The organism is Phycisphaerae bacterium (assembly GCA_018003015.1).
GTDB lineage: Bacteria > Planctomycetota > Phycisphaerae > UBA1845 > PWPN01 > JAGNEZ01.
Window position 1 is genome coordinate 1 of record JAGNEZ010000020.1, and the last position, 95,051, is coordinate 95,051.

At 64.1% G+C, this 95,051-nt stretch carries 64 protein-coding genes and 1 tRNA gene; 36 read left to right on the top strand and 29 right to left on the bottom strand.

Annotated features, from left to right (window positions below; genetic code table 11):
- The coding region (locus KA354_10900) for a hypothetical protein (protein MBP7935144.1) at nt 1-355 on the bottom strand (355 nt) is incomplete at its 3' end.
- Nucleotides 356-504: 149 nt separating this feature from the next.
- Here KA354_10900 and KA354_10905 point away from each other — a divergent pair.
- Genes KA354_10905 through KA354_10920 form a run of 4 tightly spaced genes read left to right on the top strand, consistent with a single transcriptional unit; the run spans nt 505 to nt 4,056 of the window.
- Nucleotides 505-1,698: a Gfo/Idh/MocA family oxidoreductase gene (locus tag KA354_10905; protein ID MBP7935145.1), complete on the top strand. Its 1,194-nt coding sequence runs from the start codon at nt 505-507 to the stop codon at nt 1,696-1,698.
- Nucleotides 1,695-2,204, top strand: coding sequence for an N-acetyltransferase (locus KA354_10910; protein MBP7935146.1), 510 nt, complete (start codon nt 1,695-1,697; stop codon nt 2,202-2,204). The genes KA354_10905 and KA354_10910 overlap by 4 nt, the downstream gene beginning before the upstream one ends.
- Entirely contained in the window at nt 2,201-2,926 is a 726-nt protein-coding gene (locus KA354_10915; protein ID MBP7935147.1) for a glycosyltransferase, read from the top strand. The genes KA354_10910 and KA354_10915 overlap by 4 nt, the downstream gene beginning before the upstream one ends.
- The gene (locus tag KA354_10920) at nt 2,923-4,056 is read left to right on the top strand and encodes a DegT/DnrJ/EryC1/StrS family aminotransferase (GenBank protein ID MBP7935148.1); all 1,134 of its coding nucleotides are present in this window, start codon (nt 2,923-2,925) and stop codon (nt 4,054-4,056) included. The genes KA354_10915 and KA354_10920 overlap by 4 nt, the downstream gene beginning before the upstream one ends.
- Nucleotides 4,057-4,113: 57 nt before the next feature.
- On the opposite strand, the gene KA354_10925 is transcribed toward KA354_10920, so the two are convergent.
- The gene (locus tag KA354_10925; protein ID MBP7935149.1) at nt 4,114-5,997 is read right to left on the bottom strand and encodes a glycoside hydrolase family 32 protein; all 1,884 of its coding nucleotides are present in this window, start codon (nt 5,995-5,997) and stop codon (nt 4,114-4,116) included.
- 361 nt (nt 5,998-6,358) lie between these two features.
- Here KA354_10925 and KA354_10930 point away from each other — a divergent pair, with 361 nt between their 5' ends.
- Both KA354_10930 and dgoD read left to right on the top strand, forming a co-directional pair.
- Complete coding sequence (locus KA354_10930) at nt 6,359-7,711, top strand: MFS transporter (protein MBP7935150.1); 1,353 nt, start codon at nt 6,359-6,361, stop codon at nt 7,709-7,711.
- Nucleotides 7,708-8,886 carry a galactonate dehydratase gene (dgoD, locus tag KA354_10935; GenBank protein ID MBP7935151.1) on the top strand — a complete coding sequence of 393 codons (1,179 nt, stop codon included), beginning with the start codon at nt 7,708-7,710 and terminating at the stop codon, nt 8,884-8,886. Before KA354_10930 ends, dgoD begins: the two co-directional genes overlap by 4 nt.
- 50 nt (nt 8,887-8,936) lie before the next feature.
- Here the strand turns inward: dgoD and KA354_10940 are convergent, their stop codons facing one another.
- From KA354_10940 to KA354_10955, 4 genes are all read right to left on the bottom strand, one after another.
- Entirely contained in the window at nt 8,937-9,944 is a 1,008-nt protein-coding gene (locus KA354_10940) for a ThuA domain-containing protein (GenBank protein ID MBP7935152.1), read from the bottom strand.
- A gap of 394 nt (nt 9,945-10,338) precedes the next feature.
- Entirely contained in the window at nt 10,339-10,674 is a 336-nt protein-coding gene (locus KA354_10945) for a rubredoxin (protein MBP7935153.1), read from the bottom strand.
- A gap of 257 nt (nt 10,675-10,931) precedes the next feature.
- Entirely contained in the window at nt 10,932-12,710 is a 1,779-nt protein-coding gene (locus tag KA354_10950; protein MBP7935154.1) for a DUF4838 domain-containing protein, read from the bottom strand.
- Between the two features lie 228 nt (nt 12,711-12,938).
- Nucleotides 12,939-14,351 carry a DUF362 domain-containing protein gene (locus KA354_10955; protein ID MBP7935155.1) on the bottom strand — a complete coding sequence of 471 codons (1,413 nt, stop codon included), beginning with the start codon at nt 14,349-14,351 and terminating at the stop codon, nt 12,939-12,941.
- Nucleotides 14,352-14,981: 630 nt separating this feature from the next.
- Here KA354_10955 and KA354_10960 point away from each other — a divergent pair.
- The 5 genes from KA354_10960 to KA354_10980 all read left to right on the top strand — a co-directional run bounded on the left by KA354_10960 (nt 14,982) and on the right by KA354_10980 (nt 22,621).
- Nucleotides 14,982-16,493, top strand: a complete 1,512-nt coding sequence (locus KA354_10960) for a DUF2961 domain-containing protein (GenBank protein ID MBP7935156.1) — start codon at nt 14,982-14,984, stop codon at nt 16,491-16,493.
- Nucleotides 16,494-16,821: 328 nt separating this feature from the next.
- A complete protein-coding gene (locus KA354_10965) occupies nt 16,822-18,621 on the top strand; it encodes an alpha-L-fucosidase (GenBank protein MBP7935157.1) in 1,800 nt (599 codons plus the stop codon).
- A 536-nt stretch (nt 18,622-19,157) separates the two neighbouring features.
- A tRNA-Cys gene (locus KA354_10970) sits at nt 19,158-19,231 on the top strand.
- Nucleotides 19,232-19,467: 236 nt separating this feature from the next.
- Nucleotides 19,468-21,000, top strand: coding sequence for a sugar isomerase (locus KA354_10975; protein ID MBP7935158.1), 1,533 nt, complete (start codon nt 19,468-19,470; stop codon nt 20,998-21,000).
- Between the two features lie 217 nt (nt 21,001-21,217).
- Nucleotides 21,218-22,621, top strand: a complete 1,404-nt coding sequence (locus KA354_10980) for an aspartate aminotransferase family protein (protein ID MBP7935159.1) — start codon at nt 21,218-21,220, stop codon at nt 22,619-22,621.
- Between the two features lie 280 nt (nt 22,622-22,901).
- Here the strand turns inward: KA354_10980 and KA354_10985 are convergent, their stop codons facing one another.
- Entirely contained in the window at nt 22,902-23,600 is a 699-nt protein-coding gene (locus tag KA354_10985) for a cytidylate kinase-like family protein (GenBank protein MBP7935160.1), read from the bottom strand.
- Nucleotides 23,601-23,964: 364 nt separating this feature from the next.
- The gene (locus tag KA354_10990) at nt 23,965-26,058 is read right to left on the bottom strand and encodes a hypothetical protein (protein ID MBP7935161.1); all 2,094 of its coding nucleotides are present in this window, start codon (nt 26,056-26,058) and stop codon (nt 23,965-23,967) included.
- A 948-nt stretch (nt 26,059-27,006) separates the two neighbouring features.
- Between KA354_10990 and KA354_10995 the strand changes: the two genes are divergently transcribed.
- A complete protein-coding gene (locus KA354_10995; GenBank protein ID MBP7935162.1) occupies nt 27,007-28,656 on the top strand; it encodes a M2 family metallopeptidase in 1,650 nt (549 codons plus the stop codon).
- A 2-nt stretch (nt 28,657-28,658) separates the two neighbouring features.
- On the opposite strand, the gene KA354_11000 is transcribed toward KA354_10995, so the two are convergent.
- The 3 genes from KA354_11000 to KA354_11010 form a co-directional block, all read right to left on the bottom strand.
- Nucleotides 28,659-30,644 carry a DUF2961 domain-containing protein gene (locus KA354_11000; protein ID MBP7935163.1) on the bottom strand — a complete coding sequence of 662 codons (1,986 nt, stop codon included), beginning with the start codon at nt 30,642-30,644 and terminating at the stop codon, nt 28,659-28,661.
- Between the two features lie 188 nt (nt 30,645-30,832).
- Nucleotides 30,833-31,366, bottom strand: a complete 534-nt coding sequence (locus KA354_11005) for a GNAT family N-acetyltransferase (GenBank protein ID MBP7935164.1) — start codon at nt 31,364-31,366, stop codon at nt 30,833-30,835.
- Nucleotides 31,367-31,401: 35 nt separating this feature from the next.
- Entirely contained in the window at nt 31,402-33,750 is a 2,349-nt protein-coding gene (locus tag KA354_11010) for a S9 family peptidase (GenBank protein ID MBP7935165.1), read from the bottom strand.
- A gap of 661 nt (nt 33,751-34,411) precedes the next feature.
- Between KA354_11010 and KA354_11015 the strand changes: the two genes are divergently transcribed.
- The 3 genes from KA354_11015 (at nt 34,412) to KA354_11025 (ending at nt 40,973) form a co-directional block, all read left to right on the top strand.
- Complete coding sequence (locus tag KA354_11015; protein ID MBP7935166.1) at nt 34,412-37,630, top strand: hypothetical protein; 3,219 nt, start codon at nt 34,412-34,414, stop codon at nt 37,628-37,630.
- Between the two features lie 99 nt (nt 37,631-37,729).
- Entirely contained in the window at nt 37,730-39,265 is a 1,536-nt protein-coding gene (locus tag KA354_11020) for a hypothetical protein (protein ID MBP7935167.1), read from the top strand.
- Nucleotides 39,266-39,506: 241 nt separating this feature from the next.
- Nucleotides 39,507-40,973: a hypothetical protein gene (locus tag KA354_11025; protein MBP7935168.1), complete on the top strand. Its 1,467-nt coding sequence runs from the start codon at nt 39,507-39,509 to the stop codon at nt 40,971-40,973.
- A 120-nt stretch (nt 40,974-41,093) separates the two neighbouring features.
- Here the strand turns inward: KA354_11025 and KA354_11030 are convergent, their stop codons facing one another.
- The 4 genes from KA354_11030 to KA354_11045 all read right to left on the bottom strand — a co-directional run bounded on the left by KA354_11030 (nt 41,094) and on the right by KA354_11045 (nt 46,349).
- Nucleotides 41,094-42,083 carry a hypothetical protein gene (locus KA354_11030; protein MBP7935169.1) on the bottom strand — a complete coding sequence of 330 codons (990 nt, stop codon included), beginning with the start codon at nt 42,081-42,083 and terminating at the stop codon, nt 41,094-41,096.
- Between the two features lie 125 nt (nt 42,084-42,208).
- On the bottom strand, nt 42,209-43,810 hold the full coding sequence (locus tag KA354_11035) for a phosphoglycerate dehydrogenase (GenBank protein ID MBP7935170.1): 1,602 nt from the start codon (nt 43,808-43,810) through the stop codon (nt 42,209-42,211).
- 430 nt (nt 43,811-44,240) lie between these two features.
- Nucleotides 44,241-45,644 carry an SGNH/GDSL hydrolase family protein gene (locus tag KA354_11040; GenBank protein MBP7935171.1) on the bottom strand — a complete coding sequence of 468 codons (1,404 nt, stop codon included), beginning with the start codon at nt 45,642-45,644 and terminating at the stop codon, nt 44,241-44,243.
- 75 nt (nt 45,645-45,719) lie between these two features.
- Nucleotides 45,720-46,349 carry a DUF47 domain-containing protein gene (locus KA354_11045; GenBank protein MBP7935172.1) on the bottom strand — a complete coding sequence of 210 codons (630 nt, stop codon included), beginning with the start codon at nt 46,347-46,349 and terminating at the stop codon, nt 45,720-45,722.
- 418 nt (nt 46,350-46,767) lie between these two features.
- Here KA354_11045 and KA354_11050 point away from each other — a divergent pair, with 418 nt between their 5' ends.
- The 9 genes from KA354_11050 to lpxA all read left to right on the top strand — a co-directional run bounded on the left by KA354_11050 (nt 46,768) and on the right by lpxA (nt 56,372).
- Nucleotides 46,768-48,093: a KamA family radical SAM protein gene (locus tag KA354_11050; protein ID MBP7935173.1), complete on the top strand. Its 1,326-nt coding sequence runs from the start codon at nt 46,768-46,770 to the stop codon at nt 48,091-48,093.
- A gap of 205 nt (nt 48,094-48,298) precedes the next feature.
- Nucleotides 48,299-49,294 carry a D-alanine--D-alanine ligase gene (locus tag KA354_11055; protein MBP7935174.1) on the top strand — a complete coding sequence of 332 codons (996 nt, stop codon included), beginning with the start codon at nt 48,299-48,301 and terminating at the stop codon, nt 49,292-49,294.
- Nucleotides 49,282-50,271 carry a D-alanine--D-alanine ligase gene (locus KA354_11060; GenBank protein MBP7935175.1) on the top strand — a complete coding sequence of 330 codons (990 nt, stop codon included), beginning with the start codon at nt 49,282-49,284 and terminating at the stop codon, nt 50,269-50,271. Before KA354_11055 ends, KA354_11060 begins: the two co-directional genes overlap by 13 nt.
- Before the next feature lie 2 nt (nt 50,272-50,273).
- Nucleotides 50,274-50,759 (top strand): GNAT family N-acetyltransferase, encoded by a 486-nt coding sequence (locus tag KA354_11065; protein MBP7935176.1) that lies wholly within the window; start codon nt 50,274-50,276, stop codon nt 50,757-50,759.
- A 226-nt stretch (nt 50,760-50,985) separates the two neighbouring features.
- Nucleotides 50,986-51,999, top strand: a complete 1,014-nt coding sequence (locus KA354_11070; protein ID MBP7935177.1) for an NAD-dependent epimerase/dehydratase family protein — start codon at nt 50,986-50,988, stop codon at nt 51,997-51,999.
- Between the two features lie 472 nt (nt 52,000-52,471).
- Nucleotides 52,472-53,107 carry an OmpH family outer membrane protein gene (locus tag KA354_11075; protein ID MBP7935178.1) on the top strand — a complete coding sequence of 212 codons (636 nt, stop codon included), beginning with the start codon at nt 52,472-52,474 and terminating at the stop codon, nt 53,105-53,107.
- Between the two features lie 50 nt (nt 53,108-53,157).
- The gene (lpxD, locus tag KA354_11080; protein ID MBP7935179.1) at nt 53,158-54,210 is read left to right on the top strand and encodes a UDP-3-O-(3-hydroxymyristoyl)glucosamine N-acyltransferase; all 1,053 of its coding nucleotides are present in this window, start codon (nt 53,158-53,160) and stop codon (nt 54,208-54,210) included.
- Nucleotides 54,176-55,492, top strand: a complete 1,317-nt coding sequence (gene lpxC, locus KA354_11085) for a UDP-3-O-[3-hydroxymyristoyl] N-acetylglucosamine deacetylase (GenBank protein MBP7935180.1) — start codon at nt 54,176-54,178, stop codon at nt 55,490-55,492. Before lpxD ends, lpxC begins: the two co-directional genes overlap by 35 nt.
- Nucleotides 55,493-55,505: 13 nt before the next feature.
- A complete protein-coding gene (lpxA, locus tag KA354_11090) occupies nt 55,506-56,372 on the top strand; it encodes an acyl-ACP--UDP-N-acetylglucosamine O-acyltransferase (protein MBP7935181.1) in 867 nt (288 codons plus the stop codon).
- A gap of 333 nt (nt 56,373-56,705) precedes the next feature.
- Here the strand turns inward: lpxA and KA354_11095 are convergent, their stop codons facing one another.
- The 4 genes from KA354_11095 to KA354_11110 form a co-directional block, all read right to left on the bottom strand.
- Nucleotides 56,706-57,872, bottom strand: coding sequence for a hypothetical protein (locus KA354_11095; GenBank protein ID MBP7935182.1), 1,167 nt, complete (start codon nt 57,870-57,872; stop codon nt 56,706-56,708).
- 28 nt (nt 57,873-57,900) lie between these two features.
- Nucleotides 57,901-58,692 carry a CPBP family intramembrane metalloprotease gene (locus KA354_11100; protein MBP7935183.1) on the bottom strand — a complete coding sequence of 264 codons (792 nt, stop codon included), beginning with the start codon at nt 58,690-58,692 and terminating at the stop codon, nt 57,901-57,903.
- Nucleotides 58,693-58,809: 117 nt separating this feature from the next.
- On the bottom strand, nt 58,810-59,823 hold the full coding sequence (locus tag KA354_11105) for a squalene/phytoene synthase family protein (protein MBP7935184.1): 1,014 nt from the start codon (nt 59,821-59,823) through the stop codon (nt 58,810-58,812).
- Nucleotides 59,824-59,826: 3 nt separating this feature from the next.
- A complete protein-coding gene (locus KA354_11110; protein MBP7935185.1) occupies nt 59,827-61,134 on the bottom strand; it encodes a Gfo/Idh/MocA family oxidoreductase in 1,308 nt (435 codons plus the stop codon).
- Nucleotides 61,135-61,395: 261 nt separating this feature from the next.
- Here KA354_11110 and KA354_11115 point away from each other — a divergent pair, with 261 nt between their 5' ends.
- From KA354_11115 to KA354_11135, 5 genes are all read left to right on the top strand, one after another.
- Entirely contained in the window at nt 61,396-61,947 is a 552-nt protein-coding gene (locus KA354_11115) for a sigma-70 family RNA polymerase sigma factor (GenBank protein MBP7935186.1), read from the top strand.
- A complete protein-coding gene (locus KA354_11120) occupies nt 61,944-62,333 on the top strand; it encodes a hypothetical protein (protein MBP7935187.1) in 390 nt (129 codons plus the stop codon). Before KA354_11115 ends, KA354_11120 begins: the two co-directional genes overlap by 4 nt.
- Before the next feature lie 369 nt (nt 62,334-62,702).
- A complete protein-coding gene (locus KA354_11125; protein ID MBP7935188.1) occupies nt 62,703-64,097 on the top strand; it encodes a hypothetical protein in 1,395 nt (464 codons plus the stop codon).
- A gap of 190 nt (nt 64,098-64,287) precedes the next feature.
- Nucleotides 64,288-64,599, top strand: a complete 312-nt coding sequence (locus tag KA354_11130) for an MTH1187 family thiamine-binding protein (protein ID MBP7935189.1) — start codon at nt 64,288-64,290, stop codon at nt 64,597-64,599.
- A gap of 4 nt (nt 64,600-64,603) precedes the next feature.
- The gene (locus tag KA354_11135; protein MBP7935190.1) at nt 64,604-65,593 is read left to right on the top strand and encodes an ABC transporter substrate-binding protein; all 990 of its coding nucleotides are present in this window, start codon (nt 64,604-64,606) and stop codon (nt 65,591-65,593) included.
- A 220-nt stretch (nt 65,594-65,813) separates the two neighbouring features.
- Here the strand turns inward: KA354_11135 and KA354_11140 are convergent, their stop codons facing one another.
- The 3 genes from KA354_11140 to KA354_11150 form a co-directional block, all read right to left on the bottom strand.
- Nucleotides 65,814-66,554 (bottom strand): hypothetical protein, encoded by a 741-nt coding sequence (locus tag KA354_11140; GenBank protein MBP7935191.1) that lies wholly within the window; start codon nt 66,552-66,554, stop codon nt 65,814-65,816.
- Between the two features lie 242 nt (nt 66,555-66,796).
- Complete coding sequence (locus KA354_11145; GenBank protein MBP7935192.1) at nt 66,797-68,641, bottom strand: response regulator; 1,845 nt, start codon at nt 68,639-68,641, stop codon at nt 66,797-66,799.
- Between the two features lie 31 nt (nt 68,642-68,672).
- Nucleotides 68,673-70,547 carry a HAMP domain-containing protein gene (locus KA354_11150; GenBank protein MBP7935193.1) on the bottom strand — a complete coding sequence of 625 codons (1,875 nt, stop codon included), beginning with the start codon at nt 70,545-70,547 and terminating at the stop codon, nt 68,673-68,675.
- Nucleotides 70,548-71,567: 1,020 nt separating this feature from the next.
- Here KA354_11150 and KA354_11155 point away from each other — a divergent pair.
- The 3 genes from KA354_11155 to KA354_11165 all read left to right on the top strand — a co-directional run bounded on the left by KA354_11155 (nt 71,568) and on the right by KA354_11165 (nt 83,831).
- A complete protein-coding gene (locus KA354_11155) occupies nt 71,568-72,557 on the top strand; it encodes a prepilin-type N-terminal cleavage/methylation domain-containing protein (GenBank protein MBP7935194.1) in 990 nt (329 codons plus the stop codon).
- Between the two features lie 124 nt (nt 72,558-72,681).
- A complete protein-coding gene (locus KA354_11160) occupies nt 72,682-75,909 on the top strand; it encodes a hypothetical protein (protein ID MBP7935195.1) in 3,228 nt (1,075 codons plus the stop codon).
- A 245-nt stretch (nt 75,910-76,154) separates the two neighbouring features.
- Entirely contained in the window at nt 76,155-83,831 is a 7,677-nt protein-coding gene (locus KA354_11165) for a S8 family serine peptidase (protein ID MBP7935196.1), read from the top strand.
- A 99-nt stretch (nt 83,832-83,930) separates the two neighbouring features.
- Here the strand turns inward: KA354_11165 and KA354_11170 are convergent, their stop codons facing one another.
- Nucleotides 83,931-85,433, bottom strand: coding sequence for a sigma 54-interacting transcriptional regulator (locus KA354_11170; GenBank protein MBP7935197.1), 1,503 nt, complete (start codon nt 85,431-85,433; stop codon nt 83,931-83,933).
- Nucleotides 85,434-85,664: 231 nt separating this feature from the next.
- Between KA354_11170 and KA354_11175 the strand changes: the two genes are divergently transcribed.
- Both KA354_11175 and KA354_11180 read left to right on the top strand, forming a co-directional pair.
- Nucleotides 85,665-86,267, top strand: coding sequence for a sigma-70 family RNA polymerase sigma factor (locus KA354_11175; protein MBP7935198.1), 603 nt, complete (start codon nt 85,665-85,667; stop codon nt 86,265-86,267).
- A complete protein-coding gene (locus KA354_11180) occupies nt 86,267-87,301 on the top strand; it encodes a hypothetical protein (GenBank protein MBP7935199.1) in 1,035 nt (344 codons plus the stop codon). Before KA354_11175 ends, KA354_11180 begins: the two co-directional genes overlap by 1 nt.
- A gap of 54 nt (nt 87,302-87,355) precedes the next feature.
- On the opposite strand, the gene KA354_11185 is transcribed toward KA354_11180, so the two are convergent.
- On the bottom strand, nt 87,356-88,255 hold the full coding sequence (locus KA354_11185; protein ID MBP7935200.1) for an AraC family transcriptional regulator: 900 nt from the start codon (nt 88,253-88,255) through the stop codon (nt 87,356-87,358).
- Between the two features lie 155 nt (nt 88,256-88,410).
- Between KA354_11185 and KA354_11190 the strand changes: the two genes are divergently transcribed.
- Both KA354_11190 and KA354_11195 read left to right on the top strand, forming a co-directional pair.
- Nucleotides 88,411-90,159 (top strand): cytochrome c biogenesis protein ResB, encoded by a 1,749-nt coding sequence (locus tag KA354_11190; protein MBP7935201.1) that lies wholly within the window; start codon nt 88,411-88,413, stop codon nt 90,157-90,159.
- A 6-nt stretch (nt 90,160-90,165) separates the two neighbouring features.
- The gene (locus tag KA354_11195; GenBank protein MBP7935202.1) at nt 90,166-91,197 is read left to right on the top strand and encodes a DUF72 domain-containing protein; all 1,032 of its coding nucleotides are present in this window, start codon (nt 90,166-90,168) and stop codon (nt 91,195-91,197) included.
- A 43-nt stretch (nt 91,198-91,240) separates the two neighbouring features.
- Here KA354_11195 and KA354_11200 read toward each other — a convergent pair whose 3' ends face one another.
- The 5 genes from KA354_11200 to KA354_11220 all read right to left on the bottom strand — a co-directional run bounded on the left by KA354_11200 (nt 91,241) and on the right by KA354_11220 (nt 94,942).
- Nucleotides 91,241-91,777, bottom strand: a complete 537-nt coding sequence (locus KA354_11200; protein MBP7935203.1) for a hypothetical protein — start codon at nt 91,775-91,777, stop codon at nt 91,241-91,243.
- The gene (locus KA354_11205) at nt 91,774-92,376 is read right to left on the bottom strand and encodes a sigma-70 family RNA polymerase sigma factor (protein MBP7935204.1); all 603 of its coding nucleotides are present in this window, start codon (nt 92,374-92,376) and stop codon (nt 91,774-91,776) included. The genes KA354_11200 and KA354_11205 overlap by 4 nt, the downstream gene beginning before the upstream one ends.
- 15 nt (nt 92,377-92,391) lie before the next feature.
- Complete coding sequence (locus KA354_11210; protein ID MBP7935205.1) at nt 92,392-93,375, bottom strand: hypothetical protein; 984 nt, start codon at nt 93,373-93,375, stop codon at nt 92,392-92,394.
- A 670-nt stretch (nt 93,376-94,045) separates the two neighbouring features.
- Nucleotides 94,046-94,795 (bottom strand): amidohydrolase, encoded by a 750-nt coding sequence (locus KA354_11215; GenBank protein ID MBP7935206.1) that lies wholly within the window; start codon nt 94,793-94,795, stop codon nt 94,046-94,048.
- Nucleotides 94,796-94,798: 3 nt separating this feature from the next.
- Nucleotides 94,799-94,942, bottom strand: a complete 144-nt coding sequence (locus KA354_11220; GenBank protein MBP7935207.1) for a hypothetical protein — start codon at nt 94,940-94,942, stop codon at nt 94,799-94,801.
- Nucleotides 94,943-95,051: the final 109 nt, after the last annotated feature.

Genomic DNA, 95,051 nt, shown 5'->3' on the forward strand with positions numbered 1-95,051 from the left:
CCCCAAGCCAGATCAGCAGGGCAAAAGTCACCAGTTGCCAGCAGGCATCCAGAACCCGTAGCGACCACGGAGCGGTTCCAAACAGGACCGTGGCCAGATAGTGCGGCACGTAGCTGCCCATGCCGTTGTACGCCCAGTAGAGAGCATGGGCCTTGTCGCCGGCCATGACTCGTTCGGTCGCGTACTGGTAGTAGGCCTGGTCGAAGCCCGGCGGATCGAACAGGTTGCGACTGAGCGAGATGACCAGAACCGCCGCAAACAGCATCGCGGCCAGCAGGGTACCCGGCGCAGGCCCCAAGCGGCCCGCAGGCTGGGCATCGCTGCCCGTCAACAGGGTGGGGCTGATGGTCGCCATACGGCATTCATCGACCGATAACCCAGTCCAATCCAGCTCAGTCCGGGAATACCGCTTCCCCCTCCGGTTTGCCCGCCCGATATCTCAAGTCGAGAGCCCGATAAGACGACAGATCCCATGAGAAACGACGGTCTATTCAGGTACTGCCCATGAAGCTCTCCGACAAGACATCGAAATCGGGATCAGGGATCACACGCAAAGCACCGCGCGAACTGGGCATCGCGGCCCTGAATCGTGTTCACAAGCCCTCTCGACTGAAGGGCTTGGACGCCAAGATCGCCTCCACGCCAGGGCGGAAACCGGCTGACCGGGCGGCAATCGCCACTCCGGCCACACCCCGCGTGGCGGTCATCGGACTGGGCTACTGGGGCCCCAATCTTGTTCGCAACTTCTATTCCGTACTAGGCGAGAATCTCCGGGCCTGCTGCGACCGGCAGAGCCAGCGCGGACGGTTCATCCTTCAGAACTACCCCGGCATTCGCTTTACCGACGACATCGAGGTCATTCTGGGCGATCCGGATATCGATGCCCTGGCCATCGCCACACCCGTGGATACCCACTATCCGCTGGCCAAGGCGGCGCTCACCGCGGGCAAATCGGTACTGGTGGAGAAGCCGATGTGCTCGACCGTGGAGCAGGCCGAGGAACTGGTCGACCTGGCCGATCGAAACGGCAAGGTCCTGATGGTCGATCACACCTTCGTGTACAACCCCGCAGTCCGCAAGATGAAAGAGGTCGTGGACAGCGGCCAGCTCGGCGAGCTGCTCTTCGTAGACAGCATTCGCATCAACCTGGGCATCTTCCAGCATGACGTGAATGTCGTCTGGGACCTGGCTCCGCACGACCTGTCCATCGTTCAGTACCTGGTGGGCCGGCCGCCCAGGAGCCTCTCGGCTTTCGGGGCCGCCCACGCCGGGAACGGCATCGAGAGCATCGCGTACATCAACCTGGACTTCGGTGACGGGCTGATCGCCAATTTCCACGTCAACTGGCTCTCGCCGGTCAAGATCCGGCACACCGTGGTCGGCGGCCGGAAACGCAGCCTGATCTACAACGACCTCGATCCCATCGAGAAGGTCAAGATCTATGACAGCGGCATCACCGTCCGGCATGACGACCTCGAGGGGCGGCGACGCCAGCTCATCGAGTACCGGACCGGCGACATCTGGGCTCCGCATATCGCCCAGCAGGAACCGCTGCGAACTATGGTCACGCACTTCATCGACTGTCTGAGGGAGCACAAGCGGCCCGTGACCGACGGCCGGGCCGGGCTCGAGATCGTCCGCATTCTCGATGCCGCCCAACGGAGCATCAAAGCCCAGGGGGGCCGGATCACGCTATGAGCTTCAAGGCCGATTTCGCTCGTATCGCCCCGGACGTGCGCCTTGGCGAGAACGTCACCATCCACGCGTTTGTGAACCTCTACGGCTGCTCGATCGGGGACGACACGCGGATCGGGACCTTCGTGGAGATCCAGAAGAACGCCTCGGTGGGCCGGCGATGCAAGATCTCGAGTCATAGCTTCATCTGCGAGGGAGTTGCCATCGAGGATGACTGCTTCGTCGGGCACGGGGTGATGTTCATCAACGACAAGTATCCCCGGGCAACGGCTGCCGATGGCCGTCCGCAGGGCGAGCAGGACTGGCAGGTGGTTTCCACCCGGATCAGACATGGGGCGTCGATCGGTTCCGGAGCCGTCATTCTGTGCGGCATCACCATCGGTGAGCGAGCGATGATCGGAGCGGGCGCGGTGGTCACCCGGGACGTGCCGGCCGGCGCGGTGGTCGCCGGCGTTCCGGCCCGCGTGCGAGCGGGAGCCACGGTCTGCGCAGGAGTCTGCCGGGAATGAACATCTCCGTCGTCTATCCAGCCTTCAACGAGGCCGGCAATATCGAGCGGACCATCGCCCGTTCGCTCGATGCTCTCGGCGGCAAGTTCGATCAGTTCGAGCTCATCATCGTCGACGACGGCAGCACCGACGCGACCGGGGCCCTGGCCGAGGAACTCGCCAGGCGGCACCCCGAAATCGTCGTTCTCCATAACGAACACAACCAGGGTCTTGCTCCCACGCTGCTCCGCGGCCTGCGCTGGGCCCGCTTCGAACTGGTCACCTACAACGGCATGGACTATCCGTTTGACCTGGAAGACCTGCCGAAGATGGCCGCACTGCTCGACCACGCTGACATCGTGGTCGCCAGCCGAATGCAGCACGCGGGCTACACCTGTTACCGCACGATCGTCTCGTACACGAACCGGGCCATGCTGAGATGGCTGTTCAACCTTCCATTGCGGGACTTCAACTTCGTCCAGCTCTTCAGGAAGGAAGTGCTGGACGCGGTCGAGGTCCATTCACGAAGCGCCGGCTTCGTCGCCCCGGAGATCATCCTGCGGGCGCACAGCCAGGGCTTCCGCATTGTCTCGGTCGACATCCCGTACTACCCCCGGCTGGCGGGTGAGGCGAGTTGTGGCAAGCCGAGCGTTGTACTCGGTTCGCTCTGGGAACTGCTGAGCTTCTACTGGAATCGTCGCAAGTGCGCCCCGCCGACCGGCGTGGCTGGAGGCCCGTCATGAACACCGCCGCCCCATCAACGTTGACCGTCCCGTTCGTCGACCTGAAGGCCCAGTTTGCCCTGATCGGCGACGAAGTCCTGGACGCGATCGGTGAAGTCTGCCGCGACGCGAAGTTCTGCCTTGGACCTGCGGTCGAGGAGTTCGAGAAGGGCTTCGCCGAGTTCTGCGAGACGCGGTATTGCGTGGCGGTCAACAGCGGAACCAGCGCCCTTCACCTGGCCCTGCGCTGCCTGGACATCGGGCCGGGCGACGAGGTCATCACCGTGCCGGCCACGTTCGTGGCCACCACCTGGGCGATCAGCTACGTCAGGGCGACGCCGGTGTTCGTGGACATTGATCCCGCCGCACGGACCATGGACCCGGCCCTGCTCGAAGCCGCGATCACCCCGAAGACCAAGGCGATCATGCCCGTTCACCTTTACGGCCAGCCCGCGGACATGGGTCCGATCCTCAAGATCGCCGCAGCTCACGGCTTGCCGGTGGTCGAGGATGCCGCCCAGGCCCACGGCGCCACTTACAGGAAGGACCGTGTCGGCGGCATCGGGCGTATCGGCTGCTTCAGCTTCTATCCCGGCAAGAACCTCGGGGCCTACGGCGAGGGCGGAGCCCTGGTCACCAACGACGAGAACATCGCCAAGCGGGCCCGGGCCCTTCGCGACCACGGCCAGCGGCAGCGATACGTCCACGAGGAAATCGGGTACAACTACCGCATGGAGGGCATCCAGGGGGCGGTCCTGTCCATCAAACTCGACTTCATCGACGAGTGGAACGCTGCCCGGCGCCAACATGCCGCGGACTACATCGATCGACTGACCGATCTGCCCGGACTGACCCTGCCGAAGATGTACAAGGACCGCAAGAGCGTCTTTCACCTGTTCGTCGTGGAGTTGAACAACCGCGATGGGGTCGCCAGGAAGCTCAACGAGGCCGGCGTCCAGACCGGGCTGCACTATCCTGTGCCCGTGCATCTCCAGCCCGCGTACCGGGATCTCGGGCTCACCGACGGGGCGTTTCCGAACAGCGAGCGGCTGGCTAAGCGATGCCTGAGCCTGCCCATATTCCCGGAGCTGACCAGCGCGCAGATCGATCACGTCTGCGAGCAACTGGCAGCGAACTTGTTCAAGTCTTAAAGGCCGACAGGTCCAGAGACCGCCGGTGCCTTGTCACTCCGCCGCCCGCTGCGGCCATCACCGGGCGGGCCAGGTCGAACGGAGTTCGTACACCTCCATGGACACCACTCGACCGGCCGATCCGACCGCGAACGTCTCGAGTTGCCTCTTGTCCGGAGCAGGCAGGAAGCAGGAGGTCAGCGACACGCGGCCGTCGTTGCCGAACACCTCGATCGTGGTCCGGTCCACGAGAATCTGCAGCCGAACACGAGCCTCATGCAAATCCAGCGGGGCGTCGGCTCCCAGGCACGAGATCCTGCGGTCCTTGACCGCGTAGGTGATCGCCTCGCCGCGCACGCGGAAGCCGACTTCCCGGGCTTCGCCCGGCTCGATCTCGGCTCGGATATCGAACAGGTCGCCGCTGAGGCCAGCCAGGAGGTTGTCGCCCGGGGTCAGCGGTTTGTCGACCCACCTGTGCTCCCTGGTCCGGATCCTCTCGATCTCCGTGACGGGCCGGCGAGTCATCCGAATGCCTTCCGGGAAGGTGCGGAGCTGCAGCTCGCAGGGGATGCTCATCTGCTGATTGAAGGGCATGTTGGGATAGCGGCCGCCGCTCATCCAGGCGATCTGGATGCGCCGCCCGTCGGTGGGCGGAATGTCGCTGTAGGTCTGGACCGCGTAGTAGTTCTTCCCGTAGTCTACGCGGAGTGGCGTGCCCTCAAAGATGAACCGGTTGCCGTCGAACGAGCCGACCAGGTAGCGGCCGTTGGCGGCCGTCCAGACCCACTTGGTCCGGTCCTTCCTTCCGTCCACGGGCATCTCGAAGAAGTCCGGGCACTCGCCGCAGTCGGGAGCATCGATATCGTGCAGGTGCGTCCAGTTCTTGAGGTTCGGCGAGGAGAAGAACGCGAAGGTGTTCCCATCCTTGTACAGAGCCATAATCCACCTGCGGGTCGGGGCATGCCAGACCACCTTGGGGTCGCGATTCTCCTTGACGAGGTGCTTGAGCACAGGGTTCTGGGCGTACTTGATCCAGGTTCGCCCGAGGTCATTGCTGTAGGCGATGCACTGGGTGAACGGCTGGTCCTTGGATTCGGGGGAGGTTCCTCCGGCCGCGGTGTAGATCGCGACCAGGGTCTTTTCGTCGCCCTTCTGAAAGCCGGCGGTGTTGTCCCAATCCACGACGGCCGATCCGGAGAAGATGGTGCCCAGCCTGTCGGGCTCGATGGCGTTGGGCAGTTGCTGCCAGGACAGCAGGTTGGGGCTGACCGCGTGGCCCCAGGTCATGTTGCCCCAGTTGACGCCTGTCGGGTTGTGCTGGAAGAACAGGTGGTACTCACCCCGGTAGAAGACCAGGCCATTGGGGTCGTTCAGCCAGTTGGCCTTGGCGCTGAAGTGGAACTGCGGGCGGTAGGTTTCATCGTAGACCTTCTCGGGCAGGACGATGGCAGCCTTCCTGGTCTCGCTCTGGGTGATCTGGTCGATGTTGATGTGCCCCCAGCCGCCGGTATGCCGATCGACGATCTCGATCCGGGCCTTCCGGTCCATCAAGGGAGTCACGTCCCAGGCTATCGGCTGCAACCGTTCGCTGTCGAAGCCTGTGGCCGTGCGGGCGACTCGGCCGTCGACCAGGAGATTGATGCAGGTTTCGCCCGGGTGGCAGCCTCCGCCGATGAGGAAGGTGAGGTAGGGGCGTTTGATGCGGAATTCCGGCGAAGTCAGGGTGCCCTGGGACTTATCGCCGCCCGCGTAGCTGTTGGCCAAGCCTCGGCCTGCGAAGCCGGCGACCTCCATCTGATTGGGGAGTGTGCCGTGAGCCGGGCGGGTGCCGAAGGCGGTGCCGGTTGTCTGCCATGGGGCGTAGTCATCGCCCTCGAAGTCGGCGATCACGAGGTCGGTCTGGGCGCAGGCGGGGAAGACCGCCAGCATGACGATGGTCGAGGCGAGAAAAGCGGTTCTCATGTGCTTGGCTCTCGTGGCTGAGTACCTATGTCCCTTGGGAGTGTGGGACAGGCTTCCAGCCGGTCATTTGACCGGCAAGGTGCCGGTCCCACACCTGACGGGACGAGCTCCAAGGTTCCTGGTCTCATACACCCATGGGTAGACCTGTTTCGTGCTCAACAAGGCAATCCCGGGACAGTCCTTCGGGCATTCTACCGGCACTCAGTTCGGATAGCACCGAGACGGCCTTGGGATTCCAGGGTGGCACGGGCGTCTCTGCTGTCCGGGTCGCCGAGTGGCGAGGCGGGGGCGTCTCGATTCCCGCCTCCGGTACGGTTACACTGGGCCGTCGTTCTGAAGTTACCTGGCGATGGAGCCGCGCATGGGGCAGGACGTCATTGGCGAGCAGGATGTTCCGACGCTTGGCTACGCCTCGGGTCGGCCGTCTCGTGTCCGGTATTGGGTGGTCGTCTTCGCTGTTGCCCTGGCCTTCGTCACCTACATTGACCGGGTCTGCATTTCGCAGGCGGCTCCGTCGATCCGGGCGGACCTGGGTTTGAGCGAGGTCCAGATGGGCCTGGCGTTCGCGGCCTTTTACTGGGCGTATGCGCTGTTCGAGGTGCCTGCAGGCTGGATGGGTGACCGGTGGGGGGCCCGGCGGGTGCTGATGCGCATCGTGATCTGGTGGTCGTTCTTCACCGCCGCCACGGGGTGGGTGTGGAATCTCGGGTCGCTGGTGGTGACCCGGGCCTTGTTCGGCGCGGGCGAGGCGGGGTGCTTTCCCAACATCACCAAGACCTTCACTGCCTGGCTGCCGGCCGGTGAGCGCGTTCGGGCCCAGGGCATCATGTGGCTGGGGGCCCGGTGGGGCGGAGCCTTCACCCCGCTGCTGGTAGTGCTCGTTCTGCAGTGGATGCACTGGCGTCTCGCTTTCGTCGTGTTCGGAGCGATGGGCATCGTGTGGGCGGTTCTCTTCTATGTCTGGTATCGTGACGACCCGCGGGAGAATCCTCGAGTCAACGCGGCCGAGTTGGCGGTCATTCCGCCGGCCTCTGAGGCGATGCTCGGGCACGAGCCGGTTCCCTGGAAGGCCCTGGTCACCTCCAAGACGGTCTGGTTGCTCTGGGCCCAGTACGTCTGCCTGAACTACGGTTGGACGTTCTACATCACCTGGCTGCCGACGTACCTTCAGGAGGCTCGCCAGGTCACGTTGCACAAGGGTGCTCTCCTGGCCGGCATTCCGCTGTTCTTCGGTGGTCTGGGGTCGCTGTTCTGCGGCTACTTCGCCACGTACCTGGAGCGGCGTACGGGTGACGTCGTCCGGACGCGGCGCCGGCTGGCGTGCACCGGCTTCCTCGGAGCGGCCTGCTGTCTGGCGCTGTCCGTGCATATCAAGGACCCGCTGCTGGCGATGATCGTCGTGGGGCTGGCGAGCTTTGCGAACGATCTGGCCATGCCGCCGAGTTGGGGGGCGTGCATGGACGTCGGCGGCAAGATCTGCGGAACGCTCTCGGGCAGCATGAACATGATGGGCAATCTCGGCAACAGTCTGGCGCCGATCATCACCGGCCTGCTGCTGGTCTGGACGGACCACAACTGGACGGTCATCTTCTACGTTTCCGCGGCGGCGTACTCTCTTGGAACCTTCTGCTGGCTTTCGCTCGATTCGGTCACGCCGCTGATGAAACCGAGGCGAGGGTTCGAGGTCCTTCCTGTGACGGATGAACGCAAATGAAGATCACGAAGATCGAGACCGTGGTGTGCAATGCGAGGATGCGGAACTGGGTTTTTGTCAAGGTCCTGACCGATCAGCCGGGGCTGTGGGGCTGGGGCGAGGCGACGCTGGAGTGGCACACCCGGGCGATCGTCGGGGCGGTGGCGGACATCGAGCCGCTGCTCGTGGGCGAGGATCCGACGCGTGTTGAGCACCTCTGGCAGATGATGTATCGCCAGCACTTCTGGCACGGCAACGGCATCATCCGGGCGACGGCTATCAGCGGCATTGATCTGGCCTTGTGGGACATCGTGGGCAAGGTTCACGGTGTACCCTGTCACAAGCTCTGGGGCGGTCCGGTCCGCGATCACGTGCGGATGTATTGTCACCTGGGTGGCGGGCGGATGGAGGACTTCTACGAGACCGATCCGGCGGACGCCAAGCGGTTTGCCGAGCTCGCGGTGAAGGCGGTGGAGTCGGGTTTCACCGCGTTCAAGTCGATGGCCGTGCCCTGGACGATGGCGATTGAAGGGCTTCCGCCGGTGCGTTATGCGGAGGCTTGTGTGCGGGCGATGCGTGAGGCGGTGGGCGACTCGATTGACATCATGGTGGACTGCCACGCCCGGCCGTCGCCGCGGATGGGCATTCTGTTCGCCAAGGCCCTGGAGCCGTTTGGGCTGTACTGGTTCGAGGAGCCGTGTTGGCCGGAGACGATTGACGACCTTGCTCTGGTGCAGCGTTCGGTGGTGACGCCGATCGCGACGGGCGAGCGGCTGATCAGCCAGCACGCGTTTCGTGAGCTGCTGGAGAAGCGGGCGTGCAGTGTCATTCAGCCGGACATTACGCATTGCGGCGGGCTGAGCGAGGCTCGACGGATTGCGGCCATGGCCGAGGCGTATCGCGTGGCCATGGCTCCGCACAATCCGCAGGGTCCGGTCAGCACGGCCGCATCGCTGGAGTTTGGGCTGGCCACGCCCAGCTACCTGATCTGTGAAGCCGTGCACCAGGACGTGCCCTGGCGTGCGGACATTGTCAAGGAGGGATTCACCGTCGAGTCCAAAGGTCGGATTGTCCGCCCGGGGGTGCGACCCGGGCTTGGGATCGAGATCGACGAGGGCGAGGTGAAGAAGCACCCCTTCCAGCAGGAGTTGCCCCAGCGGGTGTTCTACGCGGACGGGAGTGTGGGGGACTGGTAGCGGCCCCCGCCGCGGGTTGGGTGGTGGTTGGCCGGGGACTTGGGGGCGCCTCAGGGGGTGAGCTCCGCCTCGTCCATCCTGTGGTCGGACGGCTTGACGCCCTTCTTGTGGCCGCGGAAGCCGAAGGCCGTCGGCTTGAATTGGCCCACGAGATCGACCCGCACCTTGGGTGGGATCTTCGCCTCGATGCCCAGGCACCAGTAGGCTGCGTTGACCAGTAACCGCCGCATTCCCTCGCTTTCCAGGTCGGTTGCGGCGCCCATGGTGGTTGTGAAGACGCGGCCGGTCCGGTCTTTCTCGCCTCGGTGGGTCTTGATCCAGGCGACCGGCATCATGGGCTCGTTTGGTGTGCCCGGCACCGGCTTGTCGGTTGCTTTCATGGCTTCCAGGACCTGGCCCAGGATCAGGACTTTGCTGTCGTCTGGCAGGGGCGAGCGCACGGTGTAGACATCGGTGGGGCCCCAGATATCCGTGCAATCGCGCACGATGGGATGGTCTTTCATGTCTTTGGCTATGACCCCGCGGGTGCTTTGCTTGCCGTGCTGGCCGTGATGGCTGACCCAGGTTTCGCCGAGTACCCGGCGGCCGAATCCGTCGATCCAGCCTTTCTCCTTGCTGTCATAGCTGTACCGGGCATAGGTTTTGCCCTTGGGGATGTTGAAGGCGTGGGTGGCGGTCCGCATTCCGATGATCGGGTTTCCTGATGCCACGTAGGCATCGACGTGCTTCATCTGCTGGTCGGGCAGGTCGCGAAAGCGTGTGGCGATGATCATCAGGTCGGCGGTTTCGAGGGCCTGGAGTCCGGGGATGTTGTCGCGGATTTCGGGGTTGATCTCGCCGGTCTTGGGATCGACGGCGAAGAGCACGGTGCACTTGAATCCGTGGTGTTTGGCGAGGATCTTGGCGAGCTGTGGCAGGGCCTCTTCCGAGCGGTACTCCTCGTCGCCGGAGATGAGCACGATGTGTTTGTCTTTGCCCGGTCCCTCGCCGCCCTTGTAGGTCACCCACTGTTCGGCGGCGCAGAGCACGTTGGGGACGAAGGTCAGCATGATGGGCATGACTCTCCAGATCAGGGTATGAGCGACATTCAAGGTCTTGACGGATCGCATTCTCGAATCTCCCTGGCCATGGTGGCCGCATTCACGGAATCTGAAAGCAGGACCGGAACGAGGTTGTTGTGTTCAGCTCTGACGTCATCCCGCGGTGAGCCGTGTCGCGGGCGGCATGCGGCCGGACCCGCACAGGTCGGGATGAGGCGGGCGTCGGGCTGTTGCTCATCTGACAACCTGTGGTGCAGGCCCCTCGCATCGGCCGCGCTTGATCCGCACGGGGATCGCCGACCTGAATCAGCGCGGCGGCGACCGGCCGGGGCACGGTCGAGCGCCGGATACACCGGACGTGGAGGTGGCTCTCGCGGTGTTCGGCATCGCGGCTGCCCCCGCGGCGGTCGGGTCAGCCCCACTTGCCCTTGCTCATGTGTCCCGCGAGCTCGGTCATGGAGAGCTTCATCATCTGGTAGCTGGCGAGGAGTGTCTTGTTGAACACGTCCACGCAGCCGGGGTCGAGGGCATCCTGGATACCTTCTTTGCAGACCCCTTCGATCTGGCGGGCGAGGTCGATGACCCGGGCGTGAAGCATGTTCGTCCGCCTGGATCGTTCCACGAGATTCGCGGCCGCCTCATCCAGCAGCGTGAACTTCTCGGGTGGGGCCCCGCACTTGGGGCACTTGGCCGGTGGGGTGTCCCCGTCATGGATATAACCACACGCGCATTTCCATTTCTTCTTCATGATTGCCTTTCCTGTCTACGCGAATGCGTTGGAACACGTCTCAACGCGATCACAGGCGTTTCGGATCCGCGAGCCCGACTCCGCCATCAAGCCGGGCCTGACGATTGCATGATGCGGTCTCAGGCCTCGTTGCCGCCTTCATGGCAGCCCGGGCCTTGCCGTCGTTCAGTCCCCTGGCGAGCGGGAAACGGGAGCGCAGCGGGTGATCGATCGTTCCTGCTCGTCTCCCATTCCGCTCTCTTTCGCACGGTTCCTTCTCACGGCGTCTTCTTCCCGTACATCTTGTCGTACTGGGCGAGCATATTCGCGCTGGGGCCGCCTTCGCTCCAGAAGGTAATCCGGTTGGCTTCGAGTGCCTTCTTGAACCTCTGCAGGAGCGCCGGGGCGTCCGCGGGGCGCAGTCCGTACTTGTCAGGGAAGCTGAGCTGCATGTGCCACAGCGGAACCAGCAGCTTCTCCAGGCGGTTGCGCACGGCCACGTCTTCGGTTCGGCCATAGGCTGCGTTGAGGATAGCCAGTCCTTTCGCGACGAATTCGGGCGGGGTGATCTCCTGGGGATGCCAGCCGTTCATCGGGATGTGCACCTTGATCTCTTTGCCGAACGCATCCATCAGGGCCAGGAACGCCATCACCTCGTCGGACACGGGTCCGTAGTAGCCCGCGCAGAACTCCGAACGGATCTTCATGGGGTCCTGGTTCGGATCCCAGAGCAGCTGGGCGGTGAGGTACTGGCGGAAGTTGGACAGCTCGGACCCTGATCCCTGGAGGTTGCCCTGCAGCATCACGCCGTTCACTCCGTGGGCCGCGTAGTATCGGATATCGTCCACCAGACCGTTCAGGTTCGGGTTGGGTGCCAGGTAGTCCCAGAAGTTCACCCCGTAATGCCACACCCAGATGCTCTTGGCGATCTTTCGCCAGTCGTCGATGGCCGCTCGATACGGCTTGCTCAGCTCCTCGTCGCCGATACCGTGGAAATAACAGGCGTGGTGGCAGAGGCGGATGATGACGTTATCGCGCGGCCTGGTGACCTTGGGTGCGGCGATGGAGTACTGATAGGCAAGGGTCTCGACGTACTTGTCCGGGTACTTGGCCTTGACTGCATCGGCCACGGCGTTGACCAGCCGCAGGATCGTCCCATGCTGAGCGTCCTCTTCCTTGACCACGGCCATGCAGGTCTCACACTCGCAGCATCCCCACCTACCCGGCCAGGCGTCGTTCTGGGAGATATCGACGGCGGTGAGGTTCGGCGTCTGTTCGATCCACTTGAGGGCCTGGGTTTTGGCGAGTTCGATCACGTTCGGGTTGGTGAAGCACAGCTGTCCGCTGATCGCCTCGCAGATTCGTTTGCCGCCGACCAGGCTGTAGTATTCGGGGTGTGTTGCGAAGTACACGTTTCCCGGGGCAATAGCCGCCGCCGTATGGACAAACGGCCAGATGAGCACGCCGGTGAACCGTCCCTGGGTGTCGGGAACGGGCTGGCCGAGGCATTGCCAGATGTTGGCCCCGTTGAGCTTCAATCGAGCCGCGAACTGCCAGTCGGACACGTCGTGATAGAGGTCGTCGCGATAAACGAAGGGGGGTGCGTATCGGTAGTCGATGTCGGGCAGGGTGAGCTTCGGTTGTTTGGGGGTGATGGTGCAATCGGGGGCCAGGAACCGGCACCCGCAGAATCGCTCCAGGAACACGTAGGCTGCGTACACTTGGCCGCGGTTGTCCTTGCCCAGCAGGACGAAGTCCTTGTCCGAGGACTTGACGACCACGCCGTCGGTTCCCAGCTTGTCCGCCTGTTCCAGGAGGGTCTTGTCGAGTCGTTTGCACTTTCCGACGTAGAATGCGGGTCCGGCTGCGGCTTCACCTTCGGCCACCCGCGGGAGCTTGACGTCTGCGATCTGGGTGAGGTAGGTCTGAAGCTCCGAAGCCGCGTAGGTTTCGGCGGGTGAGGCGTTGTCCGGGGTGACGATCCGATACGCTGACGCCCCGTTTTCCACAACCACGATATCCGCTGCCGTCGTGGGTGCCGGCACCGTCGATGCCATCGCCGCACTCAGCCCAACCGTCCAGACCATGAAGGAGCGACAGGCGCGGGTTCTTTGTCCGTCCGGGTATATCGATCGCCTGGCGGGTGAGAGGGGAGTCACAGCGAGTCCGAACGTCCCATGGTCGAAGTTGTCCATCGTTCGAAGGTCTCCCATTCGAGTCTTATCTCAGTCGACGCAGATGCTTGGCCAAGCGGTGTCATGGCGGATCCCTGTCTCGAATCCGCATCAGGCCCGCGTGCTTGCCGCTCCTTCCGGACAGACGGCCAGCAGTTCGATTCCCTTGCTGGTCCCCAGGTTGCCGGAGTACTTCTTCTCTTGGGCGTTGTTCCAATGCTCGTGGACGCCGAGGCTGGCCAGCCTCTGGACCGGCGCAGGGTGGTGGGGGTCATAGAAGGTCCGGGAGGGTGGATTTTCCGCCAGGGCCGCCTCGTGCAGATAGTCGTCCGTTCCGTGCCGCCGGGGGTAGTCGGTCCATTCCGTCCAGAGGAAATCGAAGCCCACGGAGTCGACTGCCACCGGATCCTGCGAGGCCAGGAGGCTGGCCGTCCAGCCGCCGTTGAAGGGCTGCGATTTCCATCGCCGGGGTGCCGGGTCGATGGGGTGCTTACCGGAGTAGAGGCCGTCGATCAGGTGGAGCACGGTCTTGCCGCCCAGGTGGGTGTGGCCCATGAGGTCGACCTGTTCCCGGTAGATGCTGGTCGACTCCGAGAACGAACCCCGGTGCAAGTCGTAGTAGCCCGATTGGACCGGCCAGCGTACCAGTGAGCCGAAGTGGTTTTTCCCACAGAGGGTGACGCCGGTGCGGGTGTGGGCCTTGAGGCTGGCGAGGTTGATGATGTACTCCGCCTCGGCGAAGCACACGGGCAGGAAGTCCGGGGCCTGGTTCTCTGGTCGGCAGCTCCAGTGGATGGGTATGGAGGATGGCTGGGCCTGGGTGCGTCCGAATTTGCCCGCGTAGTCCACGAAGGGCACGTTCGGGAATGCCGCGTGCAGGATGTTGTAGTATTCGTGGACGATGTACGCGAGTGTGTCGCAGATGGTGATGTCGGCTTCCCTGACGCCCACGGTGGCGGTCAGTTGCCGCAGCAGGGCGATGATCATCTGGGGCGACGTGTTCATGTAGTCGGGTCGCTGGATAAAGGTGTAGGTTTCGGGGTCCACCGCTCCCTCGCGGAAGATCATCCCGACCCAGTTGGGCTTGATGACGACTTTTTCGCCGGCCTTGTAGCCCCGGTCGCCTCGGCCTCGCCTCGCATTGAGATGCCGGAGAAGCCGAGTCCAAGCCCGAGCCGCCGAGGTCTCGCTGCACAGCTCCCCGACCGCCCGCTCCACCATCCGGTCCACCCGCTCCTGGTCGGTGCAGGGAGACTCATACCAATGTCCATTTCCCGGACCCCTCCAATTAGCAGCCAGGGGGTCATGGACCCACACCACTCTTCCGGGATGAACACCCTGGGCTTCGCCGATCGGCTTGAGCCGCTCGGGCTCGTGGATCTGGGCGGCTGCTGTCCGGGACCGGCTCAGCCCGATGGCCGCCCCGATCCCCATCGCCTGCTTGAGGAGTTCCCGTCGATTGGCCCGTGGTCTGGCGCAGGTGCGGCCGGTGCGTTTCGGTAGCGGGTCCGTGGGCGAGTGCATCAGCGAGGCTCCTTTGCAGGCCGCAGGCCGCCAAGCGAGTCACCCTGAGGAGACGGACGGACCGGCCGCGGAATCGTTGTGTCCGATCCGACCGGGAGAAGATCTCCGGGCGGATCCCTGTTTCAGGCCATGGGCGAGAGTATCCTCCGGGACTGGGGCGAACGCAAGCGTGCGTGGTGCTGGTTTAAGGCAAGCCTGTGGGCTGGCCACCGGCGGCCCAGTACAGTTCGCGGAGGACCAATCGCTGGCCGGAGGGGTTCGCCGAAATGGTGAGCGCCAAACGAACCCAATTGTAGCGGTCAGCGATCGCTTCCGGCTGTTTACCTGGCCGGGGGCGGCCGTTTTCTCCGCCTCGGTCTCATCCGGCTGACGGCGGAATCCGCTATGCAATAACACGCCCGGTGACCCGGTGGGAAGTCGGCAACCGAAACGGGGAGAGTCGGCGAGGAGCGAGATCAGGCGAGACGCGCAGGGAACGGGTTGTTGTTCGGGCGGGCGGAGCGGTCGTGGGATGCCCTGCGGGCGGGTCCTCTCTCGTGTTCCTGGATGGGGGGCGCTTGAACGCGGGTTGATCTTGGCTTAGCCTGCCCGCGGTGTCAGATTTGTTCCAGGAACACACGGAGAAGGGCCATGAGAAGAAGATCATTACCTGCCGGTTCGTTAGTGATTCTATTCACCTTGATTCTGCCGGCGGCGGTGTTGGCCGGCGACCTGGACAACCTGTTCAATGTTCGCAGCGCCCGGACGAAACGGGTGTCGAGTGCGAACCCGGAATGGAGGAACACCAACCGGGACAATCGCCAGTTGCCGGCCGGGGAGACGCTCACCTTGGCCGAGCTTCAGGGTCCGGGTGTCGTTCGGCACATCTGGTTTACGATCGCGGCGCCTGCCGGATGGGGGCGTTGGCTGACGTTGCGGATGTACTGGGACGGTCAGGAGGAGCCGGCGGTGGAGACTCCCATCGGTGACTTCTTTGCCGTGGGGCACGGAGCGTTGACGGTGGTGGACTCGTTGCCCGTGGCGGTCTCGTCGGAAGGGCGGGCGTTGAACTGCTACTGGCCGATGCCGTTCACCAAGAGCGCGAAGCTCACGCTGACCAACGACTCGAAGGAGGCCGCCCGGGCGATCTACTACTACGTTGACTATGAGGAGGTTGATGAGCTGCCTTCGACCACGGCTTTTTTTCACGCCCAGTATCGGCAGGAGTATCCCGCGAAGATGGGTGAGGACTACCTGATTCTCGACGCTGAGGGTCGGGGGCATTACGTTGGCACGGTGTTGTCCGTCGCCCTGCGGACGCGAGGCTGGTTCGGCGAGGGTGACGACCGGTTCTACATTGACGGTGCGACCGAACCGCAGCTTCGGGGCACGGGAACGGAGGACTACTTCTGCGATGCGTGGGGGTTCCGGGTGCTCAACCGGCCGTTTTACGGCATCACCCTCAACGGCTCCGACCAGGGGCGTGATTTCGGCGACCTCATCACCGCGTATCGTTGGCACGTCAACGACCCTGTCCATTTCGCCCGATCGCTGAAGGTCACGATCGAGGACAAGGGCAATGTGTTCGACGCGAGCGGCCGCCAGGTTTCCGGCTTCATGGAGCGGTCCGACCTGATGAGTTCGGTGGCCTTCTGGTATCAGACCGGCAAGGCCAAGCGGTTCGCGACGCTGCCGCCCGCGGAGGAGCGTCGCATCCCGACGGAGGTGATCCAGTTCGAGGCGATGGTGAAGGATGCGAAGGCGGAGCCGTTGTCAACGCCAGTTGAAGCGCAGCGTGGGAGATTCAATGGCGGCGCGCAGCTTTGGGTGAAGTTTGCCGACCAGCCGGGTGAGGTCACTATCCCGTTCAAGCTGGAGAAGGCTCTGGTGGGCATGGCGACGCTGCGACTGACCACGGCCCGCGATTATGGCACATTCGAGGTACTGCTAGACGGCAAGACGTTGTCGGGCAGGAAGGCTCTGGACTTGTATGCGCCGGCGGTCACGTCTTCGGTGTTCAGCATGGGTTACGTCGACCTGGTGGCGGGCGATCACGAGCTCAAGTTCAAATGCGTCGGGAAGGACGACAAGTCGACGGGCTATTATCTTGGCGTGGACGCGCTGGAAGTCGCCCGGATCACGAAGTACGTGCTGGTGAAGTAGGGGCGGCTTTGGTGATCTGCTGCCAGGAGTCGAGGATCGGCCCTTCGTCGCGGACGGGCCCGGTCGGGTCGAGGCCTTCAACTTGCGGCGACGGTTTGCCGCGAGTCATCGGTCGTCGGAAGAACGCTCTGAGTGTTTCGGGCACGGAGGGACAAGTCCGAGAGCGGTTTGGCGTCAGGGGGGGTGCAGTACAATGGCCGAGCTGGGCCCGGCAACGTAACCGGGCAAGGCTGCCTGGAAGATCCCGTTTCAAAGCGTCGATCAAGTGGGCCACCGTGGGCTTGCGCTTCAGTACGTCATCGGGCTCACCGACCTGCGAGGAGGCAGAATGAGACTGACCCGAGTTTCTGTCGTGGTTTTTGGCCTGGCTTTGGTTTTTGGGATCCCTGTGCATCAGGGAAGCTCGCTGTTGGCCGAAACATCTGCTGAACGCGACCAGCGCATGGCGTGGTGGCGTAAGGCGCGGTTTGGCATGTTCATTCACTGGGGACTATATGCGATTCCAGCGGGCGAGTGGAAAGGAGAACGCCTTGACAATCCGGCTCACTGTACAACGTGGACCCGGCATTTCCTCAGCATCCCGACTGCCGATTGGGATCCCCTGATCCATGAGTACGAGCCGGTTTGGTACAATCCGCGTGACTGGGCCAGGTTGGCCAAGGCCGCGGGTATGCAGTACGCCGTCCTGACGACCAAGCATCACGAGGGTTTCTGTCTGTTCGACAGCAAGCTCACGGATTTCACTGCGATGCACGCTCCCGCCCGTCGCGACTTGGTGAAGGAATGGCTGGAGGCCTTTCGTGCCGAGGGGATTCGGGTAGGCTTCTACTACTCGTTGATCGATTGGCATCATCCCGACTATCCTGTGGTCGGCGATCGCCTGCACCCCGAGCGCAAACGACCGGAAACGCTCGCCGAGAAGCGCGACCTGAACAAATATCTCGATTATTTGCACGGGCAGGTCCGCGAGCTGATGACCCGCTACGGCAAGATCGACGTGCTGTGGTTCGATTTCAGTTACGACAAGCTCACCGGAGAGGCGTGGCGGGGAACGGAACTGTTGACCATGGTTCGATCGCTGCAGCCGGGGATCATTGTCAATGATCGTGTAGGTCTGGGGGGTGATTTCTCAACGCCCGAGCAGCGCATTCCGCCCAATGGAATTCCCGGCAAAGACTGGGAAACGTGCATGACGATGAATGGCAGTTGGGGTTACAAGCGCCATGACCACGCATGGAAGTCGACGGAAGCGCTGATCCGCAACCTGATCGATATTGCCAGCAAGGGAGGGAATTACCTGCTGAACGTCGGTCCCACGGCGGAAGGCGTGATTCCCGAAGCGAGTGTGAATCGCCTGACGCACATCGGGCGTTGGATGCGGATAAACGGCGAGAGCATTTACGGCACGTCGGCCAGCCCTTTTTCAAGGCAATTGCCCTGGGGGCGCTGCACGCGGAAGCTGTTGGACGATGGCACGACGCGGCTCTATCTGCAGGTCTTCGATTGGCCCAAGGACGGGCGTCTTGCCGTGCCGGGCCTGGCGAGTCAAGCATCTCAGGCGTACCTGCTTGTCGATTCGCGCCGTGCACCGTTGCCTTGCAGAAGTCACGCGGAGGTATTGACGATTCAGGTACCGGCGGCTGCGCCGGATTCCCTCGCTTCGGTGATTGCGCTCGACATCGAGGGCGACCTGAAGATCGTCCAACCTCGCTTGCGGGCTGACGCCGACGGAGTGTTTCACCTCCATGGGCGTGATGCGGAATTGCATGGTACCTCGATCCGTTATGATGGTCAGGAAGGCCGTGAAAGCGTGGGCTATTGGACTGACGCCAAGGATTGGATCAGCTGGCCGATTCAGGTGGAGAAGGGGGGCACGTTTCGCGTGGAAGTGGTTTACGGTTGCGCGAAAGGCGAGGGGGGCGAATATGTGGTTGAAGTGAATGGACAACGATTGGCGGCCAGAGCCCGTGAAACCGGGGGCTGGTTCGAGCGCGTCACTGATCTGATCGGCACGGTGGATCTGCAGACGACCGGAGCGAGAAGCCTCTCGATTCGTCTCACATCGAAGCCCGGCTTGGCCGTCATGGACCTGCAAGCAGTCATCCTCCGACCGATGGCGCATCCGTAGCGCGGCAAGCCGAACGCATGCCGTTTTGGCCTGTGCTCGCGGCCGGCCCGGTCTGGTCTTTTTCAATGGGCTTGACGATTGGCTGCTGAGGCTACGGGACCTTGACTGCATTCCATGGCGACGGATGGTGGATCCGTCCCCATGGAGGAGGACGACGGGTGCATTGGCCATCAGGCTTGACGACCCTTTGACCGCGCTTGGGCTTTGTTCGGCGGGTCCTCCGGCGAGGCGTGGTGGGGTGGCGATCCGCCTCCAGCAAGGAGCTCGTCAGCGAGGAACGGCTTGACTGTCCCATCCTGGTTCAATATCCTTGGTGACCTGTTGGCGGAAGGTGTACGGCGAGGAGCAAGTGAGGTTGGCAGTGGGCTCAGGAATGGAAGCAGGCCCGCGTGGCCGGCAAGGGCGCTGTGAAGGGGACGGCGGCGGGGCGTGATGTAAGGCTCTGTCATATCGGATGTAACGTGAGAGCTGCATCGACCAGGTACAACGCGGTTTCAGCGGGGCGATCGATCACAAGTCCCTGTAGACACAAGCTTGGCGGCGTACCCAAGTGGACCAAGGGGACGGATTGCAAATCCGTTATTCATGGGTTCGAATCCCATCGCCGCCTGTGGATAAGTAGTTGATGAATAATAAGTTATAAGCAGATCGACATCCTTTTCGTAGTTCCGCAATCGAGATGAAGGGTCCAGATCAAGGGTCCAAGGGCCGACCCTATCGGCGCGACTGCATGCCGGATGCGGGGCGATTTGCCTGGCCCCGGGTTTTCCTTCGCTGGCAAGTCTCGGAAGCTGCGAACGATGCCTGGCCTTGTGGATCAGACATACCCGTTATGGGGAGTGACACATGGCGGCGAATGATGGACAGGAGATGACCGGGATCACGCGGCGAGGGTTCTTCGGCGCGGTGGGTGGGACGATGGTTGCAGGCGGTGCGGTACTGACAGATGCCGGGTGCGCGGAGGCCGCCTCAGTCTCCCGGGCGTTGAGGTCCACTCTTGTTCCCGGCCGGGCGCTCCGGGTGAAGCCTGCGCTGGCGTATGCCATCCCCCAGCGGCACGAGAAGACGAGTTGGCGGTCGTACGGTGGTCTCAAAACACGCGAAGACGTGGACCAGGAGGCTCGTCGGATCGAGCAGGAGCTGAAAGGACTGGCGGCACAGGCCGAGTTTTCCGTCGAGGTGCTTCCTCTCACGCTGGTTGGAGATGCGGGTCAGGCCGCTGCGGTGGCCAAGACCGAATGCGACACCATCCTGGTCTTCGGCTCGGGTGGCGACCAAGGTTGGCTGGAGACCATGGCGGCCTCGGGCAAGCCAAACCTGCTGTTCGTGCGGCACCGGTCCGGGCCGGTCTACCTGTGGTACGAGATTGCCCACTGGCGACTGCTGCGCAAGAGTGAGGATGCGTTCAGAGAGCCGAATCTCGATGTCGATGATGTTGTGGTCGACGACTACGGTGAGCTCTTGTGGAGGCTTCGGGCGCTGTATGGTCTGAAGAATGCCCGCGGGACGGTGTCGGTTGCCTTGGGCGGTTTGCAGGCCTACAGCAAGCCGGGGCAGGAGTGCGGGCCGGCGCACGTCAAGGTGGTCTGGGGCTACGACGTGAAGGAGGTGGCGGTCGAGCAGATCGAGGGCCGACTCAGGCAGGCCCGCGCCGACGTGGCGGTCATGGGTGAAGTCGAGCGGCAGGCGGACGATCTGCTGACCCAGCCGAACGTGAGGCTTGGTACCGAGAGACGGTTTGTGGTCAACTCGTTCCTCGCGCTGCGGGTGTTCAAGGAAATCATGAAGGAGGCAGGGGCGACCAATCTGGGCGTGGCCAACTGCATGGGGCCGCTGATCGGTCTGCTGGACACGCCGCCGTGCCTTGTGCTCAGTCTGCTCAATGACGAAGGCTGGACTGCGTTTTGCCACGCCGACTACACCCACACGCCGCCGGGCGTGCTGCTGCGGTGGATCTCGGGCAAGCCGTCGTTGGTCAGCAACTCGCATTTCCCGCACGACGGCATCATGACGCTGGCCCACTGCGCCGCCCCGCGGCGAATGAACGGGCAGGACTGTGAGCCGACGCGGATCCTCACGCATTTCGAGTCGGATTATGGCGCGGCCACGAAGGTGGAATATGCGAAGGGTCAAGTGACCACCAACATCATCCCGAACCTGCACTGCACGAAGTGGTATGGCTTCCGGGGGCGCATCCTGGACTCGCCGGCCTATGACATGTGTCGGTCACAGATGGACGTGCGGATCGACGGCGACTGGCGACGGCTGCTGCGCACCATGGAAGGCTTCCACACCATCACTTGTTACGGCGATTACCTCCGTGAGGTGGGGTACGCGATCAAGAAGCTGCAGATTGAATGGGACAATGTCAGCGCCTGAAGTACGTCTCCATACGATGAAAAAAGTCCGAAAAAGCGATAGGGGCATCGGAGGGGGAAGCTGTACAATGGCGAAACATGGCCCGACGGCGTGGCCGGGCAAGGTCAAATGGGAAATCGGCTGAAGCCACCTGCCGGCCGCTCGCCCGCATGGAGCCTGCCGCGCCGGACGGTACGAGCCGTCTTCGGCTGCTTTGCAGTATCAGAGGTTCTTTCCGATGACTCCCGATGAGTTCCGAAAACGGGGACGCCAGGTCGTGGACTGGGTCGCCGACTACATGGAGAACGTCGAGCGGTACCCGGTCCTGTCGCAGGTCAGCCCCGGCGAGATCCGTGCCCAGTTGCCTCCGTCGCCGCCCGCCACGGGCGAGCCGTTCGAGCACATCCTGCGCGATATCGACCGGATCATCATGCCGGGCATCACCCATTGGCAGTCGCCTAATTTCTTCGCCTATTTTCCATGCAACAATTCGGGGCCGTCCATCCTGGGCGAGCTGCTCTCCGCCGGCCTGGGCGTGCAGGGCATGCTCTGGGCGACCAGCCCCGCGTGCACCGAGCTCGAAACCCACGTGATGGACTGGCTGGTCGACATGCTCGGCCTGCCCGCTCACTTCAAGTCGAGTTCGACCGGTGGGGGTGTGATTCAGGACACCGCCTCGTCGGCGACGCTGTGCGCCATCCTGGCCGCCCGCGAGCGGGCCACTGGGGGACGAAGCAACCTGACCGGTACCGACCCGCGTCTTGTCGCGTACGCCTCCACCCAGGCGCATTCCTCCATCGAGAAGGGCGTCCGTATCGCCGGCATGGGGGTGAACAATCTCCGCCTGATCGATGTGGATGAGCGTTATGCCATGCGCGTCGGTCTCCTGGCCCAGGCCATCGCCGCCGATCGCGCCGCGGGACGCGTCCCCTGCTTCGCCTGCGCTACGGTCGGCACGACCTCGTCGACGGCCATCGACCCGCTGCCCCAGATCGGCAAGCTCTGCCGGGAACAGAACATCTGGCTGCACGTCGATGCGGCCATGGCCGGCGCGGCGGCCCTGTGTCCGGAGTTCCGTTCGCTTCAGGAGGGGCTCGATCTGGCCGACAGCTACGGCTTCAATCCGCACAAGTGGATGTTCACGAACTTCGACTGCGATTGCTTCTTCGTCGCCGACCGGGCAGGGCTCATCCGTACGCTGAGCATCCTGCCCGAGTACCTGCGCAACAAGGCGACCGAGTCGGGCGCGGTCATCGACTACCGCGACTGGCACATCCCGCTCGGTCGGCGCTTCCGCGCGCTGAAGCTGTGGTTCGTGATCCGTTCATTCGGCGTCGAAGGGCTCCGCGAGCGTGTCCGCAAACACATCGTTCTCGCCCGCGAGTTCACCGAGTGGGTGAAGGCCGACCCGCACTTCGAGGTGGCCGCGCCGGTGACCATCAACCTGGTCTGCTTCCGCCACCGTGGCGGCGATGACGTCAACGAGCGCATCCTCGACCGCCTGAACTCCTCCGGGAAGCTCTACCTGACCCACACGAAGCTTGGCGGGAAGTTGACCCTGCGGATGTCCATCGCCCAGACCAACGTCGAACGTCGCCATGTCGAGCAGGCCTGGCGGCTCATTCAATCCGCCGCAAGCTGAGACCAGCCCGCGCGTCACCGAGGGATTCTCTTCACATGCTCCGCGCGCAAACGTGGGGTGCCGTCTACAAGCCCCGCGTGCAAGCAAGCGGTTCTTCCTTTAGCATGTCGGCGGGATTACCGGGAAGAGGAACTCCGCGGGCGGCGTTTCGCCGACCCAGAGAGTTTATGATGTGGAACCCTTACGGGCCGCCGGGGCCGATGGTGTAGTCGGATTGGGCCATCGCTCAAGCCGCAGCCGTCTTGAAGGACGCATTGTTCTGACGGCAACGGCGGCCGGACTACCGCATCTTCAGCGCGGCTTCGATCAGGTCCACCACTTGCTCGAAGTTGAAGTTGCTGACGTTGATGAGCAGTTCAAAACGGGTGGAGTCATCGGGGTCAACCCGGAAGTGTTCCTGGACGAAGCGACGGCGTTCCTGCTCGATGCGATCGATCTCGACGGCGGCTTGTCCCGGATTGGCTCCCGTGCGGCGGGCGAAGTTCTCGACCCGCCAGTGGCGCGAGGCGACGAGCTTCACCCGCAGGCCGCGCGTGCGCGGGAGGATCAGATCCACCGCTCGGCCGAGGAAGATGGCGTTTCCCTGGCGGGCGATGCACAGCACTGTCTCGGCCAGTCGGTGGAAGGGGTCGTTTTTGCGGAACTCCTGCTGTATCAAGGACCGAATCATCTCCCCCAGCCAGCTCAAGTCACGCTCGTTCATGGACTTGTGGAGCCGTTCGCGCATCGCGTTGTCGTCGGCCATGGTGTGCAGGATCTGCTTGTCGAACACCGGCCAGTTGAGTCGGCCGGCCAAGATCACTGCGATTTCGTCCCCACCGGCACCGACATCATTGGAGATGGCCACGAAGTTGGCGACCTGCTCACGCAGCGGCGTCGGCCGCGCCGGTCGCAGACCGCGGGTGATCTCCCACCGGCGCATCTGCTTCTCAATCAGCTTGACCAATCCGGGCTTGTCCGCGTGGGTTCTGCCGAACATGTGTCCTCCCTGGCCTGAGGGCCGCGAGGGTAGCAGATGGCCTGCGTCTGTGGGGGCGCCCCCGTTGCCGTGCGAATCCGGCTTGACTGAATCGGGGAGCGGCAGACGTCACAGGGGTGGAAGGGCACTGGCTCTGATCTGAGCCTGCTGGGCCATCAGGTCGGCGTCCGGCCTGTGCCTGTCCACGGTTCCTTCACATCAACTATACCACAGAATCGCCCTGCGGGCAGGCGGCGCGTCGAATGGCGTTCGAGACGACCCTCGCGTCGGGCCTCCGCGCTGGTGCGGCGCTCCCGTGTGCCGGGGCAGTTTCCCGTCACAGGTCGGCTGCCGCTGTTCAGTCTCAAGGGATGTGAGGCGGAGTCTACTTCTGCGGTGCATCGAACCTCACACCGGCGGGCAGCTTGTCCGTACCGCCGGGTCCAGTTACATATGCGTCATAGACACCGGGCGGGATTGGACTGAGGCCAATCGGGTCAATCTCGACGACGGCCGCCTGGCCTTGGCCGAAGACACCGACCAGCTTGCCAAGCACCGGCCCGAACAGGAACGTGCATTCCTCGAGATTCCTTCCGGTGACAATGACGACTGAGTTGCGAGTGGTTGGCAGGGAGGTCGGACAGACGCCGGTCAGCTTTGGCACACCGGGCCCGGGGTCTGGCTCGAGCTTCGAGAGACGATAGACCCAGGCAGACAGTCCCGATTCTGCCAGGGAGAGCGGCGTGCTGTCGTACCATTGCTGTTTATAGCTTCCTGAGGGTTCGAATTTGCAGCAGTGGTGCGACGTCTTCTGCGGCGTCTGGGGCGCCGTCGGGAGTTGTTCCTTCAGCTTGTCGGCCACTTGAGCCCTGTACAGTCCCTGCATGGCTCCGAGTTCCGGATACCACCATGCAACTCGATTTCGGGCCTTCTCGGTAGCCGGCACCCAGCGGCTCTCAATCTGAACCTGAAGATCGGGTACCAGGGCTGCCTGAGCTTCGGCGATCGATCGCAGAGCCCGCGAGAGGGCCTGCATGTCCTTCATCGGTGCGGTCTCGTTCGGCTTGCGCGTAGTGTTGTATGGAGGTTTTTGATGTGTTTTCCCGTCAACAGCCTCGGCGGCTTCAAGAGCCTGTATCGCGGCGCAGACCGCTCTCCTGGGTGAGTCACCGGCTCTGTCAGTCGCTTTGCAGTTGGAGCGGACACTTGGGATCTTCGCGTCGACTTGCCGCAGCATGCGCAGGGCCGCCGCCGGGTCCCTCGCGGCAACGTGCGTGCGGGCCGAGGCAAGGCTGTAGAGGGCATCGTTTCGGGCCGCTACCATGACCACGAACGGCACGCTGATGTCCTGGAGGAGCACCACGGGTCTCGCCCCCTCCTTGACTCTGTAATCATCAAGATTGGCCGCCATGTACTCTCCCCGGATTCGAAATCCCAGCGAGGAGAGCCGGGAAAATGAGGATATGGAAATGCGCTGGTTCGCCGACTTGATGTCGGCCGTATTGAGGCGGGAGCGTTCGGCGAGTGCGTTCGCCGCGGCGGAGTAGCCCATTGCCTTGAGCTGCAGGGCGATGTCGCGCTGATAAGCCGACACGGATTCGATCTCCATGTTCTGGCCGACGGCGGAAGGGAATACGCTCACCGTTGTCACTTCGTCGGGCGACGGATCCTGGGTGCCTTTCCTGAGGGCGACAAAGCGCAGTGTTACCTCGGCGATGAAGTCCTCCTTTGTCACCGTGCCTGGCGAAACACTGATGTTGCCCACGAGCACATGCACGCCGATGCCGCCGGGCATCTGGAGCTGGCCTGGATCACTGGACAACTCGTGCAGGCGCATGTGATAGAAGGCATTGGCGGCCTCGGTGATGCGATCACGAGCACGAAGCTTGACCACGGACAGCCCCTCATAGGCTTTGGCCTGGTCGGCCAGCTCTTTGGCCCGAGCGGCCGCGTCGTTCTCAGGCAGCTCCGGAGCATCAGTTGCGTTCTGTTCGGGCACGGTCACGGCTTGCGCCGCCGGCGCAGCCACACCCAACAGGCTCTCGAGCAGTGACGCGTTGGCTTCGGGGGACGCGGCGTTGGATTGCAGCAGGCTCTCCGCGATCTTGTAGGCAATCTGATTTCGGATGGGCTGCACCGCGTGTTCCGGGATCGTGAGTGCCTCAAGGGTCAGTGCACTCTTAAATGAAGCCACATCAAAAGTACCCAGCTTGGCGGCGACCTGGAATGTCACATCATCATAGAGCTGCTTGGCGTTCAACTCGAAATCGATCTTGAAGAAGTCCTGCTGGGCGACAACAAAGGGCTTGGTAACCGCAATCTCCCCAAATCGGGTGTGGTATTCCTCGAGGGCCTTCACCTTATCTGGAAGTCTGGGCCATCGGTGGACTCCGTTTCTCCAGTTGTCGCAGCCGACGCTCACCAGGCAAGCGAGCCAAACGAGAACGCAGACCGGCCGTGAGTTCTGATAGAGCAGCATCGCTCGCTCCTTCTGTCAGGGCACCTCCGGACCGCTGACGCAGGACGACTCCGCATCGAATCTCATCAGCGGGCGCGAAGGCCGAGGTTCGGGACGCCTTCACCATTTTTTCTGTCCATGACCTGAAGCGGGCACAGCTTCGGAATCGTCCAGGATGTCAGTTGCGAGCGCTGGGGCTTGGGACGTGCGTGACCGCCGTCGAAGAGGGTGCACAACGACCACACGTCTCTCGGGCAGATGCCGGCATGCTGCTGGACGGATCGGGTGCTGGGGGCGCGTCTGGCCGGCGGTCATGCCCTCTCACCTGAGAGGTCCATGCACTCGTCGAGAGGTGCTCACCGCGCCGACTGAGCGATCATGCCACTCATCGCCCGGTCCGGAGCATCTCCCCGTTGTGGGCGGGCTTCTCCTTGTCGGTCTGATCCAGATGCCGTTTCAACGATCGAGCTGCATGAAGTTTGGCCATGCCTGGGCGTCGATCTTCTCGCTCTGATCCGTTGTTCTGCGGCGACGGGTCGCCGGTCGATGCAGCTGGCCCACGATGTAATGTACACGCTTTTTGAAAGCTTTTCAAGCGCAAACGCAAGAAATGATGTTGGCCGGATCCGTCCGACCACCCGGGTGGTGGGGTAACCGGGGTGGAGGAGTAGGTCTCCGCTGGTCGTTGTCGGACAGGCCGCAAAGGGTCTTCTGCTCGACGTCCGGACGTGCAGGCTGATGGTCCTGAAGAGGATGGGCGCTCCACGCGGGTCCTCGTTTCCGAGGGGTCGATGCTGGGAAACGTCGATGCTCGAGCGAGTCGAAACAAGGTGACTTGCGAGGTGTCAAATCCCCTGCTCAGCGGTAGGATGTTCTCCCGGCGGCTCACACCGGTTTGTGGCGGTGGGCGGCTGAAGGGAGCCGGAGAAAATGAGTCGGTACGTCACCTGCATTTTGTCGGGGTATGTCATGTTCGGTGTTGCCGGATGCCAGTCGGGGTCGGGACCTGTTACGGATGCTCGGAGCTTCATTCGCGAATATGAGGCCAGGGTGCGGCCGGTGGAGAACGACCTGTCCCGGGCCTGGTGGAAGGCGAACACGTCGGGCAAGGATGAGGACTACAAGGCCAAGGAGCAGGTTCAGAACAAGCTGGACGGTCTCCTGTCCGATCCTGCTCAATTTGTCCGGTTGGAGAAGATCCGCCAGGGTTTGGCGGCCGGAAGCGACCAGCTTGATCCCCTCGTGGCCAGGCAGATTGAGGTGCTGTATCTCGTCTACAAGGCCAAGCAGCTCGACGCCGACTTGCTCAAGAGGATCGCGGCCAAGGAGAACGAGGTCGAACAGAAGTTCAACGTTTTCCGGGCCAGGGTTGACGGGACGGAGATGACTGACGGCGAAGTCATGGACGTGCTCAAGAGCTCCAAGGACTCGCGGCATCGTCGCAAGGTCTGGGAGGCGAGCAAGGTGGTGGGCTCGGTTGTTCTGGTCGACCTGAAGGAATTGGTCAGGCTCCGCAACGAAGCCGCGACGAAGCTGGGTTTCCGCAACTTCTACGAGATGCAGTTGCGGCTGGCCGAACAGGAACCCGAGGAGATCCTCAGGCTGTTTGATGAGTTGTATGCACTGACTCGCGAGTCGTTCAGCCAGGCGAAGGCGGAGATCGATGCCAGGCTGGCCGCCAACTGCGGGATAACGGTGGCCGGCCTTCGCCCCTGGCATTACCACGATCGGTTCTTCCAGGAGTCGCCGGCGATCGACGATGTGGATTTCGACACGCCCTACGCCAAGGTGGACATCGCCGGGCTGGCTCGGACTTTCTACGAAGGCATCGGGCTGCCGGTGGACAGGATCCTGGCTCGAAGTGACCTGTACGAGAAGCCCGGCAAGTGCCCGCACGGCTTCTGCTGCGACATTGACCGCGAGGGCGACGTTCGGATCCTGGTGAACATTGTGCCGAGGCACGACTGGATGGCCACGGTGCTCCACGAGTGTGGGCACGCCGTCTATGCCGCCCGGAACATTCCGATCAGTGTGCCTTACGTGCTGCGAACGCCGGCTCACTCGTTCACCACCGAAGGCGTTGCCATGATGCTCGAGCAGTTCGCGATTCGGCCTGACTGGATGGCGGCCATGGGTCTGAAGGTGGCCGATCCGGAAGCGGCCGGCAGGGCCGGAGCGGCGATGAAGAAGCGAGCCCTGTTGATCTTTGTCGCCTGGTCGCAGGTGATGACCCGGTTTGAAATGGCCATGTACGAGAATCCGGAGCAGGATCTCGGCGAGCTGTGGTGGGACCTGGTGGAGAAGTACCAGATGGTCAAGCGGCCGGAGGGTCGAGACGCTCCCGACTACGCGAGCAAGATTCACATCTGCACCAATCCGTGCTACTACCACAACTACACGATGGGTCAGCTGTTTGCTTCCCAGCTTCATGCCACGATTGCGCGCCAGGTGCTGAAGACTGAGCCGGCCAGAACCCTGTATCACCGGCGCAAGGAGGTCGGCGAGTTCCTCACGAAGCGGGTTTTTGCCCCGGGCAGCTCGATGCGGTGGCCCGAGTTCGTGCGCTTCGCCACCGGCGAGGAGTTGAGTGCCAAGGCGTTTGCGGCGGAGGCGCGGTAGGGCTACTCGAGGTTCTTGATTGCCGCTTGGGCCGCCCAGCGGACGCGTGGGATTTTGGCCATTTGCTTCAGGACGGGCAGAGCGGGTATGGCCGCCGGCTTGCCGATCGAACCCAGGGCGGTGGCGTACGAGCGCAGCACCTGGACCTCTTCGCCCTTGACCGAGCTGGCGTCGATCAGGGCCTGCACGGCGGGGGCCGCGTCCTGGCCGATGCCCGCGATCCCGTTGCCTGACATGAGCCGTACGTTGGGATCCTGGTCTTTCAAGGCGGCGATCAGGTTCTTCAAGGCCGGGAGGGCGCCCTGGCCCCTGTCGCGCAGGGCGATGGCGGCCAGTCCGCGAACCACCGGATCGGGATCGGAGGTCAGGGCCTTGCCGAGGTCAGTCGCTTCGCCGGCGGGTACGCGTGGGGCCTGGACTTTCGCGGCCGCCGCCCAGGCTTCCGGGCCGACCTTGGCCAGAATGATGCTGTCGATGCCCACGTTGTAGCCGCTTGACGCCTCGCGCTTGCCCAGGCACAGGTAGGTGAGCGTGTGGCGGCCCTTGGTGAGTCGCGGCCAGCCGACCTGGTGAGCGAGCCCGACGTAGGTCTCGAGTGCGTAGCCGTCGAACTGGGTTCGTGGGCGCAGGTCGGCGCCGGGTTCGTGCTCGAGCTGAGCCGCTCCGGCCGGTTTGCCGTCGAGCAGGACGGTGTAGACGCCATAGTCCGACGCCTGGGCGACTTCGGTGTAGATTTCGTAGTTGCCGTCCTCAGGCACATCGAAGGGGAGCTCGATTCTCGCGTCCTTGCCCTCGGCCTGGAACAGGATCACGTCCTTGGACCAGAACAGCTCGGGCGAGATCGAGACCCTGCCGCCCTCGGCCTTGACCTGGTCGATCGCCTTTTCCACTTCGATCTGCAGGGCGTTGCCCTGGGGGAGTCGCGCGGGTCCGTAGGGTAGCGGCGGCTGATCCTGGGCGATGCCCTGCTGGTACCAGAATGCGACGCTGGACATCAGGTCGGTGCGTTCGCCGAACGCCGACTTGACCGAACCGTCCGGGTTGTAGGTCCAGCCCTTGTGCTCGATCTCGAACCTGAGCGACCTAGTGAACGGCACCGGGTCCAGGAGGTGCCAGCGATAGGCGGTCATTCGCGAACCCAGGTCGGTTCCTTCGGCGACGGTCACGCCGTAGTAGGGGCCGTCGTTGACGTGCAATCCCCAGGCGTCGTTGAAGTAGTCCTCGCTTCCCGTCCCTTCGATGGAGGGTTTTGACTGGCCGTCGATCCAGAAGAACTCGTCCCCTTCGCCGAACCAGCCGGCCTCGGCCTGAACCACAGACAGCACTGTGCCGACGTAGTGGCCTCGACCGGTGACCTTCAGGAACTCATAGAGCGAGCCGTCCGATGGAGCGGGCATCCTCTGGCGGTAGCGGGCGTGGAAGTAGAGCGTGTCGTCCGGCAGTGACGGGATCTTGTTCCAGTCGACGTGGTAGTACAGGCAGGTCACCCGGCGACGGCCTTCGTTGGTCACGGTGATCTTGCACGACTTGCGGAAGGGCATGGGCCAGTAGCAGTTGCGGGCCCGGCCGTCGGAGCTGTCGCGAACCATCTCGGAGCGGACCTCCTGTTCGATTCCGTGTCCGACCGCGAAGAAATCGCCGATCGGGGTATCCACGCTGGGGGTCTCGCTTCCGTCATAGTACACCCGCAGCCGGAGGAGCCGCGGCCAGCCGTATTCGTTGTCCGCGATCGTGACCCACAGGTGGGTGACCACGCCTGGTCCCTGCAGATCGGCCAGGACGGTGGTCTCTCCGGGGATGGGTCGCTTGCTGTCGTCGTTCGAATCCCAGTCGGCGTTGTTGGACGATACCCGGTGAGCGCTGAAGTCCTTCGGATCGGTCAGTTGGAAGGGGTCGGGATACCCTCTCGCGACCTGCTCGGCACTGGCGGCCAGGGCGATGGTGAACAGTGCGATCGCCGACGGAATGAGCACGAGGTTCCACTTCATGACGTCCTCTCCCTGGAATGGGTTTCCCTAGTGATTGATTGACATCCACGTCCGCTCTCTGGCGGACTCACGGTCCCCCGGCGCTGGGGCGAGAAACGGTATGCTACTTGCAGGGGGAGCAGGCGGCAAGAGATGGAATCCGCCGCTGGGCCGCGCGACCGCAGGCGACTATCGTGACGCGCGGCGATTCAACTCGGCGTCTGTTCTCGGTCGACCGAGGGTTCCGGCGGATTGCCTGCCACCTTGGTTTGGCAGATCTTCATACCCCGGGCCTGGTAGTTGGCCAGGGCTCGGGGATGATCGCGCGTGCAGGTATGCACCCAGACGCGTTTCGGCTGCTCGGCCCAGGCGGCCTCCAGAGCGATGGTCAGCAGCGGGCCGCCCAATCCACGTCCGATGAACGCCGGCGCCAAGCCGAAGTAGGTGATCTCGATTCCACCTTCGTGGTCGCGTCGCAATTCGAAGTAGCCGGCCGGCGAGCCGTCGTAGGTGGCGATCCAGGTCCGCAGGTCCTCATCCTCGGCATAGGCACGCCATTGCTCCTCACCCCAGTTCAGCTTCTCCCACCACGACCACGCGCTGCCGACGAACTCATACAGAAACCGGTTCACCTGCCATTGCCTGATCTTGGCCTCCCGCACCTGGAAAGCCGGATCGGAGCAACGTTTGGGTCGCAATTCGGCAACCGATTGCATTTCGAGATAGGTGACGATGACGCTCATGTTCGTCTGCTGCGGACCGATCGAACACACCCGGGCTATTCGGTTGCGGGCAGATGCTCCTTCAGATACCGCGTCAGTGTTTCGAAAAGATGGCGCTTGGTGTTGTCCCCTTCCTTGATGGCGTGTGTCCGGTTCGGATAGGCCATCAGGGAGAAGGGCTTGTTCTGTTTGATGAGTTCGTTGATCAGGGCCTCGCAGTTCTGGTAGTGGCAGTTGTCGTCGGCCGTGCCATGGACGAGCAGGAGGTTGCCCTGCAGCTGGTGTGCGAACGTGCTGGGTGATCCGTCCCGGTAGCCGGTTGCGTTGTCGGCGGGCAGTCCCATGTAGCGTTCCTGGTAGACCGTGTCGTAGAGCCGCTCGTCGCTGACGAAGGCGATGGCCATCGCGGTGCGATAGAGGTCGGGGTAGCGGAAGATGGCGTTGAGGCTCATGGAGCCGCCGCCGCTCCAGCCCCAGATGCCGACCCGTTGGGGATCCAGGTATGGCCGTTCCTGCAGAATCCGCCGCGTCGCCTCCGCCTGGTCCGCCGAGGCGAGGATGCCGACCTGCCGGTAGATGCACTTGCGCCACTCCCGGCCTCGTGGTGCCGCGGTGCCGCGATTGTCGACGCTCATGACCACGTAGCCCTGTTGGGCCAGGAGGCAGTGCCACAGGTAGGTGTCGCCGCCCCAACAGTCCATCACCGTGGATCCGGCCGGCTCGCCGTAGACGTACATGACCAGCGGGTATTGCCTGCTGGAATCGAAGTCCGGCGGCCTGATGCACCAGGCGTCGAGCTGGATATTGTGGTCGAGTTTCACGCGGAAGAACTCGGCGGGCGAGGGCTTCAGTTCGGCCAGCGAGGCGGCCAGTGCGGCGTTCTCGGCCAGGGTTCGGAGGACCTTGTGCCCGGGCAGACGCACCAGCTCGATGACCGGAGGTCGTCCGAAACACGAGTAAGTGTGAAAGGCCCAGCGGCCATCGGTGGAGATGTCGTAGGAGTGGTTTCCAGGCTGGTTTGCCGGCGAGATCCGCCCGACCGCTCCCTTTCCGTCGAGTGACGCTCGATAGAGGTAGCGCTGCGTGGGGTTGTCCGGCGATGCGATGAAGTAGATGCAGCCCTCTTCCTCATCGATCCCGGCGATGCGGACCACGTCGTACTCGCCGGGGGTGAGCAGGGTGATGGACCGATCGGCGCGGGAGATGGCATACGCGTGCCGCCAACCGTCTCGTTCGCTCAGCCAGAGGAAGCGTGTCCCGTCCTCGATCCAGTGCCAGTCATCGACCACATCCACCCACGCGGCATCGCGGTCGGTGAGGAGCGTTCGCATGTCGGTATCGGCACCTTCGATGAGCTCGTTGGTATTCTGCAGCCGGTTGAGCTGCTGGAAGACCACCGCACTGGCGTCCTCTGTCCATTCCAGTCGCGGGATGTAGTGATTCCTCGGGTCGGCGTTTGAACGGAACCACCGTGTTCGCCCGCCGCGAGCCCTGACCACGCCCACGCGGCAGGCGGAGTTGGTCTCGCCGGCCTTGGGGTAAGGAAACGAATTGAGCGTCGGATAGGGTGCGTCGGTGTTATTGATGATTGTGAACTCGGGGACTCTCGACGTATCGAACTGCCAGTAGGCGATGTGCCTTCCGTCCGGGCTCCAGCGGAAGCCGTTCCGCAGATCGAACTCCTCCTCGTAGACCCAGTCGGACGTGCCGTTGATGATCTTATCCGAACCGTCCCAGGTCAGCTGGGTGATCCGCAAGCTGCGAAGCGCCTGTACGAAGAGGTTGTTCTCGCAGACGAAGGCCACTCGCCGGCCGTCGGGTGAGAAGGCGGCGAACATCAGCGTCGAGGGCGCGGCCCTCCCGCCGAGCCTGATCAGCTCTCCGCTCTCCAGGTCGAAGACCCAGTAGTCGCCGCGGGTGTTCCGCCGCCAGACGCGTTTCGTGTTAGTGAAGATCAGCAGCTTCGTGCCGTCGTCTGACCATGAGTAGTCGTCGATGGTCAGCGGCTTGGCGTCCGGGCTTGGCCGCAAGTCCGACGCGGAGACCAGGACACGGCGTCGGCCAGACTCGGTCGCGTAGCCGACCACATCCTTGGCGTCCTCGATCGCCTCGGATTTCTCCAGTACGGTGTAACCCGAGCCGTCCTTGAGCCACCGCGCCGGCCCCCACTCCTGGGTTTTGAACTCCTCCTTGCCGAAAATCCGATCCACCGTCAGCAGCGAGTGATCTGCAGGCGTCTCGGCGGCCGGGAGCGATGCCGACGCCGACAGGACCAGTGAGCAGCTCAGCAAGGCGACCCGGCGGTGCCTGCGATGCGGGCTGTTGGCGGGGGTGTCCGGAATCGCCCTCGCTGGTCGGCCGGGCCTTGAGCTTCCTTCCGGTCCACGAGTTGTACGGTTGCGCATGGGTTGCCTCGCGAGTTTGTCCACCTTCACGCGGCCAGCAGGTACTCAGCCTCTCCGGTGAACGGCCGACAGCCGCACGAACCATGATATCCTGATTCCACTAACCGGCGAACTCGACCTTCCAACCACCCATGTCACCTCGCCCGGCGTTCACCCGGAGGACAGTTGTGGCGATGTGGAATGAGCCGACCGATCACTTGATGGGCTCAAACGGAATCGGACCACACTCCGGAGGTCAACGATGGCTCATCTCACCAGACGGCGACTGCTGCAACGTGGCGGACAAGCGGGCCCTGCCATTGGGGCTCCCGCTCTTTGGGCAGGTTGCGGAGCGGCACCGCCGTTCGTAGGCTTGGCTATGGACACGCTCCGCCAACAGACCGCCCGTGTCTCCGTCATTCGCGGCACCACATCATCGCGACCCAATAGCCACAACCTCGAAAGGGTTGCACAACGCTTCACACTCAGTCCCGCGTCTTGGGCCCCACTGGTGTCGAGCAGCCGCATCCAAAATGGACCCGTCCCGTCGGGTCCCGTTATTCGGGCCCAACCGATCGCGCCGACAGAGGATGGCTGAAAGCCGGCCTCTCTTTCTGCTTGTTCCTTCGGGCGGTCACCGGTATTCTGCCCCTGGTTGGTATTGCCCAGAGGAGGAGATCTCATGCACAAGCCAACGCTGGCCTGCGTTCTCGGGTTTTGGCTGGCAAGCCAGAGTTCCCTGCCCGGAGCGACCATTCAGAAGCGCTACTACGCCCACGAAGCCGTCGAGGATGCCAACGGCGTGATCGCCCCGTGGTACCGCGGGCAGAACGGGCAATGCGACTTTCGCGTGCGTGTGGCCGCCGAGACGCTGAAACGCTACCCGTGGACGGACGCGAGGAAGGCCCCGGCGGCGTTGCCCGAGTTTGTCTTCAGCGGGCGGTGGCAGATCAAGCCGGATGGGACCATCACCATTCCCGAGCTCAAGGACTGGGACAACGGCGACCTCGGGCAGCGGGCGTCGTACGTGCTCGGTGGGCTGGTCGACTACTATCGCTACACCGGTGACGGGGCCGCCATCGGGCTCATCACCTGCCAGGCGGACGCCCTGCTCGACTACGCCCTCACGCCGAAGGACCATCCCTGGCCGGAGTTCCCGATCACCGTGCCGGTCAAGGGCAAGCCTTACGGCCAGGCGGACGCGACGGGCTTCATTCAGCTCGACATCGCGGCCGAGATCGGCATCAGCCTGGTCCGGGCGGCTCAACTCACCGGCAACGAGCGGTACATGGCCGCAGCCAAGCACTGGGGCGATCTGCTGGCCGAGAAGCGGCTCCGCGAGCCGGGCATGAATCCGTGGCCGCGGTACGCGAACCCGGAGGACGTTCTCTGGGAGGACATTGCGACCGGTGGCGTGGCGTTCATTCTCGAGTTCTTCGATGTGCTGATCCGCGCCGGCTACACCGGCAAGGACAACAGCATCGTGCAGGCACGGGAGGCCGGCGTCGCCTATCTTCGTGATGTGCTTCTGCCGAACTGGCTCGGGCATGATACCTGGGGCCGCAACTACTGGGACTGGCCGTGCGACGTCCAGGTCGAGAACGTGACCGAGTTTGTTGCTCGCTACTTGATGGAGCACCCCGAGGAGTTCCCGAACTGGAAGACCGACGCCCGTAACGTCATGACGCTGTTCATCAACCGCACGTGTACGGCCACCGACTCGCGGGGCGACACGTACCACGGGGCGTGGGCGTATCCCGAGTCGTCCACCTGCTGCGGTCGGTCGCTGTGGTACGGGCCGATGGAGCTGGCGTTCGTGTACGGCATGTACGGTCAGCTTGCGGGCAGCGAGTGGGGACGCGAGATGTGTCGGCGTCAGATCCTCCTGGCCACGTACGACGGGCGGGAGACCGGCGTGGTCGAGGACAACCTGGACGGTGGAGCGATTGTGGCCGGCGATTGGTTCAAGATTGCCCAGCCGATGACGCTGAAGCACTGCCTAGCGGCGATGGCCTGGATGCCGGACGTGCTCGGGGCGAGCCGCGAGAACCACATCATGCGGAGCAGCAGTGTGGTGACCGAGGTTGCCTACGGCAGCGGCGTGGTCATGTACAAGACACACGACGCACCACCAGAGACCATCGACACGTTGCGGTTGGCCTTCAAGCCCGAAAACGTCCGTGTGGGACCTGCCTCCAGCACAAGGCCTCTGGCCTCGCGTGAGGATCTTGGAGAAAACGGTTACACCGTTCGACCGCTCCCCGACGGCGACTTCATCCTCGCCGTCCGCCACGACGGCGAACGGAATGTCTATATCAAAGGCAACGAGTCAGGGAAGGGGGTGCCGTTAGACGAGGAGACCAACGGATGGGAGAGATCGCAGTTTCTTCTGACCAGTAGCAGCGCGGGTGCGAGCCTCGTGATGCCGTTCACGGGTAATCAGATCCGGCTTGCTGGCAGCTTCGCTCCGGACGGCGGCCTCGCCGACGTCTACCTCGACGACGTGAAGCAGTTGGCAGGTATCGACTGCTGGGGGCCCAAGGGCCACTTCGGCCTGCTGTACTACCGTAACGGGCTGGTCAACGGCAAGCACACTCTGAAGATCGTAGCCACGGGCAGGGGCAATCCGAAATCCCGAGGAAGCCAAGTTGCCCTTCTTCCTTACTATGAGATATCCGAGGCTGTGCCAGGCACATCTGGCCCGAGTTTCGGCGAGGGTGGCGGGCCGACCGATGCCCAGCGATGGATCTTCGGATACCCCGGCCGTACGGACTATGTCGACTCGAAGGGCAACCCCTGGCGACCGGCGACCGAGTTCGTGGTCCGGTCGGGCAGCCATGTCGATCCGGTGGTCGCCAACTGGTGGACCAGCCGCACCCGGTTGACCGTCCGGGGCACGCCCGACCCCGAGCTGTACCGTTATGGCGTCCACGCCAAGGAGTTCTGGGCGGACTTCACCGTCGGACCGGGCACCTACCACGCCCGGCTCAAGTTCATGGAGACCCGGAACATCGAGCCGAAGTTGCGGGCGATCACGGTGCACATCAACGGCCAGGAGATGGTCGCCAACCTCGACCTGTGCGCCACGGCCGCGGGCGATACCCCCGCCCGCACCGTGGCCGACATGCACGCCGGGCTCAAGCCTCTGGCGTCCGGCCTGGTCAAGCCCGTAGACCTGGTCTTCAACAACCTCGCTCCGCTGAACGGGGTCATTTCGATCCGGTTCAGCAATACGCTGGGCGGCGAGGCGATGGTCCAGGCGATCGAGGTTGGCCCGGGTGACGGCGGGCAAGGCGCTAAGCCAATCACCCTGAAACTGACAGCAGCGGGCGAGCCGGCCTCGCCCGACGGTAACCTCTTATCCAACGGGAGCTTCGAGCAGGGCATGCCCGGCGATCTGGGCTCGATGGGCAAGACCGGCGGCGGCAGCGGCTGGCAGTATCTCTTCGCCGGCGCGAGTATGGCCTACATCTTCCCCGAGTCCGCCTACGCGATCCACCCTCAGTGGGGACTGCCCGTCCTCCACGGCGGCAAAGAGGCGATACGCACCCACACCCACGGGCGAGGGCATACCATCATCTGGCAGGATGTGGAGGTCAAGCCGGACACGAGGTACGCCGCGGCCGTCTGGGTTCGCGCGGACGATCTGCACGGCCAGGGTTTTGGTGCTGATCCTGGTGACTCGGCCGGGCTGTGGATCCAAGAGTTTGACGAGAGGGGTGTTTTGGTCGTGGACCATCCCAAGCAGGCGGTGGCCAAGCCGTGTGACTTCACCCGGCTGAATCGGAGCTTCACCACGAGCAAGACCACGGTGAGAGTGAGGTTTCTTCTGGACACCGTGATCGCGGCCTCCTACGAGCAGGGGCACGTGACATACGATGATTGTGCCCTCAGGATTTGACTTTCCTGAAACCTGTGCTCATGCTCGTTCGTCTATTGGGCAGGGGTGGTATGTTTGCGTGGTTTAGCGACCGCGGCCCTGTTTTGGAGGATGGCGCTCATGATGGCCTCCGCCCGTCTTCGACTCTCCCTCCTGGTTGCGTTCGCCTTGTTCTCGGCCGTGCCGATCGCGCTTGCTGTCCAGGAGAAGGCCCAGACCTTCAAGCTGGATCTGAAGAAGATCACCGAGAGTGGGCCGAGATACCTCGAGTACGGCAAGCTACCGACCGAGGAGGCTCTTCGGCGGTGGTGTTCCTCCCAGCACGTCTGGTCGGTGAAGGGCGCTCGGCGCGGGGGTGAGGAGGGCAAGACCTTTGAGTCGCTGGCCAAGAAGGAGCCGACCTACGCCAGTGAGTTCGCGATCAAGGGTGTCGTGAAGCTGGGTCAAGACTCCTATCCCTTCGCGTGCGATGCCGCCGATTTGAACAAGACGGGCTTCGAGAAGTTCTACTTCGATGCTAACCGCAACGGCGATCTGACCGACGATCCGGTGGTGACCGCCAAGAAAACCGACCTGGACGGGATTCGCTTTGGCGGTGATTACGTTCCCGAGCGGTCGTTCCCGCGGGTGGAAGTCAAGATTCGGGTCGGTGACGGCGAACTAGACTACGCCTTCTTCCTGACCGCCCAGGCGTACCAGACGTACATGCCGGGAGATGACGGCAAACCTGCGCAGACCTGGCAAGGTTACGCCCAGTTCAGCCCCGCCATCTACCGTGAGGGCGAGGTGACGCTTGACGGCAAGCGGCACAAGATCAGCCTGCTCGACTACAACAGCAATGGCTCATTTGACGATGTCACCGCCCTCTACGGCGACGAGGAGTTTCGCAAGCAGCGCAAGATCGCCTATGCGATGAACGGCGACATGCTCCTGGTTGACCCTGAGCCCAGGGCGGAGAGCATCGGATACGGATATGACGTCATCGATCGTCTCGAACGGCGTTATGTGTCCAAGCTGGTGTGGATCGACGGCCGCTACTGGGACCTGAGAGTTGCCCCGAGCGGCGAGACGATCACGCTGAGCCCCAGCGACCGGCCGACCGGGACGATCTCCAATCCCGCGGCGCGTTACCATGCCGTGGTCTACGGCGATCTCGGTTTCCTGGCGGTTCACGGGAGCAAGGACGACCCTGTGGTTTTGCCGGAGGGCGAGTGGAGACTGCTGGAGTACACGATCGACCTGACCGAGCGCAAGAAACCGGCGACGGTTCCGGCCGCCACCCAGGCCGCCAAGGCCAAGGCTTCCAAGTCACTGTTGGGGGCTCTGTTCGCGTCCATCACCGGCAGGAGTGGGCCGGGTCGCGGTCGTCCCGACTTCACCCTCGTGTCGGCCAACGCCCCTTGGGAGTTCAAGGCGGTCAAGGTCACCAGGAATCAGGCTTCGCCGATGCCGTTTGGCCCGCCCTACAAGCCGTTCGTCAGCGTCGGCTACTTCCCGGACAAGAACACGGCGAGCCTCCAAATGCAGCTGGTCGGCTTGGCGGGCGAGGAATGCAGCAACCTGATGGTGAAGGGGGAACGGCCCCCGACCCCGACGTTCTCCATCGCCACAACGGGCGGCGAGATCATCGAACGTGGCAAGTTCGAGTATGGTTGAGGCTTCACCTGCGGGTACTCGTGGCGAGTACCATCGAAGCTGGCGGATGAGTATCGCGTCTACGTTCAGATGAAGACCGGCCCGTTCGAGGTGGATCGAAAGGCCTTCAGCGTCCTCAGGGCGGCCGAGCTGGTACAGAAGTAGATGGTCGGGTGACGAGGTGTGGGAGACCCTCCCATACCTCGTTTCCGTTTGTACGTGTCCTTGTTCCGCCCGACGGCTTGCAGCCGGGAGGGTCTCCATGTCATCTCTTCCCCTTGCTCATCATGGACGATTGGCCGCTGCGATCATGATCCTCTGCGGCTGGGCCTTGCCGGTGGTCGCCCAAGCCACCTCGGCCACTAAGCCCACCGATACCTCGCCGGCTCGTGATGAGATGCGGGTTGACAGCATCGAAGGCATGCCCGTCTCGCTTCAGCCCGCCAAGGACCGGGTGTTGCTCGTCGTGCTTTTGGACACCCGCGACGCGAAGTCGGACGAAACGGCCAAGGCGGCGGTCACTCTCTACCGCCGTTTCCACGCCCACGGCCTGGATGCCGTCGGTGTGTATGCCGACAAGTCCGAAGACCCGGTCTTCACTTTCAGCGAACGATGGCAGCTGCCCTGGCCGCAGGTCATGGACAAGGCCGGCGACCAGCCCAAGCCCTCCGAGCGGCTCCATCTGGACAAGCCCCCTTCCTGTCGCTTGATCTCAGCGCGGGGCAAGCCCGTACCCCTGAAACTCGAGGATGAGAGCGGCACGCATGCGGCTGTGGCCGAGCTCCTGGGTGTTTCTCTCGAGCGCGCTCCCATGCCCGAGAGAGTGGTTGCCAAGGTCATCAAGGATCCGCAGCAGGCGGCCAATCCCCTGGCGATGCTCATGGCCTTTGGGGCGGAGACGGATGTCAGCAAGAATCCGGAGAAGGCCGCCGATCAGATTGTCAAGACGCTCGCCGAGGACGGGGGCACGCAAATCGGCTCGTTGATCGTGGAGTGGCTCTACCCGGCCGCGGACGGGGAGATTGCCGACGTCATCAAGGCGACGATGGCCAAGCTGCCGCCCAGAGATCAGGTTCGCCTGGCCTCGGGTGTCATGCAGCGAGCCCCGGACGGCATCGAGTGCATCCTGCCCTACGTGGCCAAGCTGGACTACGGTGATTCGGTAATTGCGAAGATGTCCCGGTGGGATCGGAGCCAGTGCGGGCGAGCCCTGGTCCTGGCCGGCGAGCTGGTCAAGGGCCGCAAGGTGCTCAGGACCATCGCGGAGCAGTCGGATAGCCAGGAAACGGCCTGGTGGTACGTCGTGGGGTGGGCGGACCTGCTTGACGGCCAGGCGGACTTGGCCAAGGAAGCGCTCCGTAAAGCCTACCGCGAGGATGGCGACTACAACGGCACGGCCGCCAAGGTGTCGGGCGATGTGGCCGCCTTCTTGCTGGGGAAGATCGACGAAGCGACCTTACTGAGGGCTCAGCCCAAGAAGCTGGCCCGCTTCTTCATCGCCGAGCGGTACGTGCTGTGTGGCGATCGTGACAAGGCCAGGCAGGATTATCGACGTTGCGTCAGGCTCTACAGTGACCCGCGTGATCCATCTCCCTGCAACTGGGCCAACCTGCGGCTCAAGCAGCTCGACGACAAGCTTCCTGGTTTGCCGAAGGCGCTCCCGCCCGAAGGGCGACTCTGGATGAAACCGGGCGAGTCGGCGGCCACGCAGTCCGGGCCGGCCCGCTGAATGCCCCGGCCCTGCTCTCGTCGGTGGAAATCGAGTTGTTCCTATCAGCTCTGACAGAGGAGCTGATCGATGGTCCCGGGTTGTTCGTCACGTCATGATGGGTCCTTCATCGGCGGTCATTCATCGTGATTGGGTCGAGGTGGGGGTGGTCTCGTCCGCCGTCCACACCAGCCGGGCCACCTGAATTCCCTGCACATCCGGCAACAGGGCTGCGATGAAGTACTCGTCCCGGTCTTGGATGATCTCGGGAGCGGCCACGGGCAGCAGGCCGATGAAGTGGTCATCGTTGTCCACGCCGAAATCCAGAGGATCGAGCGAGCGATAGACGCAGGTGGTCGGCGGATCGTTGTAGCGCTGGGTGCGGAACAGGTAGTACCGGCCGGCGAAGGGGATGACCTGCGGGCACTCCGCCGAGCACATTCCCGTCCCCGCCAGTCCCCCTCGAGCCACCAGCTTCGACTCGCTCCAACGCCGCAGATCGGTAGATGTTCGCACGAAGACCGAGCCCACACCCTGGGGATGGGCGGTGTAGTAACAGTGCCATCGAGTGCCGATCCGGACCACCATCGGGTCGCGCGTGTTGGTGCCCGGCCCTTGCGTGAACAGGCCCGAGCGACCGTTGTTGTCCAGCGAGCGCTCGAAAGACTTGCCGTCCTTGCTTCGTTGCAGGCAGATGTGCTCCCAGTCGCCGTAGAACATGTGGTAGAGGCGGTCGATACGGAGCACATAAGGAGCCTGGAGTCCGCCGGCGGTTTCGCCAAAGCGGGGATCGGCCTGCATCGCGATCCCCATCGGTTTCCAGTCGGGGGTTGTCAGGCTTGGCCCTTCCCAGCGATGCAGGAGCCGCCCGGTCCCGCCGCACCGGGTGTTGCGGATGCAGGACCACAGCTGCCACGTGCCGTCGGCGGCCTGCCAGACGGAGAAGTCCACCGGTTCCTGCCGGGCGTTGGGCCGGTTGGCGGGCGGACCGTTCAAGGGTCCCAGATCAGGGACGCGAGCGATCGTCCACCATGGGCCGATGATGCGGGGCATCAGGGGGCGATTGGCCGGCAGGACCGAGCACCCCAGGAGCCCGGCGAGCAATCCCGTGAGTAGTCCCAGTCGTCGCACGTGGCGCTCCTTGCGTCACCTTGGAGCCTGTCCTTGCAGCACACGGGGGCAAGCTTCGAGCCTGCCATTGGGCCGGCAGGAAGGCGGTCGCGCCCCTGGCGGGACGGATTCCTGCGAGCGATGCCCTACGAGTCGATCGCCGGGAGTGTGACCGGCAACACCCGGATGATCTGGGGCTTGCTCGACTCCAAGGCCCGCAGGGCAGCCGGACTCATCGGGGCATCGAGCTTCAGCACCATGAGGGCCGTGCCCTTTCGCCGCGAGAGCATCATGTCGGCGATGTTGATCTTCTGGTTACCGAAGATCGTGCCGACCAGGCCGATCACGCCTGGCTCGTCGTTATTGAAGATCAGGAGCATCTCGCCTTCCGGGACGAGGTTCATCGAGTAGCCGTCGATGGACATGATGCGCGGCTGGCCGTCCAGGAAGATCTGCCCGTTGACTTCATGGGTGGTCTCGCGCGTCTTGACCCGGACGGTGACGCTGTCGGTAACGGCGCTGGCCGACAGGTCGGAGGTTCGTTCGACCTGGATGCCCCGTTCTTTGGCGAATGCGTCCACGTTGATCACGTTCAGCCGGGCGGTGAAATGCGGGTTGAGCATGTCCGCGAGAATCTGCTTCTGCAGCGTGCTGAGCAGGGGTGCGATCTTCTCGCCGTGGGTGGTGACCTGCACTGACTCGATGATACCCGTGCCGACGTGGGAGAGGATCGCTCCGATGCGGCGGGCGAGGTCAAGGTACGCCTTGTCCATCTCGGTCAGTTCAGCCGGCAGGCCGGCCACATTCACCGCCCAGCGGATCTTGTCGTTGACCAGGTAGTCCAGCAGGGCGTCCACCGCATCCAGGGTGACGGCCAGCTGAGCCTCCTCGGTCGAGGCGCCCAGATGTGGGGTCAGCACGATGTTCGGGGCGGTCAGCAGAGGATTGTCCGGGGCCGGCGGTTCGGTGGAGTAGACATCGACGGCCGCCCCGGCGACCTTCCCGGTAATGAGGGCCTGGGTCAGGTCGGCCTCGTTGATCACGCCGCCCCGGGAGCTGTTGATGATTCGCACGCCGCTCTTCATCTTGGCAATGCTGTCCTTGTTGATCATCTGCTTGGTGTCATCGCTGAGTTTGGTGTGCAGGGTGATGTAGTCGGCCTGGGCAAACACATCGTCCCGGCTCCCGCACAGGGTGACCTGGCCGTCGAGTGTGCTCTGGCCCGAGTAGAAGGGATCGTAGGCGACGACGCGCATGTCGAAGGCGAGGGCCCGTTGAGCCACGGCCCGCCCGACCCGGCCGAGGCCGATGATTCCCAGTGTTTTTCCCGCCAGTTGCACGCCGACGAACTTGTTGCGCTTCCACTCCTTGGCTCGGACGTGAGTGTCGGCCGCGGGGATGTGCCGGGACATGGCCAGCATGAGGGCCATGGTCTGCTCGGCCGTGCTCAGGGTGTTGGCGTCCGGCGTGTTCATGACCAGGATGCCGGCCTTGGTGGCCGCGGCCAGATCGACGTTATCCACGCCGACCCCGGCCCGGGCGATGACCCGGAGCTTACCCGGGTTGGCCAGGACCTTGGCCGTGATCTTCACCCCGGAGCGGATGATCATGCCGTCGTAGTTGCCGACCAGGGTGGCCAATTGGTCCTCGTTCTGCCCCGGCTTCTCGTCGACCTCGACGCCGGGCATGGCCTTGATTTTGTTAAGCCCCTCCTCCGCCAACGGGTCTGCTGCCAGGATCCTGATCATCACTTGATCCGCCTATGTATGTGCCGAAAGAGACACGCGAACATCGCCCGGGGCCATTGGGTCCCGGGGTGCGTATTGTAACCCAAGGGAGGGTGATTTCACGCTCTGAGTTGCCGAAAGCGAGATGGCCGGCGGGTCCGAGGACCGATCGAGGATCCGCTGCTCGGGGAGAAGGGCGAGGTGGCGGCGGACCAGTTCGGCGGCGACGGTCGCGGTCCGGGGGCTCGGCTGGGGACGAATGCCGCTTTCCGGATTGAGGTCCTTTCTCGGCGGCGGGGGATGGCCGGCAGACGGCGTCTGGGTGGTGGCGGCGCGGGCGTCGGCGGGGCTCAGCAGGGCTGCTTTCTTGTTCGACCAGAGAACAGCCGGCCTGGGCAGGGGGGTGAAGAGGTGCTCCAGTCCGGCCGGGGCACGGTTCGCGTCCTGGCTTTCAACGGAAGCACTTGATCATCTCTTCCGCGAAGAGGCGATGCCCACGGTCGTCGGGATGGTTGAGCGTGTTGACCAGCAGGGTCGGATACGGCACGCCCTCCTTCCACAGGTGAGCCCATCGGGCGCTGGCGTCGGCCACCGCCAGGTTGTGCTTCTCCGCGAAGCGGTAGAGAGCCTGGACGTAACCGCGGTTCTCATCCTCCCGGAGGGACCTGAAGCCCATCCAGTGGGCGGCGGTGAAGTGCGGCGTGATCAGGACAAGCTCCGTGCCGAACGGCCTGACCCGCTTCAGGATCTCGTTGTAGGTTTGCTCGACGGCGGCTTCGTCCATGGAGGCGTCGTTGACGAACTCCATGGTCAGCACGTCGGGCTTGAGAGCGATGATCCGCTCGAAGGTCACCTCGTCCGCGGGGCAGGCGCCCGGGTTTCTGAACCACTCGTCGGTGAAGGGCTCCATGCGAAGCCATTGCCGGGAGGTGGTGCCGCCGTAGCTGATGTTGACCACGTTGACGGGCAGGCAGGGATTGGGCAGGCCGTCGATCAGCATTCGCCGGAATTGCTCGACGTAGCGCATCGAGCCGCGACTCACGTCGCCGCCGGTGGTGACCGAGTCGCCCCAACAGACGATGGTCAGCGGCTTGCCCGCCTTGATCTTCTGAAGGGCCTTGGGGAGCCGGCCGGGAGCGCTCCTGGTCACGGCCAGGTCGGGAGCTTCGAGCAGCGGGAAGAGGTGCTCGTCGGTCAGTTCCTGGGCGTGATAGGGACGGTAGACGTTGAATAGCCGCTGACCCGACCAGGCCGGCTCGGGGGGGACCGGTACGGAGATATCCGGCCGGCCACGGATCAGCGATGGTCGTCCCAAGGTATCGATGAAGACCGAGTCGATCCGACGGAGGCTGCATCGGTAGGAGGCGAAGACTGTGTCGTTCGGTGACACCCGCGACTCCGGGCCGATGCCAACCATGCCGAACTCGGTGCCGACCAGGTAGTCCTTGCCCTCGGTCAGCGGTTCGCCCCCCGGCGACTTGCGAATGACCAGGGATCCCGGTGCCAGGGAGCCGGACGCATTGACGCCGGCTGTTCGAACGCCGCGCAAAGGGGTACCCGCCGCCCACGCGTTTGGCCTGTCGGGCGATAACTTGAGCGGCTCGTTCTCGACGGCGACCAGGTCCGCCGGTTCGATCGCCAGGGAGGCCGCCTGCTCGATGCGGAGTTCCCGGCCCGCGATGCGGTAGACGCCCGGTCTGACCATCAGCGTGGTCCCTTGGATGGCAATGTGGGCCAGAAACTGACGGTTGGCGGCCTGGGCCTCGGGCCTCGCCGGAAGGGAAGCCGCTTGCTCGGCGAGGGTCCATGGGGCGGCGAAGAGAAACGGAGCCAAGAGAACCGCGAGACGATGCATGAGTCACCTCTTGTCCGGGGCCGTCGAATCGGGCGACCCCCATCCGCGGAGGGGGTGCGCGAGGCGCAGGGCCGGTCACATGTTCTTCAGGATGACGCGTTCGATGGTATTCGCCGCGTCCTCACAACCGTCAATGGCGGCCTCGGTCAGGTCGTAAAGCTCCTTCAGTTTCATGACCTCGAGGGGGTTCATGGGAGGGTCGCTGGTGAACAGGGCGGCCAGGGCCTCGTGATTCGTGTCGTCGCCGACGTTCTCGAGGTGGTGGATCTCCAGGAGATGATTCCGGATCTCCTCGGGCCGTCTCATCTGGCGGAGACGGGTCATCGCCTGGCGGATGTGGACACAGGCCTTCAGCAGGACGTCCGACTGCTTGACGATGGCATCCGGTGGCCGGGCGATCTTGAAAAGCAGCATCCTCTGGGCTGCGGCGTCGATGGCGTCGATGATGTTGTCGATCTGGTTGACGAGGGCCTGGATGTCCTCTCGGTCAAACGGGGTGATGAAGGTCGTGTCGAGCTTGAGGAAGGTGCGTCGGGCCACGCTGTCGCCGTCGTGTTCGATCTGGCGGATCTCGTTGAGATGGTCCTTGGCCCGGCCGTAGTCCGCGACCAGTTCCTTGAACGCTCTGGCGGCGCGCTCCAGCGTGGCAGCGCCCTCGTCGAAGAGTTCGTAGAAACCGGTATCCCGGGGAAACAGGCCGAACATCAGCAGGACCTCCCACGCCAACCGAGGGTTCAGGGGATGGTGAGGCTACTGTCGTGCCCGCGGCCTGTCAATCGGTTCGTGCCCCGGTGGTTGCCCCCGGTGGGTTCGTTTTCGATGCCCGGCGACGACGGATGGGTAGGCTGATTGCTCCGGGGAGCTGGCAATTCGACACGTGTCGATGCATGAGGCTCGCGCGGCGAAGAACGACCGGGCTCATCCACAGATTCTGCACATTTTTATCCACCGTTTCTCAACATTTCTCTTGACTTTTGTCGATCCTGAGCTAATTCTCATAATCTAGAAGGAAACGCGGGTTTGGCGTGGCCGCGTCGCGTGATTGGTTGCAGTTCTCCGTATGTTTCGGAGAGACTCGGCCCCGACCCGTACGAGGTACCTTGGTCCAATGGACGAGCAGTCTATGGGCTCCGACTCGGAGCCCGACGGTGAACGCCGCGGATCTGTCAGCCTACCTGTACTAGACATCAATCCTAATCCTGTCGCGATTGATCCGCCGCTCCTCACAGGGGGGGGTGACATCACCAGGCGGAGGTCGCGGACTCGGGGTGAACAGGCTCCCCGGGGCACAACAACCCTTCCCCCTATTGGTTCTCGCACCAATGCGTTCTGTCGGCGGTTCTTTCCGGACGCCACAGCTGCCGACTGGAACGATTGGCAATGGCAGCTTCGGAATCGTCTTCGCGATCTGGCCGGCCTGGAGCGTGTCTTCAGGCTCTCCGATGACGAGCGCGAGACGGTCCTTCGCCTCGGCGGGCGACTGCCGGTCGGCATCACGCCCTACTATGCGTCGCACATGGGGCATGATGATTCCAGCCATCCGACCCGGCGAGCCATGATACCCGTGTCCGGGGAGTTCGCCCGGACGGTGGGTGAGGCCGATGATCCACTGGGCGAGGACGGCCACAGCCCGGTGCCCGGTTTGGTTCACCGCTATCCCGACCGGGTTCTGTTCCTGGTGACGAATTTCTGTGCTACCTACTGCCGGTACTGCACCCGGGCGCGCATGGTTGGGCATTCCGGCGAGTACCACTTCAACTACAAGCAGTATCAGAGGGCGGTCGACTACATCGGTGCCCACCCTGAGATCCGGGATGTCCTGTTGTCCGGCGGTGACCCGTTGACCATGAGCGACGATCGGTTGGAGTGGATCCTGTCGAAGCTGCAGGCCATTCCCCACGTCGAGTTCATCCGGATCGGGACGAAGGTGCCGGTCGTCCTGCCTCAACGGATCACGCCGGCCCTGACCCGGATGCTCCGGCGGTATCACCCGCTGTGGATGAGCATTCATTTCATGCACCCGGTGGAGATCACGCCGGAAGTGGGGCGGGCATGTGGACGACTGGCCGATGCCGGCATTCCCCTGGGTAGCCAGACGGTGTTGCTTCGCGGGATCAACGACAAGGTCGAGACCATGAAGCAGCTTGTTCACGGGCTGCTGAGGATCCGTGTTCGGCCGTACTACCTGTACCAGTGCGATCCGATTTCGGGCTCGAGCCACTTCCGAACCTCGGTCGAGAAGGGGCTGGAGATGATCAGCGGCCTCCGAGGGCATACGACCGGCTACGCCGTGCCCAATTTCGTCATCGACGCCCCTGGCGGCGGCGGCAAGATTCCGCTGATTCCTGAGCCGATGGTCGGGCGTGACGGCGATTTCGTCCTGCTTCGCAACTACGAGGGCAGGATCTTCCGCTACCCGGATCCCCTTCCGGAGAACCGGGGCCGCTAACACTCGTGGAAGGGATTCAAGCCCCGCCCGGCGGGGACGGCGACGTCGAGCCCCGTGTCTGGGGTGGTGCGGAATGTGTGCGCCTTGGGCGGACCTGTGGTCGGGATCGGGCCATCCTGCTCGCCGAGGTTGATACTCAACGCATCAGCAGACACACCGAAAGACCTGGGGGTGTACACGGAGTTTTGACTTGGCAAAGCCTGCGATGAACGTGGGACTGACCTACGACTTGCGAGCTGATTACCTGGCGGCCGGCTACGGCGAAGAAGAGACCGCGGAGTTTGACCGGCCGGACACGATCGATGCTCTGGCCGAGGCGCTTTCCCAGCTTGGGCACCAGCCCGACAGGATCGGCAACATTCGCAGCCTGACCGCGCGACTCGCCCAAGGCGACCGCTGGGACATGGTTTTCAACATCGCGGAGGGTCTTCGCGGATACGGCCGGGAGGCTCAGGTGCCGGCCCTGCTGGAGGCGTTTGACATTCCGTACACGTTCAGCGATCCACTGGTGCTGGCCCTCTCTCTCCATAAGGGGCTCACCAAGCGGGTTCTGCGTGATCTGGGAGTGAGCACGACGGACTTCAGGCTGGTTGAACAGGAGGCGGATGTAGCCGGGGTTGACCTGCCGTTCCCGCTGTTTGTGAAGCCGGTTGCGGAGGGTACGGCCAAGGGCATCACCCCGCGATCTCGGGTGACGTCACGATCCGAGTTGGAGCGGGAGTGCGTGCGCATCCTGAAGGCGTGTCGGCAGCCCGTCCTGGTCGAACCGTTTCTGGGTGGACGCGAGTTCACTGTGGGCATTACCGGCACCGGTAACGACGCTGCAGCCATCGGGACCCTCGAGGTCATTTTGAACAAGAACGCCGAGGCCAACGCATACACCTATGTCAACAAGGAGCAGTGCGAGGAGCGGGTTGAATACCCCCTCGCGGATGCCGCGTCGGCGAGGGTGGCGGAGGAGCTTGCCTTGGCGACCTGGAGGAGCTTGGATTGCCGGGACGGGGGGCGGGTGGACTTGCGGGCGGATGAGAACGGGCGCATGTTCGTCATGGAAGTCAATCCGCTGCCCGGCCTGCACCCCGAGCATTCCGACCTACCCATCCTGGCCACGGCGGTCGGTATCCCCTATGTCGAGTTGATCGGTCGGATCGTGGCATCGGCGCGGAAACGCCAGGGGACGTCGGCTGCATGCAAGTCCTGATCCTCCACGACGACGTACCCGCCGACGCGCCTTTGGACGAGCTGGACAACCTGGTTCAGGCTGAGGCGATCAGTGCCGCCCTGGTACAACTAGGCCACCAGACGCGTCGGCTGCCTTTCACCCTCGATCTGAAGCTCGTCGAGCAAGCGATCCGCCAAGCCAAGCCGGATCTGGTCTTCAACCTGGTTGAGACGGCCGGAGGAACAGGGCGGCTGACCTACCTGGCTCCGGCATTGCTCGACGGGCTGGGCATCGCGTACACCGGAGCGGGGACGGATGCCATGTTCTCCACATCGAGCAAAGTTCTCAGTAAGAAGATTCTGGAGGGGCATGGCATTCCGACGCCGGCATGGTTCACCCCCGAGACACTGCTGGAGCGGAGCGAGCCCCTGAGCGGCTCGTTCATCATCAAGTCGGTATGGGAAGACGCCTCCATCGGAATCGACGACGGTTCGATCATGACTCCCGCAAGCCCGGCCGCACTGCGTCAGGAGATGGTGGGGCGTCTGGGTCGGCTCGGCGGCGAGGCCTTCGCGGAGAGCTACATTGACGGTCGGGAGTTCAACCTGTCGCTGTTGGGCCGAGGCGGCGAGGTCGATGTTCTGCCGCCGGCCGAGATCCACTTTGTGGACTTTGCCCCGGGCAAGCCTCGGATCGTGAATTACCAGGCCAAGTGGGACGAGCGATCACATGAGTTTCACCATACGCCCCGGTGTTTCGAGTTTCCGGCATCAGACCGTGGCCTGTTGGGAGAACTGGCAGGCTTGGCCCGGCAGTGTTGGGTGGTCTTTGGGTTGACCGGGTACGCCCGGGTGGACTTCCGGGTCGACCGAGTTGGCAACCCTTGGGTCCTGGAGTTGAACTCCAACCCTTGTCTGTCGCCGGACGCGGGGTTCATCGCGGCGGCCGACCGTGCGGGCCTGGGCTTTGTTGGTGCGATTCAGCGGATTGTGGAGGAAGGAGTCGGCCGGCATTGAGCATGGAGACACTGGTGTTTCGTGAAGACGTGCGCGAATCCGACATCGCTGTCGTTCGCGAGATCGTGATGGCCACCAAGATGTTCTACCAGCACGAGGCAGACGTGGCCGCCGAACTGGTCGAGGAGCGTCTTCGCCGCGGCCCGGCGAGCGGGTACTTCTTCGTGTTTGCCGAACTGGCCGGAGAAGTCGCCGGTTACTCCTGCTATGGCCCCATCGCCTGCACCGCGCACAGCTATGACCTGTTCTGGATCGCCGTACGTCCCGACTGCCAAGGCCATGGGCTGGGCAGGAGGCTCTTGGGGCTCTCCGAACGGCGGATCGTGGAAGCCGGCGGCCGACGAATCTACGTCGAGACCTCCGGACGACCGCTGTACCATTCCACGCGAGCATTCTATGAACACTGTGCGTACATCCGGGAAGCGACGCTCAAGGACTTCTACGCCATCGGAGATGACAAGGCCGTCTACGTGAAAGTTGTTGGATAGGCGGTTCATGACCATCTGGCGATGGGTATCCGGCCGACCAGCCCGGGGCGCGGTTCCGTCTCCAGGCTGCGATCTTCCCGTATCTCACTCCACCGGCGTCACCGGGCAGGGCGTGAGCTCGCCGGGCGGCACGCCGGGGCACCTGCGGTTCGGATCCCCGCGGCTTTCTTGACGCTCCGGAGCCAGCCACGTACCCTACCTCCCTCAAGAAAGGGGACCATTGGTCATGAATTTCGTGACAGGGGCTACAGGTCTGCTGGGAAGCCATATCGTCGAGCAGCTGCGTCTGCGTGGGCAGCCGGTGCGGGTCCTCGTCCGCCGGGGCAGCGATGTGGCGTGGCTCAAGACCCAGGGGGTCGAGTTCGTCGAGGGTGATCTCTGTGACCCCCAGGTTCTCAAAAAAGCCATTGATGGGGTCAGAATTGTCTACCATGCGGCCGCCAGGGTAGGCGACTGGGGCCCCTGGGAGGACTTCGTCCGGGTGACCATCGAGGGGACCCGCAGTCTGGCCGCGGTCGCCATCGCCTCCGGCTGCGAACGGTTCCTGCACATCAGCTCGATCAGTGCCTATGGCCATCCGAACGGCGAGGGTCTGGTGTTCGACGAGACCGCCCCGCTGGGAGAGAATCTGCATAAGTGGAGCTACTACAGCCGGGCCAAGGTGGAAGCCGAGAAGATGCTCTGGGCCCTGCACGCGGCCGGCAAACTGAAGCTGACCGTGATCCGCCCGAGTTGGCTTTACGGCCCTCGCGATCGGGCCACGATCTTCCGGCTGTCGCGCATGCTCCGGGAGGGCAAGGCCAAAATCCTCGGTGATGGTGAGAATCGGCTCAACGTGGTCTACGCCGGCAACGTGGCGGAGTGTTCCATCCTGGCAGCCGAGTCGCCGAGGGCGCTGGGCCAGGCCTACAACGCCTGCAGCGACGGTGAGATGCGGCAGAAGCAATGGATGAATGCTCTGGCAGCCGCACTGGGTGCTCCGCCCGTCACCCGCCATGTTCCCTACGCCGTGGCCTACAACGTGGCCTTCATGCTGGAGTGTATCTGGCACCTGTTCGGCATCAAGAAGCCACCGATGATCACGCGTTACGCCGTGTGGCTCATGGGTCGGCGGTGTTACTTCAGTGCTGAGAAGGCTCGCCAAGACCTGGGCTGGAAATCCACGGTGTCCTACGAGGAAGGCGTGAAGAGGACCATCGCCTGGCTGCATGAGGAGGAGGCTCGCCAAGGCCGCCGATAGGGGCGGAGGGTGTGATTCGCCTTCGACGGCCCGTTCCGGGGACGGCGATTTCGCCTGTCTCCGGCTCGATCCGATGCCGATGCCGGGCCAGCCGGCGGCGCGGTTGCTGCCGATCGTGACCGCGAGGGGGGTGTCATTCGCCGGACGGGGCCGGTTTTTTGGCCTCGAGTCGCCGGCGGCCGGCTCATCGCCGGAGGCGCGTGCGGTTGCGGCTGGTCATTCGCCGGGCCGATTAGTACTTTTTGCCATTTCCGGGGTCAAAAGCGACTGGAGGCCGCATATCGCCGCCGGGGGTGGGGTTATCCGCGCTGGCGACCGATCGTCAAGGGCGCGGAGTCCACGTCTTCTCCGGCAGAGTCGATTGCGGGTGGGACAACTCGGCCGGTGGCGGGCTCGGCTTGCGGGACGGCGCAAAGCCGGGTCTAATCTCGGTTTGGCGATGATCGGACAGCCTGTAAAACGGAGAATGAATATGAAGACGGGAATTAGTCTTATGGCCGTCGTATTAACCGCCGCGATCGTATGGAGCCTGGCCGCCGCTGACAACAAGGCGGCGCCGTCCGCGGCTGGCAAGGGGGCCACGCGAGTCGGGGTGCTAGACTTGGTGAAGGTGTTCAACGAGTTCGAGCAGACCAAGGTTCTCAATGCCGAGATCGACAAGTACAAGGCCAAGCTGGGTGAGGAGAAGGTGCAGCGCGAGGACAAGATTGACACCGAGAAGAAGACGCTGCAGACCTTCGCTCCGGACAGCGCCGACTATCAGCGCCGTGTCCGGGAGGTGAGGAAGATGATGATCGAGTACCGCGCCTGGCTCGAATCCGAGCAGCAGAGCCTTACCGACGAGCACCGCCGCTGGATCGAGCGGACCTATGATATGGTGACCCAGACGACGGCCGCCGTAGCCCGGGCTCACGGGATCGACGTGATCATCACCAAGGAGGATCTGGATAAGAGCGTCAGCGACACGACGGTTCTGCTCAAGCAGATCCTCAACCGCAAAGTGGTGTACGCCAGTCCGGATCTTGACATCACCGACGAGGTCATGAAGAGCCTGAATGACGTCTTCGCCAAATCCGGCGGGGCGAAATCGATCCAGTTCGGGATGTGAGCCGGGATAGGCCGGAGTGCAATCGCCGAATCGATGGAGAGCACGACGGTATGAGCAGCACCTACACACTGGCCGAGATCGCCAAGTGGGTCCAAGGCGTGGTTCGGGGCGATGCGAGTGTCCGGATCTCCGGCGTGGCCGGCGTTGAGGAGGCCCAGGTGTCGCACATCACCTGGCTGTCCGACGACAAGTATGCCGCGAAGCTGAGGTCCTCGCGGGCGGGTGCCGTCCTGGTCGACGCCCGGTTCGGTGAGACACCCATGGCGGCCATCTTGTGCGAACAGCCGGCCTTGGCCATCGTAGCGATCCTGGAACACTTCGCTCCGCCGGTGCCGCGTCCTCCGATCGGTGCTCACCCGGCTGCCGTGGTGGCGCCCTCGGCCAGGCTTGGATGCGACGTTCGGTTGGGGCCGAACGTGGTCGTGGGCGAGAACGCCGTGATCGGCGATCGGAGCGTGCTCCATGCCAACGTCTTCGTGGGGGCGGATAGCTCCTTGGGTTCCGACTGCGAGCTCTGGCCGGGTGTGGTGATCCGCGAACGCTGCGAGCTGGGCGACCGGGTGGTGGTTCACCCTAACACGACGGTCGGGGCGGACGGCTTTGGCTATCAATACGCCGGTGGTCGGCATGTGAAGATTCCCCAGATTGGGAGGGTCGTAATTGAAGCAGATGTTGAAATCGGGGCGAATTGTTGTATTGATCGGGCCAAGTTTGGGGACACGCGGGTGGGGAGGGGCACTAAGATTGATAACCTGGTGCAGGTTGCCCATAATGTTCAGGTTGGTCCCGGGTGTATTCTGGTGGCCCAATGCGGGATTGCCGGCAGCACACGGTTGGGACGGGGCGTGGTGCTCGGGGGGAAGGTTGGTGTGAAGGACCATGTGGTCTTGCACGATGGTGTGCAAGTGGGGGCTTGCGCCTGTATTTCAAAGGACATACCGGCCGGTTCCCGCGTCATGGGGATTCCCGCGGTCGACCATGAGCGATTTGTTCGTGAACGGGCTGCCCTGCGGCGGGCGCCGCAGATGGTCGAGCAGATCAAAGCCCTGACCCAACGGATCGAGCAGCTTGAAGCTTCAGCAGACGATAGAGCGTCCGGTTGAGATCGCCGGCCGGGGGCTGTTCACCGGCGAGCCGGCCACGCTGCGCTTCCGACCCGCGCCCGTGGGGACCGGGGTGGTCTTTGTTCGTGACGACCAGAATCCTCCCATTCACATCGCCGCCCGGGTTGACAATGTCGCCAAGCGGCTTCGCCGCACGTCGATCCGCAATGGGACGGTCCAGATCGAGACCATCGAGCACTGCATGGCTGCCCTGGCCGGCATGGGTGTGGACAACGCCTTCGTGGAGCTCAACGGCAACGAGGTTCCCGGCCTGGACGGCAGCTGCCTGCCGTTTGTGGAGAAGATCAAGGAAGCCGGGCTGGTTCAGCAGGACAGGCCGCGTGAGGTCTACCGGATTCCGGAGACGATCCGGGTGTCGGACGGTCCCGGCTATGTCATGGCCGCTCCGGGTACGGAGGAAGAAGACGCCCTGGAGATCATCTACGATCTGAACTACGGGCCGAACAGTCCGATCGGGCAGCAGATCTTCAAGGTGCGGCTGACGCCGGAGGCGTTTGAGGAGCAGATTGCGGGATCCAGGACTTTCGTGCTCCGCCAGGAGGCTGAGCAACTGCAGGCCGCTGGCCTCGGTCGCCATTTGACCTACCAGGAGATTCTGGTCTTCGGGCCGGATGGTCCGATCGACAATCCGCTGCGGTTCGCCAACGAGTGTGTCCGGCACAAGATTCTGGACCTCATCGGAGACTTGTACCTCTTTGGCAAGCCTCTGGTTGGCAGCATCTTCGCTCGCCAATCGGGCCATTCGCTCAACCACGAGCTTGTCCGGCGGCTGCAGGAACTGGAGGAAGCGGCTGCGACCAGGAGGAGGCTGTCCTCCGAGCCGGCGTTCGACATCCGCCAGATCCAGAGGATCCTGCCGCATCGGTTTCCGTTCCTCATGGTGGACCGGGTTGTGCTGCTGGAACCGGGCCAGCGGGCGGTCGGCATCAAGAACGTCACCGCCAACGAGGAGTTCTTCACCGGGCATTACCCGGGCCAGCCGATCATGCCCGGCGTGTTGATTATCGAGGCCATGGCCCAGTTAGGCGGCATTCTGCTGTCCCGCGAGCTGGAGCACACCGGCAAGGTCGCCGTCCTGCTCAGCCTGGACCGGGTCAAGTTTCGCCGGCCGGTGGTGCCCGGCGACCAGTTGGTGATGGAGGCTCTGGCCCGCCGAGTGAAATCGCGGACCGGGCATGTGTCGTGTACGGCCAGGGTCAACGACGACCTGGTCGCGGAGGCGGACATCAAGTTCATGATGGTGGACGCGGACCCGCTGTGAGACGAGTGACTCGATGATACACCCGACTGCTTTCATAGATCCTGGTGCCCGGCTCGGCGGAGGCGTCACCGTGGGCCCGCACTGCTATGTCGGGCCAGGCGTGGTGCTTGGCGACCGCTGCGTGCTTCGCAACAGTGTGACCATCGTGGGGCAGACGACCTGTGGCAAGGACAATGAGTTCTATCCCGGGGTGGTGATTGGCGAACCCCCACAGGATCTCAAGTACCGCGGCGAGCCCACCCGGACCGTCGTCGGGGACGGCAACGTGTTCCGCGAGCAGGTCACCGTCCACGCCGGTACCGAGGTTGCCGGGGGGCTGACCGAGATTGGCTCGCACAACCGCTTTCTGGTCGGGGTGCACATCGCCCACGATGCTCGGGTCGGCAGCGACTGCATCTTCTCGAACTATGTTCAGCTGGCCGGGCACGTGCATGTCGAGGACCGCGTGACCATTGGTGGGATTGTCGGCATACACCATTTCACGACCTTGGGGACGCTGTCCTACATCGGCGGTCTGAGCCGGATCGTGGCTGACGTGCCGCCGTTCATGATCGTCGAGGGCAACCCGTCGCGGGTTCGAGGATTCAACGAGACCGGAATGCGCCGCTGGGGCTACAGACCCGATCAGATCAAGGCCATGCGCGAGGCCTACCGCACGCTGTTCAGCCAGAAGGCTGAAACCAGCGGCTTCTCCATGAACGAACGACTGAGCAAGCTCGATACGCGGTGCGAAGGCAACGGCGAGGTCCACTGCCTCTGCGAGTCGATTCGACGCAGCCTGCGGGACGGTGTTTATGGCCGGCAGCTTGAGCGACTCCGCCGCGACACGGATGCCGACCGGCGCCGGTTCTATGGCCAAGGTACGCCCAGGGAAGAGTGACGCGCCGAGCCGAGCTGGGCCGAAGCCCCGCTGCGACGTGGGTTGTACCCTGCGGAGGTGGTGCAGCCAGGAGGGCAGGCCGTTCCTGAATGAGCTTGCCGCGCCGGCGTTCGTTGCCTGGCGGGACTTGCACTCCTCGGAGCGCGCCCATCGTTACGATGAGGCCGGCCACAAAAGCCAAGTGGGCCGCGGTGCTGATCGTGGGCATCCCATCGATGAAGACCGTAGGCAAGGCCGGCGCCGGAAGCACCCCGGAAGAGTGGAAGCAGGCACTGGTCACCAGGGCTGCCGGCCGGAAGCAGCCGGTTGCGTCCGGCATGTCGGGGCGGCCACTCAACACCGCCCCTGGGCGATCTCCTGGAGAATTCTGTCCGCCTCCTCCCAGCGCCCAAAGTGCCGCTCATCGGCGCGGAACTCGGGTGTGTGGGAGTAACGTTGCCGGCCGTGCCAGCGCACCCCGTGTTTCTTGTGCAGCAGCTCGTGATGCATGACGTGCTCGATGACAAAGCCGGGGACGACGGCCCGGTCCAGGCTGGCGCTGACCATCACCGTGTCGCGAACGAAGTCGTAGTGGCCGAAGACCCGCCCGGTGAGCGTGCGGCTCCAGACCAGTTTGGGACGCGGCATCCGGCCGTCGAAGAACTGGCGATTGACCCGCTCGAAGACGTCGGCCAGGTCGCAGGTGACGCCTCGACTGTGCTCGACCGTGCCGGCCGCGGCTTCGAGTTCGGCGGCCAGGGCCTGGTAGGGCTCGTCCAGCATGGCGTCCATGACCACCGCCCGGCTCGAGGGATGGCCGAGGATGTCCCGGCCGAGATGGTCCAAAGTCGCCTCGTCGAAACGGATCATCGGCGTGGGCAGAAGGACCCACGTGCCGTCGGGGAAGGCTCGCCATCTGTACAGCCCCTTGAGCGGGCGGTAGTGGATGAGCAGCGGGCGGCGACAGCGGGTGCTGCCGGAGGGCAGACGGTCGAAGATCACCGATGCCCGCCGGACTGCCTGGACGTAAGATCCAAGAGCTTCTTCACGAGCGAAATAGCGGAACCAGCCGACCAGGTCACGGGCTTCTGGCTTCAGGGTTTCCGGGGTCACCCCGTCGCGTGCCATGGAGTGATCGAGCCGCGCGGCGGTCTCTCGGACCACCTTGAGCGTCGCTCCGGTTCGATCCTGGCCGAGACGCACGAAACGGGCCACATTGTCCAGCAGTCGGTCGAGGAACGGCCGCAGACCCCGAAAGGCCAGCGACTCGGGCGGGGGTTTGCGGGAGGCGCCGCCCGCCGGGCTCGGTTCGACGACCGGGACATGCTTGAAGTCGAGCTGAGCGAGGTATCGGTAAGCGCGCTGCGAGGGTGCGGCCAGATGGTCGACGGTGGTGCCATGTTCGTGGAGTACCGCCTCGACGTCCCGGAGGAATCTAGCCACATCGCCGGCCAATCGGTCGCGTTCGGCGGGCGTAACCGGGCGGCTCAGCGCCCGCCGCGTCCGGTTCGCGGTTGCCACAATTCCCGTGATCCTGATTCGCGGCATGTCAGCCCCGCAGTGTGCTCACGATGACCACGATACCATTGTAGAAGACATGGCAGCCGGCCGCGATGCCGAAGCCGCGATAGAGGAAGAGTCCCGCGAGGTAGATGCCCGCCGCCGTCCGGAAGGTGAAGGTGCTCATCTCGAAGGTCTCGGCCCCGAGCGGGGGATGGTGCTGGGCGGCAAAAAGGGCCGAGGATGCCAGTACCGCGAAGACCAGCGAGGCCGACCGGTTCAGCTTGCAGACGTTGACCAGGAGGATGTCCAGGCCGGTGATCAGGAACAGCCGGAAGACCAGCTCTTCGTAGAGTCCTGCTCCGACGCCACGGATGGCCTCGTCGATCCAGTCGTGGGCCCGGGGCTGCGTGCCGGCGAGCAGAGCGGTGTGCACCACCCGGTTGAACACGAACAGCGGAATGGTCCAGATCAGGCTCTCACCGAGCATGCCCGGGAGCACAAAGGGGTCGAACCGCCACGGATGCCGGGCGGCCAGGTGCCAGGCGACCAGGATGACGACCACCGCCATGCCGGGAAAGATGTAACCGAAATGGCCCGCCCCCAGCGCCGTGACCACGCGCTCGATGAGATACACGGCCACCAGTTTCGGCTTGTCGTCCGGAGCCCCGTTCTGGGCGAAGTAGATGCCGATTTCGAAGGCCAGCAGCATGGGCAGGATGAAGACCAGGCTCGGCCAGGGCCGCAGGGTCACGAACGAGTAGTGCTGGCCCTCCGGCGAGTCGGGTGAAGGGAGGGTGAAGATGTCCTCCCTGTGCCTAGCTGTCGGCTTCCTGACCATGGGCGGCGATTATCCTCGGAGGCGGTGGTTCCGCAATAGGTCTGGAATCGGCCGGTGCCGAGCCACCCGGGTGTCACCGGCTGCTCGCCGGTCGATCGTCGAATTCCCGGGAGGGACTCAATCGCAGCCGGCGGCCTGGAGCGTCCGCTGACGGTGGTTATTGTACCAAGCCGTGACCTGCTCGTTGTCTGTGCCCTCGGTGGCGATCAGGGCGAGGATCTCCTGCATCTGGGTCCGGTCGATTTTCGGGTGGTACTCGCTTCCCGCCGCGGCCAGCTCGAGCGTGGCGATAGCCGGAAGGTGCGAACCGAGGAGGAAGACGCGCAGGCCGGTTTCGGATCCGGGAATGGCCCTGATGTAATCCAGCCCTGCGTCGAGATGGCCGATGGCGTGCCCGATCAGCCGAGAACGCCCCTCTGGCGACAACTCGTATCCCGGTTTCTCGGGATCGAGACAGGAGAAGGGGATGAAACTGACCCCGCGCTCGGCATCGACCCGGCAATCCTTGATGATGTTGGTCATCTGCAGTCCAAGCCCCAGCCGCCGGCCCTCTTCGCGCCATGCCGGTGTGGCCGCGAATCCGGCCCTACCCAGTCGCAGTTCGAAAAGGGCGGTGGACATGATGCCGACCACGCCGGCCACGTGATGGCAGTATCGATCGAGGTCGTCGAAATCGCGGCAGAAGAAATGAATGCCGCCGGCCGTCTCGACGGGGTAGGCGGTGCGCATGCCCGCGATCATGTCCCGCACGCAGGTTCGGATCGGACCGTGGTACTCGGCGGGCAGCGTCAGGAAGGCGGCCAACGCATGCTCGGCTCCCGCGACCAGCCGGCCGCAGTCGCCTTCGGGGATCGCGGGCCAGGCCCGCACGAAGGCCCCGATCCGCGCCGAATCGCCCGGCTGGTCCATCGCCGCCAGGAACAGATCGTACAGCCGGTCGCGGGCCTCTGCGGCCAGATCTGCCTCGTCCTCAATGGTGTCGGCGATCCGGCAGAGCAGGTAGGCCACACACAGTCCGCGGTCAATCGGATCGGGACATTGCGGGATGATCAGCGCGAAGGACCGCGAGACAGCGGGTAGGATCCCGTTGCAGAACGTCCAGCAGTTGGTCGGTGCGGTCGGTGGGGACACGCCCTACACGATAACCGATTCCGTCTCCTTGTCGAACTTGGCGGCTTTGCCCGCCCGGGCGCTGAGAATGCCCATCTGCAGGACGGTCTGGGTATGCCAGGCCAGGTCGACAGGACTCGCCGGCTGGGTTCGCGTCCGGCAGCAGTCGAGCAGGTTTTGCCAGTGCAGGCGGACGTCCTCGCCGTGTTCGATCGGCCATCGATTGCGTTGTCTCTTCGAGCCCTCCGCGGGCGTGAAGATGATCGACTGGTTGTCGAAGCTGATCGTACCCTCCCAGCCGCGGAGGGTGGGCGCTCGCCCGACGGAGCCGAGCTCCGGTTCGCCGGGGAAGTTGTTGCCCTGTGTACCGAGGATGGCCACGGTGGTCTTCTCCGGATACTCGGCGAGAATGTTGGCCGTGTCGGGCACCTCGCGTTCCTTGCAGGCGTGGTAGCGTGAGATGCTGCTCAGGCCGACCACGGTCGAGGGCATCTTGACGCCGAGCATGTAGACCACGGGGGTGAAGGAGTGCGGGTACAGATCCGTGGCCGGCCCGCCGGAGTAATCCTGGTACAACCGCCAGCGGAAGTAGCGGCTGACGTCGAACGGTCGCTTGTTCGCATCGCCCAGGAACGCGTCCCAGTTGAGGTCCTCGCCGGGCGTGACATTTGGGTCATCGATGGGCATGCCCGCCTCACCCCAGTCGCCGACGCGGAAGTAGCCGCACTCGGCGTGGATCGGCTGACCGATGATGCCTTCCTGGATGAGCTTCTTCGCCTGGTGCCAAGCGGTGTTGGACATGCCCTGCGAGCCGAGCTGGAAGATCCGCCCGGACTTCTTGACCTCGGCCACCATGCGCTTGGTGAGCTCGTACTGCCGCCAATGCGTCACCGGCTTCTCGCAGTAGACGTCCTTGCCCGCCCGAACGGCGTCGATGACCTGGTAGCCGTGGATGTGGTCCGGGGTGGCGATGCAGACCAGGTCGACGGACTTGTCGGCCAGGAGCTCGCGGTGGTCGAAGTAAGCTCTGGCCTTGAGGGCCTCGGCCTGCTTGGCCATGCGTGGCCGGTACGTGTCGCTCACGGCGACGATCTCGACCTTGGCCCCGGCGTCCTTCATGGTTTTGAGGATGTTGAGGTGATCGCGTCCCCGTCCGCCGCATCCGATGATGCCGATTCCAATCCGATCGTTGGCTCCGAGCGGCCTATCCTCGGCCCGGGCCGCCGTTGCAGCGGTCAGACCGGCGAGGCCGGCCAGGACCCCGCTCTGGCGCAGCAAAGCACGGCGGGTGGAAGAAGTGGTTTGGACGGCTGAGAGCATCTTGAGGGGCATCGCGGGTCTCCTTCGATCGATCACTCGGGGCTGGACTGATTACGCACGAGTCCGTCGGACGGGCTGCTATTATGCCCGGCCATGTCCGACGAGGAAAGTCGGGCAGCCCGTCAGCTGCCCTCGGCTGACCGTCCTGGCTCTGTCTTCCGCGTCCGATCGGCCGCCCGATTGTCCTTCCGCCCGGTTTTCGCATCGTTCGCGAATCTTGTAGCATGGGTAGACAAATCGTCGCTTGTTCAGCGTCCAGTCCATAGAGATGCAATGAAGCCGCCGCACCGAGACGATGCCGAGGAGCCTGCGCCGGCCGAGCCCCGAGATGGTCAGCTCGCGCTGGCCGACCTCTACGATCGGTGCGCGGGGGATCTGTATCGGTATGCCTTGATGATTCTGGCGGATCTGGCCGGAGCGGAGGATGCCGTGCATCAGGCTTTCTTCAAGCTGGTGCGAACGACCGGGCGCGTGCCGGAGATTCGCGAGGCTCAGGCGTATCTGCGGGTCGCGGTGCGGAACGAATGCTTCAGCATGCTGCGACGAGTGAGGCGGGGCCAGGCTATGGAGCCGTTGCCGCCGTTGCTGGAGTCTTGCTCCGGTCAAGTGGACGATGTCGCTCAGCGGGAGGAGATCGAGGCGGCCCTTCGAGCTTTGCCCGCAGAGCAGCGCGAGGTGGTTTACCTGAAGGTCTTCGAGGAGCAGACCTTTCGCGAGATCGGCGAGCGAATCGGCGTTCCCCCGAATACGGCCGCGAGCCGCTATCGGTACGCACTGGAACGGTTGCGGGGGTTGCTGAAGCGAGATGGGAGTGGGCCCACATGAGCATGGACGATGATTTGGGTTTTGAAGATGTGAAGGGCCGGCTGGGCAGATACCGCCCGGCCGGTCCGCCGTCGATTTTGCGGGCCAGGGTGTTGGCCATCGACGCTCCGGCTCGCCCGCGGCGGTTTGTCGGCAGGTGGCTGGCGGCCGCGGCCCTGATTCTGTTGGTTGTCGGCTTGCGCTGGCATACGCAAAGAATGGACCGTGAGACGTTGGTGGTACTGGATGCCCGGGAGACGTTGTGGACGCCTGAGGCCGAGGAGATGGCCCGGGAACTGGACGGCGACGGAGCGGGGCGGGGGTACCTGGCGTTCGCGTTGCTGGCTGATCGCCAGCGGTTGGCGAGCCAACCCCCAGCGTGGCAGGAGGCAACGCTGGGGAAGTGAGAGTGAGGGCGACCAAGGCGGGAGCCCGAACAAGGCGTACTCGCCGCAGGCGACCAAGGCGGGAGCCCGAACAAGGTGTACTCGCCGCAGGCGACCAAGGCGGGAGCCCGAACAAGGCGTACTCGCCGCAGGCGACCAAGGCGGGAGCCCGAACAAGGCGTACTCGCCGCAGGGCGGGGAGAGAAAGCCGAGCTTCCGATCAGGTTGTTCAGGACTTGCGGGCGGTGAAATCCCGGAAGACGCGCCGCCGCGTTCGATCGGTCGGATTTGACCCACGCGATGTGGGATCAGGCCGAGTCCACGTAGGGTCGATCCTCCGCGTCGGGGTTGGGCGCGAGGGCCGAATGATTGGCCTTTGAGGATATTGCGATGAACGAGGCTGAGACGAAGAACGGTCAGACAATGGAATCCTCGGTCAAGGTGCCGGTGAAGCCCAGGCGGCCATGGTGGCGACGCGTGGTGCGATGGGTCGCGATTGTTGGTGTGCTGCTGTTCGTGGCCGTTGTGATTTGGGGCTGGTACGTCTCGCGGCAGTTGCGGGCCGAGATCACCCGGATCCGCGATGCTGGCGAACCGCTGGTCTTCAAGGATCTGGAGACCGGCTTGCCCAAACCGGAGGAAGACCAGGACGCGGCGTGGTACTACAACGCGGGCCTAGCCCTGGTACGGCCCACGGGGATCATCGAGGCACTCGAGCCCTATTGGGTCGCGGCGACCCGGCCGGCCAGCCAGCCGTCGTCCGAGCAACTTGCGCAAGCCCGGAACATCCTGGATCGCAACAAGCTGGCGTTCGAGATGTTCGATCAGGGGGCGGCGTTGCCGTTCGGACGGTTCAACCTGAACATGCAGTACGGTATGGGGCCAGCCATCGAGCGGTTGGCTGTGGTTCGCAGTGCCTTCAAGTTGCTTTCGCTTCGTACGCGTGAGGCGGTGGGGCGAGGGCAAGCGGATCAGGCGGCGGAGGTGGTCATTTCGTCATTCGCCGCTCTGCGCATCCTCCGAACTCAGCCTACGGTCATCGTTCAAGTATCGGGTGTGACCTGTCGGTCTCTCCTGCTAACGGACGCCCAGGCGGTGCTGAATCTGGCTCAGCTGTCGGAGGGGTCTCTGGCAAGGCTGCAAAGGGCCGTGCAGGAGTCGTGGATGGACAACGAGATCGAGCGCATGGTTCTGGCCGATCGCGTTTATGGGATCGCCGGCATGCGATGTGATCTCGTGACCCTCGTGGATGAACAGGTTGCGGCCAAGCTTGTCGAGGAGGGAATAGCCCCGTCGATGCCCGAGGGTTCTTGGCTCAACCCGTTTCCGCGGCAGCTGAGTCTGGGCTATCTCAAGGATATGGACAGGCTGCTGCAGGCATCGAGGAAGCCTTGGCCGGAAATCGTGACTGCGATGAGTCAGCCTGGCCTTGCTCGTTCGACCCTCGGGCGGCTCCTGGTGCCTAGCATGACACGATCCGTGGTGCTGACCGGTCGGTCGCTGGCCAAGATGCGCTGCACGGCTGTGGCGATCATGATTCGGCGTCATCTTATCAGGCATGGGATGCTGCCCGAGACGCTGGCGGAGCTAATCCCGGCTTGGGCGGATGCTCTGCCGGCGGATCCGTTCACGGGCAAGTCGTTGATCTACAGGCGCGAACCGGGCGGTTACATTGTCTATGGCGTCGGCGAGGATCTGCAGGATGATGGCGGTCTTCTGGAGGGGAGCGAGGGTGATCAGCGCGTGGATTGCGGAGTGCGGGTCCGGACGGGCGAGAAGCCCTGAGAAGAAGACACCGATCAGTCATCCCAACGGCCGAAAGGGGTCGCAGGAGCAGTCGACCACAGGGCCCTGTTGACTTCTCCTTGGCGAGGGTACGCCTTGTTCGGGCTCCCGCCTTGCTCGCCCTCGCTTCCCCTTTCACATCGCCGTCGGCGAGGGGGGGTGTATAATCCCTGCAAAGGAGATCATCGCCATGTCGGTACTCTTGGAGTTCTCGATGTTCCCCACGGACAAGGGAGAATCGGTCGGTCAATACGTGGCTCGGAGCCTGGACATCATCGACCATAGCGGCGTACCCTACCGGCTCAATCCGATGGGCACGGTGCTCGAGGGCGAGTGGGACGAGGTCATGGGCGTGGTCAAGCAGTGTTTCGATCGCATGCGTGAGGACAGCGGACGCATCGCCTGCGCAATCAAGCTCGACTGGCGGCAGGGGGGCGGCGGCCGACTGACCGGCAAGATCGCCAGCGTCGAGCAGCGCCTGGGCCGCAAGCTGAGACAGTGAGCTGATGAAGCGTTCCCGCGTCCTGCTGGTGCTGCTGGTTGCCGCAGTGTTCACCGCCGCGGTGGGGTTGCGGGTGCGGAGCCTACTGGTTACCGAGGAAGTGAAGTTGCGCCCGCAGGGGCTTCCGTCTGCCTGGGCAGCGGCATTGCCGACGCCGAAAGACTATGTGGCCCATCCGGAAGTCGATCCCGCCGAGGCCGGCTGCGGGCCCGCCCGAATCATCAGTCTGGCTCCCAGCATCACCGAGATCGTCTGTGCGTTGGGGCTTCGCGATCGGCTGGTGGGCCGGACGCCTTACTGCCTGCATCCCCCGGACATCGAGTCGGTAACGGCGGTCGGGGCACTCCAGGATCCCAACTTCGAGAAGATCAAGTCGCTGTCGCCGGATCTGGTACTGGTGACGGCCAACAGCGGCCGGCTGGCCGACGGCCTTCGCCAGTTGGGGATCCGCCACCAGTCGGTCCCACACGACACCCTGGAGGAAATCTACCAGGCCATCGATCGCGTCGGCCGGTTGTGTGACCGGCCCGCCACCGCCGCTCGCCTGGTCACCGTGATCCGTGCCGACGTGGAAACGCTTCGTGCCGCCGCGGCCGGACACATTCTGGTCAGGCGCCCCGTGCTGGTTGCGCTGGGCGAATTGCCCGTGCCGCCTAAGGCGATGTGGGTCGCAGGTCCGGGCTCATTCCTCGCCGGTCAGATCGAGCTGGCGGGATGTGTCAATGCCGCCGCTGGCATGCTCAAGGTGTCGCATGGCGAGTTGTCACTCGAGGGGCTTCGCGCCGCCAACCCGGCCGTCATTCTCGAATTCCGGGCGCGCGCCGATGAGCGGGCGATGCTCGATCTGTACCGCGCCTGGTCGGAACTTGGTGACCTCGAGGCGATCCGTCTTCAGCGGGTCCGCAGCCTCGGAGGCATGGAATGGCTTAGCGCCGGCCCGCGCATTGCCCTCAGCCTGCATCGCTTCATCGTGGTGCTGGCGGAGTTCGAGTGAGTCGTCGGAAAAGCCGATCCTCACCCGCGCTGAATCCCCGTCCCTCCCGCAGCCCAGACGCCCGAGGCATGTGGGGCCTGCCCGCTGCGTCTTCGTGGAGCGCAAAGTAAAGGCCGCGGCCGATTCCCCGTCACGCACGGTGAACCGATGCCGCGGCCTTCTCCGCCCTCATCCCTCCCGACGCCGCCCTCGCGGCGCTTCACGGGACGAGGCACGATCGTCACCCGCGGCCATACCGCCGCAGGGCAAGGGGAATCCCCGCCGCGATCAGCAGCAGGAGTGTCGCCGGCTCGGGAATGCCCGTGATCTGATCCTGGACTCCCGGTCCCTTCAGCAGGTAGAGTCGAGCGCTGGGCAATGTGCCACCCCCTCGCACGGTGCTCAGCCAGCCTTCAGCCATGGTGGCAATCTGGCCCCATTGTGACGGGCCCACGTAGAATCGGCTTGTGCCCCCCAGGTCGTATAAGGTCGCGTTGGTGTCGAACGTCAGTTCCCACTGGGCGAGCTGGAAGGCGGCGGAGGTCTGCGTGTCCACGACGTCATCGAGAAAACCGCCCCACAGCCGCTCCAGGTATCCCGTCCGGGTGGGGTCAAACGTCACCGGGCCGCTGATGCCCCCGGAAGTGGTCGTGGCTCCCAGGAGCGGCAGCACGTCGGCATGGTGGTTGACCTTGGACAACTGCAGCCCTTCGCCGATCTCCGCGCAGTAGGAGGTGAACGAAGCGGGGATGACCGTGTCCACGCCTGGCCCCGGGGGCAGATCCACGCGCGTGCCCAGGAACTGAACCGTCGCCTGGTTCATTGGGCCTGTGTGGCCCGGCAGGCGAGTCGAGAAGCTCACCGATTGCCAATAATCAAAGTCATAGTCGGCGGAGATCATCGCGCCCTCGGCCGTGCCACCCAGCACGACGAGGGCGATCAATGCCAATCCCCACCCTCTCAGTCCGGTTACGCACACCATCGTGGTCCCCCTTGTCATCCATGGCGAATTCGAACGGGAATCAACGGGGCTTCCCGTCTGCCAGTCCAACCATAAGATGCAAAGAGCCGCCGGGGCAAACGCATCGGCGGAAACGTCGGGCAGCTCTTTCTGAAGCCAGGTCCGATAGGTTGGCAGGGCCTTTCGACCGGCGGGTGTGAGGCCATACGTGCTCCTGGGCCGCCGGCGGTCGAGAAGCGGACTGCCCGCCATGAGGGGAGGGGTCAGGCCGGTTCGGGGGTGGTTTGGGGGGATGAGGGATTCTGCCGACGCAGGCGATGGGCGATCAGATCGACCAGCGACCGCTGGTTGATGGGCTTGGAGGCGTAGGCATCGCAGCCGGCGGCCAGGCACTTCTCGCGGTCACTGGACATGGCGTGGGCGGTCAGGGCAATAATGGTGCCATCATAGCCTTGCTGCCGGAGTGTCCTGGCCGCGGTATATCCGTCCAGGATCGGCATCTGCATGTCCATGAGAACAGCATCGAAGGCCTGAGGACTGGTCTTCACGTTCATGGCCATCTCGACCGCGGACTGCCCGTTATCGACGATCACGACCTCGGCGCCGGCGGCCTTGAGAATGTGGCCGATCAGCCGCTGGTTATCCACCCCGTCCTCGGCCAGAAGGAGCCGGGCGCCCTTCAGATCGTGGGGACCGACGGAGGGACGCAGCCCCGGCTCCGCCCTCGCCGCCGGCTCGTTCGCTTCTGCTGGGGAGATCATGTTCAGGCCCTCAAGAGAGCCCGTCGTCACGGTGAGGCGAATCCGGGTGCCCTGGTCCGGTTGCGATTCGACAATGACCACGTCCCCCCCCAGCATCCGTGCCAGGCTCCGGGCGATGGCGAGCCCCAGTCCCGATCCGCCGAAGCGACGGGTGGTCGAGCTGTCGGCCTGGGCGAAAGGCTGAAAGAGGTGTGCGGTCTGCTCCGCGGTCATGCCGATGCCCGTGTCCACGATGTCACACTGGATGTAAGGTTCGAGTGCGTCGGTGAGGCACCGCACGATCGTCCGCACGCTGCCCTGACTCGTGAACTTGATGGCATTCGCCGTGAGGTTGAGGAGAATCTGGCGCAGGCGGCCGGCATCGGTTTGGATGGTGGCGGGAATGGGGCTAGCGTATTCGATCTCGTACGCGAGTTTCTTTTCTTGAGCCCGTACGCGCAGCAGGGAAGCCACGTCCTCGATGACGGCGCGGAGGGAACAGGGCTGGCGCTCAACAGTCAGCTTGCCCGATTCCACCTTGGCCAGATCGAGGATGTCGTTGATAACGCTGAGCAGGTGTTCTCCGTTGCGGCGGATGGTCGCCAGGTGCTGCAGGGTATCGGCTCGGGTGACGCAGTTCAGATGGGCGGGACATTGGGTGTATTCACTCGCCGGGTTCGCGATGAGCTCGCAGTATCCCAGGATCGCGGTCATGGGGGTGCGAATCTCATGGCTCATGTTGGCCAGGAACTCGCTCTTGGTCCGGTTGGCGGCTTCGGCCTCGACCATGGCCTTGTGCAATTCGGCCGTGCGGCTTTGCACGCGGGCCTCCAACTCGGCATGAAGGGCCCGCAGCTCCCTCTCACGCCGCCATTTGGCGGTTAGCGCATGGGCGCAGTGCTCGATCTCATAGGGTGAGAACGGTTTCTGCAGGTACAGCAGTTTGTCGACCGGGGGCACGCGGGCGGCGATCTCCTTGGGCGCCGTGTCCGAGAAGGCCGTAACGATGACGATCTGGAGATCCGGATCCATCGCTCGCAGTTTCTCGGCCGCGACCAGTCCGCTTGGGCCGGGCGGCATGCGCACGTCGAGGAACGCGACCGCGAAAGGGGTGTTCCGGGCGAGGGCGTCGCGAACCGCTTCGACGGCCTCGTTCGCCTGTCCGCAAGTCAATACCTCAAAGCACGCGCGAGGTGATGAAGGAGCGGGTGGCTGCTCGCCGAACAGCTTGGCGGCCAGATCATCCATTTCGGACGCCGCCGGCTTGGCCGAGCGTTCTGGGCCAAGGATCCGGCGGTACAGGTCGAGGATCAGCGTCTCGTCGTCCGCGACAAGAATCCGCGCTGCCTGGGGTTCGCTATCGCTCATGGCTCTCTGTCGCTCACACTTGACTCACCGCTCAGGCGTTCCTGGGCAGAAGGACGTGCATACAGGCGCCTTGCCCCATGCCGTCGCTCTCCGCGTACATTCGCCCGTTCATCGCCGTTACGCTGTTGGCGCACCAGTGCAGTCCCATGCCTCGGGTAGAACCGCTCTTGGTTGTGAAACCCCGCTCAAAAACATGGTTGAGATCCGGCCCAGCTATTCCCACGCCGTCGTCGCGGACCCGCAGGTGGATCATCGCCGTACCCCCTTCGTCCTCCGCGCACGCGTCCACAGTGACCTTCCCTCGGTCCTTCCCGGCACTGCCGATCGCTTCTGCCGCGTTCGTCAGCAGATTGCCGAAGACCTGGAGCAGGCAGACCCGGTGTGTCTTGAACGCGCCGGTGGTGCCCACGCCGGAGCCCATCTCGATGGTCAGACGCTCCCGAAGCTTGCCCGGGAGAAGGCTGGCTGCCTCCCGGGTCAACTCGTCCACCGCTACCCATTCCAGGGGACGATCCGCCCGCGAACTGACCTCCTGCTCGGAAAGGAACTGCTCGATCTGCTTGGTTCGGACGGCCACGTCGTCGAGCTTCACGTACGTCTCTTGTGTGACGGCGACGAGCCGGCCACTCGCCAGCTCCAGGAACCGGTTCAATTCCTGCCGGCGCGACTCCGAAACCGACCCCTCGCTGAGCTGCTGCCTGGCCATGTTCAACTGGTCAACCGGAACCTTGGCCAGCTCGTCGCGGAGCATGTCGATTTCCACCAGCACCGGTGTCAAGGCATTACGGACGTTGTGCAAGGTTCCGGAGGCCATCTCCGCAAGGCCTGACTCGTACGACTGCTCAACTACTCTCCTCCGGGTCTCCGCCAGCCGCTCGACCATCCGGTTGAACTCGGTGGCCAGGATCCCGATTTCATCCTTGGCGCTGATCGACAGCCGTGTCGTCAGGTCGTCGGTCTTGCCCACCCGGACGACATGGTGGGTCAGTCGGGACATGGGGCCCAGAACCGACCACTGCAGGGAGGCCAACAGGGCGAAGAGGACCAGGATCCCGACCGCAACAATCGAGTAGTTGGCGAACCGCATGGCGGTCGCCCCCTTGGCGGTGATCTCCCGCGGGATGGCTGCCTTGATCTGCAGGCAAGGCGTTCCAACCAGGTCGGACAAGGTCGTCGTCACATGCAGTACGGCGGTTCGACGGTCATCAATCTCAACCGGCGTGGTGTGAATGTCTCCCGCCGCCGCGGATTTGAGCTTGCCCGGTGGCTGGGCCGGCGGGACGGGCAGGATCTCGAACTGAACCTGGGTCTGCTCGCGAAGGCTGGCGATGACATTCGAGTCCAGGAGCTTGCCCATGATCACCGCACCGCGGATCGGACCTTCGCGTGCGTTATTCGACACCGGCTGCGACGCCACCAGCATCGGTCCCTTGCCGGTCATCGCGATTCCACCCACGGCGTCCTTGGGCTCCTTCAGTCTGAGCAGGGCGTGCGTCTCAGGAAAGCTGTCCTTGGGAAAGCCCGGGATGTCGATAAACTCCTGTGTATTCAGGTCCAGCGTTTGCGAGCCAACGACCTTTCCTTGGAGGCTGCAAATGCACAGGAGGTTGATGCCCAGACCCTTCAGGCTGGTCGCGGTCAGATTGGCCTCCGCGTACTTGACGTTCTGGTCCGCGATGAACTGCGCCGTGTCGTCCCAGGCTCCGTAGTCGCCCGCGGATGTCCCCAGCTGCTGGACTTCCCGTTCGATGGCCCGGACACATCGTTGGAGATCCTCGGTTGCCTCCTCACGCTCCAGCTGGACGAAACTGGGAAAGAGGATTCGGCTCTGGATCACGTAACCGACGATCCCATAGGTCACGACGACGGTCGCGACGATGGTCAGCACTTTCGATCGCAGTGACACCGCATGGCTCCTGTGTGTTACCTGTCGTGGCATCCGACCGCGACAGTGGCCGTGCACAGCCAACTTCTATGGGTGAGGTGCCGCCACCATCACACCGGTGCTCCGGCCTGCACCGGCGTGCCACGGTGCGGAGCGCCCTGGCGTGATATCGGCTCTTCAGGCCTGAGGGCTGACCTTCGGTGTTCCGAATTGCCCATCCGATAAGCCTTCGCCCGACTCGCCTGGGTGACGGCCGGTCCCCTGAGGCTCGGCCGGCTCGGTACGACCGGGTCACCGTCCAGCTTTGGCGGCCTCGACTCCGGCGGCACGACCGGCGTCACTCGCTGCGTCGGACGAGGGCAACTAGCCGAGGTCCGGTATCACCGCGGTTTCGGGCAGCTCGCTCACCGAGTGGTTCGCTCCCCTTGCACATGGTCTGAGAATGTGCGCGGTCGTCGTACCGGCCATGGAGGCGGTGCGGTGTCGGTTCCCGCGCGGGTCTTGCCGCAAAATGGTAAGAGGCTTCAAATGATCCGCCGAAATGATCGAACATCGAAGGCCCTCGGGACACGCCGTGGCCTTCCCAATCCGGCGAGAAACGCTGGTCGGGAACGCGTCTATCATGCGATAGGGCAACCGGTTAGCTCGATCAGGGGCCGAAACCTGAGGGCGGGCACGGCTGGACAATATCCACTTAAACGATCGTCTATTAACGTTTTTGGGCTTGCCGGGCCGGGCCGATGCTGGCTGAGTCTCGTTCACTCCGGTGGGGACCCGTTTGGAGACTTGGCGTATTATCTAAAGCCTGATGCCTACTGTGTCGTAGCCTATACCTGTGAATGCCCTACGTTTTCGAAAGTGAATGAAAGATCGGCGGAAAATGGTTGACAATAGAGCAGGTCGGTTTAAGATATACGATCATAGGAGTCGCTATCTATTGGGTATGCAGACCTGTCACGAGTGGTGGCCATCGCCTCGCTTGTGGTGGACGCAGAGGGAGTAGTTCCGGCTTTTTGACGTCCCCGGCACTGGAGATGAAACATGGACACGTTGGCCAGGCGCACGGTGTTGAACGGTCAAGGTGATCGGATCGCGTCGCTCACCCGCAGGGTCCGCCTCGCAAGGGCCAAGGTCTTGCCTCGCCATCCTGGCCGGGGGTTCACGCTGATCGAGATCCTCGTGGTCGTGGCGATCATCGCTCTGCTGCTGGCGGTACTGCTTCCCTCGCTGACCGCGGCCAAGGAGGCCGCCCAGCGGGTTGGCTGCCAAGCCAACATGCACAGCATGGGACAGGCGATGATGTTCTACGCCGAGGATCACCAGCAGCAGTACTACATGTTTAATCGCTCCTACAACTTCTCCAACGGGACCTGGGACGGTCCTGAGGCCACGATTGCCGACGATTCGGCGGTGGCTCTGGCCCTGGATATGAAGAGCGTGGGCAAGCCCGGCGACCCCGGGTACGTCGTCAGCAAGCTGGTGGGGGCACCGAGCAAGAAGTACCTCCGCGACTGGAACACGCTGATCTGCCCGGGAACGAGGAACAAGATCCGGAACGCCACCGACCTGAACAACAACGCGGACAACCGCATCTCCGGCCCCACGGATGGCAAGTACGGCCACAGTTACGAGCTGTGGAATGGGTTCCAGAAGTCCGATTTTGCCGGCCCCGGCTCGGTCAAGGTTGGCGCCACCCGGCGGCTTTACTCCAGCAGCTCGGAAGATACCGACAACGACGGTTTCCCGGATTGCCTCAAACGTCCCAGAATCGTCGCCAAGCGGGCCACCAATGTCATTCTTGTCGTCGATGGTGACGATTCGACCAATGGGGCAGATGCGAACAACTTTCCTGACGACCAGCTCGACAACCATGGTCACAAGGGCTGGAACATGCTCTTCGCCGATACCCACGCCCGGTGGATCACGCCGACCCAGACGTGGCAGACCTTGCACCGCAGCGACATGAGTGTCAACGGCGTGCCGGCGGCCTACTGGCCGAAGGATGTCCCGCCGCCGCCGCCGGGGTCCTGAGCCGGGCGTGTTCCGGTGAGAAGTCCTCCGGAACGAGTTCGCGGGGACGCGAGGAAACCAGAGTAAACGGTCTCAACCGAGAGGCTGGGCCGGTCGATCATCTACAGGGAAAGGAGATCAAGCCGTGAAACATACTTGTGCTGCATGTCTCACCGCGATTGGCGCGGTGGCCGTCCATGCGAGTATCCTGCTCGCCCAGGGGACTTTCCACTTCGAGGACAATTTCGACCGGGATCCCTGGGACAACGGCCAGACGAACACCGCCTTGCCCGCCTGGAGTACCCCGGGAACCCTCTACACTCCGCCGACCGATGGGTCGCCGATTCTGGCCGAGGTGGTGGTTAACGGAACGTCCTTCCAGATCCGCCTCAACAACGAGACGTACCTCGATCTGACCGACGCCGACCTGGGGACCGGTTCCGTGGGCATCATGTCCTGGGCACAGCGCGGCGGGGCCCCCTACCGCGGCACCATTTGCGAGAGCCTTAAAGTTCTAAATGCCCTGAGCGCGGTGACCCTCCAGGAGACCTGGCAGCTGCCTTCCTCGGTTCCGACCACCTGGACCTATCCGGCTCTGGCCCAGGCCGACGGGACTGCTGCCAACGAGGCCATCGTAAAGGGCGCGTTCGAGTGGGATTTCATCACCGGCAGTATCGTGGAAAACTCCGGCGTGTACGCCTGGGCCACGTCCGCCGGGGCCCACACCGACTTCATCGGCCCGATCCTGGCCTACAACGGCCCCGGAGCCAACGACTGGACCGACTACCGCGTGCGGACCCGGATCGTTTCGATCGATGACGACGGCATCGGCTTGATCGTGCGCTATCGCGAGGAAACCGGTACCACGAGTTTCTACCGGATCACGTTCTGTGCCCAGGCCACCGGAACCGGTGTCACCAGAGCGTTTCAGGGCGTCAGCATTCAGAAGGCGGTTTACGACAAGATCGCCAAGACCGCCCAGTGGACCGACATCGGCTCCTCCGATAGCTTCGTATACACCAAGGGCGTGATGTTCGACGTGGCCGTCACCGTGCGTAACAACGGGAGCCAGACCGACTTTGCCATTGACGTCATCCACGATCCCAAGGGTGCCGCCACGGTGATTTCGACCATCAATTTCAGCGACGCGACGAATCCGATCACTGCCGGCAGCCCCGGCCTCCAGCAATGGGGCAACAACTCGAACCGGTGGCTCAGCTACGGCGGAACGGACACGCCGTTCGTCGAGACCCTGGATGCCACGCCGGTCACCCTGCTGGGCAACATCTTCCCGACGGGTTACGCCAACTGGGTGAGTATCTACGACAGCTCCAACTGGTTGGATTTCTATACCAACGGCACCACCTTCCAGGACAACCTCCCGGCCTTTGGGATCACTCTGGATACGCAGGACCTCATGGAGGCCTCCGATGGAAGGTACAAGCCGGACAGTACCGTCGCGACGGATGGGAAGTTCACGCCGTTCTACCTCTACAAGAGCGGCTTCAACGCCGAGGCCAACTACACCCTGCAGGCCAACCTCCGGAGCTTTGACGACGACGGGTTCGGTCTGATCTTCGGCTACCAGAACGAGAGCAACTACTTCCGGGTCGGCCTGCGCGCTCAGGCCGCCGCCAACTACGGCTTTGCGACCGGCATCTCCGTCCAGAAGGTCGTCGGCGGAACGGTTTCGCAGATCGCCTTGGTGACGACCAAGCCGACGCGAGCCCAGATGGCGGGTCTCTGGCTCCAGAAGTTCGCCACCGGGGCGATCGAGATGAGTGAGAACCCGGCCCTGTACGACGCGGCCCATAATCCGGGCATCGAGTTCCAGGGACCCCGGCTGGTGCGCGGCGACGTCAACTGGACCGACTACACCTGGGAGGCGGTCATCGAAGCCCAGGACAACGACGGAATCGGGTTGCTTTTCCGCTATCAGGATGAGCAGAACTTCTACCGGCTCACCTTCCAGTCCGAGGCTCAGACGGCGTCGGGAGCGCCGCCCGCAGGCATCAGCCTGCAGCGCGCGGTCAACGGTGTCTATTCGGAGCTGTTCCGGGATATCGATCCGACCAAAGCCGGCGACAACGATGTCGATGCGACCTCCGGATTCGTTTACAGTGACGTCCAATCGGTCGTCGGCTACAAGATCTGGCGGCCTCGCATCGTGGCCGTCGGCGGGACTTTCCACCTGGAGATCGATGCGATCCTCACCGACGGGACGGAGTACAAGAACTACTACACCGCCACGGTGACCGACCCGGCACCGCTGACCCATGGCCGGGTGGGCATTCACACCTGGGGTCACAACGCCAATGAGTTCCGCGATTTCAAGGTGACTCTGGCCGGCAAAGCCGAACCGGAGTTCTTCGACGGGCACAACAACGCCGACGTGAAGGGCTGGGTCGACGCCACCATCGCGACCATGTCCGATCCCACCGCCGTTGAAGGCGAGACGGCTGGGGACTCCGGCACCGCCGCCGGTTGGCCGATCTCGGGATTCGGCATCAGCGTCAACCTGAATGCCCTGAACGTGCGCGACAACCGCTACATTCAGGGCACCAACCAGGATCCGGACAATCTGAACGCCGGCACCGTGGACTTCGAGGGCCCCCGGGCCGTGGTCGGTTCCACCGGGTGGGCAGATTACATCTACTCCGTCGATGTCCGGACGTTCGACAATGACGGACTCGGCATCGTCTTCCGTTACCTCAACGAGAACAACTTCTACCGGCTCATGTTCATGAACCAGGACGGAAACACACTCGGGCCGCCTCCGCGAGGTGTCTCCGCCCAGAAACGGTTGAACGGCACTTACTCGAAGGTCTTCTGGAGCGGCGACGGCGGCGACGACTTCATCTATACTCCCGGTGAACGCTGGCACGTCGATCTCGTCGCCCAGGGGGACAACTTCACCGTCAAGGTGACCCAGCTCGACGGCGACGTCGATGGCGACGGCAAGACCGAGTACAACTTCGCATTCTCCGACCCGACCGATCCCATCCTGACCGGCAAGGTCGGCGTGACGTCATGGGGGGCGAGAGAGGTGGCCAACGAGGCGAACACCATCCTGGGAGGTCTCGACTGGACGAAGAACTTCGTCGAAGGTGCCGTGTTCGACAACATCGTGGTCGACGGCACCAGGAATCGGGTAGCCCCGGATCTCAATGACGACACGGTCATCGATGCGGCTGATTTCCAGCTCTGGAGCGCCTGCTTCACCGGACCGGAGATCCCGCTGGTTGATCCGACAGAAACCTGTTCGCGTTCGGACGTCGACGTCGACGGCGACGTCGACCAGGACGACTTCGGCCTGTTCCAGCGATGCTACAGTGGGGCAGGTCGCGCGTTTGACCCGCACTGTGTGGATTGACCCGGCCGACGGCTGCCCAACCGTTCTGAACGGCGGGTGGCTGTGGGCGATGGGCGTCGACCGCTGATCCGACGCCGGTCCTCTCTACTCGTGAGGAAAGGGCGGCCACAGGGATCCAGTATCCCGTGGCCGCCCTTTGTCATGGGGGCTGCAGATCCGTCGGGAATGAGAGTCGCCCTCGCGTCCTGGAATGGAAATGCTCCGACTCGAAGCGTAGGATCATTGGGCAGAGGAGGATACGAAGCGTGCGGTGTGTTATCGGTCGTGAGTGGATCTCGCGCCGGTTGATCGGCGCGGGCCAGGCTCAGTTCCGCGCGCTGAAGAACGGCCGCGTCTTGCGATGCGGCCTGACGCTGGTTCTGACGGCATTTCTGACCGCCCCCGGCCCCCGGATCGCCTCCGGAACGTCGATCCGGTGGCGCAATCCTGCACCCGACGGACCGGAAGCTACGGCGAGCGAGGTCCGCTCCGATCACCATGTTCTGGTGGAATTTCCCTTTCCCCTGAGTGTTCAACAGCGGGCAGAGGTCGAGGGGTCCGGCCTGAAGCTGCTGGCGTATCTGGGGGATCATGCCTACTTCGCAGTCCGGCTGGCCGCCAAGGAGCAAGCCGGGGCAGCGTCCGGCATCAGCTCTTCGGCGGATATCCAGCCCATTCGTCGTGAGTGGAAGCTGCACCCCAGACTGAGCGCCGGCCCCCCCCCGGACTGGGCGATGATCCCGGCGGCCACCGCAAGACAGGAGCGACGGCATCAGACACCCGCACCCGAGATCGAAGCGGTTGCGTCGGACGCGGTGCTGGCCGCCTACATCCTCTTTCACGGCGATGTGCTCCTCGTGCCGGAGGCGGTGAACGCCTGCGCTCGCCACGGAGCCGTCGTGCGTGCCCAGCTCCCCTCCGTCAACGGCCTAGTCATCGAGATGCCACTCGGCGTCGTGTTCGCCCTGGCCGACGAGGACGCCGTCCAGTGGATCGAGCCGGCCCTGCCGCGAATGAGCGAGGTCAACGATAGTGCTCGCATCGTTACGCAGGTGGACCTCGTCCAGGCCGCACCGTACGGGCTTGACGGCTCGGGAATCAACGTCCTGCTGTACGACGGCGGCACGGCCTGGCCCGACCATCCCGACTTCGGGGGCCGGGTCCTCGTTCGCGACCCCTCGGGCCTGAGCAGCCATGCGACCCACGTGGCCGGCACCCTCGCCGGCAGTGGCAAGGCCGGCGACGGCCGCTACCGAGGCATGGCCCCCGGCGTGGTGATCCAGTCGTACGGCTTTCAGTACGATGAGTCCGGCGTTTTTCTCTACTCCAATCCTGGAGACATCGAGGCCGACTACCGCGAGGCGATTCTCACCGACGGCGCCGAGATGGCCAGCAATTCAATCGGCTCGAACGTCGCCAGGAACGGTTTCCCCTGTGAGCTCGAAGGCAGCTACGGGGTCACCTCCGCGGTCATCGACGCCATCGTGGCAGGCAGTCTGGGCGCGCCCACGCGGGTCGTCTGGGCGGCGGGTAACGAACGAAACGGCGGCCGATGCGGCCTGGCTTACGCCACCATCGGCCCACCCGCGCCGGCCAAGAACCCGATCATCGTCGGAGCGGTCAACTCGAATGACGACTCGATGACCTGGTTCTCCGGTTGGGGACCGACCGACGATGGCCGGCTTCGTCCAGATGTCGTCGCCCCGGGTTGCCAGGCGAGCGATGACCGCGGCGTGACCTCGACCGGCCTGGACGGGGGATACACCGCCCTGTGCGGGACGTCCATGGCCACACCCGCGGTGGCCGGCGTGTCCGCCCTTCTGTTGCAGGACTACAAGCGACTCTATCCGGGTACCCCCTTGCCCCCTAACGCGATGCTTAAGGCCGTCCTGGCCCAGACCGCGGCCGACCTCGGCATCGTGGGCCCGGACTACCAGACGGGCTATGGCTCGGTTCGAGCACGCGAAGCCGTGGATCTGCTCCGCACCGGCAGCCTGCGGCAGGGCTCGCTCTCGCAAGGCGAGAGCAAAACGTACCTCTTAAAGGTTCCACCGGGAACGGCGAGCTTGAAAGCCACTGTGGCTTGGGACGACCCGCCGGCCGCGGTCAATACGATTCCCACCCTGGTCAACGATCTGGACGTCGTCGCCATCGGACCGGCGGGCACCGACATTCACTATCCCTGGACGCTGGAGCCCACGCACCCGGAACGGGAGGCCGCCCGCACCCAGCCGGATCGGCTGAACAACCTCGAGCAAGTCGTGGTCGAATCACCCGAGCCGGGCTTGTGGATGGTGCGTATTCACGGCTATACCGTGCCCGTGGGTCCCCAGAGTTTCTCCCTGGTGGCGACGCCCAGCTTGGTGGGCTGCTCCGCGACGGGAACAATGTCCCTCGGCGCCGAGGAGTACCGCTGCGACGGCGGCGTGGTCGTCACCGTCAACGATTGCGATCTGAACGTCGATCCGGCAGTCGCAGATGCGACCACGGTCCGAATCGCCTCCACGAGCGATCCGGCCGGCCGCGATCTGGTCCTGACCGAGATCGGGCCGGATACCGGCGCGTTCACCGGCAGGATGGCCCTCTTCCGCACACCCTCACCCGATCAGTTACTCGTGCTTCATGGCGATACCCTGACGGCGACGTATTACGACGCCGATGCCGGTGCCGGACTTCCGGCGGAGACGGAGGCTTCGGCGGCCGTGGATTGCGTGGCCCCGGTGATGTCCGACCTCAAGGTCGAGGAGCTGACCGCCCTGGGCGCCGTGGTCTCCTTCACCACCGATGAGCCTTCCTTCGCCCGCGTGCGATTCGGTTCTGCCTGCGGTGCCCTGGATCGCACGGCGGTCGGCGCCGCGATCGACCGGACTCACAGGCTGGTGCTGAATGGGCTGCTGCCCGCGACGCGTTACGAGTACCTTATCGAGGTCACCGATGCGGCCGGCAATCTCACCCGTGAGGATGCCGGTGGATCCTGTATGGCATTCGCGACGCCCGATGCCCCGGACTACCATACCCAGCACTTCCTGCTCGATGCCGGGGCGCTCAACCACAAGAGCCTCCTGTTCACGCCTGACGGGTCCATCGACTACTACGCCGTCTGCGTCCAGCCTATCGTGGAATTGCCCGTCGATCCGACCGGCGGTGCCTGGCTTCGAAACGTCTCCGAGGTGACCTTGAGCGATGGCCGGCAGGTGTCTCTCTACGGATCATCGTACAACGCTTTCTACGTGAACGGTGAGGGCACGATCACCTTCGATCAGTGGGATGACACCTCCGGGGATATCCTCGGCAGGCACTTCGCCGTGCCTCGGATCTCCGCCCTGTTCGAGTGGTTCACGCCCGCCGAGGCCGGGCACGTCAGCTGTAAGCAGCTGGCGGATCGGGCTGCGATCACCTGGGAACAGGTGCGCGACGCCGCTACCGGGGGATCCAGCACGTTCCAGGCCGAACTGTTCTTCGACGGGCGGATTCGCCTTTCCTGGCTGGATATCAACGCGAACGATCCGCTGGTCGGTCTCTCCCGCGGCGGCGGCATACCGGTTGACTACCTGGAGAGCCGTTTGGGCGACACCGAAGCCTGTGTGGCAGACGCGCTGCGAATCACTCCTGCCGGCCCCCTGGCTGCTCGCGGCTTGGCGGGAGGGCCGTTCTCGCCGGCGTGCCGTACCTTGACGCTGACCAATGTCTCTGAACCGCCCGCGAGCCTGCCCTGGTCGACCGAGGCCGGAGCCTCCTGGGTATCGGTCACGCCGGACCGCGGCGAGCTGCCGCCCGGTGGCTCCCAGGACGTCGAGCTTTGCGTTGCCGCAGATGCCGACAGTCTTCCGGTGAGCATGATTGAGTATCTGGTCGATGTGCGGTTCATTAATGCGATCACCGGCCTCGTCCAGGCTCGGGCGGTCCAACTTGCGGTGCAGGCCACGTCGCCTCCCACGGCCCATGACGTGCTGGCGGCGACCGCGCTCGATGTGCCGGTGGAGATCGGGCTCGTCGTCGACGATGATGGACGGCCAGCCCCACCCGGGAAGCTCGTCTTCCGAGCCGTGTCCAACCCCGACCATGGTCGGCTCAGCACCATCGACGACACCGGGCGGTTGACCTACACGCCAAACGCGGGATTCGAGGGTATCGATCAGTTTGCCTACCAGGCCGGCGACGGCGGTGTCGCTCCCGACGGCGGCGACTCGAACGTGGCCCGCGTCACGATCCGCGTCATCGGACCGCCGAGGCCCGCGGTTCATCCCGTTCCCGCCGACGGAGCGGCCCGCGTACCGGTCGACGAGCCGTTCCTGGCCGCCGAGGCCGTGGATACCAGCCGGCTACGCGGTGGGATCGTCGCCGCCGCCTACCCGGCCGACGTCAGCGATCCCCATTTCACGGATGTCCGCGACAAGATCATGACCACCGGTCGGTTCAGCGACATCGGTATCATCCACACCGGTCGAGTGACCCCCGCGCCCGCCGATCTGAAGGCGTTCGACGCGGTGGTTGTCTGGAGCAACGATCAGTTCGCCGATCCTTTCACCCTGGGCGACCGGCTGGCCGATTACGTCGACGGCGGCGGGGGAGTGGTCCTGGCGGTGTTCGCCAACGTGAACGTGCGTTCTTTCAGCGCCCTTGCCGGTCGGTTCCTGCTCGACGACTACTTCTGCATCAGCTATCCAGGTCACAACGCCTTCCCGCCACTCCTCGACGGGCCGCGACAGTCACTCGACCGCGTCTTTCTGCCCGGCCATCCCACGATGAGTGGGGTAACCCGGTTCGACGGCGGTAATCGGAGTTTCCGAATCTGGTCCTCCTATCTGGTCGAGGGCGCATCCTTCGTCGCCAACTGGAGCGATGGAGCTCCGCTGATCACGGTTCGCGAGATCAACGGAACGCCGCGCGTCGACCTGGCACTGCACCCGCCGTCAGATACGGTGGAAGAGGAGTTCTGGGAGTCGAACACCGACGGGGGATTGATCCTTGCCAACGCCCTGGCCTTCGCGGCCGGCCGCAGCGGCTGCGCCACCACCTACAATGTCTACTTCGGCACCGACAACCCGCCAGCCAATCTCGTCTGCGAGAATGTCCCGGATCCGCGATGTCCCATGCCCCCATCTCTTGGGTTGGGCACAACCTACTACTGGCAGATCGTGGCTCACAACAGGGCCGGGAGCGTGCCCGGCCCGGTCTGGTCCTTCCGAACCCCGGAGCACGCCAACATGGCCGTCGGCGACTCGGTGATGCCCTCCGACGACCTCGCGATCCCCTTCGGAAACGCTGCGCTCGGCAGCGCTCGGCACGAACGCATCACTCTCCGGAACGCGCATGCCTCCGAGGTGCTGAGCCTCACCGGTCTGTCGCTGGTTCCGGCCGCCGACGTGGCCGAGGATTTCGAGAACCCCCTGACAGAGGACTGGAGGCCGGGGGGGCCCGGCCAGTGGACGGTGCAGGGTGGGGCGCTCCGGGCCTTGTCCTCGACGTCGGGATCGCGCATGCAGACGATGTACGGCCGGCGGACATGGCAGGACGCGTCAATTCGCCTCTCCTTGTGGCGAACCGGCAGTCCGTTTGTTGCCGCCGGCCTGGCCCTGCGGGCTTCCGAGGACTTCGATTGGGCGGCCGGCACTGGATCCGCCTATCTCGTCGGTTTGAGCGGTATGGGCTCGTTCTACGTGGCCCGCGTCGTCGGCGAGGAGTTCACCTTCCTGCAACCGTGGAGTAGCTTCAAGCCACAGAAGATCCTCACCGGGGCTAACGACGTCGTCGTCAGCCTCGTGGGGCCGGATATCGATGTGTATATCAACGCTCAGCTTGCCTGGGCCGGGCGTGACTTGACGATCGCCGGGCCGGGTCGCATCGCCTTGTTGGCCTACAGCGATCCACCCGGTACGCAGGATGCCACTCACTATTTCGACAGCGTCCAGGTGGGCCTGCCCCTGCCCCTGGCGGCGGCGCGGCAGGTCACTCTGGGCGGCCTGCTTCCGCTGGCGAGCCACGAAACCGGAACGGACACGCTCGTTCCGCGCCCTGAACTTTCCGCCGTGGTCGACCCCTCATCCGCGGCGGCCTTCTCCATCGAGGTCGAGTTCGCCATGCCTGATCCCTGCGCAGGCTTCCAGTTGTCCGAGCCGCCGTCGGTTCCGGCTCAGCTTGCCCCAGGCGAGTCCATCGACCTCGGGGTCACTTTCCTGCCCGCCTGGCAGGGCGAACAGGCATGCGATGTCCTTCTCGTGGGAAACGACCTCGAGCAACCCCGGCAACGCGTGCACATGACCGGCAGCGGCGGGCCTGCATACCTGCAGATTGCCCCGGCCGACGAATGGACCCTTCAGGGACCGGAGGGCGGGCCCTTCACACCCGCTTGCGGACAATACACGCTCACCAACACCGGGCCCGGCGCGGTTCAGTGGTCGGTCGCAACATCTACGGCTTGGCTGTCTGCGTTGCCGCCCGGCGGCGCGCTCGAGCCTGGCCAGAGTACATCGGTCAATCTCTGTGTCACCGACGGTGCCAGCCAGCTCGAGCCCGGCGACTACCAGGTCGCGATCGCGATTGCGGACGCCGCCACGGCACTCAGCGAGCACCGCATGATCCACCTGTCCGTGTGCCGGCTTCCCCCGGCCCCGGTGCAGCCCGACCCGCCGGGCTCGGCAACCGGCATCAGCCTCACTCCGTCGCTGGCCTGGAACACCGGCCTGTCGCCGCCTCAAACCTGTCATGTGGTTGGCAGTGCCAAGATCAGCTACCAGGAGCGGGAGGTCGTCCTGGCGGATGTGGTGGCCGTCGCCAGCGACCAGCTGCTCCATGAGATTGCCGTTCAGCTTTCGTTCGCCGACGTGGCCGACCTGCACTATCTGATCGGCGAGTCTTCTTCTCGCGAAGGTCCGTTCAGACCCGCCTGGCAGCGCGCGGTTCCGACGGAGGGACAGGGCGAAGCCTACTACTCGTCCGGTGTGCTGGACTACCGCCTTGCGGCAGGGCGGTTCTATGTCATCGGCGTGGCCTGGGGCGACACCCTGGTCGGCTATGGTCTCGACTACCGCGCGTATCCGATCGCCTGGGCCGCCGGAACGATCGAAGGCCTGGTGAGCGGTCGGTTCGCCATGCCGCTCACCGAGATGCCGGCCAACTTCTTCTCCGGAGCGGTCACCCCGATCAAGCTGTGCCTGGACGATGCCGGTTCTGTGAGTCATCATGTCTATCTATGGAGGGAGGGGGAACCTCCGGCACTGGTGGCTCCGGACGTGGTCGGTTCGACCTGTCCGCCGATCGCCCCGCTGGCCCAGGGGGCGCTCTATCATTGGAGAGTGGTGGCGGTCAGCGTCTGCGGGGCTCGCGAAAGCGCAACCTGGTCGTTCACCACGGCATCCTGCGACGACGGATTGCCGACCATCGATCGTTCTCCCGGCCGTCGTCCGGTCTCGCGCAAGGTCCACGGCTCGGCGGGGGAGTTCGACATCGATCTCCTGGCGCCGTCGTCCGGGCAGACCTTGGCCATCGAACCGCGGCCAGACGGCCCGACTCTGCTGATCGTTCACCTGACCAGGCCGGTGCAGGCGGTGGGCGCGCCGGTTACGAGCAGCGTGGTCCTCACGGGCCCGGGTGCCGCCCAGGCGCGGGTCACGGATGTGGCCATCGAAGGCCAAACGGCTTCGATCACCTGTGAAGGCCTCTCGACCGGCGCCGTACGGCTGGCCTTCCCGGGGATCAGGGATGCGAGTGACCCAGCCTGCGGTGTCCTGGAGGTTCTTGACTTCGGCATCCTCGCGGGCGACGTGAATGGCGATGCCAGGGTCAACGTTCTCGACCTGACGCTCGTTCGCAATCGGCAGTCGCGGTCGCTGGACTCGGCGAGCTGCCGCGGCGACGTGAATGCCGACGGAGCGATCGATCTCCTGGATCTGGCCAGGGTTCGTTCCAACGTGGGCACTCTTTTCTCCGCGTTCTCTCCGTGATGAGCGCGGCGGAGGTGGATCATAGAGGGGGCCCCTGCCGCCGGCCGCAGGCTCACGGCCCGCGATTGCCGGGCTGGACGCCGCCCGGCGGATGTCGACTCAGTCCGGCTTCTCGATTTCGAACTTCTTGATCCGATAGCGCAGGTTGTCGCGAGAAATGTTCAGCGCCTTGGCGGCCTTGGTCTGGTTCCAGCCGGCCTCCTTGAGGGCACGCACGATCAGGGCCTTCTCGTAGCCCCAGAGACCCGATTCCTGCTTGTCGCGCGGCTGGTCGGCCTGCCCGCCGACGATCTCGCGGGGCAGGTGGGCCGTGTCGATCGCCTTGCCGTCGCAGAGCAGCACCGCCCGCTCGATGACGTTCTGCAGCTCGCGGATGTTGCCCGGCCAGCTGTAGCTGGTGAGCTGGGCGAGTGCGTCGCTGGTCGTGGTCGGGGCGGGCAGATTCAAATGGCGGGCGGCGAGGTGGGTGAAGTGCTCCACCAGCATCGGGATGTCCTCGCGTCGCTCCCGGAGCGGCGGATTCATGATGGGAAACACGTTCAACCGGTAGTAGAAGTCCTCCCGGAAGGCGCCGTCCTTGATCGCCTTCTGCAGGTCGCGGTTGGTTGCGGCGATAATCCGCACGTCGCAGGAAACGGTCTTGGTCCCGCCGACGCGGATGAACTCCCGCTCCTGGAGGACGCGCAGCAGCTTGAGCTGCGTCGAATGGCTTATATCTCCAATCTCGTCTAGAAAGAGGGTTCCGCTGTTGGCTAACTCAAAGCGCCCGATCTTCTGGGCGATCGCTCCGGTGAACGCGCCCTTCTCGTGCCCGAACAGCTCGCTCTCCAGCAGCGTCTCCGGCAGGGCGGCACAGTTGATGGCGATGAACGGCTTGTCCCGCCGCGGCGAGTTGAGGTGAATGTGGCGGCTGAGCAGTTCCTTGCCCGTGCCCGTGTCGCCCAGGATGAGCACGGTGGCGTTGCTGCCCGCGACCCGGGCGCATAGCTCGAGCATCTGCCGCAAGGCCGGCGACTGGCCGATGATGTTCGTGCCCCGATGAGCCGCGGCCTGCAGCCCGCGATTCTCGAGCTTCAGCCGTTCGTGAGCCTGGGCGTTGGTTGCCCCGCTGGCGGCCAGGTTGGCGAATACTTGGAGCAACTCCAGGTCATTCTCGGTGAAGTTGTCCTGGGCCAGCCGGTTGAGAACCTCGACAACACCAAGAACCTGCCCGTTCTTGACCAGCGGGGCGGCCATCACCCCGCGGGTGCAGAACGTCGACTTCTCGTCGATCCCGCTGAAGAACGATTCCTCCTCGCGAACGTCGGTGACCAGGAGCGGCTTGCCGGTACTGGAAACCTTGCCGGCGATGCCCAGATCGGCGTCGAATTCCTCTCCAATCAGCTGCTGGCCGAACTCCCCGGTCGCCGCCCGGAAGACGAGTTTGCGTCGTTGCGGGTCCAGGAGCAGGACCGAACTGGCCTCGGCCTGCATGACCGCTGCGGCGTTTCGGGCGATGGCCTGAAGCGTCTTCTCCAGATCAAGCGACCCGTTAATGGCCGCCGAGGCCTCGACCAGGGCGGATAACGTCTCCTTGGGCAGTCCGTGATCCTTGATCGACATGGCAACCTCAACGGACACGCTGGGCCGCGACCGGTCCACAAGTGACTTATTACAGGGCGCCGGTTCGCCAAGTTACGCTCCAGACTAAGGTTAAGGCGTGGCAAGTGTCAAGCGACGATTTGACGTAACCGCCCAGGCGGCTATTATGGCCCCTGCGGGCCGGCCCTCTCGCGTTTGCGGCGGAGCGAACCCGAGAGTCTGCGGGTCGTACTAACAGACGGCGGAAAACGGGTGAGTGTGCCGACCGACGAGGAACTGCTGGCTGAGCATATCGCCGGGCAGCCTGGCCGTTTCGAGCAGTTGGTACGCCGGCACAGCGAGGAGTTGTTCCGGTTCCTCGCACGCTTCGCAGGCAATGACGCTTTGGCCGAAGATCTGGTCCAGGAGTCATTCCTGCAGGTGTATCGTTCCGCGGAGGGCTTTGACTTCGGGCGGCGATTCAGGCCGTGGTTGTACACCATCGCCGCGAACAAGGCCCGCGATATCCTGAGGAGTCGGCGCCGGCGGGGTGAAGTGCCACTGGATGCCCAGCTCGACACTTCCGAGGCCGAGGGACAGAAGTATCTGGACTTCCTCGCCGACACTGCCCCGACGCCGGCGAATAACCTGGAGCAGGCCGAGGTTCAGGCCCGCGTCCGGAAGGTGCTGGCCGACATGCCGGATCACCTTCGCGAGGTTCTGATCCTCAGCTACTACCACCGGTTTCCATACAAGGAGATCGCGGAGGTGCTGGGAATCCCGCTCGGAACGGTGAAGAGCCGGTTGCACGCGGCCGTCGGCCACTTTGGACAGGCCTACCGCGAGGCGCCCGAGGACGAGTCGGAAGTACGGTAATGGTGGACCAACAAGACTTCAGCGATTCGACGTTACTGGATTGGCATCTCGGCTACCTGGAGGGCGACGAGGCTGATCGGCTGCAGGCCGCGTTGCAATCCTCCCCCGAACTGGCGGCCCGGAGCCGCGCCCTGGGCGACCTCCTCGCCCTGCTCGATCGTTCCGCGGCACCCCGCCCGCCCGTCGGCCTGGCCGACAAAGTCTTGGCATTCATCGACCATCAGACGAAGGTCCTGCCCTTCGCCGGGGCGGAAACCCCGGCCTCGATGAGCACCGACGGCCACACCGTGGGTAGCCGGTTCTCCGCCTCCTGGCGCGACGTGCTGGCCGTCGCCGCCTGCATCGCCCTCTTCGTCGCCGTGGCTGTGCCCGGCTACCGGAAGGCCCAGGACGCGTCCCGGCGCTATGCCTGCTTCGGCAATCTGAAGACCATCTGCACCGCCGGGCTCCAGTATGCCCAGGCCAACAACGGCTACCTGCCGTATGCCGACTACGTGCCCGGTGCGGTCTGGTCGCCTGCGGCCGCCGCCCCCGGAGCTCCGGTGGCACGCAACAGCCGGCACATCTTCCGTCTCGCCAGAGGTGAGTACCTCCCCACGATGCGGGTGTTTCTCTGCCCGGTGTTCCGCGAAAGCCGGCCGATGCCCATGGAAATCGCTCGTCAGAGCCAGGATTTCGCCGATCCGGCCAACGTCACCTACAGCTTCCTGTTCATGAACCTGCCTAGCGGGCTGCGCGTCGAAGAGGCCCGCAAGAGATCACGGGGGCTGGTCCTGGCCGCCGACCACAGCCCGCTCCGACCCACGGCCTCAAGCCTCACCGGCCCACTGGCCGACCCGGGCGGCAACTCACCTTGCCACGAAGCCGGGGCCGGGCAGAACGCCGTCTACGCCGACGGCGGCGGCGGCTTCTTCACCGATCGCCGCATCGGCGTGGACTGCGACGACATCTACGGCGTCGGCAGCGGTCCGGGCGTGTACCTCGGGACCGAAGTTCCCGTTTCCGACACCGACTCATTCCTTCCGCCCGGATGACCGTCGGCTTCCCGGATCGCGATCAGAACAAACCGGCTTGCGGGCCCCATCAGCTCAGGAACGCAGCGGAACGTAGATCTCGACGAGGAGATCCTGTTCCGGCGTGGTGTGGGGATCGTTGCAGTAGAGTTCAAAGGAGGGTGCGTCGCCCAGCTCACGCCCGCTGGCCGGCAGCCATTCCCCCAAAAACTGCTTCCAGGTGCGATGGAGATTGGAGTAGCTGCCCCGGTGTAGGGCGACGGCATATTCGCCGCCGGGGATGTCCTGAACACCCACCTCACCTCCACCCTGGCACGCCGGATCCACGGTGACACAGGCGTCGTAGCGGATCTGATCGGGCGGGGTCCCTTCAGGATCGTCATAGCAGATGCCCAGGCATCGGGTCTGCGACCCCAGCAGTCCGCGCGGACCGGCCCAGCCGCACAGCTTGTCCCATGCAGCCTTGCAGGTGGTGTACGGGCCGACATGCCGCACGCAGGCCACGTGCATCGGGGCAAGTGTTCGTACCTCTACTTCCATCGTCGTTCCTCCTGTATCCACCATGATAAAATCCTGTACCTGACCACCGGGTTGATAATGGACGCCTGACGGCACACACTTGCACACCAGGGGTGTGACGCTGCCGCGAAAAGCGGACGGCGATTCGCCGAACAGCGCCCGGAAAGCACGGGTGAAAGACTCGTGGGCCTCGTAGCCCGCCTCAAAGGCAATGTGCGTGACCGGATCGTGACCATGCCGGAGTCGATGGGCGGCCCGCTCCATCCGCAAGCGCCGAACCAGCTCCATGACCGATTCACCTACCATTCCGTGGAAGACGCGGTGGAAGTGGTAGGGGGAGAAGTGGGCAAGCCGGGCAAGCTCGACCAGCGACAGGGCATGGTCCAGATGCCCGTGAATGTGCTGGAGCACGGCGAGGATTCGAGCCCGGTAATCCTGCTGGGTACAAGTTCTCATGAAAGGCGATTCTATGCGGAATCACGCCCTCATGCTTGACCGTCCTTGCTGATTTGCAGCTTTCCCGGCCAAATCCTCCCCTGCTCTTTCAGTAGTGATGCCCCACGGCCACTCCCCCGGTGGCTTGTTCCAGAGGCGGCGTATACACTCTGAGCGTGAATCAGTCTCGACAGACACTCTTCAAGGCGATGGGATCCGCCTGGCTGGCGGCCTTGCTGCTGCTGCTTGTGCTCGTGGCGATGGCTTGTGCCACCGCTTATGAATCCACCCACGGTACGGCACTGGCTCTCCTGATGTTCTACAAGTCCTGGTGGTTCGAGGGCTTGCTGCTGCTTCTGGCCTTGAATGTGCTGGCCGCCGTCCTCGCCCGCCTTCCGCCGGATCGGGCTCGGGCCGGACCGGTGATCACCCACCTGGCCATCCTCGTCATTCTGGTTGGGGCGTGGGTCACCAAGTGCTTCGGTATTGACGGGCAGGTTGAGATTCGCGAAGGCCAGACCGTGCAGGCCTTTGACCTCCAACAGGATACCTTGACCCTGGAGGACTCCGGAGGTCACGCCCACACAAGCGTCGAACTCGATCCGGTGGTCTTTAACCGGTCCAGGGCGGCCGCAGAACCGGCTTTGGCACCGCTGGTGCTCGGTAACCTCCGTGTACAGATCGAGGCCTATGCTCCCGATAGCACCGAGCACCGGGAAGTGGTCAACGACAGTCAACAGCCTCAACCGGCGCTGGAGATCACGCTGGGCGCGGAGCAGGAGAAGCTAACCGGGTGGGTGTTTGCTGATCAGCCGTCCGAGATGAGTTCCTTTGGCCTGGTGGCCCGACGGGTCGCCGATGCCCGGGAGTTCGCCCGCCTTCTCGCTCCGCCTCCCGCCAGCCAGCCGGCTTCGAACGGAACGGTCAAGGTCGAGGTCGGCGAGAAGCGGTTCGAATACCCCCTCGAGCGGTGCACCGACCAGCCCATCGTCGTGGGGGACACGGGATTCTCGATCCAGGTGCTTCGCTATTTGCCCCACGCCGTGGTGGGCGCCGATCGGCAGGTCCGCTCCGTTTCGGATCAGCCGGTCAACCCGGCCATCGAGGTCGAAGTCACCGGGGCCGAGGGCTCTTCCAGGCGGCTGGCCTTTGCCCGTTTCCCGGATTTCTCATCCATGCACGGCGCCCAGGCGGCCGAGCACCTCAAGCTCACCTTCGTGGCCTCGGTCGACACGGTTCCGAAGATGCCCATGGAGGTGCTGATCGGCCCGTCGAATGCGCTGGCGGTACGCTTCACCGACAGGCATGGCCAGGTGACCATCGCCGAGGCCGCTCCAGGCAAGCCGGTGAAGACGCCGTTTGCGGGCATGACCTTCGAGATCGGCCGTTTCCTGGACCATGCCCGGGTGCGCCAGGAGGTGCGGCCGCTGAACACCGCTGGCGAGGACCCCACGCCCGCCCTGAAACTGGCCGTGACCACCCCGGCGGGCACCAACCGCTTCTGGCTGCGGAAGTACGATGCTCGCCCGATCGACAGCCCGGGCACCAGCTACCTCCTGCAGTACACCAACCGGACACTCCCGTTGGGTTTCAGTCTCAGGCTGGATGAGTTTCGCATGGACAAGTACCCTGGAACCGAGCGGCCAAGATCGTTTCAGAGCCACGTGACCTTCCTGGACTCCGCTTCCGGCCACGAACAGGGCGAGGTCATCAGTATGAACAACCCCGCCCGCCACGGGAGCTACACCTTATTCCAGTCGAGCTATCGCCTCGGCGAGGACAGCCCGTCCTCCACCGTGCTCAGCGTGTCGTGGGATCCTGGGCAGCCAATCGTCTTCTTCGGCTATGTCGCGATGCTCTCCGGAATGCTTTGGGTTGCTGTGGCCCGCGGGCTCGACCGTCGCCGAACCGCAGTCGTACAATAGAACATCATGTCCGCTCGCGAGGAACGCCAACTGACTTTTGACTGGGGGCAGCCGGCGAAGGCCTCGCCCGCAGAGAGGCCTTTCCCTGCGGCCGCCGCCCTGGCCGAACGGCTACGCCGCCTGGCCGAACGCAAGATCTACCTGGGCACGTCGAGCTGGAAGTACCCGGGCTGGCAAGGGCAGATCTACGACCCGGCCCGGTATCAGATCCGCGGGCAGTTCTCCGAACGGAAGTTCAACCAGGAGTGCCTCGCCGAGTACGCGGCCGTGTTCCCGGCGGTGTGCGGCGATTTCGCCTTCTATCAGTTCCCCACGGAGCAGTCCTGGAAGGAGTTGTTCGCCCAGGTCCCACCGGAATTCCGGTTCAGCCTCAAGGTCCCCGAGGAGGTGACCGTCGAACGCTTCCCTCGCCTGCCGCGTTACGGCAAACGCGCGGGAACGGCCAACGCTCATTTCATGGATCCCGCCCTGGTCCGCGACCAGCTGCTGAGCAGGCTGGACCCATACCGGGACCGGATCGGTGTCCTGATCTTCGAGTTCGGCACGTTTCACGGAGGTCCCATGCGGGCTCCCGGCAAGTTCGCCGAGGCCCTTGCCCGACTGCTCGCCGGCCTGCCGCTGGATCGATACCGGTTCGCCGTCGAGGTGCGCAACCGCGAGTTCCTCGGATCGCCTGGCCGCGAACGCTACCTCGCCTGCCTCCGAGACCACGGCGCGGCCCACTGCCTCAACAGTTGGACCCAGATGCCTCCGCTGATCGATCAAGTGCAGATCCCGGGTGTGTTCACCGCTCCGCACGTGGTCGCTCGCCTCCTCCTTCGCCCCGGCCGTGCGTATCAGCAGGCCGTGGAGAGCTTCGCACCCTACGACCGCATTCAAGATCCTTATCCCGAAGGCCGTGACGCGCTCCGAGACCTCATCGAGGCCTGCGTCGCCGAGAGCCGCATGCTGCTCGCCTTCGTGAACAACCGGTTCGAGGGCAACGCCCCCCAGACCATTCAACTGACAACCGAAGGGTGGACCAGCCCGGCCCTCTGACTCGCCCAGGTCGGGCCGAAGACGCAGCCTGGCAGTCCCCCGGTCAGTCCGTGCTCCTTAGCCGTGGAACGAAAGCCCTCGGCAGGCAGGCGACCATGTCCCGGCCAACCGCTACGACCTGGTTCTGAGTCCGCTCGATTTCCCGCATGAGCGGTTCTCCGGCCGGAAGGGTCAGGGATCTCACCGGTTCTCGCACCTGGGCCAGGAGGCGGTCCACCGAGAGAGGCGGCAGCGCCGGGATCGAACTCTGGACCACATTCCCGGCACTGTTCGCGGCAGGCGGTGACGACACAAAACGCCAGACCGTGGGGAGCGAGACCGCGAGGGCAATGCAGGCGGCCGCGGCTAGACCCGCAGTGAGCCGCCAGGCCGGGTGAACCGGGCGGCTCCCGTTGCTGCCCACAATGCCCAGACCGGCGGAAATCGGTTCTGCACGCAACGCTTCCCCCAGCTGAAGACCCCGCTCCAGAAACTCGCGGCAGGCGGGACAGCACCGCAGGTGCCGCTCGGGTAGGCGAGCCGATCGATCATCGCTGTCCAGGGCCGTGGAAATTCGCCATCGATAGTAAAGGCAGATCATGACTCGCCTCCCTCGTGCGTGCCAATCACGGTCCAGCCGAAGACCCGGCAGAACGACTTCAGACTCAACAGCCTCCGCCGAGCACGATACAGCAGCACCTTCACGTGAATCGTCGTGATCCCCATTCGCGAAGCGATATCCCGGACACTCAGTTCCTGCACATAGCGAAGCTGGATGGCCTCGTACTGGCGTGCGGGCAATGCCTCCCGGACGGCAATCCAGAGGCTGTGGCCCTCCTGCTGCCGGGCCAGCACATCCACTGGCTCGGGCGACGGGTCGGCCCGCTCGATGTACTCGACCGGGTCCTCTCGCCGACGCCGGCGATGGTTGGCGGCTACATGCAGGGCAATCGTGGTCAGCCAGGCAGCGAAGGGACGGCTGGGGTCGTAGGAACCGATCGCGGCATAGGCCGAGGCCAGCGTGTCCTGCACCAGATCCTCGGTCTCGTGGCCAGGAACCGGCCGGCGGGCGAGGACGCGCATGAGCAGCGGTCGGTACCGCTGACCAAGCACACCAAAGGCAGCGGAAGAGCCCCTCTGCGCCTGACAGAGGAGGTCTTCCTGTGAATGGAAGGACATATCGCTGCCGATCAAGTCCACCGGCTTCTCCTGGCATCAAGAAGCGGCTTGCTTGGCCGCCGCCTGGGCCATCACCCACTTCAGCAGATCCACGACGTTCTGCCGGGGGGCGACCAGCGATGCCTCCACGGAGGCCTCATGGGCCGATACCTTCAAGTCCTTGAGGACTCCGGCCGCCTCCGCGGGAATCAACGGCTTGCCGTTCTCACGCAAATCCTTGACCAGATCGAGAAAACCCAACACGCCGTCCATCATCTTCGACAGGTTGGACGCGGTCTGGGCGTCCTTGGTCAGCAGCGTGAGCCGCGAGAAGAAATCACGCTCGGTTTCGCCGATCTCGAACCGCCCGGAGACGAATTTGTTGAGCAACTCGACGGCCTTCTGGTCGTCGGGCATCTTGGGCAGCTCGGCCAGGTAAACGAACAAATACGCTCCCGCCGACGGCTTGATCGACGGCGGAATCACCACCTGGGCCATGCTATCCTGTTTATTCTGCAATACCGCCACGGCTTGTTCAAGCATGTTCTGACTGCCGGCCACCACGATGAGGTCATCCCGGAAGAACAGGCCGAACCGCACAGCACCGGGCTTGTCCCCCTTGGGCTCGTCCGTCCACTGGTAAGCGTCCAAGTCGCTCACCTTGATCTCGCGAAGCGTCGGGTTGGTCCGGAGCAGGGTCAGCAGCTTCTCACGGTCGAAGCTCCCCTCGATGAGAGCCACGCCGTTCTCCTCCCCCGCGCCCACGCCGTACAGGGTGATGGCTTTCAGATCCTTGGTCAGGTCCAGGCCGGACACGTTCTTCAGAACGGCCAGACCGGCCGCAATCTCAGGTTTCTTGATCTGCTCCAGAACCAGTGCCCCGACCTTCGAGGCCAGGAAGCCCTCCGCGTCCATGTGGGCCACCCATTGGGCCGAGGCGGCTACCCGTTCCGCCTGACCCGGTCCTGCCAGCCCGGGTACCGCCAGGCTCATGACCGCCGCCCACCCCATCAACGCCACTGCTAACGTTCGGTTTCGCATCAGTTTCTCCTTATGACTCAAGGTGCCGAAAACACCTTCACCCCTGACTACGCGCAGTGGACGCGAAAGGTGACAGAAAAACCAGGACCGAATCTGTGGACCGCCCGACCCGGACGGCCTGCGGTGATCCCAGGGCGCGGATAACGACTCGCGGGGCGTGAGGCCTCTCCTCGCGGATTGGGTCCCAGTGGGGGTGATGCCGGGCGGCGCCCGGCTTCCGCAACCATCAAAAAAGTCGGACCACGGTGGCTCGCCGTCGTCCGACTCGGTGTGCGGATCGCTGCTTCGGTCCGCGGATCAGCTTGTGCAACATCCGGTCACCCGACAGGCACCTCGGGTCCCGGCCCACGATCAACCTCAGGCCGGCCCCTTTGAAGTCGTACACCGTCAGAGACCAGGTGGAGTCCGGCTCAGGTCAGTGCCCCTCACCCACCGACCAGTTTCCTCCTCCGGAACACCGAACACACCCCTATCTTAATCGCTTCCGACCCCGGACGGATACGCCGTTTTTGCGCAATTAAATAGCCAAATCGCGACATGCCGGCACCAACCGGCCAAGAGGTCCTCCGCCCCGGCTCAGGCAGGCAGGTGGGTCTGCAGGTCGTCCCCCACCCGGTCGCGTCACCTCCCGCTCAAACTCGACGGTGTCCGCGGGCGGCGGTGCCCGTCCCTAGAGCCGGAGCACCCGCTCGGCGTTCTGCGATTCGATCAGGGCTCGCTGCCCCGGGGTGATTTCGGCATGGTCCAGCTTGGCCCGGCCACAGGCCGGATACTGCAGAAGCGATCCGGTGCCAAAAAGCACACGTTCCGCACCTACGGCCTCGGCCATCCGAGCAATGGCCTGGAAGCCCTGCATGCACGATGTCTCAATGGTGATGTTGACGTGGCTTGCGATCACCTCGACGGCGGCGCGAAACTCGGATAGGTAGTTCGGCCCGCTCAGAATGAACTGGGTGCCCGGGTGGCGGTCGGCCAGGTCGGCCACATTGCCGATTGGCAGCGTCGGGAAACGGAAGTTCATCATCGGACGCGTGGGGACGATCACCGGAATCCCGCACTCGCCGGCGGCCGCGGCCAGCTCATCGGCAAATGGACTACGCAGGCTGTAACCCTGCAGCAACAGGGGATAGAGGCGGCAGGCCTTGAACCCTTCCTCCACCAGGCGTCGTAGCGGCTTCCCGCCGCCGCCGTTCATCGGGCTGAGACACGCGACCGGCGCGAGCCGATCGGGGTGGGCCCGAGCCAGGGCCAACGTCTCCCCGTTCGCGGTCGGCCAGTCGCCGAACAGCCCGCGCAGGGAAGTGACCGCGGCCCGATCGATCAGGGAACAGTCCATGAGCCTGAGCAGGTCGTCCCCGCCGGTCGCCGGGAGCGGCCAGTAAGGCCAGTGACCGAAAAACGCGTTCACGTCAATCCGCATGATTCAAAGTCCCAGCAGCCGGGCCATGTTCCCGCCGAGAATGAGCGACTTGGCCCCCGGTTCAAGATCGGCACCCTCCACCTTGGCCCGCTGAACCCAGGGATCCAGCAGCGGCGTGTCCGTGCCGAATAGACCCCAACGTTGCATAATCCGCCCGCCTCAAGCGGCGTGTTGGGCGGTCTTCATCGCCTGCAGCAGGCCGAGGAGCCTTTGCCGGGCCCAGGTATTGGCGTTGCAGGTGAGGGTGAAGACGCCT

Bases quoted from the DNA above. Each gene is read 5' to 3' on its own strand.
- KA354_10905 (MBP7935145.1), top strand. From the start codon at position 505: ATGAAGCTCTCCGACAAGACATCGAAATCGGGATCAGGGATCACACGC.
- KA354_10910 (MBP7935146.1), top strand. From the start codon at position 1,695: ATGAGCTTCAAGGCCGATTTCGCTCGTATCGCCCCGGACGTGCGCCTT.
- KA354_10915 (MBP7935147.1), top strand. From the start codon at position 2,201: ATGAACATCTCCGTCGTCTATCCAGCCTTCAACGAGGCCGGCAATATC.
- KA354_10920 (MBP7935148.1), top strand. From the start codon at position 2,923: ATGAACACCGCCGCCCCATCAACGTTGACCGTCCCGTTCGTCGACCTG.
- KA354_10925 (MBP7935149.1), bottom strand. From the start codon at position 5,997: ATGAGAACCGCTTTTCTCGCCTCGACCATCGTCATGCTGGCGGTCTTC.
- KA354_10930 (MBP7935150.1), top strand. From the start codon at position 6,359: ATGGGGCAGGACGTCATTGGCGAGCAGGATGTTCCGACGCTTGGCTAC.
- dgoD (MBP7935151.1), top strand. From the start codon at position 7,708: ATGAAGATCACGAAGATCGAGACCGTGGTGTGCAATGCGAGGATGCGG.
- KA354_10940 (MBP7935152.1), bottom strand. From the start codon at position 9,944: ATGCCCATCATGCTGACCTTCGTCCCCAACGTGCTCTGCGCCGCCGAA.
- KA354_10945 (MBP7935153.1), bottom strand. From the start codon at position 10,674: ATGAAGAAGAAATGGAAATGCGCGTGTGGTTATATCCATGACGGGGAC.
- KA354_10950 (MBP7935154.1), bottom strand. From the start codon at position 12,710: ATGGCATCGACGGTGCCGGCACCCACGACGGCAGCGGATATCGTGGTT.
- KA354_10955 (MBP7935155.1), bottom strand. From the start codon at position 14,351: ATGCACTCGCCCACGGACCCGCTACCGAAACGCACCGGCCGCACCTGC.
- KA354_10960 (MBP7935156.1), top strand. From the start codon at position 14,982: ATGAGAAGAAGATCATTACCTGCCGGTTCGTTAGTGATTCTATTCACC.
- KA354_10965 (MBP7935157.1), top strand. From the start codon at position 16,822: ATGAGACTGACCCGAGTTTCTGTCGTGGTTTTTGGCCTGGCTTTGGTT.
- KA354_10975 (MBP7935158.1), top strand. From the start codon at position 19,468: ATGGCGGCGAATGATGGACAGGAGATGACCGGGATCACGCGGCGAGGG.
- KA354_10980 (MBP7935159.1), top strand. From the start codon at position 21,218: ATGACTCCCGATGAGTTCCGAAAACGGGGACGCCAGGTCGTGGACTGG.
- KA354_10985 (MBP7935160.1), bottom strand. From the start codon at position 23,600: ATGTTCGGCAGAACCCACGCGGACAAGCCCGGATTGGTCAAGCTGATT.
- KA354_10990 (MBP7935161.1), bottom strand. From the start codon at position 26,058: ATGCTGCTCTATCAGAACTCACGGCCGGTCTGCGTTCTCGTTTGGCTC.
- KA354_10995 (MBP7935162.1), top strand. From the start codon at position 27,007: ATGTTCGGTGTTGCCGGATGCCAGTCGGGGTCGGGACCTGTTACGGAT.
- KA354_11000 (MBP7935163.1), bottom strand. From the start codon at position 30,644: ATGAAGTGGAACCTCGTGCTCATTCCGTCGGCGATCGCACTGTTCACC.
- KA354_11005 (MBP7935164.1), bottom strand. From the start codon at position 31,366: ATGAGCGTCATCGTCACCTATCTCGAAATGCAATCGGTTGCCGAATTG.
- KA354_11010 (MBP7935165.1), bottom strand. From the start codon at position 33,750: ATGCGCAACCGTACAACTCGTGGACCGGAAGGAAGCTCAAGGCCCGGC.
- KA354_11015 (MBP7935166.1), top strand. From the start codon at position 34,412: ATGCACAAGCCAACGCTGGCCTGCGTTCTCGGGTTTTGGCTGGCAAGC.
- KA354_11020 (MBP7935167.1), top strand. From the start codon at position 37,730: ATGATGGCCTCCGCCCGTCTTCGACTCTCCCTCCTGGTTGCGTTCGCC.
- KA354_11025 (MBP7935168.1), top strand. From the start codon at position 39,507: ATGTCATCTCTTCCCCTTGCTCATCATGGACGATTGGCCGCTGCGATC.
- KA354_11035 (MBP7935170.1), bottom strand. From the start codon at position 43,810: ATGATCAGGATCCTGGCAGCAGACCCGTTGGCGGAGGAGGGGCTTAAC.
- KA354_11040 (MBP7935171.1), bottom strand. From the start codon at position 45,644: ATGCATCGTCTCGCGGTTCTCTTGGCTCCGTTTCTCTTCGCCGCCCCA.
- KA354_11045 (MBP7935172.1), bottom strand. From the start codon at position 46,349: ATGTTCGGCCTGTTTCCCCGGGATACCGGTTTCTACGAACTCTTCGAC.
- KA354_11050 (MBP7935173.1), top strand. From the start codon at position 46,768: ATGGGCTCCGACTCGGAGCCCGACGGTGAACGCCGCGGATCTGTCAGC.
- KA354_11055 (MBP7935174.1), top strand. From the start codon at position 48,299: ATGAACGTGGGACTGACCTACGACTTGCGAGCTGATTACCTGGCGGCC.
- KA354_11060 (MBP7935175.1), top strand. From the start codon at position 49,282: ATGCAAGTCCTGATCCTCCACGACGACGTACCCGCCGACGCGCCTTTG.
- KA354_11065 (MBP7935176.1), top strand. From the start codon at position 50,274: ATGGAGACACTGGTGTTTCGTGAAGACGTGCGCGAATCCGACATCGCT.
- KA354_11070 (MBP7935177.1), top strand. From the start codon at position 50,986: ATGAATTTCGTGACAGGGGCTACAGGTCTGCTGGGAAGCCATATCGTC.
- KA354_11075 (MBP7935178.1), top strand. From the start codon at position 52,472: ATGAAGACGGGAATTAGTCTTATGGCCGTCGTATTAACCGCCGCGATC.
- lpxD (MBP7935179.1), top strand. From the start codon at position 53,158: ATGAGCAGCACCTACACACTGGCCGAGATCGCCAAGTGGGTCCAAGGC.
- lpxA (MBP7935181.1), top strand. From the start codon at position 55,506: ATGATACACCCGACTGCTTTCATAGATCCTGGTGCCCGGCTCGGCGGA.
- KA354_11100 (MBP7935183.1), bottom strand. From the start codon at position 58,692: ATGGTCAGGAAGCCGACAGCTAGGCACAGGGAGGACATCTTCACCCTC.
- KA354_11110 (MBP7935185.1), bottom strand. From the start codon at position 61,134: ATGCCCCTCAAGATGCTCTCAGCCGTCCAAACCACTTCTTCCACCCGC.
- KA354_11115 (MBP7935186.1), top strand. From the start codon at position 61,396: ATGAAGCCGCCGCACCGAGACGATGCCGAGGAGCCTGCGCCGGCCGAG.
- KA354_11120 (MBP7935187.1), top strand. From the start codon at position 61,944: ATGAGCATGGACGATGATTTGGGTTTTGAAGATGTGAAGGGCCGGCTG.
- KA354_11125 (MBP7935188.1), top strand. From the start codon at position 62,703: ATGAACGAGGCTGAGACGAAGAACGGTCAGACAATGGAATCCTCGGTC.
- KA354_11130 (MBP7935189.1), top strand. From the start codon at position 64,288: ATGTCGGTACTCTTGGAGTTCTCGATGTTCCCCACGGACAAGGGAGAA.
- KA354_11135 (MBP7935190.1), top strand. From the start codon at position 64,604: ATGAAGCGTTCCCGCGTCCTGCTGGTGCTGCTGGTTGCCGCAGTGTTC.
- KA354_11140 (MBP7935191.1), bottom strand. From the start codon at position 66,554: ATGGTGTGCGTAACCGGACTGAGAGGGTGGGGATTGGCATTGATCGCC.
- KA354_11145 (MBP7935192.1), bottom strand. From the start codon at position 68,641: ATGAGCGATAGCGAACCCCAGGCAGCGCGGATTCTTGTCGCGGACGAC.
- KA354_11155 (MBP7935194.1), top strand. From the start codon at position 71,568: ATGGACACGTTGGCCAGGCGCACGGTGTTGAACGGTCAAGGTGATCGG.
- KA354_11170 (MBP7935197.1), bottom strand. From the start codon at position 85,433: ATGTCGATCAAGGATCACGGACTGCCCAAGGAGACGTTATCCGCCCTG.
- KA354_11180 (MBP7935199.1), top strand. From the start codon at position 86,267: ATGGTGGACCAACAAGACTTCAGCGATTCGACGTTACTGGATTGGCAT.
- KA354_11185 (MBP7935200.1), bottom strand. From the start codon at position 88,255: ATGAGAACTTGTACCCAGCAGGATTACCGGGCTCGAATCCTCGCCGTG.
- KA354_11195 (MBP7935202.1), top strand. From the start codon at position 90,166: ATGTCCGCTCGCGAGGAACGCCAACTGACTTTTGACTGGGGGCAGCCG.
- KA354_11200 (MBP7935203.1), bottom strand. From the start codon at position 91,777: ATGATCTGCCTTTACTATCGATGGCGAATTTCCACGGCCCTGGACAGC.
- KA354_11210 (MBP7935205.1), bottom strand. From the start codon at position 93,375: ATGCGAAACCGAACGTTAGCAGTGGCGTTGATGGGGTGGGCGGCGGTC.
- KA354_11215 (MBP7935206.1), bottom strand. From the start codon at position 94,795: ATGCGGATTGACGTGAACGCGTTTTTCGGTCACTGGCCTTACTGGCCG.
- KA354_11220 (MBP7935207.1), bottom strand. From the start codon at position 94,942: ATGCAACGTTGGGGTCTATTCGGCACGGACACGCCGCTGCTGGATCCC.